Here is a 112,972-nt window from a genome sequence, read left to right as displayed (position 1 = left end):
GCTCACCGAGCAGCGCGACCGCCAGGACGGCGGCGGCCAGTGGCTCCAGCAGCACGACCACCGCGGCGGTCCCGGCCGGGACGGTGGCCAGCCCGGCGAAGTACCACCGGTACGCCAGCAGGGTGGGCACCACGCCGAGAAACACCAGCCAGCCGAGCACCGGCAGCGCCGCGCCGGTACGCGGCCAGACGCCCTCGGCCAGGGCGAACGGCAACAGGACCAGCAGGCCGGCGGCGAACGAGACGGCGTCGGCCTGCCCACCGCCGGCGGCCCGGGTGTACAGGGTGACCCCGCTGTAGCCGAGCGCGGACAGCAGCGCCGCGCCGACGCCCCACGCCTGCCCCGACCCGGTGTTCACCGGCCCACCGACGAGCAGGGCCAGCCCGGCGAGGGCGACGGCGATCACGAGCACGCCGCGCCGGCCGGGCCGCTCACCGAGCAGCACCCGGGCGCCGACGGTGACGAACACCGGCCCGGCCCCGAGCGTGACCAGAGTGCCGAGCGCCAGCCCGGCGTGGTCCACGGCGGCGAAGTACGCGCCCTGGTAGCCGGCCATGCCGACCCCGAGCACCACCGCCGTCCGGCGGGGCGTGGTGGACCGGGTTGCGCCCGGGCGGCAGGCGCAGGCCAGGACGAGCACGAGTGCGGCGACGGCGACCCGCCAGAAGGAAACGGCCAGCGGGCCCAGCCCGCTGGTCCGGAACAGCACCGCCGCCGCGGCGCCGCCCGCGCCCCAGGCGACGGCGGCGGACGAGATGAGGACGAGGTCGCGCCGGTACGGCGCGACGGTACGTGTGGTCATGGGGGGACAACTCCGTGATGGAAGCCGGAAAGAGACGGTCCGCGGGTACGCGGGCGGCGTCCATCGACCGGGCGGGCGGGCCCGTCCGGTGTGGAGTGCGTCAGATGGTGCCGCCCGCTAGCGGACGGGCGGCGGCAGGATCGTCATCGGCCTCATGGCTTCGCACCCTAACCGATTCCCACCGACGCGACGACGGGCCGCTCCCGGGGGAGCGACCCGTCGTCGTGGGTCCGGGCGGGTGTACGCCCGTCAGGTCATCTCGTCGTAGCGGCGGTCGATCGGCGTCGGGGCGGCGACCGGTTCCGGCGTGCCGATCGAGTCGGCGGCCTCGACCCGCTGGCCGGGGGCGACCGGATCGTCGTCGAGCTCCAACGGCGACACCTCGTCGTCGTCGATCCCGGCGTAGACCTCCTTGCCCCGCCCACGCCGCCGGTCGTTGAGGAACGCCACGCCGACCGCGCCGAAGTACAGCGCGGTCAGGCAGAGGGCCAGGGCCGTCATGCCGAACGGGTCCGGCGTCGGGGTGACCACGGCGGAGAAGGCGAAGAACACGAAGACCGCGATCCGCCACCAGCTGAGCAGCCGCTTCGCGCTGGCCAGCCCGACGAAATTGAGCATCAGCACGATGAGCGGGAACTCGAACGCCACCCCGAAGAGCAGGATCAGGTTGGTGACGAACGAGATGTACCGGGTCACCTCGAGGGTCGTCGCGATGTCGTCGCCGGAGATGTTGAGCAGGAACTCCAGCCCCTTCGTGGTGACGAAGAAGGCCAGCACCGCGCCGGCGGCGAACAGCGGGGCCGCGAGCGACGTGAAGATGTACGCGTACCGGCGCTCGTGCCGGTGCAGGCCCGGGGCGATGAACGCCCACAGCTGGTAGAGCCAGACCGGAGCGGCGATGATCAACCCGACCCAGAGGCCGATCTTCAGGTTGAGCAGGAAGACGTCGGCGACGCCGAGCTGCACGAAGTTGCACTTGCCCGTGACCGGGTCGATCGACGCCGGAAGGTCGCAGTACGGCTTCGACAGCAGCTTCCGCACCGGCTCCGCCAGCCAGATGCCGAAGCCGAAGCCGACGAGCAGGGCCAGGGACGCCCGGAACAGCCGGTTGCGCAGCTCACGGACGTGCTCGATGAGGGTCATCGAGCCGTCGGAGGCCCGTTCGAAGGTGCTCGGACCACGTTTACGCAGGGCGAAGGCCACGGTGGTGGGCCCTTCGGTCAGTTGTCGCGGACGCGCTGCACCGGGTCGATGACCGGCTGCTGCGGTGCCTGCGGCGGGGCGTAGGGCTGCTGCTGCGGCTGGACATGGGGCTGCTGCGCGTACGGCTGCTGGGGCTGCTGCCCGGCGGCCTGCGGCGGCAGCGGCTGGTAGGCGGCCTGGGCGTCGGCCTTCTCCGCCAGGTCACGGTCGTCGTCGTGCAGGCTCTTCGTCTCGGCCTTGATGATCCGCAGCGAGCGGCCCAGCGAACGGGCCGCGTCCGGGAGCCGCTTCGCACCGAACAGCAGGATCAGCACGACCACGAGTACGGCGATGTGCCACGGCTTGAGGGCACCCATGGGAAGCTCCAGTCGCTCTGTGTCGTCTCTGAGGGGTGTACCGGAGCCCATCGTACGTGCGTGAGGGCCCGTTGCCACCCGCCGGGCCGCTGGTGGTCACGGCCGGTCGGTGAAGTCTTGACCAACCCCGCTCGTCCCGTCAACCACCGGCGGCCGACCGTTTCTGCGCGCTATCGCCCCAAACGCGCGGCGATCGCGCACCGGACGACCGCCGCCGATCAGTGGCCGCGCTTGGCCTTGATCACCGCGACCCGCTGCTGGGTGACGGTCACCTGGCCCTGGAGGGCCTCCGCGCGCTCCTGGAGGGCCTCCGCGCTGACCTGCAAAGCCTCCGCCTCGGCCTGGCGCCTCTGCAACGCCACCGCGGCCCGCCGCAGCCGGGGCAGCCGCGCCACCACCGGCCGCACGGCCAACGCCAGCACCACGAGCGCGAACAGCACCACCGCCACCACGATCCACGTCACCACGGCGGCCAGCCTACCGGGATCCCACGGACCCCGCCGGGGTGGCGTCGGGAGTGGCGTACGCCTCCAGGGCGGCGACCGCCTGGGCACGGACCTGCTCGGCCAGCTCCCCCGGGGCCACCACGGTGACGTCCGGGCCCAGCCCCAGCACGAACCGACGGGCCCAGCCGAGGTCGGTCACCCGCAGCGACACCAGCCACTGCTCGCCGTCGCCGGCCTCGACCCGCTCGCACGGGTAGTACTCGGTGATCCACCGCTCGCCCCGGCCGATCCGCAGGGTGATCAGCGGCAGGTCCGGCGAGGGCCGGAACACTCCCTCGGAGAGGTCGTACGGGCGGGCCTGCGGCGGCGCCGCCGCCGGCTCGTCCAGCTCGGTCACCGCGTCGATCCGGTCGACCCGGAACAGCCGCACCGCCTCCGCGCGGCGGCACCACGCCTCCGCGTACGCCCGGCCGCCCACCATCAGCATGCGCAGTGGGTCGATCACCCGCTCGGTGCTCTCGTCCCGGGCAGCGGTGTAGTAGGTGATCCGCAGCGCCCGGCCCCGCGCCACGGCGGCACGCAGCTCCTCGACCCGCCGGCTGTCAACGGGGAGGCGCACCTCGACCGGGGCGGCGACCAGGTCACCGGCCGCATCCTCGATCTTGGCGAGGGCCCGCTCCACGGCCTCCCGGTTGGTCACCCCCGGGGTCTCCGCCAGCATCCGCAGCGCCACCACCAGGGCGAGGGCCTCGTCCGGGGTCAGCCGCAGCGGCCGGTCGATCCCGGCGTCGTAGGTGATGGTCACCCGGTCGCCGTCGAAAGCCATGTCGATCAGGTCACCCGGGCCGTACCCGGGCAGGCCGCACACCCACAGCAGCTCCAGATCCTCCCGCAGCTGCCGCTCGGTGACCCCCAGGTCCCCGGCCGCCTCGGCGATCTCGATCCCCGGGCGGGCCAGCAGGTAGGGCACCAGGTTCAGCAGCCGGGCCAGCCGGTCCGCCGAGGCCCGGTTGCCGCCGGGGCGCGCAGCCGCCGAGCGGGCGGCGGGACGGGTCATCGGGCACCTCCGGTCACGGTCAGCTCCTCGTGCCGGGCGGCGATCTCCTTGAGCCGCTGGATGACCGCCTCGCGCACCTCCGGCGGATCCACCACCCGCACGTCCGGGCCGTACCCCACCAGCTGCCGGGCCAGGGACTCCGGGTCGGCGTACGGCAGGACCAGCCGGTCGCCGTCCGGCCCGGACGCGGCCTCCACCGCCCAACGGCGCAGCCCCACCGCGCGCCCCGATGCGACCAGCACGGTCGCCCGCCCGGTGCGTTCCACCGGCCCCGACCAGCGGGCCACGTGGCTGATCAGGTCCACCCCCGCCGGCGGCTGGTAGCCGCCCGGCGCGCCGGCCACCCGGACGGTGCCGACGACCCGGGAGAGCCGGAAGCAGCGGGTCGCCGCCCGGTCCAGGTCGTGGCCCACCACATACCACCGGCCGCGCCAGCAGACCACCCCCCACGGCTGCAACCGGCGGCGGGTCGGGGCGTCCCGGTCGGGCACCCGGTAGTCGAAGCTCACCTCGCGGCGGTCCCGGGCGGCGGCGGTCAGCGGCGCGAACGCCGGGTCGACCGTGACCATCGGCTCCAGGCCCAGAGTGGCCTGCGGGTCCACGTCCACCCCGGCGGCACGCAGCTTCGCCAGCCCGGACGACGCCGCGGCGGCCAGCCCGGCGTGCTGCCACAGCCGCGCGGCGATGCCCACCGCGGCGGCCTCGTCGGGCTCCAGCGGGATGTCCGGCAGCGCGTACTCCCGGTGGGCGATCCGGTAGCCGGGCTCGGCGTCGAAGACGCTCGCCGTGCCGGTCTCCAGCGGCACCCCGAGCTCCCGCAGCTCGGCCTTGTCCCGCTCGAACTTGCGCTGGAACGCTTCGTGATCCTTCGCGTCGTCCGGATCGTGCTCGTAGCCGGGCACGGTCGCGGCGATCTGCGCGGCGGTCAGGAACCGTCGCGTCGACAACAGGCAGATCACCAGGTTGACCAGGCGTTCGGTGCGGGTCCGCGACACGGGGTGAACGCTAGCAGCCCGCGCGGCACGCCCGTGCACCCGCGCAGGCGCGTCGCGCCTACGCCTCCGACGGTGACCCTCCGTCTCCGGGCGGGGACCTCGACGCGGTCATATGGTGACCCCATGTCGGAAGCGGACGTCAACGCCGAGAGTGTCGGCACCGTGGTGGTGGCGGGCGCGGCGAACCTCGCCATCGCCGTGGCGAAGCTGGCGGCCGGCCTGATCTCCGGCTCCGCGGCCATGCTCTCCGAGGCCGCCCACTCGGTCGCCGACACCACCACCGAGGCGCTGCTCTACCTGGCGCTGCGCCGGGGCGCACGCCCCGCCGACGTCCGGCACCCCTTCGGGTACGGCAAGGAGAGCTACGTCTGGGCCTTCCTCGCCGCGCTGTTCACCTTCGTCGCCGGCGCGGGCTTCGCCATCACCCACGGCGTCACCACCATCCTGGTGCACGAGCACAGCGGCAACTACCTCGTCTCGTACGTCGTGCTGGCGGTCTCGTTCGCCATCGAGTCGATCTCCCTGGCCCGGGCGGTGCGACAGATCCGCCGCGAGTCGCGGCGCTGGCGCACCACCCCCCGGCGGTTCCTGCGGCTCACCGCCGACACCACCGTCAAGGCCGTCTTCCTGGAGGACAGCGCCGCCCTCGTCGGCCTGCTGCTGGCCGCAGCCGGCCTGACCCTGTCGCACTGGACCGGCGACGAGCTCTACGACGGTCTCGCCTCCATCGCCATCGGCGTGCTCCTGCTGGTCGTGGCCGTCACCCTCGCCAAGGCCAACATCTCCCTGCTGGTCGGCCGGGCCATCCCCGAGCGGCTGCGCCTGGAGATCGAGCAGGAGCTCAACGGGCTGCCCGCCGTCGAGCGCATCGACACCCTGCTCACCATGCAGCTCGGCCCGGACGACATCCTGGTCGCCGCGAAGGTCGACTTCCGGGACGAGGCCACCGGCGCCGTCATCGAGGCCGCCGCCGACGAGGCCGAGCGGCGCCTCATCGACCGCTACCCGGAGATCGGCTACGTCTTCCTCGACCCCACCCCCTCCCGACCCGAGGCCCGGCACCGCCGCGCCCGGCACACCCAGGAGGACCCCTCTCCCTGACCCCGCCGTGGCGGCACGCACCCGGGGGTCGCTAGCGTGCCGGGCATGGTGCGATGGCGGGCGGGAACCGTGACGGCGCTGCGGCGGGAGTGGACCGGCGCGGTGGAGCTGGACGTCGAGCTGACCGACGGCGGCACCATGCGGGCCCTGGCGTACCCGGAGCTGGTCGGCCGGCCCGTGCCCGGCGACCGGGTGCTGCTCAACGCGGGCGCACTGCTGATGGGCCTCGGCACCGGCGGGTACGCGCTGGTCGTGGCGCTGCCCGACCGGCTGCCGGCGGATCCGGCCGAGGCGGGCGACACCCGCGACGCCGGGCACCTGGTCAAGGCCCGCTACACCCCGCTGCAACCGATCCTGCTCGGCGTCGACGAGGAGGCCAGCCCGCACCGGGCGGCCCTGGAAACCGCCGAGGACGTCGCCGGGCTGCCGGTGGTCACCGCCGACCTGCACTCCGCCCTGCCGGCGATCCTCGCCGGGGTTCGCGCCGACGCCCCCGACGCCCGGGTGGCATACGTGCTCACCGACGGCGGGGCGCTGCCGGCGTGGTTCTCCCGCACCCTCGACGGACTGCGCGACCAACTCGTCGGCACGGTCAGCGTCGGGCAGGCGTTCGGCGGCGACCTGGAGGCCACCACCGTGCACAGCGGCCTGCTCGCCGCCCGGCACGTCCTCGCCGCCGACGTGGTCATCCTCGCCCAGGGCCCCGGCAACCTCGGCACCGGCACCCGGTGGGGGTACTCGGGGGTGGCCGTCGGCGAGGCGGTCAACGCGATCGCCGCCCTCGGCGGGCGGCCGGTCGGCTCGCTGCGGATCTCCGACGCCGATCCCCGCCCCCGGCACCGCGGGGTGTCCCACCACAGCCTCACCGCGTACGGCAGGGTGGCACTCGCCCCGGCGGACCTGGTCGTGCCCGACGGCCTGGCCCCGGACCTGGCCCGGGACGTGGATGCCGCGCTGGCCCCGCTCGCCGGGCGGCACCGGATCGTCCGGGTGCCCACCGACGGGCTCGACGCCGCGCTGCGCGTCAGCGCCGTGCCACTGTCCACGATGGGCCGCGGCCTGGACGCCGACCACGCCTACTTCCTGGCCGCCGCCGCCGCCGGGCGGCACGCCGCCGCGCTCGCCCGCTGAGGCCGCGAGGACAGCAGGGCCGTCAGGGATAGGCAGGGCGGCGGGGCCATCAGGGTTGGGCAGGACGGCGGGGCCGTCAGGGCGGCGGAGGTGGCAGGGCGGCGGGCCGTCGATCCAGGCGGGCCGTCAGACCAGGAAGATCAGCGCCAGCCAGCCGCCGACGATCACCGCCAGCGTGACCGCCAGCACCCAGGTCGGCACCTTGTAGTCGCCACGCCGGTTGCGCTCGACCTCGGCCCGGATCTTCTCGCGCCGGCGCTCGACCCAGTTCAGCTTCTCGGCGCCGCGATCGCGCTCGGGAGGTTCAGACATCGTCATGGCAGGGCCAGCCTACCCGGCGGGCCCCCGCCCGCCGCGGCCAGCGCCGCGGACGGAGGACCGGCCGGTCACATGCTGGCGATCAGGCGCTCCACCCGCTCGTCGTACGCCCGGAACGGGTCCTTGCACAGCACAGTGCGTTGCGCCTGGTCGTTGAGCTTCAGGTGCACCCAGTCGACGGTGAAGTCCCGCCGCTTCTCCTGCGCGTGCCGGATGAACTCGCCCCGCAGCCGGGCCCGGGTGGTCTGCGGAGGAGTCTCCTTGGCCTCGAAGATCTCCGGGTCCGTGGCCACCCGGTCCACCTCCCCGCGCCGCTCCAGCAGCCCGTACAGGCCCCGCCCGCGCCGCACGTCGTGGTACGCGAGGTCCATCTGCGCCACCCGGGGGTGCGACAGCGGCAGGTCGTGCTTGCGCTGGTACCGCTCGATCAGCCGCAGCTTCGACACCCAGTCGATCTCCCGGGACACCGGCTCCAGGTCACCGGTCTCCACCGCGCTCAGCACCCGGCCCCACAGCTCCACCACCCGCTTGGCCGTCTGGTCCCCGCCGCGTCGCTCCACGAACTCGGTCGCCTTCGCCAGGTACTCCTGCTGGATCTCCAGGGCGCTGACCTCCTTGCCGGAGGACAGCCGCACCTTACGCCGGCCGGTGATGTCGTGCGACACCTCGCGGATCGCCCGGATCGGGTTCTCCAGCGTCAGGTCCCGCATCACCACCCCCGCCTCGATCATCCGCAGCACGATGTCCGCGGAGCCGACCTTCAGCAGGGTGGTGACCTCGTTCATGTTCGAGTCGCCGACGATGACGTGCAGCCGCCGGTACCGCTCCGCGTCCGCGTGCGGCTCGTCGCGGGTGTTGATGATCGGCCGGCTCCGGGTGGTCGCCGACGACACGCCCTCCCAGATGTGCTCGGCGCGCTGGGACAGGCAGTACACCGCGCCACGGGGCGTCTGCAGCACCTTGCCCGCGCCGCAGATCAACTGCCGGGTGACCAGGAACGGGATCAGCACGTCCGCCAGCCGGCCGAACTCGCCGTGCCGGGAGACCAGGTAGTTCTCGTGGCAGCCGTAGGAGTTCCCGGCCGAGTCGGTGTTGTTCTTGAACAGGTAGATCTCGCCGGCGATGCCCTCGTCGTGCAGCCGCTTCTCCGCGTCGATGAGCAACCCCTCCAGGATCCGCTCCCCCGCCCGGTCGTGGGCCACCAGGTCCACCACCGAGTCGCACTCCGGGGTCGCGTACTCCGGGTGGGAGCCGACGTCCAGGTAGAGGCGGGCGCCGTTGCGCAGGAACACGTTGCTCGACCTGCCCCACGACACCACCCGACGGAACAGGTATCGCGCGACCTCGTCAGGGGACAGCCGCCGCTGCCCGCGGTAGGTACAGGTGACGCCGTACTCGGTCTCGAGGCCGAAGATTCGCCGCTCCATGATGTGACATTAGCCCTCTCAGGCCCCGAATGGGCAGGGCTGACCGCCCCGGAGCCCGACCAGCCGGCGGGTACGGCGCCGGCCCGCCCGCCATCCGCCGGGGCGTCGGTGGGCGGTTGGGTCCCCGCCGACACGTCCGGGCCGCTGGGGTGGTGTCCGGACACACGCGACCGGCCGCCCCCTGAGGGGACGGCCGGTCGCGTGACGGTGCCGTCGGCCGGGACTGGCGGCCTACTTCTCGGGCGTGTCGTCCGCCCGCTGACCCTCCAGGTCCGCCGAGCCGGCCGAGGTGGTCGGCTTCTTCGCCTCCTCGGTCGGCGTGGCCGGATGCTCCGGGCGCTCCTCGGTCGACGCCGAGTCGTTCGCCGCGTCGGCGTCCGCGTCCAGCAGGGTGATCAGGGCCGCCCCGGTGATCCGCCGGAACGTCCGGCCCACCCGGCCCCGGTCCAGGACCGCAACCTCAAGCTGGTTGGCCGCGATCGTGCGGGCCGCGCCGCCCTCGCCGCCGACACTGCTCAGCGCCGCCAGGGCCAGCCGGACCGCCTCGCCGAGCGACATGTCCGGACGGTGCTGCGACTTGAGCGAACCGGAGATCGCGTCGGCCTGCCCGCCCATCGCCATCCGGCCCGGCTCGTCGTTGACCGAGCCGTCGTAGGTCAGCCGGTAGAGGGCGTCGTCCTGCGGCGTCGCGCCCACCTCGGCCACGCAGATCTCCACCTCGAACGGCTTCGACTGCTCGGTGAAGATGGCGCCGAGGGTCTGCGCGTACGCGTTGGCCAGCGCCAGGCCGGTGACGTCGCGCCGGTCGTAGCTCAGGCCGTTGAGGTCGGCCATCCGGACCCCGGCACGGCGCAGGTTCTCGAACTCGTTGTACCGGCCGACGGCGGCGAAGCCGATCCGGTCGTAGATCTCGCTGACCTTGTGCAGGGTGCTGGAGAGGTTCTCCGCGACGAAGAGCACCCCGCCGGAGTAGCTCAGCACGACCGCGCTGCGGCCCCTGGCGATGCCCTTGCGGGCCAGCTCGGAGCGGTCGCGCATGATCTGCTCGGGCGAGGCGTAGAACTGCATGGCCACGGCGGCGGTTCTCCTTCTGGGCGCTGTGCTGACGACTGCTGACTGGGCGGGGGCGGGCTCAGCCGCCCGGGTTCTCCATCCGGCCGGCGACCACGGCCTCGGCGACGGCGGCCGTCTCGGCGTCGGTGAGCCGGTGGGTGCCCTCCGCCGTCGCGGTCATCACCACCGGGTAGATCCGACGGGTCAGGTCCGGCCCGCCGGTCGCCGTGTCGTCGTCGGCCGCGTCGTAGAGCGCCTCGACCGCGAGCCGCGCCGCGTCGTCGATCGACAGGCCGGCGCGGAAGCGCTTCTTCAGCGCGGACCGGGCGAAGATCGAGCCGGAGCCGATCGCGTCGTAGCCGGTCTCCTCGTAGGGGCCACCGGTTACGTCGAAGCTGAAGATCCGGCCGGCCCGCGCCGGGTCGCTCGCGGCCAGGTCGAAGCCGGCGAACAACGGGATGACCGCGAGGCCCTGCATGGCCGCGCCCAGGTTGCCGCGGATCATGGAGGCCAGCCGGTTGGCCTTGCCGTCGAGCGAGAGCATCGCGCCCTCGATCTTCTCGTAGTGCTCAAGCTCCACCTGGAACAGTCGCATCAGCTCGATGCCGATGCCCGCGGTGCCCGCGATGCCGACCAGCGAGTAGGCGTCGGCCGGGTGCACCTTCTCGATGTCGCGCTGGGCGATCAGGTTGCCCATGGTGGCCCGGCGGTCGCCGGCCAGCACCACGCCGCCGGCGGCCGAGATGGCCACGATGGTGGTCGCGTGCGGCGCCAGGTCGGCGGCCATGCCCGGGGGCAGCGGCCGGCGGCCGGGCAGCATCTCGGGAGCGGCCCTGCTCAGGAATGTGGTGAAGGAGGACGTCCCCGCGTTGGTGAACACATCTGGTAGACGCCCGGATGGATCAAAGCCCGCTGCCACGTGGTTCCTCTCAGGTACGTGATCGCCCTGGCCAGCCTCGTGGGACTGTCACGGAACTGGCCAAGACCACCGTTGCAGTTGAAGCAGAGTATCCCGCGCGATGATCCCGCGCGATGATCGTGGTCCAGATGTTCCGTATCGGGATCGCCACGCAGGGGCACGGCCGCCGCCGGTCATCGAACCGCTCGTGTGGCACCCACACGCGACGCCGCCGACCGCTGCCCGGACGCCCGGCGCGGTCAGCTGTCGGCGTCCACGACCCTCGCGCGAGGTGAGTCACTCCCGGGCAAAGCAGACATTCCGCCTATTGCCCGCCTTTCTGGACGTAACCCCTCACGAACTCCTCGGCGTTCTCCTCCAGGACGGAGTCGATCTCGTCGAGCAGGTCGTCGACGTCCTCGGTGATCTCGGCGTGCCGCTCGGCGACCTCCGGGTTCGCCTCGGTGGTGACGTCCTCGATCTCCTCGCCCTGCCGGGCCTTGCCCGACTGCGACTGCCCGCCGCTGTCATGAGTGGCCATTGCCGCCTCCTCCACGATCGTCTCCGATGAACTTACCTCGCGGGAATGACGAAAAGCCCGTCGCGCGCCGGCTTCTCCGGCGCGCGACGGGCTTTTGTCCCGGCGGGTCAGCCGCCGGTCAGCGTCTCCAGCAGATCCTTGGCGCTGACGCACCGGTCGAACAGCGCACCCACGTGCGCGCGGGTGCCCCGCTCGGGCTCCATCATCGGCACCCGCACCAGCGACTCCCGGCCCACGTCGAAGATGACCGAATCCCAGCTCGCGGCCACCACCTCCGAGGCATACTGCGCCAGGCAACGGCCCCGGAAGTAGGCCCGGGTGTCCTCCGGCGGCTCGGTCATCGCGGTACGGGTCTGCTCGTCGGTCAGCAGCGTCTTCATCGAGCCGCGCTGCACCAGCCGGTGGTAGAGCCCCTTCTCCGGCCGCACGTCGGAGTACTGCAGGTCGACCAGCTGGAGCTTGTGCGCACCCCAGCCGAGCTTCTCCCGCTCCCGGTAGCCCTCCAGCAGCCGCAGCTTCGCCACCCAGTCCAGCTCGTCGGCGCACAGGAACGCGTCGCGGCCGAGCCGGTCCAACACGCTCTCCCAACGGTCCAGCACGTCGTTGGTCTGCGCGTCGGCGTCCGCGCCGTACCGGTCGTCCACGAAGGACCGCACCCGCTCGAAGTACGCCCACTGCACGTCCAGGGCGGTCAGCCGCCGCCCGTCGCGCAGCCGCATCCGGTGATTCAGCGACGGGTCGTGGCTGACCGCGCGCAGCTCCGAGACCGGGTCGGCGATGCCCAGGTCCGGCCCGAGCGCCTTCTCCTCGATCATGGTGAGGATCAGGGCCGTGGTGCCGACCTTCAGGTACGTGGAGATCTCCGACAGGTTCGCGTCGCCGATGATGACGTGCAGCCGGCGGTACTTGTCGGCGTCGGCGTGCGGCTCGTCCCGGGTGTTGATGATCGGCCGCTTGAGGGTGGTCTCCAGCCCGACCTCGACCTCGAAGAAGTCGGCGCGCTGGGAGATCTGGAAGCCACTGGCGCCGCCGTCCTGGCCGATGCCGACCCGGCCCGCACCGCAGACGATCTGCCGGGTGACGAAGAACGGCGTCAGGTACGCCACGATGTCGGAGAACGGCGTCTGCCGGCGCATCAGGTAGTTCTCGTGGGTGCCGTAACTGGCGCCCTTGTTGTCGGTGTTGTTCTTGTACAGGTGGATGGGCTGGGTGCCCGGGATGGTGGCCGCCCGGCGGGACGCCTCGGCCATCACCCGCTCCCCTGCCTTGTCCCACCGCACCACGTCCAGGGGGTTGGTCACCTCCGGTGTGGAGTACTCCGGGTGGGCGTGGTCGACGTAGAGCCGGGCACCGTTGGTGAGTATCACGTTGGCCAGTCCCAGGTCCTCGTCGGCGAGGGCCTCGGCGGGGTCGTACGCGGCACCGGAGTAGGTGAAGCCGCGGGCGTCGCGCAGCGGCGACTCCTCCTCGTAGTCCCAGCGCGCCCGGCCGCCCCGGTTGAGTTCGGGGCGAGCCCCGTAGGCGTTGACCACCTGGGACGAGGTGATCATCGGGTTGGCGCCTGCCTGGCCGGGCACGGAGATGCCGTACTCGACCTCGGTGCCCATGATCCGTCTTACGCTCATCGACCTACCCGCTCCACTCGCCGACCCGGTCCCCCGTCATGTCGAGCGTAGTCCGCGCCGCGCGGTGCGGGGGTGTGGCGGGCGGGCCACGTCGGGTGTCGCCCGAGGACGGTCCGGGGCGGTGGGACGCGACGGGGCCCGCGACAGTGGTGTCGCGGGCCCCGCAGCGTGCTGGTCGGCCTACAGGTACTGACCGGTGTTGCTGGCGGTCTCGATCGCCCGGCCGGCCTCCGTGCCCTTTCCGCCGGAGACGAGCGTACGGATGTAGACGATCCGCTCGCCCTTCTTGCCGGAGATCCGGGCCCAGTCGTCCGGGTTGGTGGTGTTGGGCAGGTCCTCGTTCTCCCGGAACTCGTCGACGCAGGCGTCGAGGAGGTGCTGCAGGCGCAGGCCCTTGCGACCGGAGCTGAGGAACTCCTTGATGGCCATCTTCTTGCCCCGGTCGACGATGTTCTGGATCATCGCGCCGGAGTTGAAGTCCTTGAAGTAGAGGACTTCCTTGTCACCGTTGGCGTAGGTCACCTCGAGGAAGCGGTTGTCCTCGGTCTCGGAGTACATCCGCAGCACGACCGCGTCGATCATCGCCGCGACGGTGGCCTGGGGATCGCCGCCGTGCTCGGCCAGGTCGTCGCCGTGCAGCGGCAGCCCGGTGAGGATGTACTTCGAGAAGATGTCCTTGGCCGCCTCGGCGTCCGGCCGCTCGATCTTGATCTTCACGTCGAGCCGGCCGGGTCGCAGGATGGCCGGGTCGATCATGTCCTCCCGGTTGGAGGCGCCGATGACGATGACGTTCTCCAGGCCCTCCACGCCGTCGATCTCGCTGAGCAGCTGGGGGACGATGGTGTTCTCCACGTCCGAGGAGACGCCGGAGCCACGGGTCCGGAAGATCGAGTCCATCTCGTCGAAGAACACGATCACCGGGGTGCCCTCGCCGGCCTTCTCCCTGGCGCGCTGGAAGATCAGCCGGATGTGCCGCTCGGTCTCGCCGACGTACTTGTTGAGCAGCTCCGGGCCTTTGATGTTGAGGAAGAAGCTGGTGTGCCTCTCCTTACCCAGTCGCTCGGCGATCTTCTTGGCCAGGGAGTTCGCCACCGCCTTGGCGATGAGCGTCTTGCCACAGCCTGGCGGCCCGTAGAGCAGGATCCCCTTGGGCGGGCGGAGCTGGTGCTCGCGGAACAGGTCGGCGTGCAGGAAGGGCAGCTCCACCGCGTCGCGGATCTGCTCGATCTGTGACTGGAGGCCGCCGATGTCGGTGTAGTCGACGTCGGGCACCTCCTCCAGGACCAGTTCCTCGACCTCGCTCTTCGGGATCCGCTCGTACGCGTACGCCGAGCGGGGCTCGATCATGAGCGAGTCACCGGCCCGGATCGGCGAACCGATCAGGGTGTCGGCGAGGTGCACGATCCGCTCCTCGTCGGAGTGGGACACCACCAGCGCCCGGTCGCCCGGTGCGCCGTCGGGACCCGCGAGGATCTCCTTGAGCATCACCACCTCGCCGACCCGCTCGAAGCCGAACGCGTCGACGATGTTGAGCGCGTCGTTGAGCAGGACCTCCTGGCCACGCCGCAGTTCCGCGACGTCCAGCGAGGGTGAGACGGCGACCCGGAGCTTGCGCCCCCCGGTGAACACGTCCACCGTGCCGTCCTCGTGCGCCGCCAGGAAGACACCGTAGCCACTCGGCGGTTGCGCGAGGCGGTCGATCTCCTCCTTGAGCGTCACGATCTGCGCCCGGGCCTCCTTGAGAGTGCCGACGAGCCGTTCGTTGTTCTCGGTCAGCCGCGCCAACTGTGCCTGGGTGGCCGCCAGCCGCTCTTCGAGCTGCCGGACGTGTCGGGGGCTTTCGGTCAACTTGCGCCGCACCAGAGCGAGTTCCTCCTGAAGGAACGCGACCTGCGTGGAGAGATCGTGGGCCTCCTTCTCCCACCGTGCGGCGCGCGAGTCCGCGTCGTCGCTGCGTGCCACGTCCCACCTCCCCGGGGGGCTTGAACGTTCTGCCCTAACACTAGCCGCTATGAGGCCGATTCGGTCCCACGCAACGCCCTCGTCACCGAACCTTGATCGCCAGGGTGGCCGCAGGGGCAGGTCCGGACGTTCGGGTACCGTCGTGACGTGGGACAGGAGAACATGGGGGGTGCACCGATGGCCGAGGTCGCGACCGACACGTTGCAGGTCTGGGTGGATCAGGACCTCTGCACGGGTGACGGCCTGTGCGTGCAGTACGCGCCGGAGGTCTTCGAGTTCGACGTCGACGGCCTGGCGTACGTCAAGGGCCCCGACGGCGAGCTCCAGCTGGCCCCGGCCAGCCGGGTGGACGTGCCCGCACACCTGCGCCTGGAAGTGATCGACTCGGCGAAGGAGTGCCCGGGCGAGTGCATCCATGTGGTGCGCGGCAGCGACGGCGTCGAGGTCGCCGGCCCGGAGGCCGAGGACGACTGACCGCGCCGGGTCGCCCCGGCCGGGGCGACCCGGGGCTTCAGAGCACCGGACGGCCGACCACCGAGGCGACCAGCCGGGAGAACTCCTCCAACCGGGCGATCTGCCCTGGCCCGCCGTCGTCGAGAGTCTTGCCGAACCGCAGCGCGTCGTGCCTGGGTGCGCCGGCTGCCTCGTCGCCCGGCGGCGCCTCGTCCAGCGAGGTGAGCAGCAGGTAGACGTCGATGCTGTCGACCCGGATCCCGCCGTCGTCGGCCCGGGTGAGCCGCCGCCGGCAGCCCACCTCGGTGACGGTGGACACCGGCACCACCCGCAACGACGAGGTCATCGCCCCGGGCGGCCCCTCGCCCGGTGGCACGTCCTCGCCGTGCCACAGCACGAGGCGGCTGCCGTCGCAGACCACCACCTCCTGCCACACCCCGTTGACCTCGTTGACGAAGCGTTCCAGGGTGAAGCCGAGCACGGACGCGCCGCGCAGCACCCCGCCGAGGGCCTCCAGGGCGACGTCCGGATCCCGCAGATAGGCCCGGGCCGCCGATTCCAGGTCGGTGTACGGCGACCAGTCGGGGAAGACCGCCGGCACGTCCTGACCGCCGAAGCCGGGCTGACTCACGACGCCTCCCCCCGTTCGTCGCCGTCGCCGCACCGGCCCGCGCCGGGCCGGCCCGTCCACTCGCCCATGCCGCCTCCCGCCGGCCGGGCCGGGCCGGCGGGTCGCGCCCCGCCCGGCCCGGTCGCCCGTCCGCTCACGCCTGACCGTTTCGCTGGCTGGTCACGGCGTGTCCCGCTCCTCCGTGGCCTCGGGAGGCGCCTCGGCGGCCGAGGCCACGGCGGCCTGCCGGGCCGCTTCGGCCGCCCGCAGCACCTGCCGCCGCTCGGCGTACGCCTCGGCGCCCTTACTGGGTTTGCGCCGCCGAGGCGGGGCGGTCACCCCCGGGGCGAGCTTGCGGGCGGAGACCAGGAACGCGGTGTGCGCGATCATCCGGTGGTCGGGGCGCACGGCCAGGCCCTCGGCGTGCCAGTCGCGCACCAGCGACTCCCAGGCCCGCGGCTCGGTCCAGCCGCCGCGCTCGCGCAGCGCCTCCACCAGCTCGGACAACTGCGGGGTGGTGGCCACGTACCCGATGAACACGCCGCCGGGCAGCAGCGCCCGCTCGACCATGTCGAGGGTCTCCCACGGCGTCAGCATGTCCAGGATGATCCGGTCGAAGCCGGTCTCGGCGCACCCGGCCACGTCGCCGACGTGCAGGCGCCACGCCGGGTGCGGGCCGTCGAAGAACGCCTCGACGTTGCGCCGGGCGATCTGGGCGAAGTCGTCGCGTACCTCGTAGGAATGCAGCTCGCCGGTGGTGCCGACGGCCCGCAGCAGCGAGCAGCTCAGCGCCCCGGAGCCGGCGCCGGCCTCCAGCACCTTCGCGCCGGGGAAGATGTCGCCCATGGCGACGATCTGCGCCGAGTCCTTCGGGTAGATCACCTGGGCGCCGCGCGGCATGGACAGCACGTAGTCCGACAGCAGCGGGCGCAGGGCGAGGAACGCGGTGCCGCCGCCGGAGGTGGTCACGACGCTGCCATCGGGGAGCCCGATCAGGGTGTCGTGGTCCAGGATGCCCCGGTGGGTGTGGAACGCCTTGCCGTGCTCCAGGGTGACCGTGTGCATCCGCCCCTTCTGGTCGGTCAGCTGCACCCGGTCGCCGGGGCGGAACGGCCCCCTGCGATGGCTCCTGGTCGGCGCGTCCGACGCCGCGCCGGGACTTGGAGTCATCGGCACGGGCGGCGGCGCCGGGGGGTCGGCGGGCACCGGTGTGCCGGGGTCGGCCGGCAGGGCGGAGGGATGTGCGGTCACGTGTTCATCTTCCGTTTGGGTTCCAGGAGCTGCGCCAGATCCGCGATGTGCAGAACGCCGACGACATCTTCGCCTGCCGTCACGACGTACTGCGCGCCCGGGTGGGTCTGCACGGCCTCCATCACCGCTTCGCCGTCCAGGCCGACCGGCAGGGCGGGCAGGGTGGCCAGGGAGCGGGACACCGCGTCGACGGTGATCCACGGCTGCCGCTCCGGCGGCACCGCGGCGGTGGCGACCGGGTCGAGCAGGGCCACCGGCCGGCCGGTGGCGTCGGTGACGACGAGGGCCGCGTCGGGCCGGGGGCCCTCGGCGCGGCGGCGCTGCGCCTCGGCCAGCGGGGTGCCGGTGGGCACCGGGAAGACCGGGCGGGCCAGCCGGCGCAGGTCGATCAGCGGGAACCGGCGGCTGATCCGGGCCAGCCGCACGGACTGCCCCGCGCCGCGCCACAGGGTGAACGCGACCAGCAGCATCAGCGGCAGCGCCAGCGGCACCAGCAGCCGGTTCACCGCGAGGACGACGACCAGCACGGCGGTGCCGACGGCGACGGCCCGGCCGACCCAGCCGGCGACCTCGGTGCCGGTGTGCCGGTCCCGGGTCAGCGCCCACACGGCGGCGCGCAGCGCCCGCCCACCGTCCAGCGGCAGCCCGGGCAGCAGGTTGAACACGGCGACGATGACGTTGCTCACCGCGAGCTGGAAGGCGAGCTGGTTGGCCAGGGTGCCGTCGGGCAGGGCCAGGGTGGCGGCCACGGCGGCGGCGCCGAGCGCCGCGGAGACCGCCGGGCCGGCCAGCGACACCAGCAGGTCCACCCGGGGGCTGGGGGCGTCGCGGTCCATCTCGGTGTACCCGCCGAGCAGCTCCAGGGTGATCCCCCGCACACCGATGCCGTACCGGCGGGCGGTCAGGGCGTGGCCCAGCTCGTGCAGCAGCACCGAGCCGAGCAGCGACACGACGAACCCGAAGCCGATCAGGTAGCCGCCGAGCTGGGACAGGTCGAGCTGGCTGCGGGCGAACTCGGCGTACATGACGGTGACCAGCAGGGTCAGCAGCAGCATCGACCCGTTGAGGTGCAGCGGCACCCCGAACACCCGGCCGACGGTGAATCCGGCGGACCGCTGTGGCCGCCGCCGCGGCCGGGTCGTCTGCTGCTCCATCGCCCCGATGCTACGTACCCGCCGCCGACGCCCACCGCTCGGAGCGGCGGGGACGGGCATGTCGGACCGGTGGCCTAACCTTCCGGGCATGACGGCGGAACCGGTGATCGACCAGCAGCAGGCGCGGGCCACGGCGGGGGTGCCGGCCACGGTCCGGGCGTCACTGTCACCGTCGCGGGCGGCCGACTTCAAGACCTGCCCGCTGCTCTACCGGTTCCGCAGCATCGACCGGCTGCCCGAACGGCCCAGCGTGGAGCAGGCCCGGGGCACGCTGGTGCACGCGGTGCTGGAGCGGCTGTTCGACCTGCCGGCGGCCGCGCGCACCCCGGAGGCGGCCGGCGACCTGGTGGGCCCGCAGTGGGACCGGCTGGTCACCGAGCAGCCGGAGCTGGCCGGCCTGTTCGACGCCGACGACCCGGCCGGCACGGCCGAGTTCCTGCGCGCGGCGGCGGGGCTGCTGGAGGGCTACTTCGCGGTGGAGGACCCGCGCCGGCTGGAGCCGGCCGAGCGGGAGGCGCTGATCTCTGCGGTGGTCGACGACGAGCTGCTGATCCGGGGCTACCTCGACCGGCTGGACGTGGCCCCGGACGGGGCGCTGCGGGTGGTCGACTACAAGACCGGCGGCGCCCCCCGGGAGGCGTTCGAGGCCCGGGCGCTGTTCCAGCTCAAGTTCTACGCGTTGGTGCTGTGGCGCACCCGCGGCGTGGTGCCCCGGGTGCTGCGGCTGCTCTACCTCAAGGACGCCGAGGTCTGCGACTACGCCCCCGACGCCGACGAGCTGCTGCGCTTCGAGCGGACAGTGGTGGCGCTGTGGCAGGCGATCGAGGCGGCCACCGCCCGGCAGGACTTCCGGCCCCGCCCGAGCCGGCTCTGCGACTGGTGCAACCACCAGGCGCTGTGCCCGAGCTTCGGCGGCACACCTCCGCCGTTCCCGGCCGCCGCCGGCAGCGCGAATCCGCTGGTCGATGCCCGGTCCCGGCCTGCCCCGCCCGGGGCGGACGAGTGAGCCTCCTCCCTGAGGAGGAGACGGGGTTCACCGCCGGCGACGATCGATCGCGCGGGATGGCGGCTAGCGTTCCGGTATGACCGGAGGGCCGAGGGCGTTGCTGCGCCGCCACCCGCTCGCCGCCGACGCGCTGTCCGCCGTCGCCGTGGTGCTGGTGGACGCCGTGTTCGTCCTGCTCTCCCCGCAGGAGTTCCAGCTCGGCCCGTTGCCCGTCGCGGTCGGCTGGAGTGTGCTGTGCGCCGCTCCGGTGGCGCTGCGCCGGGTCGCCCCGTGGCCGGCGGTGGTCGTCGCGGTGGCCACCCTCGCCCTGCCGGTGCTGCTCGGGCCCGCCCCCACCGCGCAGAGCCTCACCTTCGTGGTGCTCACCTACACGATGGCGGCGCACCGGCCGGTGCGGACCGCCGCGGCGGCCACGGTCGTGCTGTGGCTGCCGGTGGCGGCGGTCAACGTCCTCACCCCCGCCGACGACACGGTGCTCGGGGTCGGCCCGGCGTACCTGGTGCTCAACAACCTGCTCACCGCCGTGGTGGCGTACGCGGTGGGGCGGGCGGTGCGTGCCCGGCGCACCTCGACGGAGGCGCTGCGGGAGCGGGCCCTCTCCGCCGAGCAGAACCAGCGGTCCCTGGCCGAGCAGGCCGTCGCCGACGAGCGGCGCCGCATCGCCCGGGAACTGCACGACGTGGTGGCGCACCACGTGAGCGTGATGGGCGTGCTGGCCACCGGCGCCCGGCGGGTGCTGCGCCGGGACCCGGACGCAGCCGACGAGGCGATCGCCACGATCGAGGACACCAGCCGGGCGACCCTGCGGGAGATGCGCCGGCTGCTCGACGTGCTGCGCACCGACGCCGAACCGGCCGCCGACCTGGCCCCGCAGCCCGGCCTGGCCGGCATCGAGGCCCTGGTGGAGCAGGTGCGCGAGGCCGGCCTGCCGGTGACGCTGCGCATCGAGGGCACCCCCGGGCCCCTGGAGGAGGGGGTGGCGCTGACCGTCTACCGGATCGTGCAGGAGGCGCTGACCAACGCGCTCAAGCATGCCGGGGACGCCACCGCGGTGGTCCGGCTGACCTTCGGCGCGGCTTTCCTGGCCGTCGAGGTGACCGACACCGGCCGAGGCCCGGGGCCGGCCCCGGACCGGATCGGGCACGGCGTGGTGGGCATGCGGGAGCGGGTCGGCCTCTACGGTGGGACCCTGCGCACCGGGGCCCGCCCGGGCGGTGGCTACCGGGTGTACGCGAGGATTCCCGTGGAGCGGTTCGGGGCGGTGCCGGCGTGACCGGGGCTCGTGCCACGATCAGCGGGCCCGCGACGGGCCCGGCGCGACGGGAGGACAGGCGATGAGTGACGGGGTGACGGCGGCGCGGCCGGTGCGGATCCTGCTCGCCGACGACCAGCCGCTGCTGCGCACCGGCTTCCGGATGGTGCTGGGCACCGAGGACGACCTGGACATCGTTGCCGAGGCCGGCGACGGCCTGGAGGCGGTGGAACTGTCCCGCCGGCTGCTGCCCGACGTGGTGCTGATGGACATCCGGATGCCCCGGATGGACGGGGTCGCCGCGACCCGGGCCATCGTCGACGCCCGGCTGCCGGTGCGGGTGCTGATCCTGACCACGTTCGACCTCGACGAGTACGTGGTGGGGGCGCTGCGCGCCGGGGCCAGCGGGTTCCTCGCCAAGGACGTGCCGGCGGAGGACCTCGTGACGGCGATCCGCACGGTCGCCGCTGGGGAGGCGGTGGTGGCGCCGCGGATCCTCAAGCGGCTGCTGGACCGCTTCGCGGACGTGCTGCCCGATCCGGCCGCCGCCCCGCCGAAGGCGCTCAACGCCCTCACCGAGCGCGAGCGGGAGGTCCTCGTGCAGGTGGCCCGGGGGCTGTCCAACGCGGAGATCGCCCGGGCGTTGTCGGTCAGCGAGACCACCATCAAGACGCACGTCGGGCACGTGTTGACCAAGCTGGGGCTGCGCGACCGGGTGCAGGCCGTGGTGCTTGCGTACGAGTCGGGTCTGGTGCGCCCCCGGGCGTAGCCGTGGCGGCACCGGGCCCGCCGGCACGCGTACCGAAGTGTTGCGATCATCACCTACCGTGACCGACGGTGAGCTGGTGGGGTTTGACCCTGAGTAGTGCCAGGTCATGGTGTCCGGGTCTGGGAAACGCCGCCAACGTGGTCGGAAACGGTCAGGGTGAACCCTGAGTCGCCCTCCGGGCCGACCCGCAGCGGGAAATCCGCCGCCGCTCCCCCCGGAGTCGGACGGATCGACGGCACCGGTCACCGAGGATGGGGACATGCCGCACCGGCCAGCGGGGGCGGTGCGGAAGCAGCCAGACGGAAGAGGTAGATGACGTGACCGCCACGGTAGGCCGCCAGGCGCGGGCCGCAGCCCGGGCAATCGACGTGTGGAAGGTGTACGGCAGCGGCGAGGCGCAGGTCGCGGCGCTGCGGGGGGTGAGCGCGGAGTTCGAGCGGGGCCGGTTCACTGCGATCATGGGCCCGTCCGGGTCGGGCAAGTCGACGCTGATGCACTGCCTGGCCGGCCTGGACTCGGTCACTCGGGGCACGGTGTCGATCGGCGAGACCACGGTGACCGGCCTCGGCGACGCCGGGCTGACGAAGCTGCGCCGGGACAAGGTGGGCTTCATCTTCCAGCAGTTCAACCTGCTGCCCACGCTGACGGCGAAGGAGAACATCCTGCTGCCGATGTCGATCGCCGGCCGCCGGCCGGACCCGGCCTGGTACGACACCGTGATCGACACGGTCGGGCTGCGCGACCGGCTCGACCACCGCCCGGCGCAGCTCTCCGGTGGTCAGCAGCAGCGGGTGGCGTGCGCCCGGGCGCTGGTGGCCCGCCCCGAGGTGATCTTCGCCGACGAGCCGACCGGCAACCTCGACTCCCGCTCCGGCGCGGAGGTGCTGAACTTCCTGCGCAACTCGGTGCGCGAGCACGGCCAGACCATCGTCATGGTGACCCACGACCCGACCGCCGCCGCGTACGCCGACCGGGTGGTGTTCCTCGCCGACGGGGAGATCGTCTCGGAGCTGATCGAGCCGACCGCCGACACGGTGCTGGACACCATGAAGAAGCTCGACGCCCCCGTCATCACCGAGGTGGGGAACTGATGTTTCGGGCCACCCTCAAGAGCCTGCTGGCGCGCAAGGTGCGGCTGATCCTCTCCGGCCTGGCCGTGGTGCTCGGCGTCATGTTCGTCTCCGGCGCCTTCGTGCTCACCGACACCCTCGGCCGATCCTTCGACGCGGTCTTCGCCGACGCGTACGCCGGCGTCGACGTCAACGTCGCCGCCAAGCCGAAGCTCGCAATGGGCGAGGCGGAGGGCGAACAGGTCTCCCCCGCGTTCCCGGCCGACGTGGTGGGCCGGGTCCGGGCGGTGCCCGGCGTGGCCGAGGCCACCGGCATGGTCAACGCCGACGGCGCGCGGCTGATCGGCAGCAACGGCAAGGTGGTCACCTCGTTCGGGCCGCCCCAGCTCGGGCAGAACTGGATCGGCGAGAGCGACCTGGTGAAGCTGCGGGAGGGGCGCGCGCCGCGGGCCGACGACGAGATCGTGGTCAACGTGGCCCTCGCGACGGCCGCGAAGGCCAAGGTGGGCGACCGGGTCGGCGCGCTGACCGCGTTCGAGTCCAAGCGCCGCGACTTCACCCTGGTCGGCGTGTTCGGCTACAGCGGCGGGCGGGACTCCATCGGCGGGGTGAACGAGATCGCGTTCACCACCCCGGCCGCGCAGCGGCTGATGCTCGGCAAGCCCGACACGTTCAACAGCGTGACGGTGCGGGCCGCCGGCGGGGTGACCCCGGAGGCGCTGCGCGACGACCTGACCCGGGCGCTCGGCGCGCAGTACGAGGTCAAGACCGGCGAGCAGCTCTCCGCCGACGCCGCGGCCGGCCTCAAGGAGGGGCTGTCGTTCTTCAACAAGGTGCTGCTCGGCTTCGCCGCGGTGGCGCTGCTGGTCGGCACGTTCCTGATCCTCAACACGTTCTCGATCATCGTGGCGCAGCGGACCCGGGAGCTGGCCCTGATGCGGGCCATCGGGGCCAGCGGGCGGCAGATCATCGGCTCGGTGGTGCTGGAGGCCCTCGCGGTCGGTCTGGTCGCCTCGGTCCTCGGCCTCGGCGCGGGCATCGGGGTGGGAGCGCTGCTGGCCTGGGCGTTCGGCTCGTTCGTCGGCGGGCTGACCCTGGCCGGGCTGGGCGTGCCGCCGGCCGCCGTGGTCAGCGCCTTCGCGGTCGGCATGCTGATCACCGTGGTGGCGGCGCTGCTGCCGGCGCTGCGGGCCGCCCGCATCCCGCCGATCGCGGCGATGCAGGACGTGGCCACCCCGGACCGGCCGCTGACCCGGATCACCGTCTCCGGCGCGGTGGTCACCGCCGTCGGCGGCACGCTGCTTGCGGTGGGGTTGACCGGCAACGCCGGCGGCGCCACGCTGCCGGTGATCCTGGCCGGGGTGCTGTTCACGTTCATCGGGGTGGCGCTGCTGACCCCGCTGCTCAGCCGGCCGGTGGTGTCCCTGCTCGGCGGGCTGTTCGCCTGGTCGGTGCCGGGCCGGCTGGGGCGGCTCAACTCGGGGCGCAACCCGCGCCGCACGGCCATCACCGCCGCCGCCCTGATGGTCGGCATCGCCCTGGTCACCGGGGTGACGGTGATCCTCGACTCGGCCAGGTCCAGCATCGCCGGCGCGGCGGAGAGCACCATCGACGCGCAGTTGGTGATCGCCGGGGCGCAGTCCGGGCCCCGGCCGCCGGTGTTCGACCCGGCGGTGGTCGACCGGGCCGCCGCGGTGCCGGGGGTGAACGCGGTGGTGGGCCTCTACAACGACAACGCGGTCGTCGACGGCGAACGGACGTACGTGGTCGCGCTGACCGACCTGGCCGCGATGGGGCAGATCTACCACACCACCGCGCAGGCGGGCACGATCGCCACGCTACGGCCGGACCAGGTGGCGTTGAGCGTCTCCGGCGCGAAGGAGCTGGGCAAGTCGGTGGGTGACCGGCTGACCGCCCAGTTCGCCCGGGGCGAGGGCCCGCACACGTACACGGTTACGGCGGTCCTGCCCGACGACCGGGCCATCGGGTCGATCATGCTGCCGAGGGAGGCCGGGGCGGAGTTCACCAGCCCGCAGCCGTTCACGGCGCTGGTGCAGCTCACCCCGGGCACGGCCGTGTCGCAGGTGCAGCCGCAGCTGGAGGCGCTGGTCGCGGACAGCCCCGAGGTGTCGGTGGCCGACCGGGCCAGCTTCATCGAGCAGCAGACCAGCGGCTTCGACACGCTGCTCACGATGATCCAGATCCTGCTGGCCCTGGCCATCGTGATCGCCGTGTTGGGCATCATCAACACCCTGGCCCTGTCGGTGCTGGAGCGGACCCGGGAGTTGGGCCTGCTGCGGGCGATCGGGCTGCGCCGGGCGCAGACCATGCGGATGATCACCGTGGAGGCGGTGGTGATCTCCGTCTTCGGCGCGCTGCTCGGCGTCGTCGTCGGCACCGGCCTCGGCGCGGCGGTGGTCCGGGCGCTCCAGGACGAGGGGATCACCGACCTGGTGCTGCCCTGGTCCCAGATCGGGATCGTCCTCGGCCTGGCCGCGCTGATCGGGGTGGTCGCGGCGGCGCTGCCGGCGGTCCGCGCCGCCCGGCTCAACATCCTGGGAGCGATCGCCCACGAATGAACCGCGGGCGCCCCTGCCACTTTGTGGATGGTGGCAGGGGGCCCCGCCCCTGACCCCGGCCGCGGGTCAGGCCGGCGGGTCGCCGAGCAGGGCGGCCAGCAGCTCCAGGTCCGCCCCGGTCAGGCTCTCCAACTGGTGTACGCCGTCGGCCGGCGCGATCGGCACCTCCGCCGGCACGGCCAGCACCGCCGCGCCGGCGGCCAGGGCGCTGGCCACCCCGGTCGGGGAATCCTCGATCGCCACACACCGGGCGATCGGCACGCCGAGCAGCCGGGCGGCGGTCAGGTACGGCTCCGGGTGCGGCTTGGTCGCGTCCACCTCGTCGCCGCAGACCACCACGTCGAAGCTGTCCCGCCCCAGGGTGTCCAGCGCCACCTCCACCAGGGGCCGGATGCTGGAGGTGACCAGGGCGGTCGGAACGCCCGCCGCGCGGACCGCGCCCAGCAGCGCCAGCGCGCCGGGCCGCCAGCGCAGCCCGGTGCGGAACAGCTCCAGGATCCGCACGTCGATCCACGCCGCGCTGACCAGCGGGTCGCGGTGCGGCTGACCGAGGTCCTCGTGCAGGATGCGCATCGAGTCGGCCATGTTGGTGCCGACCATCGATCTGCGGGCGGCGGCGGACAGGACGCCCCCGTACTCGGCCGCCAGCTCGCGCAGCGCGACGTCCCACAGCTTCTCACTGTCGACCAGGGTGCCGTCCATGTCGAAGAGCACGGCGGCGGGATGGTGGCTGCTCAGCGGGTCCTCCAGTGGTCGCACGGTTCCCGCGATCCTCTCAGCCGGCCCGGCCCTCCGACGCCGGACCCGCTCGGGGGTGACCTCGGCGACCCTTCCGGGGGCGGCGTCAGCCCAGGTTGCAGGCCGACAGGCCCGACTCGTAGCCGCGGAAGAAGGAGTCGGTGCGCTGCTCGGCGGTGCCGTGCGCGCCCTCGGCGAACCACGGCTGGTCGGGGTCGTCGCCGACGGCGAGCAGCCCCTCCCGGAACTCCTCCAGGTCGCCCTCCTCCAGCGTCAGCTGCTTGGCCCGGATCGAGCCGCCGACGTACGCCCCGGCCATGCAGTCGGCCTGCAACTCCTGTTGGATGGTGAAGTCGTAGCGGATGCCCAGGCGCACCTGCACGCCGTGGGCGTACTCGTGGCCGAGCAGGTAGTACAGGAACGCGTCGCCGACCTGCCGGAACGCCGAGACCGACCAGTTGACGTCGTAGGCGATGAAGTCGCCCGCCGAGCAGTACACGGCGTTGTTGCGCGGCAGCGCCTGCCCGCCGCAGGACACCTCGCCCTCCCGCTGGTACGCCACCACCCGCCGGATCGGCTCGAACCGCCGGCCGGACTCCCGGAACTGCGCGGTCCAGTACACCTCGGCCTGGTCCACCGCGGCGGCGAGGTCCTCCTTGAACTCGGCGACGCTGGTGGTGCCGTCGGCGCGGGTGCGCTCCGCGCCCGGTGCCGCGGACTGCCGGGGCCGCTCCGGGCCGGGCTGCTGCGGCGCACCCTCGTCCACCCCGCCGACCACGCAGCCGCCGGCCAGCACCAACGCGACCAGCAGACCTGCCAGCGGCCCTCGCGGCCGACGTCCCGCGCGTGCTGTCACAGCGCCTCCCCGGTTCGCCCTCGCCGGTGCAGTACCCCGGCCCCGCTTCGATCATGCCGCCGACGAGGGCCCCCGGTGACCCTCCGATCGGCTCGCGTCGACGCCACCCCGCGCCCGGGCTCGCCGTCGTCGCGCGGGCGCGGCAACACGCCGTCCGGGGCGCGGCCGGCGGCCCGGGATCGGGCCTGCGGGGGCCGGGCGGCCGCGCCCGCCCGCGTCAGGGGCTGGCGGCGAGGAAGACGAACGCGGCCAGCAGAACCAGGTGCACGCCGCCCTGGAGCATGGTCGCCCGGCCGGGCACCACGGTGAGCACGCCGGTGACGACGGTCAACGCCAGCAGGGCCAGCTGGGTGCCGCCCAGCCCGAGCAGCAGCGGCCCGTCGAGCCAGATCGAGGCGATGGCGATCGCCGGAATGGTCAGGCCGATGCTGGCCATGGCCGAGCCGAGGGCCAGATTGAGGCTGATCTGCACCCGATCGCGGCGGGCGGCGCGGGCCGCGGCCAGGGTCTCCGGCGCCAGCACCAGCAGCGCGATGACCACGCCGACGAACGCCTGCGGCAGGTTGGCGGCGGACACCCCGGCCTCGATGGCCGGTGACACCATCTTCGCCAGACCCACCACAGCGATCAGTGCCACCACCAGCAGGGCGAGGCTGGCCAGCGCGGCCCGGGGCGACGGCGGGTCGGCGTGCCCGTCCCCGTCGGCGTCGACCACGGTCCCGTCGGCACCCACCGGCAGGAAGTAGTCGCGGTGCCGGCCGGTCTGCACCAGCACGAACAGCCCGTACAGGGCCAGCGAGGCCACGGCGGCGAAGGCGAGCTGGGCCGGGGAGAACTCCGGGCCGGGCCGGCTCGTGGTGAAGGTCGGCACCACCAGGCTCAGGGTCGCCAGGGTGGCCACGGTGGCCAGCGCCCCACCGGTGCCCTCGGGATTGAACACCGCCACCCGGCGGCGCAGCGCGCCGAGCAGCAGGGACAGGCCGAGTATGCCGTTACAGGTGATCATGACAGCGGCGAAGACGGTGTCCCGGGCCAGCGCCTGCGTCTTGTCTCCACCGCTGATCATCAGGGTGACGATGAGGGCCACCTCGATGACCGTGACCGCGACGGCGAGCACCAGCGAGCCGAAGGGTTCACCCACCCGGTGGGCGACCACCTCCGCGTGGTGCACGGCCGCCAGCACCGCCCCGGCCAGGAACACCGCCACGATCACCACGACCGCCGGGGGTAACTCCCTGCCCCAGGTCAGAGCCAGGACCACGACGGCGAGCAGCGGAACGACGACGGTCCAGTCGGTGACACGGGAACGCAGGAGGGCGGGCATGGCGCCAACCCTGCCAGAAATCGTGATCATCGCCCACCCGAACTACGGCACGCCCCCGCAGGTGGAAAGGGGTCCGACCGCGACGACGCCGGGGGTTGTCTCAGTCACGCCCGACGATGCCGGCATCGGGAACCCGCCAGAGCACCAGCTCCGTGGCCGGCACCCGCTCGGCGAACCACCCGTCCCGGGCCGCCGCCGCGAGCAGGCCCCGCAGGTCATCGTCGAACTCCGCAAGCCGCGGCCCGAACAGAGGCGGCACCGCGTCCGACCGCGAGTGCACCCACGCCACCACGTCGTCGACCGACCGCCGCACCACCGCCCCGGACGGCACCCGCAACCGCCGCGGGCCGACAAAACCCGCCGCGGCCAGCACCGCGGCCTCTCCGCCCGGCGTCCCGTGCGGCAGGAACCCCCGGCCAGCCCGCCGCACCGGGCCCAGATAGCCGCGCACCAGCTCGGCCACCGCCGCGTACGGGGGCACCGGACAGGGCAGCCCGGTCGTCGACATTGGCTCCTTGGCGTCGCTGATGTGCACGAACGCCCCGCCCGGCAGCAGCATCCGGCGCACCGTCGCCGCGACCCGGTCCTGCTCCATCCAGTGGAAGGACTGCCCGAACACCGCCACCCGGAAGACCCCCAGCCCGGCCGGCAGGTCCTCCGCCCGCGCCCGCACCCACCGGACGTCGCCCGCGCCCACGGCGGCGGCCCGCTGCCGCGCCCGCGCCAGCATCCCGGGGTCCGGGTCCATCCCCACCGCCTCCGCGAACCACCCGGCCAGCGGCAGCGTCACCGTCCCCGGGCCGCAACCCACGTCCAGCAACCGACCCGACCCGTCCAGGCCGAGGGCCTCCGCCAGCGCCGCCCCGAAACCCTCCGCGTACGGCAGCCGCCCCCGCTCGTAGTGCACAGCGGCACCCTCGAACAGGGACTCGTCCCAGACCCAGCCCTCCGGCACGCCCACACTCCCCTCGCCCCGACCCGGTCAGCGCCGGCCCGCCGCGAGGCGAACCGGTCGACCACCGCCGGTCCGACACCGCCAATCCGCCACCGCCGTGGTCCCACAGTCGCCGGGGCCCCGACGACCACCACGTCACTTGGCGTTGAAGTAGTTCGCCTCCGGGTGGTGCACCACGATCGCGTCGGTCGCCTGCTCCGGCACCAGTTGGAACTCCTCCGAGAGCTGCACCCCGATCCGATCCGCGCCCAGCAGGTCCACGATCTTCGCGCGGTCCTCCAGGTCCGGACAGGCCGGGTAGCCGAACGCGTACCGGCAGCCGCGGTAGTCGTTGCCCAGCAGGCCCGCCAGGTCCGCCGGGTCGTCGTCGGCCACCGTACGGCCGCCCGGCAGCGTCAGCTCGGTGCGGATCCGCCGGTGCCAGTACTCCGCCAGCGCCTCCGTGAGCTGCACCGACAGTCCGTGCACCTCCAGGTAGTCGCGGTACTCGTTGCCGGCGAACATCTTCGCCGTGTACTCGCTGACCGGCTGCCCCACGGTCACCAGTTGCAACGCCACCACGTCGAGCTGGTCGCCCTTGGGCCGGAAGAAGTCCGCCAGGCACAACCGCCGCTCCTGGCGCTGCCTCGGGAACGAGAACCGGGCCCGCTCGGCGTGCCCGTTCTCGTCCAGCACCACCAGGTCGTTGCCCTCCGAGTACGCCGGGAAGTACCCGTACACCACCGCCGCCTCAAGGACCTTGTCGGCGGTCAGCCGGTCCAGCCAGTACCGCAGCCGGGGCCGGCCCTCGGTCTCCACCAGCTCCTCGTACGACGGGCCCTTGCCGCCCCGGGCGCCCCGCAGCCCCCACTGCCCCAGGAACGTCGCCCGCTCGTCCAGCAGCGCCGAGTACTCCGCCAGCGGCAGGCCCTTCACCACCCGGGTGCCCAGGAACGGCGGGGTCGGCACCTCCGCGTCGCGCGCCACGTCGGAACGCACCGACGCGTCGTCCAGCTCCGGCAGCGCCTCGGTCACCATCGCCCGCTGCCGCTCCCGACGCGCCCGACGCGCCGCCAGGGTCGCCTCCCGCTCCGGGTCCACCACCGGCGCCCCGCCCCGCTTCGCCGTCATCACCCGGTCCATCAGGGACAATCCCTCGAAGGCGTCCCGGGCGTAGTGCACCTGGCCCGGGAACAACGCCTGCAGGTCGTCCTCCACGTACGCCCGGGTCAGCGCCGCACCGCCGAGCAGCACCGGCCACCGCTCGGCGACCCCGCGCGTGGCCATCTCGGCCAGGTTCTCCTTCATGATCACCGTGCTCTTCACCAGCAGCCCGGACATCCCGATCGCGTCGGCCCGGTGCTGCTCCGCCGCGTCGAGGATCGCGGTGATCGGCTGCTTGATCCCGATGTTGACGACCTCGTAGCCGTTGTTGGACAGGATGATGTCGACCAGGTTCTTGCCGATGTCGTGCACGTCGCCCTTGACCGTGGCCAGCACGATCCGGCCCTTGCCGCCGTCGTCGGCCTTCTCCATGTGCGGCTCCAGGTACGCCACCGCGGTCTTCATCACCTCGGCCGACTGGAGCACGAACGGCAGCTGCATCTGGCCCGAGCCGAACAGCTCGCCGACCACCTTCATCCCGTCCAGCAACAGCTCGTTGATGATCGACAACGGGGACCGGCCCTCGGCCATCGCCGTGTCGAGGTCGGCCTCCAGGCCGTTGCGCTCGCCGTCGATGATCCGCCGCTTGAGCCGCTCCTCCAGCGGCAGCGCCGCCAGCTCCTCCGCCCGGCTGGCGCGTGCCGAGGAGGCGTCCACTCCCTCGAAGATCTCGATGAAGCGATGAACCGGGTCGTGCCCCTCCCGACGCCGGTCGTAGATCAGGTCCAGCGCGATCTCGCGCTGCTCGTCCGCGATCTTCGACATCGGCAGGATCTTGCTGGCGTGCACGATCGCCGAGGTCAACCCGGCCTGCACGCACTCGTTCAGGAACACGGAGTTGAGCACCTGCCGGGCCGCCGGGTTCAGCCCGAACGACACGTTGGAGATGCCCAGGGTGAAGTTCACCCCCGGCCAGCGACGGGCGATCTCCCGGATCGCCTCGATGGTCTCGATGCCGTCGCGCCGGGTCTCCTCCTGGCCGGTGGCGATCGGGAAGGTCAGCGCGTCGATCAGGATGTCGGCCCGGCGCAGCCCCCACCGTCCGGTCAGGTCCTCGATCAGCCGCCCCGCGACCCGCACCTTCCACTCGGCGGTGCGGGCCTGCCCCTCCTCGTCGATGAGCAGCGCCACCACCGCCGCGCCGTGCTCGGCGATGATGGGCATCACCCGGGCGTAGCGGGAGCCCGGCCCGTCGCCGTCCTCGAAGTTGACCGAGTTGACCACGCACCGGCCGCCGAGCATCTCCAGCCCGGCCTCGATCACCTGCGGCTCCGTCGAGTCGAGCATGATCGGCAGCGTGGACGCGGTCGCGAACCGGCCGGCCAACTCCCGCATGTCCACCGTGCCGTCGCGGCCCACGTAGTCCACGCACAGGTCGAGCAGGTGCGAACCGTCCCGGGCCTGGCTGCGGGCGATCTCCACGCACGCCTGCCAGTCGGCGGCGAGCATCGCGTCCCGGAACGCCTTCGACCCGTTGGCGTTGGTCCGCTCCCCCACCATCAGCACGCTGGCGTCCTGAGCGAACGGCACGTGGTGGTAGATCGAGGAGACGCCGGCGTCGGCCTGCGGCCGACGCGGACCCGGCCGCGTGTCGCGCAGCCGCTCGGCGACCACCCGGATGTGCTCCGGGGTCGTCCCGCAGCAGCCGCCGATCAGCGAGACTCCGTACTCGGCGACGAACCGTTCCAGCGCGTCGGCCAACTCCACCGGGGTCAGCGGGTAGACCGCCCCGTCGGCGGTGAGCTGCGGCAGCCCGGCGTTCGGCATCACCGACAGCGGCACCCGGGCGTGCTGGGACAGGTAGCGCAGGTGCTCACTCATCTCCGCCGGCCCGGTGGCGCAGTTCAGCCCGATCAGGTCGATGCCGAGCGGCTCCAGCGCGGTCAGCGCCGCGCCGATCTCACTGCCCAGCAGCATCGTGCCGGTGGTCTCCACCGTGACGTGGCAGATCAGCGGCACCGTCCGCCCTGCTGCGGCCATCGCCCGGCGCGACCCGACCACCACCGCCTTCACCTGGAGCAGGTCCTGGCAGGTCTCCACGATCAGCGCGTCCGCGCCGCCGGCGAGCAGCCCGGCCGCGTTCTCCTGGTACGCGTCGCGCAGCGTCGCGTACGCGGTGTGCCCGAGGGTGGGCAGCTTCGTGCCCGGGCCGATCGAGCCGAGCACGAACCGGGGTCGATCCGGGGTGCTCCACGCGTCGGCGGCCTCCCGGGCGATCCGCGCGCCGGCCTCGGCCAACTCCCAGATCCGGTTCGAGATGTCGTACTCGCCCAGGTTGCTGAGGTTGGCGCCGAAGGTGTTCGTCTCGACGCAGTCCGCCCCGGCAGCCAGGTACGCCTCGTGCACCCCCCGGACCACGTCCGGGCGGGTCACGTTGAGGATCTCGTTGCAGCCCTCGTGGCCCTCGAAGTCGTCCAGGGTCAGGTCGGCCGCTTGGAGCATCGTCCCCATCGCGCCGTCGGCGACGAGGATCCGGTCTGACAGCACATCCAGCAACGAAGTCCGCACGGTTTCAGGGTAATGCGAGGACTCGTGAATGGGTCGACGCCCGCTCGCGCTCCCACATTATGTCGGCCGGATCACCCTGGGCGGCGGGACGGGAGCACCTGCCTCGTTCCGGCTCGGCTCGGTCGGGACTACCGGCCGCCCGGCGGCCGGAACGGCGCGGCCGACGGGCCGCATCCCGCGCCGACCCGTAGGCTGACAGACGTGAAGGACAACAGGGACGCCACCGTGCACGGCGGGCGGGCGACAGGGCCGTCGCCCGCGGCCGCCCCCGACGAGCAGGGTGAGGTGACGGCGTGACCGAGTTCGACGGACTGCCGGTACTGCGGTCCCCCGTGGCCATCGCCGCCTTCGAGGGCTGGAACGACGCCGCCGACGCGTCGACCGCTGCGGTCGAGCACCTGGAGCAGGTCTGGGAGTCGCGGCAGATCACCGAACTGGACCCGGAGGACTTCTACGACTTCCAGGTCAGCCGGCCGACGGTCACGATGGCCGACGGCGAGACCCGCCGCGTCGAGTGGCCCACCACCCGATTCATGGTGGCCAGCCCCGAGGGCACCGAACGGGACGTGGTGCTGATCCGGGGGATCGAGCCGAGCATGCGCTGGCGCACGTTCTGCGAGCAGGTGCTGGAGATCTGCCACAGCCTTGAGGTCGAACGGGTAGTGCTGCTCGGCGCGCTGCTGGCCGACGTGCCGTACACCCGGCCGCTGCCGATCACCGGCAGCGCCTCGGACGCGGAGGCCGCCCAGCGCTACCAGCTCACCCCCACCCGCTACGACGGCCCGACCGGGATCGTCGGCGTGTTGCAGGACGCCTGCACCCGGGCCGAGGTGGACGCGGTCTCGTTCTGGGTGCACGTGCCGCACTATGCCAACAACCCGCCCTGCCCGAAGGCCACCCTGGCCCTGCTGCACCGGGTCGAGGAGGTGCTCGACCTGCCGGTGCCGATGGCCGACCTGGCCGAGGAGGCCGCCGAGTGGGAGCAGCGGGTGCGCGGTGCCGCCGAGCAGGACGCCGAGCTCGGCGAGTACGTCCGCGAGTTGGAGGAGCGCGTCGGCGACGCGGGCATCACCCCGCTGACGGGTGACGAGATCGCCCAGGAGTTCGAGAAGTACCTGCGCCGGCGAGGCGGCTCAGCCGGCCCCACCGCCGGCTCCTGGTAGCCGCCCCCACCGCGCATCGAGGGCCCCGGATCGCCACGATCCGGGGCTTTCGTGTGTGTCCGGGGTGGCGAGGTCACGTCCCGTACGGCATCCTAGGAACCTAGCTGTCATTCGAGGAGGCGGGTATGCAGATCAACCCCGGCGCGGCCGAGTTCCCGCACCGGCAGATCGCCGCGCAGCTCAAGGCCCAGGTGCGCCGCGGCGACTGGGGGCCCGGCGAGCGGCTGCCGTCCATCCCGGCCATCGCCGAGATGTTCGGCGTCGCGAAGCAGACCGTGCAGCGTGCCGTCGACCAGCTGCGGGTCGAGGGCATCCTGATCACCAAGCCCGGCTCCGGTACGTACGTCCGGGGCACCCGGCGCCGGCTCAACCGCCTCGCCCGGGGCCGGTACGGCGGCTTCCGCGGCTACCACACCGACCTGGCCGCCCGGTACCGCCAGCAGCTCGTCTCGGTCGGCCGGACACCCGCACCGCCCGAGGTGGCCGACGCGTTCGGCGTCGCCGACGGCACCGAACTGCTGTGCCGCCGGCACCTCGTCCGCACCGAGGACTCCCCCGTCGAGGTGGGCGCCTCCTGGTTCCTACCGGCAGACACCGCCGGCACCTCCCTGGAGCGGGGCGAGGCGTTCGGCCGCCCCCTCTACCAGGAGGCGGAGGAGGCCACCGGCCGGCGGTACGTCACCGCCACCGACACCATCACCGCCCGCCAACCCAGCCGGGAGGAGTCGGAGACACTCCAGATCCGCCCCGACACCCCGGTGCTGCACCTGCTGCACGTCGCCTACGACGACCGGCGCAAGCCCATCGAGGTCGCCCAGGCCACCTGGCCGGGACCGATGACCACGCTCACCGAGGAGTACCGGATCCCCGCCCCCGCGCCGGATCCCGACCCGGACCCCGGTCTCGTCCTGGGCTGAGCCGCCAAGGGGCGGGCCCGTCAGAGGCGGAGGCCCGGGAGGACGTCGAGGGTGTCGGCGAACAGGGGCCGGCCAGTCAGAGGCGGAGACCCAGGAGGGCGTCGAGGGTGTCGGCGAACAGGGGCGGGGCGGCCCGGTCCGCGCCCTCACCGGCGAGGGTCCGCTCGGCCCAGGCGTCGGCGACCGCGATCGCGCCGGGGGTGTCGAGGTCGTCGGCGAGCCGGTCGCGTACCGCGGCCAGCAGCTCGACCCCGGACGGGCCGGCGGTGGCGGCGGCGGCCCGGCGCCACCGCGCCAGGCGCTCGTGGGCGGCGGTGAGCACGTCGTCGGTCCAGGTACGGTCGGCGCGGTAGTGCTCGGCCATCAGCCCGAGCCGGACCGCCACCGGGTCCACCCGGTCGGCGCGCAGCCGGGAGACGAAGACCAGGTTCCCCTTGGACTTCGACATCTTCTCGCCGTTCAGGCCGATCATGCCGGCGTGCACGTAGTGGGTGGCGAACGGCGACCGCCCGGTCAGCCGCTCCGCGTGCGCGGCGGAACACTCGTGGTGCGGGAAGATCAGGTCGTTCCCGCCGCCCTGCACGTCGATGGTCTCGCCCAACAGGTTCAAAGCGATCACCGCGCACTCGATGTGCCAGCCCGGCCGGCCCGGGCCGAGGTCGCCGCCGGGCCAGGACGGCTCGCCCTCGCGAGCCCCCCGCCACAACAGCGGGTCCAGCGGGTCCCGTTTGCCCGCCCGGTCCGGATCGCCACCACGCTCGGGGAAGATCTCCAGCATCTCCGGCCGGGACAGGTTCGACTCGTAGCCGAACGCCGGGACGGCGCTGATGTCGAAGTAGACGTCGCCGGTGCCGTCGTCGAGCCGGTACGCCGCGCCGTCCTTGAGCAGGAGCAGGACCTTGTCGGCGATGTCCGGGATCGACTCCACCGCGCCGACGTAGTGCGCCGGCGGGATGATCCGCAGCGCCTCCATGTCCTCCCGGAACAGCGCGGTCTCCCGCATCGCCAGGACCTTCCAGTCCTCGCCGTCGCGCTCGGCCCGCTCCAGCAGCGGGTCGTCGATGTCGGTGACGTTCTGCACGTACCGCACCGTCAGGCCGGAGTCCCGCCACACGCGCTGCACCAGATCGAAGGTGATCATGGTGGCGGCGTGGCCGAGGTGGGTGGCGTCGTACGGGGTGATGCCGCAGACGTACATAGTGGCGGTGCCGTCGGGCCGACTGGGCTCGACCCCGCGTCGCGCCGAGTCGAACAACGTCAGCGGGCCACCTCTGCCGGGCAGCCGTGGCACCTCATGCCCCACCCAAGACTCCATGCCCGTCAGCCTAACGAGCCACCCGGCGCACCGAAGCCACCCCACGGGTGATCAACACGACAACCTCTCGCGTCGGAGCGGCTTGCCGGCCCACCGTCACATGGGTGGCCAGGGCATCGCCGGCCAGTCCTCCGGCGGCTGCGGAAAGCGGCCGGTGTCACGCAGCCGACCCACCCGCGCGGCGACCTCCGCGACCTCGCGGATCGTCAGGTGCTCGCCGAGCTCCTCGCCGAGGGCGCCGGCGAACTGGCCGGCGAGGTCGGCGAGCATCTCCAGCGCGTCCGGCGGCAACTCCCGACCGGCCCAGCCCCACAGGACGGTGCGCAGCTTCTCCTCGACGTGGAAGCTCACCCCGTGGTCGACGCCGTAGATCCGGTCATCCGGGCCGACGAGCACGTGACCGCCCTTGCGGTCGGCGTTGTTGATCACCGCGTCGAGCACGGCCAGCCGGGCCAGGCGCGGGTCGTCGGCGTGCGCCAGGGCGTACGGGGTGCCGTCGTCGTCCCGGGCCGCCGCGATCGGGAGCCAGCGCGGCGGCACCGTTTCGGCGGGCACGAACCCGACCAGCGGCTCGGCGTCGGACGGCTCGTCGATCCACAGCTGACAGGAACCCGGGCCGAACGGGCCGTCCCGCAGCACCGTCGGCGGCACCAGGTCCCAGCCGCTGGCCCGGGAGACCAGGTACGCCGAGACCTCCCGCCCGGCGAGGGTGCCGTCGGGGAAGTCCCACAACGGTCGCTCGCCCCGCACCGGCTTGTAGACGCAGCGTGCGCTCAGCCCGTCAAGGGTGAGCGCGCCGAGCAGTGTGGCGTTCGACGCGTCGACCAGCCGACCTTCGACGGTCAGCTCACCGTCGCGCAACAACCGCAGCGTCGCCGCGCCGTCCTGGCAGGGTTGGAGTTCGGACGACGTCACCGGTGGTAGCCGTTGTGCCGCGGGCACAGATGCCCGGCGGGGTCCAGCGGCTGCCCGCAGAGCGGACAGGGCGGGCGACCGGCGTTGACCACCCGGCGGGCCCGCTCGATGAACTCACGGGTCGCCTCGGGGGTCAACCGGACGCGCAACCGGTCGAGGGTCTCGTCCAGCTCCTCGTCGTCGGAGTCCTCGTCGTCGTCCTCGGAGCCGTCGGATTCGACCTCGGCCTCCCCCTCACCGGTGGCGATCGCCTCGATCACCACCGTGGCGGTGTCGACGTCGAAGGCCAACCCGAGGGTGCCGACCCGGAACTCCTCGTCGACCGGCGTGTCCAGCGGCTCGTTGTCGCCCACGGAGACCGTCGGCTCGGGCAGCTGCACACCGAAGCGACGCTGCGCCTCGGTCAGCAGCTCCTCCAGCTTCTCGGCGAGCAGCGACACCTGGACCTTCTCCAGCGCGACACTGACCAGCCGACCACCGCCGCGCGCCTGCAGGAAGAACGTGCGCTCCCCGGGCGCCCCGACCGTCCCGGCGACGAACCGCTCCGGCGGCTCGAAGGCGTGCACCTGGTGGCTCATACCCACGACCCTATCCGGCCCGCCACGGCGTCGCGCACCCCACCGACCGTGAATCGCGCACGCGCGTACCCGTGGGGCCCGACCCGGCCCGGCGGCTCCGGCGGGTGCCTCACCGGACGGCCCAGGCGCGCCCACACCGCACGGTCCCGGCGAGCGCCTCACCGCACGGCCCCGGCGCCTCCGCCCACGGCGGCGTCGGAGTCCGTCGGCCTCGTCGCCCGCCGCCGCCGCTTCTGCGGCGGCGGCACCAGTGCGGCCAGGTCACCGCCGGTGTCGTTGAGCCGCACCACGAACGGCCGCAGCGGGGTGTAGCGGATCGCCGTCACCGACGCCGGGTCGGCGACGATGCGCTGAAACAGATCCAGGTGTACGCCCAACGCGTCCGCCACGATGGCCTTGATCACATCGCCGTGGCTGCAGGCCAGCCAGACCGCCTCGGGGCCGTGTTCGGCGGTGATCCGCGCGTCCCAGGTACGCACCGCCGCGACCGCCCGCGCCGCCATCGCGGCCATCGACTCCCCTTCGGGGAAGACTGCGGCGCTCGGGTGCTGCTGGACCACCGGCCAGAGCGGCTCCTTGGCCAGCTTCTTCAACGGCTGCCCCTCCCAACTGCCGTACCCGCACTCGATCAGCCCCTCGTCCACGATCGGGCCGGCCTGCGGGAGGGCGAGTTCCAGGGTCTGCCGGCAGCGGATCAACGGACTGGTCACCACCGCGGCGAGGGGCAACCCGCGCAGCCGCTCGCCCACCGCCGTGGCCTGGGCCCGCCCGGTGTCGTCCAGCTCGACGGGCTGCCGGCCGGCGAGGCCGCCAGCGGCGTTGGCGGTGGTACGTCCGTGCCGCAGAAGGAGAAGAGTCGCCACGCCACCCACCCTATGGGGTACCGCAGGACGGCGACCGCCCACGGCTCTGCCCCACCCCCACCCATGCGGTGATCAAGAGTGGGGGTGGGTTTCCGTCAGGTGGCGGAGATGGTGTTGGTCATGAGCAGGGCAAGGACCAGTGTGCCCAGGGCGACCCGGTACAGCACGAAGACGTACAGGGTGTGGTGGGCGACGTAGCGCAGCAGCCAGGCGATGGCGGCGTAGCCGATGGCGAAGGCGATGAGCGTGGCGACCACCAACTGCGCCCCGCTCGGCGCGGCGGTGCCGGGCGCGGACGGTTCGAACACGTCGCCGAGGCTGAACACCCCGGACATCACCACGGCGGGGATGGCCAGCAGGAACGAGTACCGCGCCGCCGTCTCCCGGGTGAGGTTGAGCAGCAGGCCGGCGGTGAGCGTGCCGCCCGAGCGGGACACCCCGGGAATCAGCGCCATGGCCTGGGCGAAGCCCATCACGATGCCGTCGCGCATCCGGAAGTTCGTCAGGGTGCGGGTCTGCCGGCCCCAGTACTCGGCGAAGGCGAGCACGAAGGCGAAGACGATCAGGGTGGTGGCGACCAGCCAGAGGTTCCGGCCGGCGGTCTTGATCTGGTCCTTGAACAGGAAGCCGAAGAGCCCGATCGGGATGGAGCCGACGATCACGTACCAGCCCATCCGGTAGTCGAGGCTGCTGCGCACCGAGCTGTCGAACAGGCCGACCAGCCAGGTCCGGGTGATCCGCCAGATGTCCTTGGCGAAGTAGATCAGCACGGCCGCCTCGGTGCCGAGCTGGGTGACGGCGGTGAACGAGGCTCCGGCGTCGCGGTCGAAGAAGATCGCCGAGGTGATCCGCAGGTGCCCCGACGAGCTGACCGGCAGGAACTCGGTAAGGCCCTGGACGACGCCCAGCACGATGGCTTCGATCCAGGTCACTCGCCGACTCCGGCCAGGTCCAGCGCCTCGGCGACGGTGCGTAGGGTCTGCACGCCGCTGTCCCGGTCGGCCACGAAGAGGGTCACCGACAGGGTGGTGACGCCGGCGGCCGCGTACTCGCCCAGCCGCTCGGCGATGCGCTCCTTCGGCCCGAGCAGCGAGGTGCGGTCGATGAACTCCGTCGGCACCGCTGCGGCGGCGTCGCGCTGCCGCTTGGCCAGGTAGAGGTCCTGCACCTCGCGGGCGGCGTCGCCGTAGCCCATCCGGGTGGCGAGCTGGTTGTAGAAGTTCTGCTGCCGGCTGCCCATGCCGCCGACGTAGAGGGCGGCGTAGAAGCGGACCAGCTCGGCGCAGGAGGCCACGTCGTCGCCGATGACCACCGGGACCGACGGCACGACGTCGAAGCCGGCCAGCTCCTTGCCGGCCTTCGCCCGGCCGGCACGCACGGCGGCGAGCTGCTCCTCGGCGAACTCCGGGGAGTAGAAGACGGCCAGCCAGCCGTCGGCGATCTCGCCGGCCAGCTCCAGGTTCTTCGGGCCGACGGCGGCGAGATAGATCGGGATCTGCTCGCGGGGCGGGTGGAAGCCGAGCCGCAGCGCCTTGCCCGGGCCGTCGGGCAGCGGCAGCGTGTAGAACTCGCCGTCGTACTCGACCGGCTTGCGGGCGATGGCGAGCTTGACGATGTCGACGTACTCCCTGGTGCGGGCGAGGGGCTTGGCGAAGCGCACCCCGTGCCAGCCCTCGGAGACCTGCGGCCCGGAGACGCCCAGGCCGAGCCGGAACCGGCCGCCGGAGAGCGCGTCGATGGTCGCCGCCGTCATGGCGGTCATCGCCGGGGTGCGGGCGGGGATCTGCATCACCGCGCTGCCCACGTCGATCCGTTCGGTCTGCCCGGCGATCCAGGCCAGCATGCTCGGCGTGTCGGAGCCGTATGCCTCCGCGGCCCACACCACCGAGTAGCCGAGCCGGTCCGCCTCCTGGGCGAACGCCAGGTGGTCGGCGGGTGTGCTCCACGCCGTCTGGTATCCGAGGCTGAGCCCGAGTCGCACTGGTCCTCCCCCATCCGCAGCACAGGTCGCATCAGGTTACGCAACACCGGCGGCGGAGCCGATCACCGGCTCACCCCGAACGCGTCACCTCGGGGCGGACCGGCCGGGCGGATGGGAATCCCGCCGACCGCAGGGGCGAGCAGGAACTTGACGGGAGCGAGGATGTCGGTGACGGCGGGTTGGAAATAAGGTTCACCCATGCAACAGCGACCGCTCGGCCGAAGCGGGCTGGCGGTTTCCCGGCTCGCGCTCGGCACCATGACCTGGGGCCGGGACACCGACGCCGACGACGGGGCCGCCCAGCTGAAGAGCTTCCTCGATGCGGGCGGCAATCTGGTGGACACCGCCGACGTGTACGGCGACGGGGACGCGGAGGCGGTGATCGGGTCCCTGCTGGGCAGCCTGGTCCCCCGCGACGATCTGCTGATCGCGACGAAGGCCGGGCTGCGGCCGGGCAACGACCGGCGCCGGGACACCTCCCGGGGCCACCTGCTGCGCACGCTGGACGCCTCGCTGCGCCGCCTCGGCACGGACCACGTGGACCTGTGGCAGGTGCACGGGTACGACCCGGACACGCCGCTGGAGGAGACCCTGGCCGCACTGGACCACGCGGTGACCAGCGGCCGGGTCCGCTACGTCGGGGTGTCGAACTTCTCCGGCTGGCAGACCGCGCGGGCGGCGGCGTGGCAGGCGGCGTGGCCGGGGCGGGCCCCGGTGGTGGCCGCCCAGGTGGAGTACTCGCTGCTGGAACGTGGGGTGGAGCGGGAGGTGCTGCCGGCCTGCGCGGCGCTGGGGCTGGGGCTGCTGCCCTGGTCGCCGCTGGGCAGGGGGGTGCTCACCGGCAAGTACCGGCACGGCCGGCCGGCGGACTCGCGGGCCGCGTCGGCGCACTTCGAGCCGTTCGTGGCGACGTACCTGGAGCCGCGCTGCTCCAGCATCGTGGAGGCGGTGGCCACGGCTGCCGGCGGGCTGGGGGTGTCGCCGCTGGAGGTGGCGCTGGCCTGGATCCGGGACCGGCCCGGGGTGACGGCCCCGATCCTCGGCGCCCGGACGGTAGGGCAGCTCCTCGGGGCGCTCCAGGTGGAGCGGGTGACCCTGCCCGACGAGATCGTCGTCGCGCTCGACGACGTGTCGTCGGTGCCGATGGGCTACCCCGAGCGGGACGGCTGACGGGGCCCGTCGCGCCGGTAGGAACGGAGGCGGCGGTCACCTCGGGAGGGGTGGCGGACGACCGGCGGGCTGGGCAGCATGGAACCCATGGACTACGAATACGCGCCGCTGCGGTTGCCCTCGAACGTCGACCGGTTGACCGCCGCGGCGCAGCTGGCGATCCAGGCGGAGTTCTCGGGCTGGGAGCTGGCCCGGGTGCGGCTGTACCGGGACGGCACGCGGCAGGTCGTGCTGCGCCGCCGCCGGGTCGACCAACCCCAGCCGGGCCTGTCGTACTGAGCGCCGGGTCGCCACCGGGCGACCCCGGTGCGGCGCCGCCCCGGGGCGCGAGCGGACGCTCGGGCCACGAGGCAACCACTGTGCGGCGGCGCCGCCCCGGGCGCGAGCGGATGCTCGGGCCCCGGGGCGGCCACGGCCTAGTGGCGGTGACCCGCGTGGTCGTGGTCCTCGTCGTCGTGGTCGAGGAACGGGTGCTCGTCGAGGCGACCCACGAGGCGGTCGTCGGCGGCGGGCTGGAACGGGCCGACCGCGTCGTCGTCGTCGAACGACTCCAGGTCGACCGAGATGTCGACCTCGCTGACCATGACCACGCCGTCGAGCGGTTCCAGCTCCGGGACGTCCAGCGCGCTGAGTGAGCCGTCGCCGCTCTGCAGCAGCTCCAGCACCGCCTCGCCGACGCCCTCGACGGGTGCCGGCTCGTCGTCCTCGGGGGTGCCCTCGCGGCGGGCAGCCTCGGCGGCCCGGATCAGCGCGGCGACGCTGGGCACCCGGTAGTCGCGGCGCTGGCGCACCGAGATGACCCGGGGATGCGGGTCGATGGCCTCGCCGCCTTCGGCGGCGCCGAAGCGCTCGTCGGCCTCGTCGGGGTCGATGGACTCCACGTCCCAGGGTGTGACCTCGCCGAACGCGTCGAGCAGTTGCTCGTCGTACGCGAAGGAGGCGTTGTTCAGCGCGACGTACGCCTGCCAGACGTCGTCGTCGTCGACGCGGCCCTGGGCGGCCCGGACGGCGGCCAGGTGCACGCGGGCGGCGTCGATCACCCGCTCCAGGGCGGCATCTAGCTCACCGTGCTGGTCGGTCATGTACGTTCCCTTCGCAATGTGGGATGTTCCGCGCCGAACGGTAGGGCGACGGACACGGTCAGCAACTCCGGAGGAACCGGTCGAGAACCCGCACGCCGAACTGTAGTCCGTCCACCGGAACCCGCTCGTCGATGCCGTGGAACAGCCCGGAGAAGTTGAGGTCGGCGGGCAGCCGCAGCGGCGCGAAGCCGAAGCAGCGGATGCCGAGCTGAGAGAAGGCCTTGGCGTCGGTGCCGCCGGAGAGCATGTAGGGCACCGGCCGGGCGCCCGGGTCCTCCGCGCGCAGGGCCACGGACATGGCGTCGACCAGATCGCCGTCGAAGGTGGTCTCCAGGGCGGGCTGGCGCTGGATGTACTCGATCACGATGTCCGGGCCGACCAGCTCGCGCAGCTGCTGCTCCAGCAGCTCGGACTGGCCCGGCAGGCTACGGCAGTCGATGGTGGCGGTGGCCCGGCCGGGGATGACGTTGTCCTTGTAGCCGGCGGCGAGCCGGGTCGGGTTGGCGGTGTTGCGGATCGTCGCGCCGATGATGTTGGCGATCGGGCCGAGCTTGGCGATGGCGGTCTCCGGGTCCGCCGGGTCCAGCTCGACGCCGAGCAGGTCGGAGACCTCCTCGAGGAACGCCCGCACGGTGTCGGTGACCACCACGGGGAAGCGGTGCCGGCCGATGCGAGCCACCGCCTCGGCGAGGGCGGTGACCGCGTTGTCGTCGTGCACCATCGAACCGTGGCCGGGTCGGCTCTTGGCGTGCAGTCGCAGCCAGTCGATGCCCTTCTCGGCCGTCTCGATCAGGTAGAGCCGCTGGGACTCGTCGATCGTGTACGAGAAGCCGCCGACCTCGCCGATCGCCTCGCTGCAGCCGTCGAAGAGGCCGCGGTGGTGCTCGGTGAGGAAGTGCGCGCCGTAGTCGCTGCCGGCCTCCTCGTCCGCGGTGAACGCCAGCACGATGTCGCGGGCCGGCCGCACGCCGGTGCGCTGCCAGTGCCGCACCACAGTCAGCACCATGGCGTCGAAGTCCTTCATGTCGATCGCGCCGCGGCCCCACAGGTAGCCGTCGCGGATCTCCCCGGAGAACGGGTGCACCGACCACTCGTCGGGGTCGGCGGGCACCACGTCGAGGTGGCCGTGGACGAGCAGAGCGTCCCGGCCGGGGTCGGTGCCGGGGATGCGGGCGACGAGGTTGGCCCGGCCCGGGGCGGACTCGTGGATCACGACGTCGATGCCGACCTCGGTCAGCTTCTCCGCGACGTACTCGGCCGCGGCGCGTTCCCCGACGCTGGTGGCGTTGTCCCCGGTGTTCGTGGTGTCGATGCGCAGCAGGTCACGGCAGAGGTCGACGACCTCGTCGGCGGGATCGGGTCGGGCGGAAGCGGCGTCGCTCGTCATCGGCTCTTCATACCAGCAGCGACCATCGGGCAGGTCGCCCGGCCGGCCGTCCGTTTCGCGCGGGCCCGCGCCGGGTACCGCCGGTCCCGTCCCGCACCGCCCAATTGGGCCGCCCCGCCGCACCCGTCGGCCGCCGCACCCGCCACCGAGGAGGGCACCATGACCGTCCCCCTGCCCCCGTTGCCGCCCGTACCCGAGGAGAGCTATCGGCCCGGCGGGCGCAGCCTGGTCGACATCATCGACCAGGAGCACCGGCAGATGCTGGCCCTGGTTGACCGGATCGGCGGCCCCGACCCGGACCCGGAGCCCGGCGACCTGGTCCAGGTGCTCACCGCCACGGTCTCCCGGCACCTGTCGGCGGAGGAGCAGTACCTGTTCCCCGCTGTGCGGGCCGCCCTCCCGCAGGCCGGGCAGCTGGTCGACCGGGAACTTGAGGCCGCAGGCGCGCTGCTGACCGCCCTGAAGGGGCTGGCCGGTCCGGCCGATCCCGCGCTGGCCGACGTGGTCGAGCGGGTGCGTCGACACGTCGCCCAGGTCGCCGCACTGGTCGGCCCGCTGGGCGAGGTGGCCACCGACGTGGAGCTGATCCGGCTGGGCAACCGGTGGGAGATCGCCGAGGAGGCCGCGCCGACCCGGCCGCACCCGGGCACCCCGGCGACGCCACCCTGGAACCGGATCGTCGAGCCGGCGGTGGGCGTGGTGGACAAGGTCCGCGACGCGGTGACCGGCAGGCCGACGTACCTGACGGATCTGGAGCCGGAAGCGGGCCGGCCGGCGACCGCGGCGGAGGCGCGGCGACCGCCGGGCTGACCGATTATCGGACGGGCCATCCCGGACATCGGTCAACTCCGATCCACCCAGGGCCTTCCGTCGATCCCCCGAGTGGCCATACCGTCACCCTATGAATCTGGAGCTGCGACACCTGCGGGTGGTCTGCGCCATCGCGGAGACGGGGAGCGTGACCAAGGCGGCGTCCACGCTCGGCCTGGCCCAGCCGGCGCTCACCGCCCAGCTCCAACGCATCGAGCGGACCCTCGGCGGCCCCTTGTTCGAACGGGATCGGCGGGGCGCCCGGCCCACCGCACTCGGCGAGCTGGTGCTGTCCCGGGCCCGGGTCCTGCTGCCGGCCATGCAGGGCCTGCAGGACGAGGCGGCCCGGCTGGCCGGCGCCGACCCGACCCCCGCGCGGTACCGGTTCGGCGGGGTGAACAGCCCCATCCTCGGCCGCCTGGTGCACCGGCTCGCCGCCGCGTACCCCCAGGCACAGATCACCACGTACGCCTCCTGGTCCGCCGACGAGCTGGCCCAGCTCGTCGGCGGCGGCCGGATGGACTACGCCCTGGTCGGGGTGTGCGGCGACTCGCTGCCACCGACCGGACACGGGCTGACCTGGCGGGAGGTGGCGATGGAGCCGGTGCAGGTGCTGCTGCCCGAGGGACACCCGATGGTCGAGCGGGACGAGGTGCGCCTGGTGGACCTGCGCGGCGAGCAGTGGGTCGCCGCCCCCGGCGACGGCTGCTTCGGCGACTGCTTCGCCGCCGCCTGCGCCCGCGACGGCTTCACCCCCCGAAAGCTGTACGAGGCCGACGTGCGCGGCTGCGTCGACATGGTGGAGGCCGGCGCGGCGGTGGCGCTGTGCCAGGCCACCTTCCGCCCCGTGCCCGGGCTGGTGACCCGCCGGCTGGTCGGGACGCCGCTGCGCTGGCGGCTGATGCTGGGCTGGCACCCGGACTCGGCCGGAGCGGGCTTCGCCGGTGAGGTGCTGGACACGGCGGTGTCGGCGTACACCGACTCGCTCGCCGCGCACCCGGACTACCTGGCCTGGCTGCTGCGGCACCCGGAGTTCGGGGTGCGCCGGCCCGCCCCGGCCGGTCCGGCGCCCGGCGGGGCGGGTTCCGGGGTGCGAATCGCCTGATGGTGGGTAACTGGGGCGGCATGACCGATCTCTACCCCACCGCCGACGACCGGGAGACGCTGCGGGAGGCCGCCGCCGCGCACACCGCCGCCTCCCGGGACGTGGAGGCGTTCCTGCGCCGCCTGCCCGTGGTCCCCGACCCCGCCGACATCACTGAGTACGCCACCCTGCTCAGCCGGGAGGAACGGGCGCGCGGCGAGCGCCAGGCCGCCGCGAACGCCGCCGGGCTGCAGATCGGCAGCATGGAGTCGGAGTGACCGCCGCCCACGGTGGTCCCCGCGTGCGGCCGGCACGCGGGGACCGTTGAACGGCGCGGGCGAAAGGTCAGCAGGCCCGTGCGGGCCTCGGGAGCCGGCACGCCGCCGACGCGGGCCCGGCGGGTGACGTCAGCGTTCCACGAGGATGTCGTGGCCGAGGTCGAGCAGGGAGTGCCGCCACTCGTCGTCGCTGGTGCCGCCCTTCGGGCGGGCCGCCGTCAGCGCCCGGATCCGGTCGATGGCGTCCCGCATCACCTCGATGTCCTCCGGGGTCAGGTCGACCTTGCGTTTGCGCAGCACCGCGAGGATCTGCCGGCCCGGCTCGGGCAGGTCGAGGGAGGGGTTCGGCCCGAACGACTCCTCGCCGGAGCCTCGGGTCAGCAGCCAGCTGCGCAGTTGCTCGGAGGTGACGTTCACCTCGGCGTGGAAGTCCTCCCAGAGCACCTCGACCTCGGGATCGAGTCGCGCCTCGCGTACCATCACGCCTCCTCTGCGGGCGGCGGCCCGGACGGTTCCGGTTCGCCGGTGTGGGGTTGCAGGCCCTCCGGCGGCACCCGCACCCGGGTGGGGTTGGCCGTCGGCGGGGCCAGGATCGGTTCGGCCCGTTCGTCGGGTGGGTTCTCCTCGCCGCCCTCCTCGGGTTCGGTCATCTCCGTCCTCCGCCCGCTCACCGCGGGTGGGACGTGGTGGCCGCGGAGTAGTCCCGGTCGCCGGCGGTCACCTCGAAGGCGAGCGCGTCGTCGCGGGCGTCCACGGTCACCCGCTGCCCCGGCGAGATCGCGTTCTCCAGCAGCATCCGCGACATCCGGTTGTCCACCTCGCGCTGGATCACCCGCCGCAGCGGGCGGGCGCCGAACTCCGGCTGGTAGCCGCGCTCGGCGATCCAGTCGATCCCGGCGACGGTGAAGTCCACCCCGATGTCCTGGGCGTGCAGCCGGCGCCGGGTCTCCTCCAGCATCAGCTCGGTGATCTGGCGCAGTTGCTGCTGCTCCAGCCGCTGGAAGATGATCACCTCGTCGATCCGGTTGAGAAACTCGGGGCGGAAGTTCTCCTTGAGCCGGCGCATCAGCCGCTCGCGCAGCTCGTCGTTCTCCCCGGCCTCGCCGGCCGCGCCCGCGCCGAAGCCGACCGCGCGCTGGCTGCCGGTGATCAGCTCCGAGCCCAGGTTGCTGGTCATGATCAGAACGGTGTTCTTGAAGTTCACCGCCCGGCCCTGGCTGTCGGTGAGCCGGCCGTCGTCGAGCACCTGGAGCAGGATGTTGAACACGTCGGGGTGGGCCTTCTCGATCTCGTCGAGCAGCACCACCGCGTACGGGCGGCGGCGCACCGCCTCGGTGAGCTGGCCGGCCTCCTCGTACCCGACGTAGCCGGGGGGCGCGCCGACCAGCCGGGCGACGGTGTGCCGTTCCTGGAACTCGCTCATGTCCAGCCGGACCATCCGGTCGGCCTCGCCGAACAGCGACTCGGCCAGGGCCCGGGCCAGCTCGGTCTTGCCGACGCCGGTGGGGCCGAGGAACAGGAAGCTGCCCATCGGCCGGTTCGGGTCGGCCAACCCGGTCCGCGACCGGCGTACCGCCTCGGCGACCGCGCCGACCGCGTCGTCCTGGCCCACGATCTTCTCGTGCAGGTGTCCCTCCAGCCGCAGCAGGCGGTCCCGTTCCTCCTCGGTGAGCTGGGCGACGGGGATGCCGGTGGCCCGGGAGACCACCTCGGCGATCTCCTCCGGACCGACGGCCGGTACCTGGGAGCCGCCACCCTCGTCACCCTCGTCGCCCTTGGCCCGGCGGATCTGCGCCTCCATCTCGGCGATCTGGTCGCGCAGGGCGGAGGCCCGCTCGTACTGCTCGTCGGCGACCGCCTGCTCCTTGTCCCGGCGCACCTCGTCGAGTTGCTGCTCGAGCTCCCGCACGTCCGAGGCGGGGGTGCGGGTGCGCAGCCGGACCCGGGCGCCGGCCTGGTCGATCAGGTCGATCGCCTTGTCCGGCAGGTACCGGTCGGTGACGTACCGGTCGGACATCTCGGCAGCGGCGACCAGCGCCTCGTCGGTGAACCGAACCTGGTGGTGGGCCTCGTAGCGGTCACGCAGGCCGCGCAGGATGGCCACGGTGTCGTCCACGGTGGGCTCGGGCACCAGCACGGGCTGGAACCGGCGGGCCAGCGCGGCGTCCTTCTCGATGGTGCGCCGGTGCTCGTCGAGGGTGGTCGCGCCGATCACCCGCAGCTCGCCGCGGGCCAGCGCCGGCTTGAGCATGTTGGACGCGTCCATGCCGCCCTCGCTGCCCGCCCCGCCGGCGCCGACCAGGGTGTGGATCTCGTCCAGGAAGATGATCAGCTCGTCGCGGTGGGCGCGGATCTCGTCGATGACCTTCTTCAGCCGCTCCTCGAAGTCGCCCCGGTAGCGGGTGCCGGCGACCAGGCCGGCGAGGTCGAGCTGCACCACCCGCTTGCCGAGCAGGGTCTGCGGCACGTCGCCGTCGCAGATCCGCTCGGCCAGCCCCTCCACGATCGCGGTCTTGCCGACGCCGGCCTCGCCGATCAGCACCGGGTTGTTCTTGGTACGCCGGGAGAGGATCTCCACCGCCTGCTCGATCTCGGCGGACCGCCCGATCACCGGGTCGATCTGGTCGTTGCGGGCCAGTTCGGTGAGGTCCTGGCCGTACTGGTCGAGGGTCGGTGTGCCCCGGTCGGGCTTCGGGCCCGCCATCGGGCCGCGCTCGGCGCTGGCCGCCTGGAGCGACTCGGGCTGGATCCGGCCGGCGGCGAGCATCCGGCCGGCCGGGGACTCCGGATTCAGCGGGAGGGCCATCAGGATGTGCTCGGGGCCGATGTAGTTGGCACCCATCGCGCGGGAGAGCTGGTGGGCGTCGAGCAGGGCCCGCTTGGCGGCCGGGGTGAGCGACAGGTTCGGCGGCACCTCGCCCCGGGGCGCGCCGTCGCCGCGCCCGCCCAGTGCGTTGACCAGGGTGTCGGGGTCCGCGCCGGCCCGTCGGACCAGGTCGCGCAGCGGCTCCCGCTGCAACGCCGCCCAGAGCAGGTGATCGGTGTCCAGGTCGTTGCTGTGCCGCTGGGCGGCCCGGCGGGCCGCGTCGGCGAGCATCTCCCGCGCGTCGGCGGTCATCAGCCGGGTGATGTCGACCCGGTGCGCCGGCCGGCGTCCCGCCTCGCCCCGGCCGAAGTACCGGGCCAGGAACTCGTCCCACGGGTCGGAGCCGAAGTCGCCGGTTCCCGTCATGTCTTCCTCCCGCGGTCGGACGCGCTCGCCGGTGCAGTCCTCCGCCGGCACGGACGGCGGTGGCTACCCGGCGACCGGCGCGACAAACGCCCCTGGGTGGCAGGCTGGGCCCATGGATGCGAGGCCGCTGCTGATCGTGGACGCCGCCAACGTCGTGGGGTCCCGCCCCGACGGCTGGTGGCGGGACCGGGCCGGGGCTGCCGCCCGGTTACGCGACGCCCTGACCCCGGTGGCCGAGGTCGGCCTGCCGCCGCTGCTGCCCGGGCCCGCGGAGGTGGTGCTGGTGGTGGAGGGCGCGGCGCGGGGGGTGCCGACGGTGCCCGGCGTGCGGGTGGTGGCCGCGCCGGGTTCGGGCGACGACGCCATCGTCGAGCTGGTCGGCGCCGCCGTGGACCGCCGCCGGCTGGTGGTCACCGCCGACCGGGAGCTGCGCGGCCGGGTGGGTGCCCTCGGCGCGGAGGTGCAGGGCCCGCGCTGGCTGCGCGACGGGGCCCAGCGGGGCCGCGCCCGCGGCGACGACCCCGCCACCGGTCCGATTGATGGGACCGGACGACCCGCGGACGGGACTGTCGTCGACCCGTCGAGCGGACTTCCCGCACGTCAGGGCGGTAAGCGGGCGGACGGGCAGCAACACTGACAGGGCGGTTGTTCTCTCCCCGACGGGGATGGGTTGTAATGGAGATCTCCCCGCCCCCAGGAGGTCCACGTGGCGAGCGTCGCCGAGCTGAAGGCAGCGATCGATATCGCGCTACAACAGATCGGTGACGGGCAGAGTGCCGTGCAGGCCGCCGGCGAGAAGCTCGCCGAGGCGCAGCAGACCCTGGCCGGGGCCCTGGAGGGCAGCGGGCACGAGACCGTCGAGGCGGCACAGGCCTCGCTGACGCAGGCCAGCCAGGAGCTGGAGGAGTGCCTCGCGGCGACCCTCGTCGCGGTGGAGCAGGCACAGCTCTACGTCTCGACCCTGTAGGGGCGGGCGTGTCCATCATCGAGGACGTCGGGGCGCAGGTGCGGGCAGCCGCCGAGGAACTGCCGATCGCCCAGCTCGCTCTGGCGCTGGAGAAGTTCGGCCAGGCCACCGAGCGGCTGCGCTGGGTGCGGCAGGAGTCGGCCAACCCGATGGGGGTGCCCGAGCTGTCCGCCGCCACCGAGCACGCCGAGTCCGCCGGGCACGCGCTGCGGGTGGCGCAGGAGCAGCTGTCGGCGTACCTGGCGGCGATCGGGCTGGCCCCCGACAGCGCCCCCGCGGCCCGCCCGGCCGGCGACCGGCAGGTGCACGACGCGCCGCGCGGCGGGCCGCCCGCCGCCGGGGAGCAGCCGCCGCCCGCCCAGGACGACAACCCGGTGCTGCGCCGCTGGTGGGCGGTGCGGGTGGCCGAGCTGACCGGAGGCCGGGAGGGCGCGCCGGACGCGCCGGACGAGAAGGTCGGCGACTCCCGCGAGCTGCTGCGCCGGGTGGTCGACGGGGTCCGTTCCGGCGACCGGGACCGGCTGCACCGGGAGTTGCGCGGCGCGCACGCCGACGTCGGCCTCGGCCTGGCCGCGGTCGCCCCGCCGATGCTGCGCGAGCTGGCCGGCGAGCTGCTCGGCCATCCGCCCCGCGCCGACGACCTGACCCGGCTGCGCCGGGAGCTGGAGGGTCGGGTCCGCGACCTGCTCCCCGGGCTGCCCCCGCCGGCGCTGGAGACACTGCTGACCAGGATCTGCCGGATGCCCCCGCCGCAGCGCGGCAGCGGCGAGGAGCAGCCACACGCGGCCGACCCGGCGGTCACCGCCGGCGTGGCGACCGCCGTGCTGCTGGCCCGCCTCGGCAAGGATCTGCCCCGCGACCCAGGGCAGCCCGACCCGGCCGGCGAGCCCGCCCGGGAGAAGCGCCGCGAGGCCGAGCGGGACGCCTGGGACCAGGCAACGCGGGAGCGCGCCGCCCGGGAGCGCGCGGCCCGGGACCGGGCCGCCCAGGGCCGCCCGCCCGCGCCGCCCGCCGGGAACGCCGCCCGCCGGGACTCCGATGGCTGACCGGCGGACCCAACTGGTGACCCGGGTGCGCGGCATGCTCTCCGAGGCGCTGGGCGCCACCCGGGGCCGGCTCGCCGCCGCCGACGCCGAACTCGCCGCCGCCCGGGACCGGCTGACCCGGGTCGAGCGCGCCGCCGCGGCCGTGCCCGCGAGGGTGGGGGCCCAGCGGGACCGGCGGCTGGCCGAGATCGACGCCCAGCATGCCGCCCGGATCACCGAGCTGGCCCGCCGGGCCGTGGACGCCGCCCGCCGGGAGGCCCCAGGCGCGGCCTCCGCCGACTGGACGCGGTGGACCGTCACGCCGGCCGGGCGCGGCGAGCCGCCCGGCGCGGTCCGGATCGGCACCGTCCGCATCCCCGGCGCGGAGCCGGTGCCGGCGCTGGTGCCGCTGCTCGACGCCGGGCACGTGCACCTGACCGGGGCCGACGCCGACGGCGGGGCCTCCGTCGTGCCGGCGCTGCTGCTGCGTAGCCTGGGCCGGGCCGACCCGGGCGCGGTACGACTGTTCGGGTACGACCCTGAGCACCTCGGCGGAGGCCTGGCCGGGTTCGCCCCGCTGGGCACGGCCGGGCAGCTCACCTTCGTCGGGCCGGGCGGGCTGGGCCGGCTGCTGGACGACCTGGTGGAGCAGATCCGCCGGATCAACGAGACGGTGCTGGCCGGCGAGTACCGCTCGCTGCGCGAACTGGCCGGCGCGACCAACCGTCGCCCGGAGCCGTGGCGGGTGGCGGTGCTGCTCGGCGGCGACGAGCTGTCCCGGCACGAACGCGGCCAGCTCGACCGGGTGGTCCGCACCGGCGCGGCGTGCGGGGTGCACCTGGTGGTGCGGGGCGTGCCGGTGCCCGACGACCCCACGGTGACCCGGGTCGTGGTGGGCCCGGACGGCGCCCGGGTGGGCGGGCCGCCCGGCCTGCCGGTGACCCTGGACCCGCCGCCACCGGCCGCGCTGGTCACCGAGACCTGCCGGCAGGTCGCCGCCCGGGTCAACGCCGGCCCCCCGCCGGCCCCGTTCACCGACCTGCTGCCGCCTCCGGAGCAGATGTGGCGGGAGGACTCCTCCGCCGGGCTGACCGCGCCGATCGGCGAGGGCCCGCACGGCCGGCCGGTGCTGCTCAACCTCGGCGACTACCCGCCGCACGCGCTGATCGGCGGCCCGTCGGGCACCGGCAAGACCAACCTGATCTTCGCCTGGATCGGCGCGCTGGCGTCCCGGTACTCCCCCGCCGAACTGGAGTTCTACCTGCTCGACTTCAAGGAGGGGGTGTCCTTCGCCCGGTTCGCCCAGGGCCGGCGGGACCCGAGCTGGCTGCCGCACATGCGGCTGGTCGGGATCAACGTCAACACCGACCGGGAGTTCGGGCTGGCCCTGCTGCGCTTCCTCGCCGAGGAGCTGCGCCGGCGGGCCGACGCGGCGAAGAAGCACGAGGTCACCAAGCTCGCCGAGCTGCGGGCGGTGGACCCGACCGGGCACTGGCCCCGGATCGTCGCCGTGGTCGACGAGTTCCAGGCGCTGCTGGCCGGCCGGGACGTGGTGGCCCGGGAGGCCGCCGACCTGCTGGAGGACCTGGCCCGCCGGGGCCGCTCCCAGGGCATCCACCTGGTGCTGGCCTCACAGGACGTGCGGGGCATCGAGGCGCTGTGGGGGCGACCGGCGCTGGTCGCCCAGTTCACCCTGCGCATCGCGCTGCCCAAGGCGCTGCGCATCCTGGCCGAGCGCAACGACGCCGCCCAGTCGCTGCCCCGGCACCATGCCGTGATCAACGCCGAGTCGGGGCTGACGGAGGGCAACGAGGTAGCCCGCATCCCGTCGGCCAGCGACTGGGACGCCTGGAGCGAGTTGCAGCACCGGCTGTGGCGGATGCGCCCGCAGGACGCGAAGCCGGCCCGGCTGTTCGACGGCGACGCGATCCCCCGGCTGCGCGACGCCCCGGACTTCCGGGCGCTGAACCCGCCCGAGGGCGAGGGACCGCCGCGCAGCCCGGTCGCGCTGCTCGGGGAGATCATCGACGTGCAGGCCCGCTCGGCGGTGCTGCGACTGCCCCGGGCGCCCGGGCGGAACCTGGCGGTGCTGGGCACCCGGGTCGACGAGGCGTGCGCGGTGCTGGACGCCGCCGCCCGGTCGCTGGCCCGCCAGCACCGTCCCGGCACGGCCCGGTTCTCCATCGCCTGCCTCGACCCGGACGCCGACCCGGCCGCCCGGGAGCTGTACGCCGACCTCGCCGACGACGCCGCCTGGTACGACGACGAGACCCTGCCGGAGCTGATGGCCGAGACCGGCGCCGCCCTGGACCGGCCGGGCACCCCGGCCACCCCGCACTACCTGCTGCTGTACGCGGTCGACGCGGCGGCCGGCCGGCTGGCCGCGCGGGCCGGCGGGCGGACCGGGCTGGAGCAGCTGCGCCGGATCCTGCACGACGGGCCGGAGCGGCGGACCCACGTGCTGGCCTGGTGGCGCGGCGTGGCCCGGATGCGGGTGGACCTCGGCGGGCCGGCCGCCCGCACCGACCAGATCGGCGCCTGGGTGGCCCTCGACGTGCAGGGCGCCGAGCTGGGCTCGTCGCTGTACCCGGGCAGCGGGGGGCCGGACTGGTACCCCCGGCCGTGGCGGGGGCTCTTCTTCGACCGGGCGGCGCACCGCACCGGCCAGGTCATCATCCCCTACGGACCGTCGGCATGAACGAACCGGTGATCAGCGAGACGTACGCGGCGCAGGTGCGCCGGCTGGCCGAGCTGACCGACCGGGTGCGTACCCAGCGCGCCGAGGCGCGCACCTGGCACGAGCAGCAGTGCGCCGCCGCCGAGCGGGCCGTCGCGGAGGCCACCGAGCAGCTCCGGTACGCCGAGCAGGAGGCGGTCGACGCGCGCGAGCTGGTGGAGCGGGTGGACGCCGAGGCGGCCCACCTGTGGCAGCAGCTACGGGTCCGGCTGGGCGTCGGCGCCCGCCGCGTCGGGGACCCGCCCGGCCCGGCCCGGGACGCCTCGGGCGACCCGCTGCTGCTGCTGCACGGGGTGCGCGGGCTGCTGGACCGGACCCGGCAGCCCGGCGAGCTGCCCACGTCGGCGAACCCGCTGCTGGCGCTGTGCGGCGTGCTCGGGGCGGCGCTGATGTTCGCCCTCGGCGCGGGCGTCCGCGCGCTCGGCGCCCGCAACGGCGGTGACCTGGCGGTGGGGCTGCCGGTGCTGGCGCTGGTGGTGACCCTGCTCGGCCCGCTGGTCGGGCTGGCCCTGGCCAAGCGGCTCGCCGACCGCCGGCACGCGATCCTGTCGCCCCGCCCGGTCACCGTCGTTCTGGTGGCGGGCCTGGTCACCACCGGCGTGCTGCTGGTCATCACCCGCTGACCGGACCACCCGACGGGGGCGCGCCCTGCTGCACGCGGCGGGCACCGCCCGAAGCCGGCGCGGGCAGGCGGTCCGGCCCCTTCCCTACCGGTCGGCGGGGATGGCGACCGCCTCCCGCAGGAGGCGGCGGGCGAGGACCACCCGGTCGGCGTCGTCGTCGAGGCCGGGCAGATCGCCGACCCGGGTCACCGTGCCGGTGAGCAGCGCGCGCAGCGCCGCTTCGCACTGGGCGGGCAGGGTGAGCGTACGGTCGAACAGCCGCAGCGCGACCGTGCCGTCCCCGGCCGGTTCGAGCTGCCAGCGCAGCCCCGGGCGGACGGCGAGCCGGGTGTCGGCATCGAGGGCGGCCAGCGCGGCGGCCTGGGCCAGCGGCCGGATCGGCGCGGGCCGGGCTGCCGGCCAGGCCCGGGCGCGCAGCCGCGCGGCGACGGTGGCCGGGTCGGCGCGCAGCAGCCAGTCCCGCAGCGCCTCGACGGTCTCGGTCAGCTCCGGCTCGATCGCGGACGGGTCGGTCACATCGGTGCCGAACGGCAGGCCGGCGCGCAGCCGGGCGTCGGAGGCGGCGAGGGCGAGCAACTCCTCGACGATGGCGTACCGGGTCAGCGCCCGGATGCCGACGGTCAGGTGCAGGGAGCTGGACTCCTGGGCCTGGGCGCTGTGCAGCCAGCCGCGCGGCAGGTAGAGCGCGTCGCCCGGTTCGAGCACCACGTCGAGCGCGGCGGGGCCCTGGGCGGTGGCGGAGACCTCGTCGGCCCGGCCGCCCCAGGGCTGGCGCTCCAGCGGGTCCGGCAGCACCGGGGGGTGGATCCGCCAGTGCTTGCGCCCGTCGACCTGGAGGACGAAGACGTCATGGGTGTCGTAGTGGGTGGCGAATCCCTGGCTGCCGGCCGGGGTCAGGTAGGCGTTGACCTGCAACGGCTGGGCGAGGGCGGTGCCGAGGTCCCGGGCGAAGTCGACCAGGGCGGGCCAGGTGCGGTGCAGCCCCTGGAGCACCAGGGTCGCGCCGGAGGCGTACAACTCCAGCACCCGCTCGTCGAGGACCTGGTCGCCGATCTCGGCGCCCGCGCCGCCGCCGCCGGTGTAACGCGCCGCCGGCACGAGCTGGCCGTCCTTGGCGATCCGCAGGAACGGGGTACGCAGGCCGCGGCGGCTGAGCAGCTCGTCGGCGTCGGCGGGGCTGAGCAGGTCGGTGAAGCCGTCGGAGTTGGGCAGCTCGGCGGCGCGGGAGAGCAGCGGCGCCCGGCCCCAGTGGGCGGCGGCGAACTTGCCCGGCTCGACGGCGATGCAGCGGGCGAGCGCCGGGGCGGCGGCGAAGCTGCCCGGCTCGACGTCGGTCCTGCCCGGCTCGACGTCGGTCCTGCCCGGCTCGACGTCGGCGCAGCGGCCGAGCTGCGGGGTGGCGGCGGACGGAACCGCCGGGCGGTGGCGGCCGCCCGGCGGGTCGATGATCTTCACGACGTTCCGTCAGGCCGTGCCGTCGGCGCCACCGTCGTGCTGACCCGGGGTCGCACCGCCGTCGGCCGGACCCTCAGCGCTGCCGTCCGCGCCACCGTCATGCTGACCCGGGGTCGCGCCACCGTCGGCCGGACCCTCAGCGCTGCCGTCCGCGCCACCGTCATGCTGACCCGGGGTCGCACCGCCGTCGGCCGGACCCTCCGGGCCGCCGCCGCCGGTCGTCTGGATGTCGTCGTCGTTGAGTGCCATTCGGTGCTCCCTCGGAAGTGCCGCCCCGCCGTGCGGCGGGGTCCGTCGTACAACCGGTGGTACCCCACGCACGATCTTCTCTAACCACACCGTAGACGGCGGGCCCCGTCGGCATGGCCGGTTCGCCCGGCCCGGCCGACGGGACCCGGGGACGTCAGCACGACGGGGCCGGTCGACCCGTCGGGTCGACCGGCCGGCGCGGGAGGTCAGGGGATCATCTGGCCCAGGTCCCGGGGCATAGCGGACTTGACGTCCTCCCACTCCCCCTGGGTCACGTGCCGGCGCAGGGTGTCCAGCACCACCTGGACCACACGCTCCGGGCCGCCCTTCACGTCGTACGGGAAGCCCTGGCGGACCTCGTAGAGGAAGTCGTCCCGGTTCAGCTTGATCGGCACGTCCTCCGGCCGCCACCCCTCGAAGTAGATGCCGCGCACCAGCACCGGGAGCTGCGCGGCGAACTCCGCGCTCTCCTGCACCGGCAGCCGGTCGCGCAGCAGGTGCAGCACCGTGCGCAGCGCCGCGTACGACTGGTTGCGTTGCGCCTTCGGCCAGCCGTACGCCGCCTCGATGTCCTTGAGGATCAGGTTGGTCTTGTCCAGCGAACTCTCGAACGCCGAGATCATCTGCTCAGCCATCTGCCCACCCCCGTAGGTCGGTGTGTCACCGTCGGTCGTCGTCGCGCGGCGGCGGGCCGGCTGGGCCCCGCCACTGCCGGGTCGGACTGATCAGACCGGGCCTCGGCACCACGCGGCGGGGGCCGCCGGCCGGCCCGACCACGTGCAGCACGCCGCCGCGCCGTCGATCCGGCACGTTCCGTACCGTCATCCCACGCACCCCCGTACCTGTTCGCCGTCGCGGCCGTCTCCCCCGACGGACCACGCACACCGCCATGCTGCGCCGCGCGAGGATGACCCCGCCTCACCCCCTCTGGGTGACTTCCTTAGGGGCACCCGGCCAGGAAGATCAGGGACCCGCCGGGGACGGGCCACCACCCATGGGTGACCCCAACTCCCTACGCTGTACGACGTGACACTCATCGCGACCGAGTCGCTGACCAAGACGTACGGGGGTGGGGTCACGGCGTTGGCCGACCTGACCGTCGCGGTCGAGCCGGGGATCATCGGGCTGGTCGGCGCGAACGGCGCCGGCAAGTCGACTCTGATCAAGATCCTGCTCGGCCTCCTCCCCCCGACCAGCGGCCGGGTCCGGGTGCTCGGCCTCGACCCGACCACCGACTCCGCCCAGGTCCGCGCCCGGGTCGGCTACATGCCCGAGCACGACGCCCTGCCACCGGACCTCTCCGCCGCGGAGCTGGTCACCCACCTCGGCCGGGTCAGCGGCCTGCCGCGTACGGTCGCCCGGGAGCGGGCCTCCGAGGCGCTGCGGCACGTCGGGCTCTACGAGGAGCGCTACCGCCCGGTCGGCGGCTACTCCACGGGCATGAAGCAGCGCGTCAAGCTCGCCCAGGCCCTCGTGCACGACCCCGACCTGCTGCTGCTCGACGAGCCGACCAACGGCCTCGACCCGGCCGGCCGGGACGCCATGCTGGCGCTGGTGCACCGCATCGGCACCGAGTTCGGCATCTCCGTGCTGGTCTGTTCGCACCTGCTGGGCGAGGTGGAACGGATCTGTGACACCCTCGTCGCCATCGACGGCGGACGGCTGCTGCGCGCCGACCACATCTCCGCCATGACCTCCGCCACCGACGTGCTCGCCGTCGAGGTCAGCGAGGGCATGGAGGAGTTGGCCGCGCGGCTGGCCGCGCTCGACCTGCCGGTCCGCCGGGACGGCCGGCTGCTGCTCGTCGAGCTCGTCGACGACGCCACCTACGACCTGATCCTCGGCGCGGTCGCCGAGCTGGACCTGCCGCTGCACCGGCTGGACCAGCGCCGGCACCGGGTGGCCGAACTCTTCGCCACGAGGGAGCCCAGCCATGCCTGAGCCGACCGGCGTCATCCACGACATCGGCTACCAGCGGTACACCGGCCCCCGGCTGGGCCGCCGGGCCGTCTTCGGCGCGCTCTACCTGCACGGCCTGCGGACGGCGTTCGGGCTGGGACGCAGCGCGAAGGCCAAGATCTTCCCCTGGCTGGTGGTCGGCATCGTCACGCTGGTCGCCGCCGCCGCCACCGCAGTGCGCAGCCAGATCGGCGAGGTGGTGATGACGTACGCCCAGTTCGCCGACAACATGAGCTGGCTGGTCATCTTCTTCGTCGCGGTGGTCGCGCCCGAGTTGGTCTCCCGTGACCTGCTCAGCGGGGTGCTGCCGCTCTACTTCTCCCGGCCGCTGCCACGCTCGGACTACCCGCTGGCCAAGCTGCTGGCGCTGGCGACCGCGCTCTGGTTACTGCTCGGCGGGCCGCAGCTCGTGATGTTCCTGGGCGCAGCCTTCACCGGCGGTGACGGCATGCGCGGGGTCTGGAACGAGCTGCTCGACCTGCTGCCGGGCCTGCTCTACGCCGGGCTGTGGGCGGTGGTCTTCGCCTCGGTCGGGCTGCTGGTCGCCTCCCTCACCGGCAAGCGGGCGTTCGCGGCCGGCGGGATCGTGGCCGTGTTCCTGATGACCACACCGATCGTCGGCGTCCTGTCGATCATGCCCTCCCAGGCGGTCAACGAGCTGGCCTTCCTCGCCTCGCCGTCGACGCTGGTGGGTGGCGTGGGCGCCTGGGCGCTCGGTGACCTGCTGGCGTCCGAGGGCCAGAGCGGGATACCGATCGGCGGCTTCGGCCCCGTCTACGCGGTCGCCGCCGTGCTGCTCGTGGCCGGCTGCGTCGCCCTGCTGCTGCTGCGATACCGGAAGGTGGCCGCCCGATGACCACGATCAGCGCCGACCAGGCGACGGGGACACCGACCGCCGTCACCAGCACCCTCGACCTCGCGGGCGTCTCCCGCTGGTACGGCAACGTGGTGGCGGTCAACGACGTCAGCATGAGCCTCGGCCCCGGGGTCACCGGCCTGCTCGGCCCGAACGGCGCCGGCAAGACGACCCTGCTGCACATGATGGCGGGCTTCCTGGCCCCGTCGCGCGGGGCGGTGAGCCTGGACGGCCGGCCCACCTGGCGCAACCCCGACGTCTACCGCCGGCTCGGCCTGGTCAGCGAGCGGGAGGCGGTGCACACCTTCCTCACCGCGTACGAGTTCGTGCTGGCCAGCGCGAAGCTGCACGGGCTGCCGGATCCAGCCGCGGCGGCCCGCCGGGCGATCGCCCTGGTCGAGATGGAAGGCGCGCAGGACCGCCGGATCGGCACCTACTCCAAGGGCATGCGGCAGCGCGCCCGGGTGGCCGCCGCGCTGGTGCACGAGCCGCAGGTGCTGCTGCTCGACGAGCCGTTCAACGGGATGGACCCGCGTCAGCGGCTGCACATGATGGAGCTGCTGCACCGCCTCGGCGACGCCGGCCGCACCATTCTGTTCAGCTCGCACATTCTGGAGGAGGTCGAGCAGGTCTCCGGCACCGTCCAGGTGATGGTCGCCGGCCGGCTGGCCGCCTCCGGTGACTTCCGCACCATCCGCCGGCTGATGACCAACCGGCCGCACGTCTTCACCGTGCACTCCACCGACGACCGGGCGCTCGCCGTGGCGTTGATGGCCGAGGCGTCGGTGACGGGTGTCGAGCTGGACCGCGCCGGGTTGACGGTGCGCGCCGGCGACTACGGCGCGTTCACCCGCGTCCTGCCGAAGATCGCTCTGCGGGAGGGCATCCGGGTGCGGCAACTGGTGCCCCAGGACGAGTCCCTGGAGAGCGTCTTCTCCTACCTGGTGGAGGCCTGAACCCATGTCTACCGTTTCCTGGATCACCCTGCGGGGGCTGTTCGGGCGTCGCCGGTTCCTCCTGCTGCTGCCGCTGCCCGCGGTGCTGGTGCTGTTGGCTGTGCTCTCCCGGTCGCTCGGGGTGGACCCGGGCGAGTGGGGCCCACCGGTGCTGGTCGGTCTCGGCCTGGCCGTGGTGCTCCCGGTCGTCGCCCTGATCGTCGGCACCGGCGTGCTGGGGGCCGAGATCGACGACGGCACCGTCGTGCACATCCTGACCAAGCCGCTGCCGCGCTGGCAGATCGTGCTGCCCAAGCTGGCGGTGGCCGCCTGCGTCACCGCGGTCACCGTCGCCGTCCCGCTCTGCGTCGCCGGCGTGCTGGCCGACTCCGTACGCCTCGGCCTGGCGCTCGCCGCCGCGTCGGCGGTCGGTGCGCTGGCGTACTCGGCGCTGTTCCTGGCGCTCAGCCTGCTCACCCGCCGGCCGGTGCTGCTCGGCCTGGTCTACGTGCTGATCTGGGAGGGGCTGCTCGGCAGCGTCGTCAGCGGCACCAGGGTGCTCTCCATCCAGCAGTACGTGATCGCCCTCGCCGACCGGATCGCCCCCACGGAGCTGTTGCAGGGCGACGTCTCGGTGCCGGTGGCGGCGGTGATGAGCGCGCTGATCAGCGTGGGCTTCACCGTGCTGGCGATCGACCGCCTCCGCTCGTTCAGCGTGGCCGGCGAGACGAGCTGACCTCGCACCCGACGATCGTCCGGGCGGCCCGGCCCGAGAGGGTGGGGCCGCCCGGATCGCTGTCAGCTCTTCGTGGACGCCCGACGATCAGGGACAGCCGCGACGGTTGCGCGGGCGAGAACCGGGGTGGGGGCGGCGGGCGGAGGTCGCGGTAGCGAGGTCGAGCAGGCGGCGGAGCCGGTACGACAGCACCAGTCCCTGGTTGAGGGTGAGCATCAGCTCACCGGGCTCCGCCCCGCCGACGGCGAGCACGAGCACCGGCTCCGCGCCGGACACGAGCGCCTGCGCCAACGCCACGTCGGCGTGGGCCTCTCCGGCGAAGGGGCCGACGGGCGACTCGGGCGACCGCGGGGTCAGCGGGAGTCGCGCCGAGCGGTGCCGTCGCCGAGCGGTGCAGCCGTCCCGGTCGCACCAGCGGGGATGGGCGTCGCCGGACGGATCGGCCAACCCGCCGGTCGGGTATCGGTAGATGTACCCGCAGGGTCGGCCCAGTTCGGGGACGTGCGGCACCGGATGGGCGGACCACCCGGCGGCCCCGGTCGTCGCGACGAACGCGGCCACGTGCTCGGCGCACGCGTACGCGGCGGCGTCGAGGCTGTCTCCCCCATACACCTCGATCCGGACGGTAGCCGGTTCCCCGCACCCGGGCAGCGACGGCAGAACACTCACAGGACGACCTCCCGAGGACGACAGGCGGCCAGACTCGAAGGCCGCAAGCCAAGTCATACTCCTCCATTAGGCGAATCTAATCAAGGTTACTTGGCCTAGATATCGCCAGGCCAGTTGGCCCAAGATCCACCGTGGGACGATTGTGATGTGGCGGACGACCTCGCGACGGCGGCCCGGGCCTACCAGCAGGGCCAGGCGACGATGTCCAGTGCGCAGGCCGAGGCGGAGCGGATGGTGACCGAGGCGCGCGGCGAGATCGTCGCAGCGCGGTCCCGGCTGGCGGAGGCCATCATCGAGGCGGCCCGCAGCGGCATGCGTCAGGTGGACATCGTCCGGGCCACCGGCTACACCCGTGAGCGAATCAGGCAGATCCTCCGCGCCGGCGGCGTCGAGGCGGACTGAGGCCGATCGCCCTCCATGTCGCCGACGTGGGGTGGTCCGGGATGGGTGAAGGCGCGATGTCGCCGACATCGAGTCGATCAAGGGCCAAGCCCTCCAACCACCCGAAAGCTCCTCAGGCGTCCAGGAGGGACTGGATGCGCTGGCCGTTGCGCTGGGCGTGGTCCCGGTAGCAGTTGTTCATGAGGACGTGGGTCTCGGCCGCCTGGTCGGCCAGCTTCCGCAGCCTCGGCGCCCACTCCTTCAGCTCCCGGTCGGAGTAGTCGTACCCGAACTTCTCGTGGATGTCCTTGCTGGTCCACTTGTCGCTGTGGCCGTGGAAGCGGACCACCGCCAGGTCGGCTGTCGCCTCCAGCACCGGCGGCACCGACGAGCGGTGCCCCTGCGGCATGTCCACGCAGACGTACGCCAGCTCGTGCTCGCGCAGGAAGCCCAGCGTCTCGTCGCGGTTGGCCCCGTCGAACCAGGACTCGTGCCGGAACTCGAACACGGGTCGCAGCGGCGCGCACCGGCGGGCCACCTCCAGCAGGTACTGCTTGTTGTCCCGCTTGATGGTGAACCAGGGCGGGAACTGGAACAGCAGCGCGCCCAGCCGGCCCGCCTCGACCAGTGGGTCGAGGGCGGACAGGAACCGGGTCCACACCTCCTCGTACGCCTGCGCGGGCAGGTCGCCGGGGTAGACGTTGCGCTTGTCGGTGTCGGGCCGCAGGTCCTTGTAGAGCGCGGAGACCCGGGTGGGGTGGCCGGTGAGCAGGCTGAACGCCTTGACGTTGAAGGTGAACCCGGCCGGGGTGCGCTCTGCCCACAGCCGGGCCGTGCGCTCGGCCGGTGGCGAGTAGTAGGTGGCGTCGACCTCGACCAGCGGGAACTTCTTCGCGTAGTACGCCAGCCGCTTCTCCGGGGTGTCCGCCGTCTGCGGGTACCACCCGGAGTCGAGCAGGGTCCGGTCGGTCCAGGACGCGGTGCCCACCTTGATCTCACCCACGGTCGGGGTTCACCGCGTCCACCCACACCCGACCGGCGTCCGGAGGCCGCACGCTCAGGCGGCCCGCCGCTCCCGGGTCTGCTTGCACCCCACACAGGAGGTGGCGGACGGGTAGATCTCCAGCCGCTCCACGGGGATCGGCACCGTGCAGCCCTCGCAGAACCCGTACGTGCCCTCGTCTAGCCTGGTCAGGGCGTGCTCGAACTGGGCCCGGCGGTCGAGGATGGTGCGCAGCAGCGACTGCGCGGTGTCCCGCTCGGCCGTCTTGGTGCCGCTGTCGGCCTGGTCGTCGCCGGCGGTGTCACCGACCTCCACCAGCCGCAGCACCTGGCTCTGGAGCATCGCCTGCTCGTACTCCGCGGAGAGCTCGTCGTAGCGTGCCCGCAGGGACGCCCGGATCTGATCAGCGTCCGCCTGGGATCGGGCGGTGGCTACCGTGTCGTGGACGAGCATCGCTGCCTGCCTTTCGTGTGGCCTGGTGCTCCGGGAGGATGTCCCGAACCCCGCTTGCATACGCGCGAGAGATCACCCGCGCCCTGTGAGCCGGGCGATTACCCCGTCCGCCGGGCCGTCAAACCGGCGAATTCTCCGGCCCTGGGCGCGCGTCCCGGCCTTCCGCGCCGGCGTTGCTTCGACCACCGGGTCCGGTTCCCACCGTCAGTCGGGGAACACCGGCTCCACCAGGGCGGGGTGGCGGGGGTCGTCGACGCGGACCACGATGTCGGCGAAGCCGGCCGGGGCGACCTCCTCGGCGTACCGGGCGAAGGCCGGCAGGGTCCAGCGCAGCGCGGGGTCGGTGCGCCGGGCCAGCGCGGCCGGGGAGATCTCCAGGTGCACGGCGAGGTCGACGGGCAGCCCGCCGCCGAGCAGCAGCGCGCCGCTGAGCAGCACGATCCCGTCGGGCGGCAGCGTGACGTACCCGGCCCGGCTGGCCCGGTCGGCGTGGGCGTCCCAGAGCGAGGGCAGCATCCGCCCGGAGCCGCCCGGTCCGGCCGGGTCGAGGACCTCCCGGCGCAGTCCCGGCTCGTCGACCCAGCTCTCGTAGTACGCGTCGGGGTTGGTCCGGCCGAACTCCAGCCGGACCGACGCGGGCCGCAGGAAGTCCTCGGCCCGCACGTGCAACACCGGCCGGCCGAGCGCGCGCAGCGGGGCGATCAGCGCGTCGGCCAACGCGTCGGGGGCCGCCGCCTGGGCGCCGTCCACGGCGACCCGGAGCCGGCCCGGCGCCTCGGCGGCGACGAGCCGTTCGGTCAGCTCGGTGACGAGCCGCTCGGGGGAGATGGGTCGTACCCGCATCCGACCATGGTGCCCGGTCGCGTGACGCGCGGCCGGGCGGGTCAGGCGCTGCGGTCGATGGTGACCCGGGCGTCGTCGGCGAGCCGGTAGCCGACGCCGTAGACGGTGGTGACCAGCGGCACGTCGACCCCGACCTTGCCGCGCAGCCGGCGCACGTGCACGTCGACGGTGCGTACCCCGGCGTGCTCGTAGCCCCAGACCGCGTTGAGCAGTTGCAGCCGGGTGAACACGCGGCGCGGGTGGGCGACCAGGTGCAGCAGGAGGTCGAACTCCAGCCGGGTCAGGGGCAGCGGCTCGCCCTCGCGCAGCACCGACCGGGACGACGCCAGGATGTGCAGCGCCGGGACGATCGAGGCCAGCGGGCGGGACGGCGACCGCCCACCGGGTGCCTGGTCCGGCCTGCGCTCCGGCGCGGGGCCGGTGGAGACGACGGCCTCGCCCAGTTCGAGCATCTCCCGGGCCGCGTCGAGCAGCTGCCGGGCCGCCGGGGTCAGCGTCTCCTCGGCGGCCAGCGGGATGTGGAGGGTCACGGTGAGCACGGGCGTCGTGGTGTTCGCGGGGCGGCGCTGACCGCCGGGGGGACGACCGGGGACCGCAGGCTGGGACGTATGCCATCCGGCGCGCGACGAGGCGGGGCTGACCGACATGGTCCTCCTTGGCTGGTCCGGGTGTATCCCACGGCCCGGGACGCCGCTGCATCGATGCTTCCCGGCGCCCGGGTGAGGGTCAAGGGGCGGCTGCGTTGCATGGATGTGACAATTGACGAACACATCGGAGCCGGATGCTCGCTCTGCGTACGAGGTTTGATGATTACAGCAGAGTCATCACGATGACGGGATACGGGGGTACCCGCCGGGTCCGCATTGCCGTTTCGGCGGCCGGGACGCCCGGCAGCACGTCGTCTCCGTCCGACACGCGGACGCGGCGCACCCCGTTGCGGGGCACGCCGCGCGCGCCCGTCGCGGGACAGCGGGATGGCGGACAGCGGGGCGGCGGGGGCGGCTCAGCGGTGGGGGTCGACGCGGACCCGGGCCTCGTCGGCGAGCCGGTAGCCGACGCCGTAGACGGTGGTGACCAGGGGCATGGTGTCGCCGAGCTTGGCGCGCAGCCGGCGCACGTGCACGTCGACGGTGCGGGCCACGGCGTGCTCGTAGCCCCAGACGCTGCTGAGCAGCTGGAGGCGGGTGAAGACCCGGCGGGGGTGCACGGCCAGGAAGTGCAGCAGGTCGAACTCGATGCGGGTCAGCGGGATCATCCGCGAGCCCTGCCGCACCACCCGGGACGCGGCCAGGATGCGTACCTCGTCCGGGTCCTCCGGCGGCGGGGGGACGGTGAAGGGCCGCGCCCCGGCCGATACGCCGTCCGGTGCCAGCCCGGCCTGCGCGGGACGACCGTGCTCCACCGGGGCCCCCGGCTCCACCACCACCCGACGGTGTTCCGACGGGCCGGGCAGCAGGGTGCCCTCCCCCGACTCGGCCAGCTCCCGCAGCAGCTCGACGAGCCGGGCGAGTCGGGGCGTCAACTGCCCGGGGGTGAGCTCGACGGTGACGGTCAGCGTCGGCGCGGACCGGAGGTGGGTCGGCGGGAGCCGATCGGCCCGCCCCGTCGGGGCGCGATCGGATCGGCCCTGCGGGGCGCGGTCGGCGCGCCCCGACGGGTGGGGGCGCGGGGAGATGGCGACGACGGACATGGTGCCTCCTGGGATGGCGATGCCGTCCGCCGCGCCCGGTGGGGCGCGGCGGTCAGAAGTGCGCTCGGCCGGCGGTAACCGGCGACGCGACGGACGGGGAACGGAGCGGGGGCGTGGGGCCGAGGGTGGGCAGACCGGCGATCCGCCAGGCGGCGAAGCCGCCGATCACGTCGGTGGCGCGGTGCAGTCCGATGTCCTGGAGCGCGGCGGCGGCGAGCGAGGAGGTGTAGCCCTCCTGGCAGAGAACCACCACCGGCAGGTCGTAGCCGGCGGCCTGGGGCAGTCGCGCCGGACAGCGGGGGTCGAAGCGCCACTCCAGCACGTTGCGCTCGACCGCGAGAGAGCCGGGCACGGTGCCGTGCGCGGCGCGCTGCGCGGCCGGCCGGATGTCGACCAGCAGCGCGCCGCCGCGGTACGCCACGTGGGCCTGCTCCGGGTCGAGTCGGCGCAGTCGGGACCGGGCCTCGGCGAGGATCTCGTCGATGCCCCGGGAGCCGGGGGGCGGCACGGGGGCGGGACAGTCCTGGGCGTGGTGGTGCGACATTTCTCGGTCCTTCCAGGGACGGCGGGCGGTCGTCCGCCCGATCGGGGTCAATCGGGATCTCACCAGGCGACGCCGGCCTCGGCGACCTCCGCCACCCGCAGCCGCCCGTCGTCGAGCCGGTAGCGGGTCATCCGGGTCAGCGCGGGCCGGTAGACGTGCACGCTGACCGCCGGCTGGTCGCCGCGGTTGGTCACCACGTGCACGTGCCGGGCACCGAACCGTCGGCCGGCCCCGGCCGCGAGGCGGTGGGGGCGCAGCCGTCCGCCGCTGACCGTCTCCTCGGTGAGGACACCGTCGACGACCAGGAACGCCCCGGAGGACCCGCCGTGGTCGTGCAGGTCGGTGCCCTGGCCGGGTAGCCAGCTCAGCGCCCACACCTCGTGGTCGGCGGCGACGGCGAGCCGGGCGTACCACCGCTCGTCGGGGTCGAAGTGCAGCGGGACCGGCCAGCCGGCCGGGTCGGCGGCGTACCGGGCGGCGACAGCGAGCAGGTCGGGCTCGGGACGGCGGCTGGTGACCATGGTGGGACCTCACGGGGAATCGGTGACGCGTGCCCCGACAGCATAGGATGCAAACCCTATAGGTTTAGTAGGTAATACCGCATGCTGGGACACCGGTTTCGCGCTGCGCCCGGCGGGGTCGCGCCGGCTCGGCCAGCTATCAGGCCGCCCGCCGCCCCCGCCGACTAACCTGGACGGATGAGCGACGACCTGGACGCGGAGACCCTCGCCTTCGCCCACCGCATGTTCGACCTCGCCCGAGACGGGGCCACCGAGGAGCTGAGCGGGAACGTCGACGCCGGACTGCCGGTCAACATGACCAACGACAAGGGCGACACGCTGCTGATTCTGGCCGCGTACCACAACCACCCCGACACCGTGGCGGCCCTGCTGGCCCGCGGCGCCGACCACGCCCGGGTCAACGACCGGGGCCAGACCGCGCTGGCCGCCGCGGTGTTCCGGAGGAACCCCGACACGGTCCGCGCGCTGCTGGCCGCCGGCGCCGATCCCGAGCACGGCGGCCCGTCCGCGCTGGACACCGCACGCTTCTTCGACCTGCCGGAGATGCTCGACCTGCTCACCGCCCGCTGACCCCGGGACGGTCCCGGGCGGGGTATACAGGGTCGGTGGAAGATCCCGTACCCGAACAGATGCGCACGGCCTGCGCCGCGCTGCTCGGCGCGCTCGACGAGGCGGGGCGGGCCCGCGCCGCGTACCCCTTCGACGACGCCGCCCGACGACGGCTGGAGTACCGGCCCCGGCCGCGACCGGGGGTCTGCCTGGCCGACCTGGACCGCGCCGGCCGCAAGGCCGCACACCGGCTGCTGGCCACCGGACTCAGCCCGGCGGCGTACGCGCAGGCGATGGCCGTCGTCGCGTTGGAGGAGGTGCTGGACCGGGCCGAGGGCTGGCGGCGCGGGCGGCACAGCGGCGACTACTGGGTGGCGGTCTTCGGCGACCCGGCCCGCGACGACCGGTGGGCGTGGCGGTTCGAGGGGCACCACCTGTCGGTGAGCATGACCGTGGTCGACGACCAGGTCTCCCCCGCCCCGGTGTTCCTGGGCGCGAACCCGGCCACCGTCCGGCACGCCGGGCATCCGGTGTCCCGGCCGCTCGGCGTCGAGGAGGACCTGGCCCGTGCCCTGCTCGACGCGATCGGTCCGGCAGGACGGTCGGCCGCGATCGTCGCCGACGAGGCACCCGCCGACATCATCAGCGCCACCCGACCGGACGCGCCGGGGGCGATCACGCCGCTCGGGGTGCCGGCCGACCGGCTCGGTCCCACCGGCCGGGCCATGCTCGACCAACTCGTCGCCGTGTACCTCGACCGGCTGCCGCCGGAACTCGCCGTGCCGGAGGCCGGCCGGCTCACCGACGGCCCGCTGCACTTCGCCTGGGCCGGCCCGACCCGGCCGGGCCAGCGCCACTACTACCGGGTGCAGGGCGACGACCTGCTGATCGAGTACGACAACACGAGCGACGACGGCAACCACGCGCACACCGTGCTGCGCCGCCCGGCCAGCGATTTCGGCGCGGACGTGCTCGCCGCGCACCACGCGGAGGCACACCGCTGACCGGATGACCGGGCCCCGGCCCGAGGCCGCCGACCCCGCTCAGACGGTCAGCACGGTGGCCCGACGGCACGCATGCCCGCCCCCACGGCGCCCGACGGCGCTCGACAGCTCGATGGCTCGATGGCGCTTGGGCATCGAAGGCCGCAGTTGGTGCCGGCGGTCGCGCGGCCCGGCTGGGCGGGGCGGACGTCGGGCGCACGGACAGGCGGGCGACGGGCCTGCGGGCAGGCAGGCGGCGGGCGGCGGGCGGCGGGCGGGCGCCGTGGAGGGTCTCGTGGGCGGGGACGCCCAACAGTCCCTATGGAGCTGCCCCGTCTGCGCTACCGGGTCGGCGGTAGCACGAACGGGGCAGCTCCATAGGGGCCAACGGAGACACTGGGCGGCCGGCCGGTGGCGGCACGATCGAGCATCGGCGGACAAGAAACAGTGGCAGGCCCGGGGTGTGACGGCACAACCGGGCGGTGGCAGTAGAACGGGCGATGACAGCAGGACTGGCGGTGCCGGGCGAACAGAAAAGGGCGGTGGGACGGACGGGGACGGGGCGGGGGCGGGGGCGGGGGCGGAGCGGAGGCGGGGAAACGGGCGGGGGCGTCAGGCGGGCCGGACCGCCTCGATCAGGAACCGCCGGGCGTGGGCGACGAACGGGCCCTCACGCTCGATCCGGTCGTGCAGGCGGGCGAGCTGCGGGCGGTACCGCGCGACGGTGAACCCTGGCACCGTCCAGACCACCTTGCGCAGAAAGTAGGTCACCGCGGCGATGTCGTGGAACACCGTGCGCAGGGTCGCCTCGCGCAGGTCCAGCACGGTCAGCCCGGCAGCCTCCGCGGCGGCCACAGCCTGCTCGGGCAACTGGCGCACGGGCGGGGGCAGCGGGCCGAGCAGGGCCTCGCTCAACTCCCGTACGGTGCCACCACGGATCTGCTGGGACAGGAACGTCCCGCCCGGCCGCAGCACCCGGGCGACCTCGTCCCAGCGGGTGCTCACCGGGTGGCGGCTGACCACCAGGTCCAGCGTGGCGTCCCGCACCGGCAGCTCGCCGCTCCCGGCGACCCACAGGACCGTCGCGCCGACCGGGCCCAACGTGTGCCGGGACACCTCGACGTTGGGCGGCCACGCCTCGGTGGCCAGCAGCACCCGGGGCGGGTGCGGCACCTCGGCGAGCACCTCGCCACCGCCGGTGTCCACATCCAGCGCCGCGTCGGCCCGCGCCATCCGGTCGGCGACCAGCCGGGCGTAGCCCCAGGGCGGCCGTTCCTCGCAGGCACGGTCGTTCAGCCAGGAGAAGTCCCAGCCCCGTACGGGCACGGCCGCGCCCTCGGCCAGCAGTTGCTCGAAGGTCCCTCGCCCGTTCATCCCGCCAGCCTGGCCGCCCGCCGGCCGGTGGAGCAACCCGATTCGCCCCGGCCGGCGCCACCCGACCGCGCCACCGGCGGCCGGCACCCGACAGCGGCCGGCACCCGACAGCGGCCGGCACCCGACGGCGGCCGGCACCCGACGGGGCTCAGGCGCGGGGGCGGACGATCTCCACGGTCGGGCCGGCCACTCCGCCCAGCGCGTCGAGGGTGTCCGCCTCGGCGCGGGATGACTCGAACTGGCGCATCAGGCGGGCGCCGAGCCACACGCCGACCCCGCCCACGCCGAGCGCGACCAGTTCGGCGGCGAGCATCGCGCCGGTCGCGCCGCGCTGCGGCGAGTGCGACCGGACCAGGCAGGTCAGCAGGAACAACCCGGCCATCGTGACGTTGACCAGGTTGAACGTAATCTTGGTGCGGTGGGTCCGGCCGCCGGTGGCGTCCCACAGGTCGACCATGCCGGCCACGGTGGACAGTCCGGCGGCGACCAGCGCGGCGACCGACGTCCAGTAGCCGACCTCCCCGAGGAACGCCGGGCCCCCGGCCACGTCGGCCAGGTCGAAGACCGTGGCGCTGACGAACAGCCCGAACGGGAACGTCACCAGCATCGGTTGGATCGGGTGCCCGTGTACTCGCAGCCGGCTCTCCATCGTGGTCTCCCCTGGTCGTCTCAGCTCACCGTCGTCTCAGCTCACCGGTTCCAGGGTGCTACCCCCGGAAGGCGGGAGGGAAACGACGGGCCGACCGGGGCGGGACGCACATCGGACACCGCGGGGCCCGCTGACCGCCGTCGAGCGGACCGGTGGTGGGTCAGTTCTCCCGGGGGCGGGAGACCGTGGTCACGAGGCGCTCGGCGACCTCCCGCACCGGGATGCCCAGTGACAGCGCGGCGCTGCGCAGCACCTGGAGCGCCTCCGGGGCGGGGCAGCCCCGCTGGGTCATGATCACTCCGGTGGCCTGCCCGACCACCCCTTCGGCGAGTTGCGCGGCGTCCAGCGCGTGGGCCTGGGCGGCCCGCCGCTCCCGGTCCCGCACGGCCGCGAGCAGCAGCCCGGCGTGCTCGGCGAGCAGCATCGCGGTGAGCTGGTGCCGGGTGGTCAGCACCGCCGACGCCGAGGCGTACAGGTTGATCGCGCCGATGACCTGCTCGTCGACGTCGACGGGAGCGGAGATCACCCCGCGTACCCCGAGGTCGCGGGCCTGGGCCGTCCAGGCCGGCCAGCGGGACTCCCGGACCAGGTCCTCCGAGAGGATCATCTCGCGGCGGTGGATGGCGCTCATCGCCGGCGAGTCGGGGCCGGGGCGCAGGTCGTCCAGGCCGGCCAGGGCCGGGTCTGAGGCGGCCACCCCCGCCGGCTCCCCGGCCCGCAGGGCGGTGAAGCCACACCAGGTGACCCCGGCGACAGCGGCGCGGGCGATCCGGACCAGACGGGTCAGCGCCTCGTCGAAATCGGTCACGACGATGAGACCGGCGGTCAGCTCCCGCAGCAGCGCCGCGGTCTCCAGGACGCTCAGGGTCTCGGTGCCAGCTGCCTGCGTCTCCAGGTTCACCGGGCCCTCGCCCCCGTCGCGGGGCCGGCCGGTGACCGGCGCCGCGCGCCGATCTTCGGCTGTGTCATCGTCTGCTCTCTCCCGATTAGTCCGGCCCGGGCTACTACCCTCGCCGCCCCGGGTCGAAACGGCCGAAAAGCGGCCTACTTTCCTGGTCAAGCCGGGAGGGAGACCGGATCACCGCAGCCGGGACGGCTCCCCCGAGCGGGGGAGCCGTCCGACGGCGGTCAGCGCGGGGCGGAGCTGAGCCGCCGGCCCACCGACGCGATGAGCCGGTCCAGCTCCGAGCCGAACGGGTTGTCGTGGACGAGGTACGTCCAGGTGGCGCTGGGGCGGACCAGGGTCGACTCGTCCGGCTCCCAGTCGTCGTCGAAATCGGTCTCGGTGAAGGTGTCGATGGTTCGGGTCTCGATCTCCGGGACCAGCGCGTTGAACGCCGGCACCGCCGCCCGGTGGAACTCGTCGAGCGGATCGAGCCGGCCCAGAGCGCGCAGGTGCACGCCCTCGCGCACCTCCGACAGCTCGGCCAGGTGCTCGGCCCACAGCCGGTCGAGGTGGTAGAGGGCGATCGACCGGGCCACCCGGGCGAGCAGGTCCTCGTCCATCTCCTCGGCCTTCTCCGGCACCCGCTCCAGCAGCATCAGCGCGGCGATGTCGCTGGTCAGCAGGCGCTCCCGCCGCTCGGCGAGGGCCTTACGCTGCTGCTCGATGACCACGCTGTAGCGCCAGGTGTTGCGGTGGATCTCGTGGTTGACGCCCTCGGCCACCCGCTGGGCGTGCTCCACCGCGTAGTCGACCTGCGGGTCGGTGACCAGTCCGTCGGCGTTCATCCGGGGCGAGGCCGGCACGGCGTCACCGGCGTGCCGGACCACCAGATCGTCCTCGAGGCTGACGCAGAAGACCGAGCCGCCCGGGTCGCCCTGCCGGCCGGCCCGGCCGCGCAGCTGGTCGTCGACGCGGCGGCTGTCGTGCCGGCCGCCGCCGATCACGTAGAGGCCGCCCAGCTCGGCCACGCGGTCCCGGTCGGCCTGGTCGCTGCCGCCGAGCCGGATGTCGACGCCCCGGCCGGCCATCTGGGTGGAGACGGTGACCGCGCCGTACGCGCCGGCCTCGGCGATGATCGCCGCCTCCTCGTCGTCGTTCTTGGCGTTGAGCACCACGCAGGGCACCCCGGCGGCCTCCAGCCCGGCGGCGAGCTGCTCGGACTCCTTGACGTCGAGGGTGCCGACCAGCACCGGCCGGCCCTTGTCGTGGCAGCGCTTGATCTCGTCGACCAGCGCCTCCTCCTTCTCGGCCCGGGTGGCGTAGATCCGGTCCGGCTCGTCCTCGCGGACGCAGGGGGTGTTCGGCGGGATCACCGCCACCTCCAAGCCGAAGAACTCGCGCAGCTGGTCGCCGACCAGCACTGCCGTGGCCGTCATGCCGCACAGCTTCGGGTAGAGCGCGATGTACGCCTGCACGGCGATGGTGCCCAGCACCTCGCCCTCGGCGGTGGCGTCCAGGCCTTCCTTCGCCTCGACCGCCGCCTGGAGGCCGTCGGGCCAGCGGCGGCGCTGCGCGACCCGGCCGCGCATCTCGTCGATCAGCTCCACCGAGCCGTCCCGGACGATGTAGTCGACGTCGCGGTGCAGCAGGGCGTGTGCGTGCAGCGCCACGTTGACCGCGGAGAGCTGCCCGACGTGCTCGGAGTCGTACAGATCGATGCCGCCCAGCTTGGCCTCGACGGCGGCCAGGCCGACGGAGGTGAAGGCGACGCTGCGGCCGTCCTCGGCCACCGTGTAGTGCCTGCCCTTGCGCAGGCCGCGGATCAACGCTGCGGCGGTGTGCACCGGGTCCTGCTCTCCGCCGACCGCGCCCGCGAGGACCATCGGCACCCGGGCCTCGTCGATCAGGATCGAGTCGGCCTCGTCGACGATGGCCGTGGCCAGCGGCGGCTGGACCCGGTCGTCGATGTCGGTGACGAGCTGGTCGCGCAGGTAGTCGAAGCCGGCCTCGCTGACCGAGACGTAGGTGACGTCGCGGGCGTACGCGTCGCGCCGCTCCTGCGGGGTGGACGCCTCGTTGACCCAGCCGACGGTCAGCCCGAGCAGGGCGTAGACCGGCTCCATCCACTGGGCGTCGCGGCGGGCCAGGTAGTCGTTGACGGTGAGCACGTGCACCGGGCCGTTGCCGAGCCGGACGTGCCCGTACGCGGCGATCGTGGCGGTGAGGGTCTTGCCCTCACCGGTGGCCATCTCGGCGACCTTGCCCGAGAGCAGGGCCATCGCGCCGAGCAGCTGCACGTCGTACGGCCGCTGGTCAAGCCCTCGCCGGGCGGCCTCCCGGCCGACGGCGCAGATCTCCTCGTACCCGGTGGCGATACCGGCGGCCTCGGTGAGATCGGCGTCGGTCAGCGCCGACAGCTCCTCCTCGCGGGCCTCGATGGCCGGCAGCAGCTTCTCCAGCGGTCCCAGATCGACCGTGGTGCCGGGCCGCTGGAGGAACCGCCGGAACCTGCTCTTGAACCGTTGCGACACGCCCATGAGCCGCAACGGTACGCGACCCGGGCCGGCTTTCGTGGCCCGGCCGGGCCACGGCGGGGCGAGGCGCCCGCCACGGCCCGCCACGATCAGCCGGCCAGCACCACCTGAAGCTCCTGGCGGCGGCGCTCGGCCAGGTCGGTGAGCAGCGAAGGGGCCTGCTCGAACGGCACCACCGCCGACACCAGATGCTTGCGGATCGCGTCGCCGTACGCCCGCAGCAGCTCGATCGTCTCGGCCGAGAGCCGCTCCCGGTCCCAGGTCGGGGCGAGCCCGCGCGGCACCCGCCCGATCTGGGCGCAGCGCAGCGACAGCCCGTTGTGGTGGAACTCCTCGCCGAACCGGACGGCGTCGGCGCCGGCCTGGTAGAAGGCCAGGTCGATCACGGTGCCCTGGGGGCGCAGCAGGCGCAACGCGAGCTGCAACGCCCACGCCTGGCCCCGGCACTGGAAGACCACGTCGGCACCCCGGTCACCGGCGGCGTGGTTCCACCGGGTCTTGAGCACCACCGCCGGGTCGTCGGCGTCCGGGTCGAGGGTCTCCAGGCCGAGCGCCTCGGCGACTGCCCGGCGCTGCGGGGTCGGGTCGAGCACGACCACCGACGCCGCGCCGTGCCGCTTCGCGAACAGGGCGGTGAGCAGGGCCACCACCCCGCTGCCGACCACCGCGACCCGGCGCCCGCGCACCCCGTCGCCGAGCGACCGGACGTCGGTGCCGCAGAGGTCGGCGGCGGCGTGCAGCACCCCGTTGGCGCAGATCGGGCCCATGTGCGCGACGTACACGCCGAGCAGCGGGTCGAGGTCGTCGGGCAGCGGGACGAACCGCTCGGCGACCGGGTCGGCGACGTACCCGGTGCGGTGGCCGTAGGTCATCGCACCGACGGTGCCCACGGCGACCGCCGGGGTTCGGCTCTCCACCACCCGCCCCACCTGCATGTAGCCCAGCCGGTCGACCGGGTACGGGGTGCTGGCCTCCCCGGGCTGGAACAGCCCGAGGCCGGCGTTCCAGGTGACGTTGAGGTACGGGTTGGTGCCCTTGACGAAGCTCAGCTCGGTGCCGGCGGACACCCCGCTGTACAGCGTCTCCACCCGGAACGTGCCGTCCCGCAGCTCACCGGCGTCCTGCTCGACCAGCTCGACCTTTCCGGGGCCGCTGACCACCACCACCCGGTCACGCATCGACGCCCACCCCCGCCGGGGCCGCCGCGGTGGCCGTCCGGGGCGTCGCGGCCGGGCCGGTGGGCAGCGCCACCGGCCGGCCGGTGGCCGCCGACTCGGCGACCGCGAGGGCCAGTCGCTGGGTGCCGAGCGCCTCGGCGTACGGGACCCGGACGTCGTCGCCGACGCCGCGTACCGCGTCGACGAAGGCCCGGTCGACGGCGGTCCGCGCGCCGTCGGGGTCGGCGGGCAGGTGCCGCTCGCCGTCGGCGTCGCGGATCGTCAGGCCGTCCTCGGCCAGCGACAGGGCCAGCCCGTCAGCGAGGATCTCCAGCCCGGCCCGGTGCTTCCAGCCGAGCACGCAGGAGGCGGCGAGGGTGCCCACCGCCCCGTCGGCGAAGCGCAGGGCGGCCGTGGTCACCGAGTCGATGTCGGCCCCGTCGACCGGTGGCGGGGTGCCGTCGCCGTACGCGGTGACCTCGGCGACCTCGCCGACCAGCGCGCGCATCAGGTCCAGCACGTGCGCGGCCTGCTCGACGACCGGGCCGCCGGAGCGGTCCCGGCGGGCCCACCAGTCCACCGGCGGCACCTTGTCCAGCCAGGCCCCGCTGACCATCCGCACCGGCCGGCCGGCGAGCAACTCGCGGGCCTCGTCCACCACGTGCAGGTACCGCCAGTGGTGGCCGACCCCGGTGAGCAGCCCGCGTCGGGCCACCAGGTCGGCGATCCGCTCGGCGGTGTCCAGGTCCACCGAGACGGGTTTCTCCACGAACATCGGCACCCCGGCGGCGACGATCGCCTCCTCCACCGGGCCGTGCGCGAACGGCGGCACGCAGACGTACACCGCGTCCGGGCCGGCCGCGAGCAGTTCGTCCACGTCGGCGAACGTCGCGGCGCCGTGCGCGTCGGCCAACTCGGCCGCCGCGCTGCGCGTCACGTCGGTCACGCCGAGAATCTCCACGTCCTCGAAGCCGCCCAACACCCGGGCGTGGCGCTGCGCCACCCCGCCGGCCCCGACCAGTCCCACCCGGCACACGCGCATCGACAAACCCTCTCACCACGGTTTCACGTATCGCGTAGAGCACTCCCCCCGTGGCGGCGCAACCAAACGTTCATTGCTGTGAAACGGCCTGGTGCGCGGCCCGTGATCAAGCTGTTAGGGATGATTCGGTTAGCGCGTGGGTGGTTTTGGGAAATCACCATATTGCGTTTTCCGCAAGCGATCTTGGGGGGTGTGTCTGTGCGGGATACTGAATCGAGCGTCTCACCGGTGGTGGAGGCGTGGGCGACATACCGGACCACCTCGGCGACCGAGTGGACGCCGCGGCGCCTGATGCGCGCCAAGGGCGACAGCCGGGTCAGCGTGGTGCTGCCGGCGCACAACGAGGAGACGACGGTCGGCGCGATCGTGTCGACCATCCGCGAGCACCTGATGGACCGGGTGGCCCTGGTCGACGAGCTGATCGTGGTCGACTCCCGGTCGACCGACCGGACCGCGCAGGTGGCCCGGGCGGCCGGCGCGGAGGTGGTCGGCCAGGACGAGATGACCCTGGGCCTGCCCCGGCTGACCGGAAAGGGCGACGCGCTCTGGGCGGGCCTGGCCGCCGCCGAGGGGGACGTGGTCGCGTTCGTCGACGCCGACCTGCGCGAGTTCCGCCCGCACTTCGTCACGGGCCTGCTCGGCCCGCTGCTGACCGACCCGTCGGTGGAGTTCGTCAAGGGCTTCTACCACCGGCCGCTGGTCGGCGCGACCAGCGTGGAGGCCGATGGTGGGGGCCGGGTCACCGAGCTGATGGCCCGACCGCTGCTCAACCTGTTCTGGCCGGAGTTGGCCGGCTTCGTCCAGCCCCTCGCCGGCGAGTACGCCGGCCGGCGCGACGTGCTGGAGCGGGTGCCGTTCGTCTCCGGGTACGGGGTCGAGACGGCGATGCTGATCGACCTGCTGGACCTCGTCGGGTTGGACGCGCTGGCCCAGGTGGACCTGGGCGAGCGCAAGCACCGCCACCAGGACACGGCGGCACTGGGCCGGATGTCGGCACAGATCATGCTGACCGCGTGGTCCCGGTTGCAGCGACGCGGCTGGGCCAGCCCGGACACCGTGCCGGTGGCCCTGCTCACCCAGTTCCGCCGGGGCGGTTCCGACGCGCTGCCCAACCTGGAGCGGGAGATCGTGGTCAGCGACGTCTCGGTCGAGGAGCGGCCCCCGTTGGCGGAGTTGCGCCACCGGCTGCCGCGTCGACGGGTGGCGGCGTGAGGGTGTGCTCGCGGGGCGGCCGTGCCGCTCGGGGTGGCATGGCGTGACCACGCCCGCTGCGGGGCACGTAGATGGCACACAGCGGTCGGCCGACGGGGGCCCCGCCGAGGGAAGGAACGCAGCATGAGCCTGACCGTCCTGATGAACGCCGGGCCCTGGCTGTCCGTGCCGCCGCCCGGCTACGGGGGCATCGAGAACATCATCGCCACCCTGGTGCCGGAGCTGCGCAGGCTCGGCGTGCGGGTGGTCCTCGCCTCCGTCGACAGCAGCACCCTGCCGGTGGACGAGAAGATCTCCGTCTTCCCCGACGGCCAGTTCGAGGCCCTCCAGCGGCCGTACAACCAGGTGTGCGGCATCGCCCAGGCGCACCTGGGCGGGGTGGTGCGGGCGCTGCACACCCGCGACGACATCGACCTGGTCCACGACCACGTGGAGGCGGTCGGCCTGGCGACCCTCGCCGCCATGGGCCCGGACGCCCCGCCGGCCCTGCACACCCTGCACTGGGACCTGGCCAAGCATCCGGCCCTCTACGGCAACCTCGACGGCGGCGACCGGGTCCGGGTCAACGGGGTGTCCGCCTCACAGCTCGCCCGTGCCCCCCGGGCGCTGCGCGACCACTCGGTCGGCCATGTGCACCTGTCCACCCCGCTCGCGGTCGACGCGGACCGGCGCCCCCGGCCGGACAAGGGCGACTACCTGATCATTCTGGGCCGGATCAACCCCGGCAAGGGCCAGGACGTCGGCGCCCGACTCGCCCAGCGCGTCGGCGTGCCGCTGGTGCTCGCCGGCCCGGTCGGGCCGTACCACCGGCCGGAGGACCTGGCCGCGGCCGGTGACGAGGCCCGGCAGAACCCGGACGTGCGGTTCTTCTACGACGAGGTGGCCCCGCACGTCGACGGCGACCTCGTCCGTTGGGTCGGCACCGTCGCCGGGCAGGAGCGCGACGACCTGCTGGCCGGCGCCCGCGCCTCGCTGTTCCCGCTGCGCTGGGAGGAGCCCGGCGGCACGGCGGTGGTCGAGTCGCTGGCCCTGGGCACCCCGGTGGTGGCGACCACCCGGGGCTGCCTGCCGGAGCTGATCGAGCACGGCCGTACCGGCCTGCTCACCACCGACGAGGAGGAACTGGCGGACCTGGTCCTGGCCGCGGGCGCGCTGGACGCCAACGAGTGCCGGCGGGAGGCTGCGACGCGGTTCACCCCGACGGTCATGGCGCAGCGCTACGTCGGGCTGTACGAGCAGGTCCGCCGGGGCGCCACCGCACGCCGCCTGCAACCCGCCTGACATCGGTGGCAGGGCCCCTGCCGGTACGCGGAACGGCAGGGGCCCCGCGCATCCCCCGCCCGGCGGCCGGTTTGCGGACGACGGCAGCGGGAACGCGCGCCGCGAGACTTCCCTACCCGGTGAGGAGATCGCGGTGACCGGTCCGATGGCCCATTCGCGGGCCCGACGCAACCCCGCTGACGGCCGCGCCCTCGTGCGTCGTGTCGCGGCCACCGTCGGCGTGGTGTTCCTGGTGATCGGGGTGCTCGGATTCATCCCCGGGGTCACCACGTACTACAGCGACCTGCGTTTCGCCGGGCACGACTCGGAGGCGAAACTGTTCGGGCTGTTCCAGGTGTCGGTCCTGCACAACATCGTGCACCTGCTGTTCGGGGTCGCGGGCCTGGCGCTGGCGCGCACGGTCTCCGGGGCGCGCACGTTCCTCGTCGGCGGCGGGGCCATCTACCTCGTGCTGTGGCTGTACGGCCTCGTGGTCGACCATTCCAGCGGGGCCAACTTCATCCCCGTCAACGGTGCCGACAACTGGCTGCACCTGTTCCTCGGCGTCGGGATGATCGCGCTGGGCGTGCTCACCACCCGCCGCCCGAGTCGCCACTGACGGGAGCCGGCCCCGTTTCACCCCGTCCCGTGCCGGGTACCTGCGAATCACCCCCGATACGGACGGAAGCGAGGACCGCGCATGTCGAGCCGGATCACCTGCGAGGTCCGCGACGAGTCGCCGGTGACCGTCGTACGGCTCAGCGGCGCGCTCGACCTGGGCACCATGCGCCCGGTGCACCACGTCCTGGAACGGTGCCTCGCCGACCAGCCCGACGCGCTGGTGGTCGACCTCGGCTCCGTCGACGTGCGCGACCAGTTGGCGCTGTCGGTGTTCGCCGCCGCCGCCCGGCGGGCCGCCGACTGGCCGGCCGTGCCGTTCGTGCTCTGTGCCGCGCCGCCCGACGCGGCGAGCTGGCTGGCTGAGTCGACCGTGGGCCGGGTGGTGCCGGTACGCCGGGACTGCGCCGAGGCCACCCGGACGGCGGGGGCCGCCGCCGCGCCCCGGCTGCGCGCCCGGCTGGAGCCGGTCGCGGGGGCCTGCCGGCGGGCCCGGGAGCTGGTCGCCGACGCCTGCGGGCGGTGGAACCTGCCGGAGCTGGTCGGCCCCGCCTCGGTGGTGCTCAGCGAACTGGTCGGCAACGTCGTGCGGCACGCCGGCACCCCGATGCAGGTGACGCTCACGCTGCGCCGGTCGTACCTGCAGGTCGCCGTGGCCGACGGCAGCAGCGGGGCGATCCGCCCGAGCATGGGCACCGACCTGCGCGCCGAGGGGGGCCGAGGGCTGCTGCTGGTCCGCGAGCTGGCCCAGCGGTGGGGCAGCTCGCCGGTCGGGGACGGCAAGGTCGTCTGGGCGCTGCTGCCCGCCACCTGAGCCGCTCACCCCGAATTGACCGAAATTACCGCTCTCACCTGGTTACATGATGGGTGGGCCGGGTAGGCACGCCCGTCCTTTTCTGTCGTGACGACGGGGTGAGGAACCATGCCCAAGCGGGTAACCACGGAACCCGGACGAGACCGAGGCCCCGCGATCCTCGCGCCGGCCCGCTTCGGCGGCTTCCCCGGCCCGCTGCGGCCGGCGCAACCCGGGGCCAAGCTGCTCAAGCTGCTCGGCACGACGGACGCCAAGCAGATCGGCCTGCTGTACCTGATCACCTCGTTCGTCTTCTTCCTCATCGGCGGGGTGCTGGCGCTGCTGGTCCGGGCCGAACTGGCCCGGCCCGAGATGCAGTTCCTCTCCCCCGAGCAGTACAACCAGGCGTTCACCATGCACGGCACGATCATGCTGCTGCTGTTCGCGACGCCCCTGGTGTTCGCGTTCGGCAACTACATCGTCCCGTTGCAGATCGGCGCCCCGGACGTGGCCTTCCCCCGGCTCAACGCCTTCGCCTACTGGCTGTACCTGTTCGGCGGGACCATGGTGGTCGCCGGGTTCTTCACCCCGAACGGGGCCGCCGACTTCGGCTGGACCGCCTACACCCCGCTGAGCCAGCAGCAGCACTCCCCCGGCATCGGCGGCAATCTGTGGGTCGTCGGCCTGGTCATCTCCGGCCTCGGCACCATCCTCGGCGCGGTCAACCTGATCACCACCACGCTGACGCTGCGCGCCCCCGGCATGACCATGTTCCGGATGCCGATCTTCACCTGGAACCTGCTGCTCACCAGCGTGCTGGTGATCCTGGTCTTCCCGCTGCTGGCCGCCACGCTGTTGGCGCTCGCCGCCGACCGGCTGCTCGACGCGCACGTGTTCGACCCGGCCACCGCCGGGCCGATGCTGTGGCAGCACCTCTTCTGGTTCTTCGGCCACCCCGAGGTGTACATCATCGCGCTGCCGTTCTTCGGCATCATCACCGAGATCATCCCGGTGTTCGCCCGCAAGCCGATCTTCGGCTACACGGGACTGGTGCTGGCCACCATCGCGATCACGGTGCTGTCGATGACGGTCTGGGCGCACCACATGTTCGCCACCGGTCAGGTGCTGCTGCCGTTCTTCAGCATCCTGAGTTATCTGATCGCGGTGCCCACCGGGGTGAAGTTCTTCAACTGGATCGGCACCCTGTGGAAGGGCCAGCTCACCTTCGAGACGCCGATGCTGTTCGCCATCGGCTTCCTGGTCACCTTCCTGCTCGGCGGGCTCACCGGGGTACTGCTGGCCAGCCCGCCCGCCGACTTCCAGGTCACCGACACGTACTTCGTGGTGGCGCACTTCCACTACGTGATGTTCGGCACCATCGTCTTCGCCGCGTTCGGCGGAGTTTACTTCTGGTTCCCGAAGATGACCGGCCGGCTGCTCGACGAGCGGCTCGGGAAGATCCACTTCTGGACCATGTTCCTCGGCTTCCACGCCACCTTCCTGGTGCAGCACTGGCTGGGCGGCGCGGGCATGGCCCGCCGGTACGCCGACTACCTGCCCGGCGACGGCTTCACCACCCTGAACATGATCTCCACGGTGGGGTCGTTCGTCCTCGGCGCGTCCACGCTGTTCTTCATGTACAACGTGTGGAAGTCCTGGCGGTTCGGGGCGATGGTGACGGTGGACGACCCCTGGGGCTTCGGCAACTCCCTCGAGTGGGCGACCACCTGCCCACCCCCGCTGCGCAACTTCGACCGGATGCCGCGGATCCGCTCCGAGCGCCCCGCGTTCGACCTGAAGTACGGCCACCTCGTCGCCGACCTCGGCCGGGACCTGCCGCAGCGCGCCACAAAGCCGCCGCAGAGCTTCGCCGAGGAGCTGCACCCCGCGCGGCACGTGCCGGAGTCCCCGTCGGGTGAGGGCGCGCACGGCGCGCGGAAGGCCGTCGAGTACAGGCCGGCGCCGCAGTCGGGGGCACGGCCGGTGGACGTGCCGGAGCCGGAGGAGATCCGCCGGCCCAGCTTCGAGCAGACCGACGCGCCGGAGACCGAGCCGCCGGACGCGGAGCGGGCCCCGCAGGAGAACGAGCGGTGGCGCCACCCGCACAGCCGGGACGACACGCCGGAGCGCTGAGCCCGAGCAACGCGGGGCGGGGGCGGGCCGGTCACCCGGTTCGCCCCCGCCCCGCCCTGCGGCTCAGTCGCGGGGCGGCTGCGGGGCGGCCACCCGGTCGCCGTTGTGCCGCACCGGGACCCGCGCCTTGCCCGCCTCGGACTCGGCCGCGCCGTTCTGCCACGGCGACGCGGCGTCCGCGAGCATCGCCTGCCGCAGCCAGGTCAGCGCCCGCGACAGCAGGCGGGACACGTGCATCTGGGAGATGCCGAACCGGGCGGCGATCTCGGCCTGGGTCTGGTTGCCGTAGAAGCGCATCGCCAGGATGCGCCGCTCCCGCCAGGGCAGCCGGTGCAGCAGCCCGCTGACGGTGACCCGGTCGTCGACCGACTCCAGCGCGTTGTCGCTCTCGCCGACCAGGTCGCCGAACTCGGCCGAACTCTCCCCGCCGACGGGCGCGTTGAGCGAGGCCGGGCTGTACCCGGCGGCGGACTCCAGGGCCGCGAGGATCTCCTCCTGCGGGGTCTCCAGCCGCTCGGCCAGCTCCGCCACCGACGGGGCCCGGGACAACTCGCTGGTCAGCGCCGCGGTGGCCTGGCCGACCTCCAGGATCAGGTCGCGCAGCCGGCGGGGCACGTGCACGCCCCAGGTCCGGTCCCGGAAGTGCCGCTTGATCTCGCCGACGATGGTGATCGCCGCGTACGCGGTGAACGAGCCGCGCTCCGGGTCGTACCGGTCGACGGCGTTGACCAGTCCGAGCCGGGCCACCTGCTCCAGATCCTCCAACGGCTCACCCCGCCCCCGGTACCGGCGGGCGAGCCGGCCGGCGAACGGCAGCGCGAAGCGGACCAGGTCGTCGCGCGCCTCCTGCCGCCGCTCGGGGGGCAGGCCCTCGATCCGCGCCGCGTACGCCAGTGCCGCCGCGTCGAGGTCCTCCAGACCCCGTTCGGTGGGTGGTGGTGTGGTCGTGGTGGTCTGTCCGAACATCCGCGCCTCCCTCAGGAAGGTCCCCGCCTGATCGGGAAAGCCGGTCGCGTACGTGGTCTGGCCACGCACCGGGCCGGAAGTGGGTCACCTGACGTGAATCGTCGAGGAGCGTGTACCACAGGCTGCGCGGCGTGTCCGGGCCGTCGCAGCCAGCGGTGTTCCCGCTCCGTAGGTACTCAATCACGGCGGCCCGGGGTCGCGAGGATGTTTCGGCCGGCTGGTGCTGCCGGCCTCGGCGTGGCTGCGCGGCGGGCGGTTCGGCGCCCGGCCGGGCGGCACCCCACGCGCGGCGGATCGGGTCAGCAGACCACCAGTCCCTGGTGGCCGGTCCCGTCGCGCAGCGCCTCGACGGCGGTCGCGATGGGCAGCGGCGGCGGCACCGGCAGGTCGTACGGCTGGGCCCGCAGCACCTCGGTGGCCCGGCGGGTGGGTACCGCCGTGACCGGGTAGCCCCGGGCCGCGGTGCGGTCCAGGGCCCGACGGCGGCGGCCGAAGGCGGCCACGGCCAGCCACTGCGGCAGCCCGGCCAGGGCCGGCGAGCGCATCCCCGGCGATTCCGGCAGCACGTCCACCGAGCTGAACGGCTCGCTGCCGGCCAGCCACCACTCCACCGCGTCGACGGCGCGCCGGGTGGCGTTCTCGCACCAGTACGGCACCAGGCCGGCCCGCAGCACCTGCCACGGGTCGAGCAGCCGCCCGCACTCGACGACCAGCCGGTCGCCGGTCTTGCCGGCCCGCCGCAGCCACGCCCGGTACAGGTCGGCGACCGCGGCGCTGAGCGACTCCGCCCGGGGGAACAGCACCCGGTGCAGCCGGTGCCCGCGCCGCCCGGCCCACGCCCGAACGGCGAGCTCGAACCCGGGCTCCACGCCGTGCTCGGCGTAGCCCTGCGGGGCGTGGAACTCCGGCGGCTCCCAGTGGGAACCCTCGCCGCCGACGGAGCGGAGCACCTGGCGCAGCGCGTGCGAGTCCGGGTGGAAGTCCACCGGTTCCAGTCCGCTGGCCGGGGAACCGGCCTGGAAACTGTGGCCCAGCCCGAGGTCGTGCACCGGCCAGGTCCGGGCGTCGCGCAGCAGCAGCAGCGGGGCTCCGGGCTCGACCCGGTCGGCCAGGAACCGGGCGTACGCCGCCGGCAGGCGCTGCCAGCGCACGGCGAGCGAGACGGTCGCCCCGGCGAGAGCGCCCCGGCTGGCCGGGCAGTGCACCTGCCGCACGTGCACGTCGGGGTTGCCGGCGACCAGCCGGGCGGCGAGCGCCGCGCCGTGATCGAGGGCTGCTACGGGGCGGTCCACCGCCCCCCGGGTCCAGTGCACCGTCGTCTCGAACGCGGCCGGCAGCCAGGGCACGCCCAGGGCCACCGCCAGGTGAGCCGCCGCGCCGTGCGGGGAGCCCAGCACCACGCCCGGGTAGCGGCGGCGCGGGTACTGGTCGACGATCCACCGCGCGACCCGTGCGGCGTCGACCTCGGCGGTCTGGTCGGGAGTGAGCGCGACCCGTCCGGCGGCCCGGGCGGCGGCGGCCCGGCGTACGGGCTCGGGCGCGCCGGTGAACCGGGACAGCGCGCCCGGCTGGCCCATGTCGGCGCAGTCCTGCCCGCGCAGGGCCCGGGCCGCGGCGGCGACCAGGACGCGTCCGGTGCTGCCGACCGCCACCACCCGGTCCCCGGCCAGTCCGGCCCCGTCCGCCGTGAGTCCCCCACGCACCGGATGCGCGGGTCCCAGCCCGCTTCGCTCGTTCGCCACGCGGCCCGGCTTCCCGTCCCGATGGGGTCTAAACGGGGCCTCCGCCACTCGCCGGGGGCATTCTTCGATGGACCGACGCTTGCGCCCTGCGGTCCCCGGCGTGCCGGCTGGGCGTGGCGTCCGACGCCGCGCCGGATGGGCCGCGCGGGCCGGGCCGGGCGGGTTTCGACGGGCCCCCGACGGGCACGTGTGGCCATGGCTACCGACGACGACGCCCCGGCGGCGACCATCACCCCGTACCAGGACGGCCCGTTGCTGGTCCGCGGCGACTTCGCCCTGGTCACCCCCGAGGGCCGGACCATCGACGCGCGCCGGGGCACGGTGGCGCTGTGCCGGTGCGGCAGGTCGGCGCTCAAGCCGTTCTGCGACGGCACGCACAAGACGGTACGGTTCCGCGCCGGCACCGACCGGGAGGGCTGACCGCCCGGCACCGCCGGCACCGCCCAGCACCGCCGGTATCGCCCGGCACCGCCGGCACCACCGGCACCACCGGCAGAAGCGGCTCCGCCGCCGGGGCGAGGCTGCTCCGGCAGCGCCGGGGCGAACGCGAACGCGGCCGGTCAGGCGACGGCGGTGACCGGTGCCGGGCGGGCTACCGGCCGCAGCGAGCTCTCGCCCCGGTTCCAGGCGTCCAGCACGTGCCCCGCGAAGAGGCCGTCGACCGCCAACGCCGCCGCCGCGCCGAAGATCAGGTCGGGTACGAGCGCCGGTTCGGCCCGGGCCAGCCCGCCGCACAGGTCGTGCGCGGCGACCTGCTCGTGCACGGCGTCGGCCTCGACGTGCTCGTCGTAGAACCGGGTGGCGGCCTCGTCCAGGCCGAGCCGGCGCAGGCCGTTGCCGTAGCGGCGGTTCGGCAGCGAGGAGGTCATCTCGAACGCCGCCAGGTGGCCCAGCAGCGCGCCGCGCAGCCGGCGGTGCAACCCGAACAGGGAGATCAGGTTGTTCGCGGCCAGGGTGACCGCCGGGACCCGGTCCAGGTGGGCGGCGTAGCCGGTGTCCAGGCCGAGCCGGTCCATGGTGCGCCGGAACAGCTCGGCGTGCATCCGGTCCAGCCGGCCGTTGCCGTACTCGTCCATCTGGATCTCGACGAGCGCGGCCTTGGCCGGTCCGCCGAGGCGGGGCAGTCCCCAGCTGTGCGGGTCCGCCTCCCGCAGGTGGTAGACCGAACGGTGCACGACGAACTCGCGGAACTGCTCCAGGTTCGCCCGGTGCTGCACCGTCACGGCCAGCGCCGGGCCGTCGTCGGCGGCCACCAGCTCGGCCAGCGCCCGCGGCACGCCGGCGGGCGGCACCGCCCGCGACGGGCCGGCCAGCCGACGCAGCGCCGCCTCGAAGACCCGCTCGGCCCGGGCCCGCAGGGCCAGCAGGCCCGGCTGCCACTCCCAGTGCTCGGCCACCCCCGCCCAGCCCCGGTAGTGCAGCTCGTAGCAGAGGAAGAGGGTCAGCTGGAGGTCCTCGTCGATGAGCGGGCCGGGCCCACCGTCGTCCGGGGCGAACCGGGCGCCGAGCCCCACCGGCGGGTCGTGCGGCGGCTGGCGCAGCGCCGCCACCAGCGCCGCGGAGACCGGGCCCCGGGCTCGGGGCAGGGGCGCGGGACCGTAGCGGCGGTCGGCGGGCTCGGGCATGGCTCTCCTCGCGGATGACGGCGTACCCGCGGGTGCCCCGGCCCGGCGGGACTAAACGAAGTCATCGGCCTCGACGACGACCCGGGTGTCGAGCATCCGCTCCCGGACCAGCCGGGCCGCGTCGCCGTCGGCGGACACGCCCCGCAGGTCGGCCAGGGCCGGCTCCGGCGGGCGCAGCGACACGGTGGGGTCGACCACGGCCTCCAGCACGCTGGGCCGGTCCGCGGCGAGGGCCTCGTCCCACGCCGCGCCGACCAGTTCCGGACGGTCCACCCGGACGCCGTGCAGGCCGAGCAGCCGGGCCCACCCGGCGTACGGCACGTCGGGCCGGCGGGCGGACGCCCCGGCGGGCGACCCGTCGCCGCCCGTGCCCGAGTGGTCGCGGTTGTTGAGCACCAGCACCACCAGCCGGGGATCGGGCCACTCCCGCCAGTGCCGGGCGACGGTGATCAGCTCGGCCAGGCCGTTGAGCTGCATCGCGCCGTCCCCGGCCAGCGCGATCACCGGCCGGTCCGGGCGGGCCAGCTTCGCCGCCACCGCGTACGGCAGGGCGCAGCCCGTCGAGCCGAGGGTTCCGCAGAGCTGAGCGGTCACCCCGGGCCGCAGCTCCAGGTGCCGGGCGTACCAGTAGATGACCGAACCGACGTCGACGGCGATCGCGGCCGAGCGGGGCATCCGGGCGGAGAGCTGGTGCAGCACCAGCTGCGGGTTGACCGGCTCGCCGGGCTCACCGGCCCGGGCCGCCGCCTCCTCCCGCCACCGGTCCACCGAGCTCTCCACCGTCCGGCGCCAGTCCCGCCGGGCCCGGTCGGGAACCCGGTCGAGCACCCGGTCGAGCAGCGCGCGCAGCGTCTCACCGGCGTCGCCGACCAGCGGCACGTCCACCGGGTAGCGGGTGCCGATCCGGCGACCGTCGATGTCGATCTGGATCGTGCGGGCCTGCCCGGGCATCGGGTAGTAGTCGGTCCACGGGTCGGTGGTGCCGACCATCAGCAGGGTGTCACAGCCGCCCATGAGCTGGGCGGCGGCGGTGCTGCCGACCTCGCCGAGCACCCCGGTGTGGAAGGGCAGCCGCTCGTCCAGCACCGGTTTGCCGAGCAGGCTGGTGGCCACCCCGGCGCCGAGCCGGTCGGCCAGCGTCACGATCTCGTCGGCCGCGCCGTGCGCGCCCTGACCGACCAGGATCGCCAGCCGGCCGCCGGCGCCGAGCAGGGACGCGGCGGCGGCCAGGTCGGCGTCGTGCGGGAGCACCCGGGCCAGCGGCTCCCCCGGGGTCGCCGACGTCACCCCGGCGGCCTGCGGCAGCAGGTCGGGCACCACGGCCGCCTGCACCTCCCGGGGCAGCACCACACAGGTGGGGCTACGGGTCGCGGCGGCGGTGCGGAACGCCTGGTCCAGCACGCCGGGGACCTGCTCGGGCGCGCGCCCGTACCGGACGAACTGGTTGCAGACGTCGCCGAAGAGCCGGCTCAGCCCGATCTCCTCGTGGGCGCCGCCGAGCGGGCCGGTGATGTCCTCCCCGACGATCGCCACCACCGGCTTGCTGTCCAGCTTGGCGTCGTACAGGCCGTTGAGCAGGTGCACGGCGCTGGGCCCCTGGGTGGCCAGGCAGACGCCGATCTCGCCGGTGAACTTGGCGTGCCCGCTGGCCATGAAGGCGGCGGTCTCCTCGTGCCGGGCGGGGACGAAATCCGGGTCCCCGCCCGAGCGGTCCAGGGCCGCGACGACCGGGGCGATTGCCTCGCCCGGGCAGCCGAAGACGCGCGGCACCCGCCAGGCCCGCAGCCGCTCCACCACCAGGTCGGCCCCCGTACGCTCAGCCATTTCCCCGCCCGGGGGTGGCGGGGTCGACGTAGCGCAGCACCGCGCCCACCCCGTCGGCCAGCTCGGGTGCCTCGTCGGGGGCCAGCACGGTCAGCTCCGCGGCGGTGCCGACCAGCGCCCGGACCAGGGCCGCGTCGGCGCGCACCCGATGCGGGTCGGGCACCGACATGGCGGTGAGCTGCCCTGGGTCGGTGGAGATGTCGGTCGGGTCCGGGCCGATCCACAGATCCTCTGTGGAGGACGGGTCGTCCACGATCAGCATGGTGTCGACCTGGTTGCGTTGCAGCGCCGACACGACCGCGTCGAGGCCCGCCCCGACGTCCTCCTGCATGCCGAAGCGGTCCAGTGTGGCGGTGATCCGCTGGTCGGCCACCTCGGCGATGGTCTGCACGGTGATGTCGTCCATCAGCGTCGGGTCCGCCCCGCCGTGCCGCGACCCGGCGTCGGTGCGCACCACCACGTCCTGCCAGCGGGAGGGAAGCTGAGCGGCGATCATGCCGGTGGCCCGCACGTCACCGGCGACCACCAGCACGTCCGCGCCGACCTTCTCGGCCAGCTCCACGGTGGCCGCCGCCGCGTCGCCGGCGTTGTGGTGCCACGCCTCCATGGCGGCCCGTTGGTAGCGGGACTGCGACCAGCCGCCCGGATTGACCCGGCGCAGCTGGAACTCCTCCCGGCCGGTGACGTGGGCGCGCCGGGGCACCCCGCCCGCGCTGACCGCCACGGCATCGGCGCCGGTCCGGTCGGCCAACACCCGCACCCAGGCGATCTGTTCGCCGCGCTGGGCAAGCAGCGGCATGGTGTGCGGCAGTTCCGAGACCGCCGCCAGGTCCCGCAGCGGCGGCGCGGACAGGTACTCGCTGAGCACCGCCCGGCCCCGGGTCGCGAACACGGCGATGCCGTAGTCCCCGGGCATCGGGGTGTGGCCACGGACCACCCGCTCGACGGCGTCCACGGTCGGCGCGTCGGCGCCCTGCTCAAGCAGTTCGCCCTTGAGGGCCCGCCAGCGCAGGTCGAGCGCCGGACGGGCGTCCTCGGTGTCCCGGGAGGCGTCCAGATATACCGAACACCACGGCCCGGGACGGTCGTAGAGCGGGCGCAGGAAGGACAGCTGCATGCTCGACCCCTTTCCAGCTCGGCCCCCCGCTTACCCGCGCCGGTGGCCTTGTCACCTGCCCGCGCCACGAACGTGACTCGCGTTCATTCACGTCGTTCACCCGAGCGTGCGGATACGATCGGTGCAGGGAACCGGACTCTCGGTGGTGAACGACTCTCGGTGGTGCACATGGACAGCGACCTGGAATACCGGCGGATCGCTCGCCCCACGCAGCGGATCGTCACCGGCCGGGTCGTCCGGCTGCTCGACGGCTATCCCCGCGAGCTGAGGATCGGCCAGCCGGTGCTGGTCGCCGTGGTGACAGCAGCCAGCGTGATGGGCCTGCTGCTGCTGGCGTTGCGTTCCCTGCTGCCCAACAGCGGCGGGGCCCGGCGCAGCTGGAAGGAACTGCGCAAGGGCCCGGAGTTCCTGGTCACCCCGCTGCGGCTGCGCGACTCCGCCGACCGGCTCTGCGAGGTGGAGCTGCACGGGCACCTGCCACAGAGCGCCCTGCACCCGGCCGACTGGGTGCAGATCACCCTCCAGCCGCAGGACCCGGACCTGCCGCCCCGGGTGGAGCGAATCGTCAACCTCACCACCGGGCAACTGCTGCGCCCGCGCACCGCCACCCTGTGGAGCCATCTCGGCCCGCCGCTGCTGATCCAGGCCGTGCTGGGGGCGGTGCTGATCGCCGCGATCGCCGTCGCCGTCGTGCTCACCTGACGGGCCCCTGCTCACCTCAGGGACCCCTGCTCACCTCAGGGACCTCTGGCGGAACTCCGCGCAGTGCGGGCAGCGCGCTATTGGCCGACGCGGCGCGCCGTCCGGCTGCGGGCGAGGAATCGCTCCACCGTGGCCGCGAATGCCGACGGGTCGTCCACCCAGGGGAAGTGCCCCGACCGGGGCTGCACCACCAGCTCTGCGTCGCCGAGCAGCGCGGCCAGCTCCCGTACCGCCGTGCAGGTCGGCCAGATGTCGTACTCACCGACCACCAGCAGCACCGGCGTCGGTAGCGCCGCGAGCCGCCCCGGCAGCGCCGGATCGGGGTCGAAGCCGGCGTAGAAACCGTCCGTCGCGGGCTGGGCGAACTGGTCCGGCTCGGCGGACGCCTGCGCCCGCGCCGCGGCGTTCCACTCGCCGTACAGCAGCGGCGCGGACAGCCAGCGGTACCGCGCCAGCTCCTGCGGCGTGCCGGCCTCGGCATGCAGCGCGGCGACGGCCTCCGCGTGCCAGGGTTCGTGCGCCCGCAGGGCGAGCACCTCCGCAACGCCGAGGTCCGACTGCAGGTCGACCACCCGCAGCGACGGGTCGACCAGCACGAGGCTGTCGAGCCGGCGTGGGTACGCGGCAGCGTAGAGCAGGCAGACCCCGCCACTGGCCGAGTGCCCGAACAGGCCCATCCGGTCCAGCCCGAGGTGACGGCGCAGCGCCTCGACGTCCTCGACGATCCGGTCGACGCGATAGGTCGCCGGATCGGCCGGCACGCCGGACCCGCCCGTGCCCCGGTTGTCGAACAGGACCAGGGTCCGGTGCCCGCTGAGCCCACCCAGCTCACCCAGATACTCGACGGCCTGCCCGGGGCCACCGGGGATGCAGACCAGGGGCGGACCTGACCCAACGAGCCGGTAGCCGAGGTCGGTGCCGTCCCAGGAGCGAAAGCGCTGCACGACGCCGGATTCTGCCACTCGCCGGCCCCACCGCCCCGCCGCCCCGCCCCCGCCCCCGCGCCCGCGCGCCGCCCCCGCGCCCGCGCGCCGCGCCCGCTAATTCACGGAATCAGTGGCCTTACGGCCGAGTAAGGCCACTGATTCCGTGAATTAGCGTGACCCCGGGTCCAGCGTGACGTGGAGGCGAGGGGTGGGAGGAGCTGCGGTTTCGGGCGGGCCGGGGGTGGGCACCGGGGTGCCATGTTTGAGGGATTCGCGCTGGAGGAGATCGACGTCGGAGAAGTGCGGCTGCGGGTGCGTCACGGCGGGTCGGGACCGCCGGTGGTGCTGCTGCACGGCCACCCGCGCACCCACGCCACGTGGCACCGGGTCGCGCCGCTGCTGGCCCGGGAGCACACCGTGATCTGCCCCGACCTGCGGGGCTACGGTGGCTCGTCGAAGCCGCCGAGCGACCCCGGGCACACCACGTACGCCAAGCGGGCGTTGGCCCGCGACGTGGTCGGCCTGCTCGACGCGCTCGGCCACGACCGCGCGGCGGTGGTCGGACATGACCGGGGCTGTTACGTGGCGATGCGTACGGCACTGGACCACCCCGGCCGGGTGAGCCGGCTGGGTGTGCTCGACGGGGTGCCGATCGGCGAGGCCCTGGCCCGCGCCGACGCCCGGTTCGCGGCCCGCTGGTGGCACTGGTTCTTCCTCGGCCAGTCGGACAAGCCGGCGGAGCGGATGATCAGCGCCGACCCGGACGCCTGGTACGGCGGCTCGCCGGCCGTCATGGGCGCGGAGGCGTACGCCGACTACCGCCGGGCGATCCACGACCCGGCGACGGTGCACGCGATGTGCGAGGACTACCGGGCCGGGCTCGGCCCGGACCGGGCGGCCGACGACGCCGACCGGGCCGCCGGGCGGCGGATCGCCTGCCCGGTGCTGTTCTGCTGGTCGGAGCGGGACGACATGGTCGACCTGTACGGCGACCCGGCGGCGATCTGGCGGGACTGGGCCGACGACGTACGGGAGGCCTCGATCGACTCGGGCCACCACATGGCCGAGGAGGCCCCGGAGCAGCTCGCCGCCACGTTGGCCGCCTTCCTCGCCGGCTGACAGGCACCCCCGGGTGGGTCGGCTCTGGCGGGGCGAGACGGTCAGCCGCACCCACCCGGGCGGCTCCGTGAGCCGTGGGGGCGGTGCCCCGCCGGGCAGCAGGTGAGTCGGGGCGGTGAGCCGTGGGGCGGCGCGCCGCCGGGGGCCGCCCGAGCGGCCCCCGGAAGGTGGCCCCGGTGGGTGTCGGCGGCGGTCAGCCGACCGGGGCCAGCGGGCGGTCCGGCTCGGGTGCGGTGCGCAGCATGCCCCGCCGGGCTGCCCAGCGCTCGAAGAACAGAGTCGCGAACGGCGGGACGGCGCAGGCCAGCGCCACGACGGTGGGCCACAGCCGCCACCGCTGCAGCCGGGCCACGGCCAGCACCAGCAGGCCGTACACGACGAACAGCCCACCGTGGATCGGCCCGAAGATCTTCACCCCGATCTCGTTGTCCGGCGGCCCGTACTTGACGGCCATGCCGATCAACAGGGCCAGCCAGGAGCAGGCCTCGGCGATCGCCGCCGCCACGAACAACTTGGTGATCTTCTCGCGCATCGTCACTCCCCAACGGTTGCCGGCCATGCTAACCAGACCGGCCGGCCGATCCGGGCAGCGACGGGCGGACGCGACGGGAATCACGCGGGCCTCGGCGGGGTACGTGTAGGGACCTTCGGGTCTTCCCCGGCCCGCGCCGCCGTGCGAGGTTAGGGGGACCAACGGTGACAAGGTGGTGACGATGGGCGAGGACGTCGGCGTACGGACATTCACCCGCGAGGACCGGGCCCGCTATCGCGAGAAGGTGCGGCGGTGTCTGGACGTCTTCGCCGAGATGCTTCGGGAGTCCCGCTTCGATGTCGAGCGGCCGATGACCGGGGTGGAGATCGAGCTGAACCTGGTCGACGACGACTCGATGCCGGCGATGCGCAATTCGGAGGTGCTGACCGCCATCGAGGACCCGAGCTTCCAGACCGAGCTGGGGCAGTTCAACATCGAGATCAACGTCGCGCCGCGCCGGCTGGCCGGCACCGGCACCGCCGCGTTCGAGGAACACGTCCGGGCCAGCCTGAACGCCGCCGAGACGAAGGCCCGTGGCGTCGGCGCGCACATGGTGATGATCGGCATCCTGCCGACGCTGCGCCCGGAGCACCTGACCGCCGAGACGCTGTCGGCCAACCCGCGCTACAAGCTGCTCAACGAGCAGATCTTCGCCGCCCGCGGCGAGGACCTGCGGATCTCGATCAGCGGGGTCGAGCGGCTCGCGGTCACCGCCGACACCATCACCCCCGAGGCGGCCTGCACCAGCACCCAGTTCCACCTCCAGGTCAGCCCGGCCCAGTTCGCCGACTACTGGAACGCCGCCCAGGCGATCGCCGGCATCCAGGTCGCCCTCGGCGCGAACTCGCCGCTGTTCTTCGGCCGGGAGCTGTGGCGCGAGACCCGCATCCCGCTGTTCCAGCAGGCCACCGACACGCGGGCGGAGGAGATCAAGGCCCAGGGGGTACGCCCACGGGTGTGGTTCGGCGAGCGGTGGATCACCACGGTGTTCGACCTGTTCGAGGAGAACGTCCGCTACTTCCCCGCGCTGCTGCCGGTGTGCGATCCGGAGGACCCGGCCGAGGCTCTCGCCCGCGGTGACGTGCCGAAGCTCGCCGAGCTGCGGCTGCACAACGGCACCGTCTACCGCTGGAACCGCCCGGTGTACGACGTGTACAAGGGCCGCCCGCACCTGCGGGTGGAGAACCGGGTGCTACCCGCCGGCCCGACGGTGCTGGACACCGTGGCCAACGGCGCGTTCTACTTCGGGCTGGTGCGGGCCCTCGCCGAGTCGGACCGGCCGGTGTGGTCGCAGATGTCGTTCAGCGCCGCCGAGGAGAACTTCACCAGCGGCGCCCGGCACGGCATCGACGCCCAGGTGTTCTGGCCCGGCCTGGGGTACCTGCCCGTCACCGAACTGGTGCTGCGCCGGCTGCTGCCGCTGGCCCACCACGGCCTGGACCGGTGGGGCCTGGACCCGGCCGAGCGGGACCGGCTGCTCGGCATCATCGAGCAGCGCTGCCTGACCGGCCGCAACGGGGCCACCTGGCAGGTGGAGACGCTGCACCGGCTGGAGTCCGCCGACCACCTGGACCGGCCGGCGGCGCTGCGCGAGGTGGTCCGGCACTACGTGGACCTGATGCACAGCAACCGCCCGGTCCACGAGTGGCCGATCCCCTGACCGCCCGGGCCCCGCTACGGGCGCGGCGACCGGCGGCTCGGCGCGCCCAGCGGCGAGGAGACCTTCGAGTACGGGCTGGGCCTCATCGGCGAGGGGATCCGCGCCCGCCCGACCGCCGCCCCCACGGCCCCGTCCCCGCGTCCGGCCGGCCGAGAGTCGGCCAAGCCTATTGACAGTCGATAGGTTCAGAGCGATAGTCGATGCATGTTGACGGAGCATCGAGCGGTGGGCCCGCTCAGAGTCTTCCTGGTGCTGCTGTTCGGGATCCTGGTCATGTTCCAGACCCTCTCGCTGCCCGGGCAGTTCGCGCACATGGCCGAGGAGTCCCCGAACGATGCCTACCTCAGGTGGCCGATGACCGCCGTCTCGGTGTTCTGGGTGCTGTGCATCCAGGTCGTGATCGTGTCCACCTGGAAGTTGCTCACCCTGGTCAAGCGCGACCGCATCTTCAGCGACGCCGCCCTGGCCTGGGTGGACGCGATCGTGTGGGCGATCGCCGCCGCGTGGGTGGTGCTGCTGGGCGTGTTCCTCTACTTCGGCATCAACGCCTCAGACCCCGGGCTGCCGGTCCTGCTGTTCCTGATGCTGGTGGGTGTCGCCGTGCTGGGGCTCCTGATGGTGGTGATGCGGGCTCTGCTGCGGCAGGCCACCACACTGCGTACCGACATGGAAGCGGTGATCTGATGCCCATCGTCGTCCGCATCGACGTCGAGCTGGCGAAACGCAAGATGAGCGTCGGTGAGTTCGCCGAACGCGTCGGGCTCACACCGGCGAACGTGGCGGTGCTGAAGAACGGTCGCGCCAAGGCCGTTCGGTTCAGCACCCTGGAAGCCATGTGCCGGGTGCTCGACTGCCAGCCGGGTGACCTGCTCGAATGGGTCGAGGAATGAGGAGACCGATGAAGTACCTCGTCGCCGTCCTCGCCGTCGCGATCGGTGTCGCCGGCATCGTGCTCGGGGAGGCCGACGACTCGCCGGGCCTCCAACTCCTGGGCGTCGTGCTCATCGTCGGCGCGGTCACGTTCGGCGTGCGGACGGCCCGACGCGGCAGGTAACGGCACCACGCGGCCGGCACTGGTCGTCCAGCACGCCCACGGTGCTGCTGGACGACGTCTCCGGGGAGGCCGCGCTCAGCCGTCCCCCGTCGACGGGGCCTCGGGGTCGTCGATCACGGCGCCGGCGTGGAACACGACGCCACCGAGGACGTCGCGCCGGCGGCCGAGCCGCGCCCCGGCGAAGGTGACGTCGCCGTGGAACGAGGCGCGCCCCTCGGGACCGCCGAGCCGGAAGGCGGCCCCGGCGAACGTGCTCGCGTCGAAGCGGGTGGCACCGTGGAACTGGGTGCCCGCAAAGTCCGCGTGACCGACCTGGCACCCGCTGAGGTCGAGGTCGACCAGCGTCGCGCCGCACAGCGGCAGGTCCGTCCCCGGCCAGTGCCGTTTTCCCGCCCCGCCCGCCCCGACGGGTACCGCGCGCAGGCGCTCGGCGAGCAGCCGCTGGGCGTCGCGCCGCAGCCGGATCTCCCCCGCCTGGGCGGGAGTCAGCTCGCCGGTCACGTCGAACGGCAGCGGCCCCCGCAGGTACGCGCACACGGCGTCGGCCACACGCTGGCGCAGCTCCGGCCGCCCGTCACCGAGCTCGCCGAGGGCCCGCAGCCCCGCGCGGCGGACGTCGGGATCGCGGTCGGCGAGCTGACGGGCGTAGGGCGCGACGGGACCGTCGGCGACGAGCACGCTCGTGCCGTCCGGCCCCGGCGCGGACACCCAGCCGAGGGGCCAGCGCGCCGGCTCGTCGCCGGCCGCGCCGGCCCACCGGGCGCCGTCGAGGTCGACGGCGGTCTGGTCGAGGTGCACCGGCCCGCCGAACCAGGCGTCCCGGAACGCCGCGTCCGCGCCGAACCGCGCCTTACAGAACCAGGCGGGCCCGTCGAAGCGGACGCCCCGGAACGACACGGCCCCGACGAATCGGGCCCCGTCGCCGCCCTCCTCCCAGCCCTGGTAGTCGCCCATCAGGACGGCGACGGGCCAGCCCGGGTCGTCCTCGTTCGGCTCGTCCCAGGGCGCGGGTCGGATATCCTCGACGGCGTCCCAGGCCGGATCGTCCTCCCACAGCTCCTCCTCGCCCCGCCCGAACCAGGCCATCGCAGCGAAGCCGACCCGTTCGAAGCTGGCCGGCCCCCGGAACCGGGCACGCCCGAACACGGCGTCGGCGGCGAACCGGGCACCGTCGAACCGGGCCGGTCCGTGGAAGACGGCACGGGCGAAGACCGCGTCGCCGGTGAACCGGGCGTCGGCGAACGAGGTCGCCCCGAGGAACCGGGTGTCGGCGAACCGGGCCCCGGCCAGCTCACACCCGCCGAGATCGGCATCCACGAGGGTCGCACCGGACAGGTCCACGACGACACCCGGCGACGCTCCGCCCGCTCCCGCGTCCTCGCCTGCTCCGGCACGCGCGCCCGCTCCGCCCGTCTCGCCCGCCCCGGAGGCGGCGGGGCGCAGCAGCCCGACGAGCACCCGCAGGGCCGCCCGCCGCGGGTCGACACCCGCGCCGTGCGCTCCGCCCACAGGGCCCGTGCCGTCCACTGCCGGCGCGGCAGGGGGCGTACGCAGGTAGGCGCAGATCGCGTCAGCCGCGTCCTGGCGCAGCGCCGGGTCGGCCGCGCCGAACTCCGCCAGCCGTCGCAGTGCGCCCTCCCGCTCCGCGCCTCTCGTCTGCGTCACCTGCCGGACGGCGATTCGGAACTCCTCGACGCCTACTTCCCCGACCGGCACGCGCCCCTCCAGCCCCGGTGCGGCAGCCCGTCCCACCGGCATTCCCCGCCAGGACCGTCCCCGACGTGCCTGCGAAGGATAGCGACGGGAGGTGACAACACCCCCGGCACCGTGAAGATCTCCCAGGGCCGCCTCCGCGTCCGCCGTCAACGGCGAACATCCGGAGCAGACCGCCGCCGACATCGCCGCGCACCTGGCCGCAGTCCCCTGAGGAACTGGCCCCGCTGCCGGATCAGTCACCCGCCCCCGCCCCGGGCGGGATCTTCGCCGGTGTGATGGGCCGGTAGCGCACGTTCACGACCGCTGTGGGGTCGCCGTCGCCGGCCCGGTACAGACGGATCGGCGCGCCGCCGGGGTTGGCGTACAGCCGGATCCCCTCGCCGAGCAGGACCGACGCGATGTGCACGTCGATCTCAGCGGATCAGACCCACCAGCGTCGCCAGGCGCGACCGCGCGACCTCGACGATCACCGCCCGCGCACCGCCCGACACCGGCCCACAGCCGGCCCACCCCCAGCGCACTTTCAGAGAAAGAGTGCCTCAGACCGCCCGCGAGGCCACTCTTTCTCTGAAAGTGCGCGCCTTTGGGGCTGGTCCGACGGTGCTGGCCGGGTTGTCTCGGATTCCATACTTGTCTCGGATTCCATACCGCAGCGGCGATGCGGGCGCAAGGTATATGTAGATTGATCGATGGCTTGTAGGGTGGGCCCGTCGTCACCTACCCATGGAAGGGAAGTGGACATGCCCAGGATCACCGTTCGCGTCCTCGGTGCCCTCAGCGCGAGCGTGCTCGGCGCGACTCTCGGCGTCCTGGCGGTCGCCGCGCCTGCTCAGGCGGCGGCCCGCGATGGAGTCTGCGACGCCGGCGAGTTCTGCTACTACTACAACAGCGACCACGCGGGATCGATCTCGGATCACGCCGGATCACTGGCCGACTACGGCTCGACCCAGCCCGGTTGCTACGAGTTCAAGGGTGCCGGCAGCGGCCAGGGCCTGTGCGTCAAGAACAACGCCGCTTCCGTGTGGAACCGCACCAGCAACACGGTGCGGGTCTACTACAACAGCGACTACGACGGCTCCTACGCCTACCAGAACTTCGCGTCCGGCGCGAAGGCGAACCTGAACGCCACGCTGAAGAACAACAACGCCTCCCATCAGCTGATCTCCGCCGGTACGACCTATCCGGCCAAGGACGACTACCCGTACAAGGGCGCGACCTCGGGCATCGACCCGTGGAACTTCTACAAGGGGCAGTGCACCAGTTTCGCTGCCTGGGCGGTGCGGAGCCGGGTCGGCGTGCCCTTCCACAACCAGTACGGGGGCCAGGCGCGGTGGGGTAACGCCAAGGAGTGGGTGGCCGCTGCCGGGCGCGCCGGGGTGCCGGTCTACAACAGCCCGAAGGCCGGTGACGTCGCGGTCCGCCTGGGCGGCACCTACGGCCACGTCGCCTTCGTCACCAGCGTGAACGCCAACGGCACCTTCGAAATCGACGAGTACAACTACGTCAACGCGGACAAGTACAGCCACCGGACGGTGTCGGTGGGAACCGCCAACAACCAGTTCTCCAAGTTCATCCGCTTCAAGTGACCTTCCGCCTCAACTGAGGGTTGCGGGCACGCCGGCCTGACGGGGTGGGCGTGCCCGCATCGCAGGTGATCGCCGCCGCGAATTGCGGATGCTCAAGATCGTGACCTGCGGCCCGCGGCAGCGAAATGAGGTTGTACGAGCGCCTGTGATCAGCTTGGGTCAGTCCTCGTGACTGCCTTGGATCAGCTCGTACGGCCGGATCGCTATCCCCGGTCGTCCCGCTACGACCCGGCGTGGTTGCTCCGGCTCGACATGGGGCCGAACCCCCTGTGGCTGCTGGAGAACCTCGCTCAGGACCTTGATCTGCGCCCGGGGATGCGGGTGCTCGACCTTGGTTCCGGCAAGGGTGCGACGTCGGTGTTCCTCGCCCGCGAGTACGGCGTCCACGTCGTGGCGGCCGACTGGTGGGTCGGCGCGGACGAGGCCACGGCAGTCTTCGCCGAGGCCGGCGTCAGCGACCGGGTGGATGCGGTGCGGGCGGAGGCGCACGCTCTGCCCTTCGAGGAGGAGAGCTTCGATGCCATCGTGAGCGTCGACGCCTTCGAGTACTTCGGCACGGCGGACAGCTACCTGCCGTACCTGGTGCGGTTCCTACGTCCCGGTGGACAGCTGGGCATGGCAACGCCCGCGATGACCCGGGAGATCCGCGAGCTCGGGGCCATCCCCGCCCACATCAAGAAGGTGGTCGGCTGGGAGGCGGTCGCCTGGCACACGGCGCAGTGGTGGCGCTTCCACTGGGAGATCACCGAGCTGGTGACGGTCACCTCAGCGCGACTGCAACGAGACGGCTGGCGGGACTGGCTGCTGTGGACCCGGGCAGCTGCCGAGGCGCAGCCGGATGGCCAGGCATCGCACCAGCCCGTGATCGACATGCTCACCGCGGACAACGGCGAGCTTCTCACGTTCGCATTGGTGACCGCGCGCAAGAACTGAAGCCCGTTCGGTGCCGGGTGGGCCGGGCAGTGCCCTGGTGGCTACGCGACAGGGGACGGGTCACACCCCGCCGGGGCAGGTCGGTCACCGGGTGAGGCCGACGAGCGTCGCCAGGCGTGCCACGCCGGCCGGCACCGGGTGCGCCCGCGCGACCTCGGCGATCACCGTACGCGCCACCGGCCGGCACCGGACCTCCGCCGGCGCGACACCGTCCGCGTCGACCAGCACCCGCCCGGCCGCACGCAGGTCACCGAACTACAGGTACGCCCGCGCGGCGTCCACCAGGTACGCGGCCCGGTACTCGGCCGGCAGCCGCCGCCACGCCTCCCCCCGCACCACCTGCTCGTGCCGACCCACCGCCTCCCCGGCCTCCCCCAGCTCGACCGCCGCCACCACCCGGGCCAACTCTACGGCGACCGGCCCGAAGCTGGTCCGGTGCGGATCGTCCCCGGCCCCGAGCAAGGCGGCCACCCCGGCGGCCTGGTCGGCCAACTCCCCCCCCGGCCGGCGTCACCGCAACCGCTCACCCATGGCGGCCAGTCGTTTCTCGGCGGTCTCGCACGAAATCACCTCTCCCTGCTCACCCACCATCGGCCCCTGCCAGGTCGGCCTTTACCGGGTCGGCCTGCCCTGCGTTGGTCCCTATGGAGCTGCCCCGTTTGTGCGGTCGTTGGAGTGGGAGCGTGGACGGGGCAACTCCATAGGGGCCGAAGGGCAGGTCCCCGGCCGGGTGGGGGCATTTGGTCAGGTCGCCGCCCCGACTACCCGGCGCACGGGGCGGCACGGGGCGGCGCAGCGGCGGCCTCCCGGGCATTTGGGCGAAATGTGGAACAGCTGAGGTTCGGCGGAACCAAGGCCCCGGGCCCCGTGCGGCCCACCACTACCAGGAGCGCCATTTCCGACGGCACGACTGGCCGCGCGGGAGATCTTGGTAAAAAATGGCCCCCGGAGGGGCCAATTCCTTCCATGATCTCCGACCATCCTGAGGTGCGGAACGGAATTCCCGGAAGGTGGAAGAACTTCGGGCGGGACCGGACACCTCGCGCCTTGCCGAGGCCCTGCGTCTCCACCAACCACCCCAAGCCGGAAACCCTCACGGCTTTGCCTGGGCCCTGGTCCCGCACGGCGCCGCAGAGCAGCCACACCGCACGGAGGGACAACGAAAGATGGTTGGATAACGCCGTGCATCAGGCAATCGAATGGGTTGGGACGCCATGTGTTGGACTGCGGCGTCGTCGAACGATCGTTTCGCTTGGGCTTCGGCAAGGAGCGGGCCCGCAACAAGGGCCTGGATGCACCGGAACGCATCGTGAGAGATGCGCGAAGGGTCACGGCCCCGACTCTCTTCCACATCCAATGGCACGACGAGCTTTTCCCGCGAGATGGCCAACTGGCCCTCTTCGACATACTCGGATCACGGAATAGGCAATGGGTCGGTTTTGCAGGTAGACACGCTGATACCAAGCCTGCGGCTATCGCCCTCTGACGGAACTTCATATCCGAGCACATGGATCACAGCACCTGACTCGCCGCGACCCGCCCTTCATTCGGCAGCACTGGTTCGCCGGCGAGTCTCGATGACGCCTGCCAGGCATCCCGCCGCACAGCGCCACGACCGCCGCCGTCTCCGCCGGCAGTTCGAACCGGTCCCGGGTCACCGACACCCCTCCCCCGTTGGCCACCAGCACCCGCCGCGCCACTTCCAGCAGGGTGATCCGCTGCGGTTTGCCGGCCAGACTCGCCACGACCAGGCACCCGACCCGGCGCATCACCAGCAGGGCCGGCATCTGTGGGGTCGTGACGGCCGTCCCGCCGAACGCCCAGTTGTGGACCTCGATGTCGGCGTACCGGTCCGAGGTCAGCACGGCACGCGCCTGGTCCGCATCCTCCGCCCGGAGCAGCGCCGCCGTACCCAGCCAGGCGGCACCGTCGTCGGACAGCAACGGCCCGTACGCGATCAGGTCGTCCCGGTCCGGACGTACGCCGAGGTCAGCGACGGCAGAAGCGGTTGCCGGCCTTCCGCCGCAGACGCGCCTCGTCCGGGTCTCCCACCCGCGAACAGTGCCACCGACGGCGTTCAGATCAGATAAGGACCGGACAGTCAACAAGCGACTCACAATTGGGTTAGGCCACAAGCGGCCCGGAACTGCAAGGGCATTGAGATTGTCATCTCTGCCGACAAAGTTCCTGGTTGACGAGGAGAGCCGGTTCTATACTTGCCGCCGGAATACGCTCCGGCCCATCCGGGTCGAGGGGAAACAACCAGTACGAGGATTTGCGTATGCGCCGGAATTCTGCCCTGAACAACGGCGCTGCCGGCGCCCGCAGATCCGCAATCGCCGAGGAACAGGAGTTTCTCGACGTGGCCACTGCCCGGCGCGACAGGCTGGCCGACCACCTGCAGGCCGAGCTCTCGTCAGACGCCCTGGACGCGTTGGAACGGGCCCGGCAGCGGATGCTCCGCCAGCAGTACGAAGAGCTGCGGCGAGCACGGGAAGGGCTGGTCTTCGGCCGCCTCGACGGCCTTGACGGAACCGTGCGACACGTGGGCCGGGTCGGTCTCCGCACCGACGGCGAGGACAGTGAGCCACTGCTGGTGGACTGGCGCGCCCCCGCAGCACGGCCGTTCTACACCGCGACGGCTGTCGACCCGCAAGGTCAGGCACGGCGCCGTCACGTACGCACGACGGGATCCGTCGTCGTCGGCGTGGACGACGAGCCGCTGGACGGCACCATGACGGCGGAACTCGTCGGTGAGGGCGCCCTACTGGCCGCCCTCGACCAGCGGCGCACCGGCCGCATGTCGACGGCTATCTCCACGCTGCAACGCGAACAGGACGACATCATCCGGGCCGAGGCGACCGGCCCGCTGATCGTTCAGGGCGGTCCCGGCACCGGCAAGACCGTCGTTGCTCTGCACCGCGTCGCCTACCTGCTGTTCGCTCACCGGAAGATGGCCGACCAGGCGGTCCTGGTCCTCGGCCCCTCGCCGCGGTTCCTCCAGTACATCGCCCAGGTGCTGCCCGCGCTCGGTGAGACCGCCGTCGTCTCGGCGACCTGCGACACTCTGCTGACCGAGATCCGCGTGGGCCGCGACGAGAGCCGGCTTCTCGCCGAGATCAAGGGCCGCGCCCTCTGGCAACCCGCGCTCGAAAACTACGTCACGTCGCTACTTCCCCGGCCCCGTGAGCTGAAGCTGCGCTGGGAGGGCGAGTTCCACGTCATCACCGCCGCAACAGTGGCACAGGCGCTCACCTCGGCGGTGCAGGGACGTCCGTACCACCGCGCCCGCGCGGCGTTCGCCGAGCAGCTGCACCACCTCCTTGCCGAAGCCGTCGTCGAACAGCGCGAGGCGCTGATGAACGAGATGGAGGAGGGCTTCGAGGACATCCTCGCCCGCTTCGACAGGGGCATGAAGCAGGACCCCCACTTCGGCAGGACGTCCACCGGCAGTGACGTCGACGGATTGCTCTCCGAGGAAGAGGTCGAGCAACTTCGTCATCGCATCGCCGAGAACGCCGCTATCGCCCGATTCATCGAGGCATGGTGGCCCACCCGCGACGCCGAGCACCTGCTGCGCGATCTCCTGACCGACCGCACCCTGCTGGCCCGGTTCGCCCCACAGCTGTCCCCGGAGGAGATCACCGCCGTCTCGGCCGAGCCCGCCCCGTGGGCATCGAGCGACATCCCCCTGCTCGACGCCCTCGCCGACCTGCTGGGCGCGGTCGAAGCCCCGCAACCACAGGGCGAGTTCGTCGCCGACCGCGCTCGCCGGCAGCGCGACTGGGTGTACGGCCACGTCGTCATCGACGAGGCACAAGAGCTGTCCGAGATGCAGTGGCAGATGGTGCTGCGGCGCTGTCCCAGTCGCTCCATCACCGCGGTCGGCGACATCGACCAGGCGGAGGCAGCGCACCGGCACACCAGCTGGGCGCAGGCGGTGCAGGCTGCTTTCGGAGACCGCTGGACCGCCGCGGAGCTGACCATCTGCTACCGGACCCCGCGCGAGGTCATGGACCTCACCGAACCGGTGCTGAAGAAGGCCGGCAGCCACAACGCGCCGCCCCGGGCGGTACGCTCCTCCGGCATCGCCCCCTGGGAGCTCACGATCACGCCCGCCGAGCTTGCCGGCGCCGCCGCCCAAGCTGTACGACAGCTGCAGCAACGGTGGCATGGCGGCACGGTCGGCGTCATCGCCCCCGCCGACCGCATCGCCGAACTCCTAGCCGCGCTGAGCGATGTGCCGGTGCTCACCGCCACCCAGTCCAAGGGATTGGAATGGGACGCGACGCTACTCATCGACCCCCAGGGCATCGCCGCTGAACCACGCGGCTGGAATGGGCTCTACGTCGCGCTCACCCGATGCACCCAGGAACTCGGGCAGTTGATGCTCACCTAGCAGTCGCCATGCCTATGGAAAACACGCTGACCGGTCCGCAGCCGCCCGCCGGTCAGGACGGCCGGCCGCCGAACGCCCAGTTGTGCACCTCGATGTCGGCGTACCGGTCCGAGGTCAGCACGGCACGCGCCTCGTCCGCATCCTCCGCCCGCACCAGCGCCGTTGTGCCCAGCCAGGTGACGCCGTCGTCGGACAGCAACGGCCCGTACGCGATCAGGTCGTCCCGGTCGCGCTGCGGTGAGAGGTCGAGGGTCTCCCCCGCGCCGAGGCCCAGCACCAGATACCGGTTACCACCCGTCCGGCCGCCGGGGAAGTCCCACATGGTGCGCCCCAGCGTGTTGCGCCAGCGGCGCAACAGCACATCGCGGTACGCGCCGGCCTGGTAGTTGGGCTCGTCGAAGGCGAAGGTCCGCGCGGCGGCGGAATCGGGCAGGTCCAGGATGTGCACACTGCCTGTGAGCGTGGCGCCGTCGACCGCGAAGGTCGGGCCGCGAGCGATCATCTGCGCCGCGTACCGGTCCATGTACGACCAGTGCTCCTGTAGCAGCTCGCTCCGGAGCGCCGCAGAGCCGCGCCGATCACGGTGGTAGCAGAAGAACTCCATGCCCCAGATCCTGCCGCCGCGCGCCGAACACGGACGCGGAGGGGTGCCGCCCGCGTCACGTGCCGCAGCCGTCGCCCCGCAGATGACCATGGTCGCCCCCCCGCTGCTGGCTGCTGGGCCAGGCGGCCGGGATGCCAGAGGCACAGCGGACGGGTCATGCCCACTCGCCCCTTTGCTCTGCTGCCGTCACCGCAACACCAACACGATGCCGCTGCATGGCATGGGCCAGCACGAACGGACGGCAGAAAACGCCGCGCACCCCGCACGTTGCACAGGGGGCAGCAGAGCAAAGGAGTCGATACAGGTATCACCAGCAGATCAGCGACGACGCCAGCGCCCAGTACCTGATCTCCCGTTGGGTCGACCTCGCCCGCGGGCTCATCCTGCGGGGTCGACCGCTGCGGTCGAGCGCGACCGACAGCGGGTTCTACGACCAGCCGCACCTGGTCCGCCACTTCAAGCGGAGCCTCGGCGTCGGCCAGTCCGCCTTCGCCCGCGAAACCGGGGCGACTCTCGCAGCGCCACGGCCCATGACGTCGTACGTCGGTCGTACGCTCCCGGCATGACGAAGAGTGAGACGCGCACCCTTGCCGCGCCCGGCGCCGACCTGGTCTACGACGTCCGCGACCCGCTCGCCGCGTCCGCCGGGCACCGCACGTTGCTCATGATCGGCCAGCCGATGACCGCCGAGGGCTTCGGCTCGCTCGCCGAGCACTTCACCGACCGGACGGTCGTCACCTACGACCCCCGGGGTCTGGGCCGCAGCGTCCGCACCGACGGCCGGTCGGACCACACGCCGCAGACCCAGGCGGGCGACCTGCACCTGCTGATCGAGGCGCTCGGCACCGGCCCGGTCGACGTCTTCGCCAGCAGCGGTGGCGCGGTGACCGCGCTCGAACTGGTCGCGTCCCACCCCGGCGACGTCGGCACGCTGGTGGCGCACGAGCCGCCGATCAACGCCGTGCTCCCCGACGCCGCCGCCGCCGACCGCGCCCGGGCCGGCTTCCACGAGGCGTACCAGGCGAAGGGCAACGGCGCCGGAATGGCCGCGTTCATCGCGATGACGTCCTGGCAGGGCGAGTTCACCGACGCCTACTTCACCCAGCCCGCGCCCGACCCGGCGGCGTTCGGCCTGCCGACCGAGGACGACGGCACCCGCGACGATCCGCTGCTGTCGAAGGCCTCCTGGGCGATCATCGACTACCGACCCGACGCGCAGGCGCTCACCGCAGCACCGACCCGGATCGTGATCGCGGTCGGCGAGGAGTCGGCGGGGACGTACACCGCACGTACGGCCGTCGCCACCGCAGCGCTGCTCGGCCAGGAGGCCACGGTGTTCCCCAGCCACCATGGGGGCTTCCTCGGCGGCGACTTCGGCTACGCGGGCAAGCCCGCCGAGTTCGCGGCGCGACTGCGCGAGGTGCTGGACGCCGGCTGACGGCCGTGGGCGTTCACGGTGTCGGCCCTAGAGCGCCACGATTGCTGCCGTCTCCGCCGGCAGGTCGATGCGGTCCCTCGTCACCGTGACCCCCTCTCCCGTGGCCAGCAGCACCCGACGCGCCATCCCCGGCAACGTGATCCGCTGCGGCTTGGCCGCCAGGTTCGCGACCACCAGCGTCTTCCCCCGCCGCAGCAGCAGGAACTGGTCCCCGTGCCGGACGTCGACCCGGTCCAGCCGGGGATCGGACAGGTCGGCGCGGCTCTTGCGCAGCGCGATGAGCCGCCGGTGGAAGTCGTACATCTCGCGGTGTTCGGGTTCGTCCAGCTCGGCCCAGTCGAGCCGGGAGCGGGCGAAGGTCTGCGGGGCCTGCGGGTCGGGGACGTCGTTCGAGGTCCAGCCGTGGGCGGCGAACTCGCGCTTGCGGCCGGTGGCCACGGCGGTCGCCAGCTCGGGCTCGGGGTGGCTGGTGAAGAACTGCCACGGGGTGCTGGCCGCCCACTCCTCCCCCATGAACAGCATCGGGGTGAACGGGGCGGTGAACAGCAGCGTCGCCCCCACCCGGAGCAGCGCAGGAGACAGCGACGCCGAGATGCGGTCGCCGGTGGCCCGGTTGCCGATCTGGTCGTGGTTCTGCAGGTACGCCACAAACCGGTGGCCCGGGGTGCGCTGCCGGTCCACCGGCCGGCCGTGACTGCGGTTGCGGAAGCTGGACCAGGTGCCGGCGTGGAAGAACGCCCCGGTCAGCACCTCCGACAGGCACTCCAGGGAGCCGAAGTCGCCGTAGTAGCCCTGCCGCTCGCCGGTGAGCAGGGTGTGCAGGGCGTGGTGGGCGTCGTCGTTCCACTGGGCGTGCAGGCCGTACCCGCCGGCCTCCCGGGGGGTGACGAGCGTCGGGTCGTTGAGGTCGGACTCGGCGATCAGCGACAGCGGCCGGCCCAGGTGGGTGGAGAGGGTCTCCACCTCCGCCGCGATCTGCTCCAGCAGGTGGGTGGCGCGCGAGTCGGGCATGGCGTGCACGGCGTCGAGCCGCAGCCCGTCGACGTGGTAGGCGCGCAGCCACATCAGCACACTGTCGAGGATGTAGCGGCGCACCCCGTCGGAGTGCGGGCCGTCGAGGTTGACGGTGCGGCCCCAGGCGTTGTCCTGCTCGGCGAGGTACGGCGCGAACATCGGCGCGTAGGCCCCGGAGGGCCCGAAATGGTTGTAGACGACGTCGAGGATCACCCCCAGACCCTTGGCGTGGGCGGCGTCGACGAGGCGTTTCAGCCCGTCCGGGCCGCCGTAGGGCTCGTGCGGGGCGTACCAGCAGACCCCGTCGTATCCCCAGTTGTGCTCGCCGTTGAAGGCGTTGACCGGCAGCAGCTCGATCATGTCGACGCCGAGGTCGACCAGGTGGTCGAGGCGGTCGATGGCGGCGTCGAAGGTGCCCTGCGGGGTGAACGTGCCGACGTGCAGCTCGTACAGGACGCTGCCGGGCAGTTGCCGGCCCGTCCAGCCGGTGTCGGTCCATTCGAAGGCCGCGTGGTCGTAGCGCCGGCTCGGGCCGTGCACCCCCGCCGGCTGCCAGGCCGAGCGGGGGTCGGGCAGGGCCCGGTCCCCGTCGTCGATCAGGTAGGCGTAGTCGGTGCCGGGGCCGGCGGCGGGCACCTCGACCCGCCACCAGCCGTCGGGGCCGGCGCGCATCTCGTGGTCGGCGTCGCCGGGCAGGCGCAGTCGGAGGCGGGCGGCCTCCGGCGCCCACACCGTGAACTCGGTCATGACGCAGCCTCCACGAACTCGGTGGTGGGAGCCAGCAGCGCGACGGGGTAGGTGGCCAGCAGGTCGGCCAGCGGGATCTCCCCGCCACCGTAGACCCGGCCGGTGAACAGGTCGGTCAGCTCGTGAACGGGAAGTGACAGGGTGGTGTCGCCCCAGCCGCCGGCGCGGGCCAGCCCGAGCGGCAGCCGGGTGGCGACGGCGACCGCGCCGCCCCGGTCGAAGGCGAGCGCGTGCGCGGCGGCGGGGCCCCGGGCGGGCAGCGGGCGGTAGCCGGTGAACAGCTCCGGGCGGTCGCGGCGCAGCCGCAGGGTCCGCGAGACCACGAGCAGCTTCGCCGCGCCGTCGGCGTCCACCGCCGGCCGCCAGCCGGCGTCGAGGCGGGCCAGCAGCTCCCGGCGTACGGCGAAGTCCACCGGGCGGCGGTTGTCCGGGTCGACCAGCGAGTTCTCCCACAGCTCGGTGCCCTGGTAGGTGTCGGGCACCCCGGGCATGGCGAGCTGGACGAGCTTCTGCCCGAGGGAGTTGGACCAGCCGGCCGGGGTGATCTCGGCGGCGAACGCGGTCAGCTCGGCGTGCAGCTCCGGGTCGTCGTACATCCGGTCGACCAGGGCGTGCACGGCGTGCTCGAAGCCGGGGTCGGGGTCGGCCCAGCTCGTGACGACCGACGCCTCCCGGGTGGCCTTCTCGGCGTACGCGTGCAGCCGCTCCTGCTCGATCGGCCATGCCCCGACGGCGGTCTGCCAGAGCAGGTGGGCGAACGCCGGGTCGGGCAGCGGCGCGGCGGCGGTCCACCGGGTGATCCGCTCGGCCCAGCGCTCGGGCAGCTCGGACAGCACCGCGAGCCGGGCCCGGACGTCCTCGCCGCGCTTGGTGTCGTGGGTGGACAGGGTGGTCATGGCCGCGGGCCAGCGGGCCTGTCGGGCGGCGGCGAACCGGTGGAACTCGGCCGGCGGGGCGCCGAAGTGGGCGGGGCTGCCGCCGACCTCGTTGAGGGCGACGAACCGGCTCCACCGGTAGTAGGCGGTGTCCTCGACGCCCTTGGCCATCACCGCGCCGGACAGCTGCGGGAACCGCTGCCCCAGCTCATCTTCGGGGTCGCGCAGCCGGCGGGTGACCGCGTCGAGGGCGGCGGTCAGGTCGGGGCGGCGTCGGCCGGCCTCGGAGCGGGCGTCGGCCAGGTGCCGGGCGCCGTGCGGCGGGTACCCCCGGTAGACCGGGAAGCACGCGGCCAGCTCGGCCAGGGCCGCCCGGGCCTCGGCCGGCTCCAGCTCGGGGGCGAGCGCGGCGAGCCGGGTCAGCTCGGCGGCGAGCAGCCGGGTGGCCGCCTCCAGCTTGGTGTCGTGGATCAGGTCCGACCAGGAGGTGCGGTGTCCGGTCAGCCGGGTGTCCAGGGTGGTGAAGTCGCCCTCGGCGGACCCGTCGACGAAGAGGCCGCCGACGGGCGCCAGGGCGTCGTAGCCGGTGGTGCCGTCCACCGGCCAGTCGGGCAGTTCCTCGCCGTACTCGAGGATCTTCTCCACCAGCAGCCACGCGTCGGGGGCGGCGGCGCGCAGCCGGGCCAGGTAGCCGGCCGGGTCGCGCAGCCCGTCGGGGTGGTCGACCCGGATGCCGTCGACCTCGCCGGCCGCCGCCCAGCGCAGCACCTCCGCGTGGGTGGCGGCGAACACCTCCGGGTCCTCCACCCGCAGGCCGGCCAGGTCGGAGACGGCGAAGAACCGGCGGTACGTCAGTTCGCGGTCCCCGCGCCGCCAGGAGACCAGCTCGTAGTGCTGCCGGTCGTGCACCTCGAGGGCGGTCCCGTCGCCGGTGCCGTCGGCGTCGCCGGTCCTTTCGCCGGCACCCTCGGCGGTGCCGTCGGCGATCGGGAAACGGTGTTCGTGGTAGCGCAGCTCCCCGTCGACGATCTTGAGGTCGTCGAGGGCGTCCGGGGCGTCGGAGAGCACCGGCAGCAGCAGCCGGCCCCGGTCCCAGTCGATGTCGAACCAACGCGCGTACGCCGAGGCGCGGCCCCGGCGCAGCACGTCCCACCAGGCGGGGTTGGCCGCCGGTTGGGCCACCCCGGCGTGGTTGGGCACGATGTCGACGACCAGGCCGAGCCCGGCCGCGCGCAGCGCCCGGACCAGCCGGACCCGGCCGGCCTCGCCGCCCAGCTCGGGGTTGACCGCCCGGTGGTCGACCACGTCGTAGCCGTGCGCCGAGCCGGGGGTGGCGGTGAGCAGGGGCGCGCTGTAGAGGTGGGTGACGCCGAGGTCGGCCAGGTAGCCGGCGAGGCCGGCGGTGGCGTCGAGGTCGAATCCGGGGCGGACCTGCACCCGGTACGTCGCGCCGAGGCGGGTGTCGGGCACGGTCAGGCCGTCCTCTCCAGGACCACCAGGGAGCGGTCCGGTACGCAGATCGTGCCGCCCGCCTCGACGAGGGTCGGCTTCTCCGGTTCCGGTTCCGCGGTGCTGATCACCAGCTCCCACCGCTGGCCGAACTCCTCCCCGGGCAGGGTGAAGTCCAGCGCGGCGTCGTGGGCGTTGAAGCAGAGCAGGAACGAGGTGTCCCGGTGGCGCTGGCCGTACTGGCCGCGCTCGGGAATGCCGTCGCCGTTGACGAACAGGGCCACCGAGCGGCCGAAGTCGTTGCCCCAGTCCTCGCCGGTCATCTCCCGACCGTCGGGGGTGTACCAGGCCAGGTCGGGCAGGCCCGAGCCGGCGGCCCGGCCGCCCACCGGCAGGCCGGTGAAGAACCGGCGGCGGCGGAACACCTGGTGGCTGCGGCGGAACTCGACGAGCCGCCGGACGAAGCCCAGCAGCGCCTCGTCGGCGTCGTCCCAGTCGACCCAGGCCAGCTCGCTGTCCTGGCAGTACGCGTTGTTGTTGCCGCGCTGGGTGCGGCCCAGCTCGTCGCCGTGGCCGATCATCGGCACGCCCTGGGAGAGGATCAGGGTGGCCAGGAAGTTGCGCCGCTGCCGCTGCCGCAGGGCCAGCACGCCCGGGTCGTCGGTCTCGCCCTCGATGCCGCAGTTCCAGGACCGGTTGTGGCCCTCGCCGTCCCGGTTGTCCTCGCCGTTGGCCTCGTTGTGCTTGTCGTTGTACGACACCAGGTCGTTGAGCGTGAACCCGTCGTGGCAGGTGACGAAGTTGATGCTGTGGAACGGGCGGCGGCCGTCGTCCTGGTACAGGTCGGCGGAGCCGGAGATCCGGGAGGCGAACTCGGCGAGGGTGGCCGGCTCGCCGCGCCAGAAGTCCCGCACCGTGTCGCGGTACTTGCCGTTCCACTCGGTCCACACCGGCGGGAAGTTGCCCACCTGGTAGCCGCCGGGGCCGACGTCCCACGGCTCGGCGATCAGCTTGACCTGGCTGACCACCGGGTCCTGCTGGACCACCTCGAAGAAGGTGGACAGGCGGTCGACCTCGTAGAACTCGCGGGCCAGGGTGGCGGCCAGGTCGAAGCGGAACCCGTCGACGTGCATCTCGGTCACCCAGTAGCGCAGCGAGTCCATGATCAGTTGAAGGGAGTGGGGGCTGCGGACGTTGAGGCTGTTGCCGGTGCCGGTGTAGTCGACGAAGTACCGGCGGTCCTCCTCCGAGAGCCGGTAGTAGCTGGGGTTGTCGACGCCCTTGAAGCTCAGCGTCGGGCCCAGGTGGTTGCCCTCGGCGGTGTGGTTGTAGACCACGTCGAGGATGACCTCGATGCCGGCGGCGTGCAGCGCCCTGACCATGCCCCGGAACTCCTGCACCTGCTGGCCGAGGTGGCCCAGCGCGGAGTAGCCGTGGTGCGGGGCGAAGAAGCCGATGGTGTTGTAGCCCCAGTAGTTGCGCATTCCCAGGTCGGCCAGCCGGTGGTCGTGGACGAACTGGTGCACCGGCATCAGCTCGACGGCGGTGATCCCGAGCTGCTGGAAGTACTCGATCATGACCGGGGAGGCGATCGCCGCGTACGTGCCGCGCAGCTCCTCCGGGATGCCGGGGTGGCGCATGGTCAGCCCGCGCACGTGGGCCTCGTAGATCACCGAGTGGTGGTACGGGGTGCGCGGCGGCCGGTCGTTGCCCCAGTCGAAGTACGGGTTGACCACCACCGACTTGGGCATGAACGGCGCCGAGTCGGTCTCGGACATCCGGTCCGGGTCGCCCAGCTCGTAGTCGTAGACGGCCGGGTCCCACTGCACGTCCCCGTCCACCGCCTTGGCGTACGGGTCGAGCAGGAGCTTGTGCGGGTTGCAGCGCGGCCCGTCGGCCGGGTTCCACGGGCCGTGGACCCGGTAGCCGTACCGCTGCCCCGGTTCGATGCCGGGGATGTAGGCGTGCCAGACGTACGCGTCGACCTCGCGCAGCTCGACGCGGCGCTCCGCCCCGGTGTCCCACTCGTCGAACAGGCAGAGCTCGACCCGCTCGGCCACCTCCGAGAAGATCGCGAAGTTGGTACCCATCCCGTCGTAGGTCGCCCCCAGGGGGTACCGCTCGCCCGGCCAGACCTGCATGTCGCTCCTCAGCCCATGATGATGAACGCCCCTACCGGGCGGCCCGGCGAGCGCACGCCGCTAATGCCCCGCCGAGGGTCCGCCCAATCCACCGTTTCGTGCCGTAACCAAAATCCACCCACCTGATACCGGCCGCCCGTTTGGGTGGCGTCCGTCACCTTGGGCCCTCTCAGGATGCGGTTCGGCCCCGGATGCCCTTTCCTTGATGCGGAGGCATGCGCCCGCGCACGCCGGCACTCGGCCCTCGGCCACCCCCACCACTTCCCTTTTCGCCGCCACCGTTGCCGGCGCGTTCCACCATGCATGGACGGAGTTTGATGTGACGACCCTGCGGGCCGGCGAGCAGACCGCCACCGCCACGGACCGGACCTGCCGGCCCGTTCCCACCTCCCGGCCTTTGCTCCCACAGTCCGCCGGGGGCGGGGTGCCCCCGCAGACCCGCCGAATCCTGATGCTGTCCTGGGAGTACCCGCCCGTGCTCGTCGGCGGCCTCGGCCGCCACGTCCACGCACTGTCGGTCGCCCTCGCCGCAGCCGGCCACGAGGTCACCGTCGTCACCCGCCACACCGACGGCGCACCCCACGAGGAGTACGCCGACGGCGTACGCAT

At 73.4% G+C, this 112,972-nt stretch carries 107 protein-coding genes and 3 pseudogenes (1 of these 110 cut by a window edge); 44 read left to right on the top strand and 66 right to left on the bottom strand.

The window, feature by feature from the left end; all coding sequences use genetic code 11:
• The 6 genes from ACH4T9_RS14405 to ACH4T9_RS14380 form a co-directional block, all read right to left on the bottom strand.
• Positions 1–802 carry the 5' portion of a DMT family transporter gene (locus tag ACH4T9_RS14405; RefSeq protein ID WP_396672947.1) on the bottom strand. It extends 98 nt beyond the left edge of the window, so only the first 802 of its 900 coding nucleotides appear in the window; its start codon is at positions 800–802; its stop codon lies off the left edge, out of view.
• Between the two features lie 249 nt (positions 803–1,051).
• The gene (tatC, locus tag ACH4T9_RS14400) at positions 1,052–2,005 is read right to left on the bottom strand and encodes a twin-arginine translocase subunit TatC (RefSeq protein WP_396672948.1); all 954 of its coding nucleotides are present in this window, start codon (positions 2,003–2,005) and stop codon (positions 1,052–1,054) included.
• A 17-nt stretch (positions 2,006–2,022) separates the two neighbouring features.
• Positions 2,023–2,361, bottom strand: coding sequence for a Sec-independent protein translocase subunit TatA (tatA, locus tag ACH4T9_RS14395; RefSeq protein ID WP_350883160.1), 339 nt, complete (start codon positions 2,359–2,361; stop codon positions 2,023–2,025).
• Positions 2,362–2,579: 218 nt separating this feature from the next.
• Positions 2,580–2,828: a hypothetical protein gene (locus tag ACH4T9_RS14390; RefSeq protein ID WP_350883158.1), complete on the bottom strand. Its 249-nt coding sequence runs from the start codon at positions 2,826–2,828 to the stop codon at positions 2,580–2,582.
• 10 nt (positions 2,829–2,838) lie between these two features.
• Complete coding sequence (locus tag ACH4T9_RS14385; RefSeq protein WP_396672949.1) at positions 2,839–3,864, bottom strand: helix-turn-helix transcriptional regulator; 1,026 nt, start codon at positions 3,862–3,864, stop codon at positions 2,839–2,841.
• A complete protein-coding gene (locus ACH4T9_RS14380) occupies positions 3,861–4,859 on the bottom strand; it encodes a helix-turn-helix transcriptional regulator (protein WP_396672950.1) in 999 nt (332 codons plus the stop codon). Before ACH4T9_RS14380 ends, ACH4T9_RS14385 begins: the two co-directional genes overlap by 4 nt.
• Before the next feature lie 123 nt (positions 4,860–4,982).
• On the opposite strand from ACH4T9_RS14380, the gene ACH4T9_RS14375 reads away from it, so the two are divergent.
• Both ACH4T9_RS14375 and ACH4T9_RS14370 read left to right on the top strand, forming a co-directional pair.
• A complete protein-coding gene (locus tag ACH4T9_RS14375; protein WP_396672951.1) occupies positions 4,983–5,960 on the top strand; it encodes a cation diffusion facilitator family transporter in 978 nt (325 codons plus the stop codon).
• A gap of 45 nt (positions 5,961–6,005) precedes the next feature.
• Entirely contained in the window at positions 6,006–7,091 is a 1,086-nt protein-coding gene (locus ACH4T9_RS14370) for a DUF3866 family protein (RefSeq protein WP_396672952.1), read from the top strand.
• 126 nt (positions 7,092–7,217) lie between these two features.
• Here the strand turns inward: ACH4T9_RS14370 and ACH4T9_RS14365 are convergent, their stop codons facing one another.
• From ACH4T9_RS14365 to arc, 8 genes are all read right to left on the bottom strand, one after another.
• Positions 7,218–7,409: a hypothetical protein gene (locus ACH4T9_RS14365; RefSeq protein WP_396672953.1), complete on the bottom strand. Its 192-nt coding sequence runs from the start codon at positions 7,407–7,409 to the stop codon at positions 7,218–7,220.
• Between the two features lie 68 nt (positions 7,410–7,477).
• Positions 7,478–8,836, bottom strand: coding sequence for a Pup--protein ligase (pafA, locus tag ACH4T9_RS14360; protein ID WP_396672954.1), 1,359 nt, complete (start codon positions 8,834–8,836; stop codon positions 7,478–7,480).
• A gap of 231 nt (positions 8,837–9,067) precedes the next feature.
• The gene (prcA, locus tag ACH4T9_RS14355) at positions 9,068–9,910 is read right to left on the bottom strand and encodes a proteasome subunit alpha (protein ID WP_396672955.1); all 843 of its coding nucleotides are present in this window, start codon (positions 9,908–9,910) and stop codon (positions 9,068–9,070) included.
• Positions 9,911–9,968: 58 nt separating this feature from the next.
• Complete coding sequence (gene prcB, locus ACH4T9_RS14350) at positions 9,969–10,808, bottom strand: proteasome subunit beta (protein ID WP_387018101.1); 840 nt, start codon at positions 10,806–10,808, stop codon at positions 9,969–9,971.
• Positions 10,727–10,969 carry an endonuclease domain-containing protein gene (locus tag ACH4T9_RS14345; RefSeq protein WP_243639353.1) on the bottom strand — a complete coding sequence of 81 codons (243 nt, stop codon included), beginning with the start codon at positions 10,967–10,969 and terminating at the stop codon, positions 10,727–10,729. The genes prcB and ACH4T9_RS14345 overlap by 82 nt, the downstream gene beginning before the upstream one ends.
• Before the next feature lie 143 nt (positions 10,970–11,112).
• Positions 11,113–11,328, bottom strand: coding sequence for a ubiquitin-like protein Pup (locus ACH4T9_RS14340; protein ID WP_387018105.1), 216 nt, complete (start codon positions 11,326–11,328; stop codon positions 11,113–11,115).
• A 107-nt stretch (positions 11,329–11,435) separates the two neighbouring features.
• Entirely contained in the window at positions 11,436–12,953 is a 1,518-nt protein-coding gene (dop, locus tag ACH4T9_RS14335; RefSeq protein ID WP_396672956.1) for a depupylase/deamidase Dop, read from the bottom strand.
• Positions 12,954–13,133: 180 nt separating this feature from the next.
• The gene (gene arc / locus ACH4T9_RS14330) at positions 13,134–14,915 is read right to left on the bottom strand and encodes a proteasome ATPase (protein WP_396672957.1); all 1,782 of its coding nucleotides are present in this window, start codon (positions 14,913–14,915) and stop codon (positions 13,134–13,136) included.
• A 177-nt stretch (positions 14,916–15,092) separates the two neighbouring features.
• Here arc and ACH4T9_RS14325 point away from each other — a divergent pair, with 177 nt between their 5' ends.
• Complete coding sequence (locus ACH4T9_RS14325; protein ID WP_396673061.1) at positions 15,093–15,389, top strand: ferredoxin; 297 nt, start codon at positions 15,093–15,095, stop codon at positions 15,387–15,389.
• Positions 15,390–15,426: 37 nt separating this feature from the next.
• On the opposite strand, the gene ACH4T9_RS14320 is transcribed toward ACH4T9_RS14325, so the two are convergent.
• The 3 genes from ACH4T9_RS14320 to ACH4T9_RS14310 form a co-directional block, all read right to left on the bottom strand.
• Complete coding sequence (locus ACH4T9_RS14320; RefSeq protein WP_396672958.1) at positions 15,427–15,999, bottom strand: hypothetical protein; 573 nt, start codon at positions 15,997–15,999, stop codon at positions 15,427–15,429.
• Between the two features lie 159 nt (positions 16,000–16,158).
• Positions 16,159–17,229 carry a tRNA (adenine-N1)-methyltransferase gene (locus ACH4T9_RS14315; protein ID WP_396672959.1) on the bottom strand — a complete coding sequence of 357 codons (1,071 nt, stop codon included), beginning with the start codon at positions 17,227–17,229 and terminating at the stop codon, positions 16,159–16,161.
• Positions 17,226–18,317, bottom strand: coding sequence for a site-2 protease family protein (locus ACH4T9_RS14310; RefSeq protein WP_396673062.1), 1,092 nt, complete (start codon positions 18,315–18,317; stop codon positions 17,226–17,228). Before ACH4T9_RS14310 ends, ACH4T9_RS14315 begins: the two co-directional genes overlap by 4 nt.
• A gap of 154 nt (positions 18,318–18,471) precedes the next feature.
• Here ACH4T9_RS14310 and ACH4T9_RS14305 point away from each other — a divergent pair, with 154 nt between their 5' ends.
• The 5 genes from ACH4T9_RS14305 to ACH4T9_RS14285 all read left to right on the top strand — a co-directional run bounded on the left by ACH4T9_RS14305 (position 18,472) and on the right by ACH4T9_RS14285 (position 25,059).
• On the top strand, positions 18,472–19,389 hold the full coding sequence (locus tag ACH4T9_RS14305) for a RecB family exonuclease (protein ID WP_396672960.1): 918 nt from the start codon (positions 18,472–18,474) through the stop codon (positions 19,387–19,389).
• Positions 19,390–19,465: 76 nt separating this feature from the next.
• The gene (locus ACH4T9_RS14300) at positions 19,466–20,662 is read left to right on the top strand and encodes a sensor histidine kinase (RefSeq protein ID WP_396672961.1); all 1,197 of its coding nucleotides are present in this window, start codon (positions 19,466–19,468) and stop codon (positions 20,660–20,662) included.
• A 61-nt stretch (positions 20,663–20,723) separates the two neighbouring features.
• Positions 20,724–21,410 carry a response regulator gene (locus tag ACH4T9_RS14295; protein WP_396672962.1) on the top strand — a complete coding sequence of 229 codons (687 nt, stop codon included), beginning with the start codon at positions 20,724–20,726 and terminating at the stop codon, positions 21,408–21,410.
• Between the two features lie 317 nt (positions 21,411–21,727).
• Positions 21,728–22,501, top strand: coding sequence for an ABC transporter ATP-binding protein (locus ACH4T9_RS14290; RefSeq protein WP_396672963.1), 774 nt, complete (start codon positions 21,728–21,730; stop codon positions 22,499–22,501).
• Positions 22,501–25,059 carry an ABC transporter permease gene (locus ACH4T9_RS14285; protein ID WP_396672964.1) on the top strand — a complete coding sequence of 853 codons (2,559 nt, stop codon included), beginning with the start codon at positions 22,501–22,503 and terminating at the stop codon, positions 25,057–25,059. Before ACH4T9_RS14290 ends, ACH4T9_RS14285 begins: the two co-directional genes overlap by 1 nt.
• 66 nt (positions 25,060–25,125) lie before the next feature.
• Here the strand turns inward: ACH4T9_RS14285 and ACH4T9_RS14280 are convergent, their stop codons facing one another.
• From ACH4T9_RS14280 to metH, 5 genes and pseudogenes are all read right to left on the bottom strand, one after another.
• Positions 25,126–25,773 (bottom strand): HAD family hydrolase, encoded by a 648-nt coding sequence (locus ACH4T9_RS14280; protein ID WP_396673063.1) that lies wholly within the window; start codon positions 25,771–25,773, stop codon positions 25,126–25,128.
• A 130-nt stretch (positions 25,774–25,903) separates the two neighbouring features.
• A pseudogene (locus ACH4T9_RS14275) lies at positions 25,904–26,656 on the bottom strand (neutral zinc metallopeptidase); the annotation flags it as partial.
• 214 nt (positions 26,657–26,870) lie between these two features.
• Positions 26,871–27,977: a calcium:proton antiporter gene (locus ACH4T9_RS14270; RefSeq protein WP_396672965.1), complete on the bottom strand. Its 1,107-nt coding sequence runs from the start codon at positions 27,975–27,977 to the stop codon at positions 26,871–26,873.
• Positions 27,978–28,077: 100 nt separating this feature from the next.
• Positions 28,078–28,932 carry a class I SAM-dependent methyltransferase gene (locus ACH4T9_RS14265; RefSeq protein ID WP_396672966.1) on the bottom strand — a complete coding sequence of 285 codons (855 nt, stop codon included), beginning with the start codon at positions 28,930–28,932 and terminating at the stop codon, positions 28,078–28,080.
• Between the two features lie 135 nt (positions 28,933–29,067).
• The gene (metH, locus tag ACH4T9_RS14260; RefSeq protein ID WP_396672967.1) at positions 29,068–32,583 is read right to left on the bottom strand and encodes a methionine synthase; all 3,516 of its coding nucleotides are present in this window, start codon (positions 32,581–32,583) and stop codon (positions 29,068–29,070) included.
• Positions 32,584–32,876: 293 nt separating this feature from the next.
• On the opposite strand from metH, the gene ACH4T9_RS14255 reads away from it, so the two are divergent.
• Both ACH4T9_RS14255 and ACH4T9_RS14250 read left to right on the top strand, forming a co-directional pair.
• A complete protein-coding gene (locus ACH4T9_RS14255) occupies positions 32,877–33,746 on the top strand; it encodes a PAC2 family protein (protein ID WP_387018153.1) in 870 nt (289 codons plus the stop codon).
• Positions 33,747–33,871: 125 nt separating this feature from the next.
• On the top strand, positions 33,872–34,663 hold the full coding sequence (locus ACH4T9_RS14250; protein ID WP_387018156.1) for a GntR family transcriptional regulator: 792 nt from the start codon (positions 33,872–33,874) through the stop codon (positions 34,661–34,663).
• A 76-nt stretch (positions 34,664–34,739) separates the two neighbouring features.
• Here ACH4T9_RS14250 and mshC read toward each other — a convergent pair whose 3' ends face one another.
• The 7 genes from mshC to ACH4T9_RS14215 form a co-directional block, all read right to left on the bottom strand.
• Positions 34,740–35,978, bottom strand: coding sequence for a cysteine--1-D-myo-inosityl 2-amino-2-deoxy-alpha-D-glucopyranoside ligase (mshC, locus tag ACH4T9_RS14245; protein WP_396672968.1), 1,239 nt, complete (start codon positions 35,976–35,978; stop codon positions 34,740–34,742).
• Between the two features lie 96 nt (positions 35,979–36,074).
• A complete protein-coding gene (locus ACH4T9_RS14240; RefSeq protein WP_396672969.1) occupies positions 36,075–36,893 on the bottom strand; it encodes an SCO1664 family protein in 819 nt (272 codons plus the stop codon).
• Positions 36,890–37,471, bottom strand: a complete 582-nt coding sequence (locus ACH4T9_RS14235; RefSeq protein ID WP_396672970.1) for a DUF3090 domain-containing protein — start codon at positions 37,469–37,471, stop codon at positions 36,890–36,892. The genes ACH4T9_RS14240 and ACH4T9_RS14235 overlap by 4 nt, the downstream gene beginning before the upstream one ends.
• A gap of 158 nt (positions 37,472–37,629) precedes the next feature.
• Positions 37,630–38,343: a histidine phosphatase family protein gene (locus ACH4T9_RS14230; protein ID WP_396672971.1), complete on the bottom strand. Its 714-nt coding sequence runs from the start codon at positions 38,341–38,343 to the stop codon at positions 37,630–37,632.
• An 86-nt stretch (positions 38,344–38,429) separates the two neighbouring features.
• A complete protein-coding gene (locus tag ACH4T9_RS14225) occupies positions 38,430–39,266 on the bottom strand; it encodes an undecaprenyl-diphosphate phosphatase (protein WP_396672972.1) in 837 nt (278 codons plus the stop codon).
• Positions 39,263–40,315 carry an LLM class F420-dependent oxidoreductase gene (locus ACH4T9_RS14220; RefSeq protein WP_396672973.1) on the bottom strand — a complete coding sequence of 351 codons (1,053 nt, stop codon included), beginning with the start codon at positions 40,313–40,315 and terminating at the stop codon, positions 39,263–39,265. The genes ACH4T9_RS14225 and ACH4T9_RS14220 overlap by 4 nt, the downstream gene beginning before the upstream one ends.
• 62 nt (positions 40,316–40,377) lie before the next feature.
• Positions 40,378–40,515, bottom strand: coding sequence for a hypothetical protein (locus tag ACH4T9_RS14215; protein ID WP_396672974.1), 138 nt, complete (start codon positions 40,513–40,515; stop codon positions 40,378–40,380).
• Between ACH4T9_RS14215 and ACH4T9_RS14210 the strand changes: the two genes are divergently transcribed.
• Together ACH4T9_RS14210 and ACH4T9_RS14205 are read left to right on the top strand one after the other, a co-directional pair.
• Positions 40,514–41,485, top strand: a complete 972-nt coding sequence (locus tag ACH4T9_RS14210; protein WP_396672975.1) for an aldo/keto reductase — start codon at positions 40,514–40,516, stop codon at positions 41,483–41,485. The two genes, ACH4T9_RS14215 and ACH4T9_RS14210, sit on opposite strands and share 2 nt — an antisense overlap.
• Positions 41,486–41,572: 87 nt before the next feature.
• A complete protein-coding gene (locus tag ACH4T9_RS14205; RefSeq protein ID WP_396672976.1) occupies positions 41,573–41,764 on the top strand; it encodes a DUF5703 family protein in 192 nt (63 codons plus the stop codon).
• A gap of 137 nt (positions 41,765–41,901) precedes the next feature.
• Here ACH4T9_RS14205 and ACH4T9_RS14200 read toward each other — a convergent pair whose 3' ends face one another.
• Both ACH4T9_RS14200 and ACH4T9_RS14195 read right to left on the bottom strand, forming a co-directional pair.
• Positions 41,902–42,567 (bottom strand): hypothetical protein, encoded by a 666-nt coding sequence (locus ACH4T9_RS14200; RefSeq protein WP_396672977.1) that lies wholly within the window; start codon positions 42,565–42,567, stop codon positions 41,902–41,904.
• Between the two features lie 58 nt (positions 42,568–42,625).
• The gene (locus ACH4T9_RS14195; protein WP_396672978.1) at positions 42,626–43,954 is read right to left on the bottom strand and encodes a M20/M25/M40 family metallo-hydrolase; all 1,329 of its coding nucleotides are present in this window, start codon (positions 43,952–43,954) and stop codon (positions 42,626–42,628) included.
• Between the two features lie 159 nt (positions 43,955–44,113).
• Between ACH4T9_RS14195 and ACH4T9_RS14190 the strand changes: the two genes are divergently transcribed.
• From ACH4T9_RS14190 to ACH4T9_RS14180, 3 genes are all read left to right on the top strand, one after another.
• On the top strand, positions 44,114–44,764 hold the full coding sequence (locus tag ACH4T9_RS14190) for a hemerythrin domain-containing protein (protein WP_396672979.1): 651 nt from the start codon (positions 44,114–44,116) through the stop codon (positions 44,762–44,764).
• A 91-nt stretch (positions 44,765–44,855) separates the two neighbouring features.
• Positions 44,856–45,869: a LysR family transcriptional regulator gene (locus ACH4T9_RS14185; RefSeq protein ID WP_396672980.1), complete on the top strand. Its 1,014-nt coding sequence runs from the start codon at positions 44,856–44,858 to the stop codon at positions 45,867–45,869.
• 20 nt (positions 45,870–45,889) lie between these two features.
• Positions 45,890–46,126, top strand: coding sequence for a hypothetical protein (locus ACH4T9_RS14180; RefSeq protein ID WP_396673064.1), 237 nt, complete (start codon positions 45,890–45,892; stop codon positions 46,124–46,126).
• A gap of 129 nt (positions 46,127–46,255) precedes the next feature.
• Here the strand turns inward: ACH4T9_RS14180 and ACH4T9_RS14175 are convergent, their stop codons facing one another.
• From ACH4T9_RS14175 to ACH4T9_RS14165, 3 genes are read right to left on the bottom strand one after another with little or no spacing between them, the layout of a single operon-like run.
• A complete protein-coding gene (locus ACH4T9_RS14175) occupies positions 46,256–46,606 on the bottom strand; it encodes a DUF3140 domain-containing protein (protein ID WP_396672981.1) in 351 nt (116 codons plus the stop codon).
• Positions 46,606–46,776: a hypothetical protein gene (locus tag ACH4T9_RS14170; RefSeq protein WP_396672982.1), complete on the bottom strand. Its 171-nt coding sequence runs from the start codon at positions 46,774–46,776 to the stop codon at positions 46,606–46,608. Before ACH4T9_RS14170 ends, ACH4T9_RS14175 begins: the two co-directional genes overlap by 1 nt.
• A gap of 17 nt (positions 46,777–46,793) precedes the next feature.
• Entirely contained in the window at positions 46,794–49,358 is a 2,565-nt protein-coding gene (locus ACH4T9_RS14165; protein WP_396672983.1) for an ATP-dependent Clp protease ATP-binding subunit, read from the bottom strand.
• Between the two features lie 112 nt (positions 49,359–49,470).
• Here ACH4T9_RS14165 and ACH4T9_RS14160 point away from each other — a divergent pair.
• The 5 genes and pseudogenes from ACH4T9_RS14160 to ACH4T9_RS14140 all read left to right on the top strand — a co-directional run.
• Positions 49,471–49,839, top strand: a pseudogene (locus tag ACH4T9_RS14160) (hypothetical protein); the annotation flags it as partial.
• A gap of 225 nt (positions 49,840–50,064) precedes the next feature.
• A complete protein-coding gene (locus ACH4T9_RS14155) occupies positions 50,065–50,325 on the top strand; it encodes a hypothetical protein (protein ID WP_350883072.1) in 261 nt (86 codons plus the stop codon).
• An 8-nt stretch (positions 50,326–50,333) separates the two neighbouring features.
• Positions 50,334–51,371 carry a hypothetical protein gene (locus tag ACH4T9_RS14150; protein WP_396672984.1) on the top strand — a complete coding sequence of 346 codons (1,038 nt, stop codon included), beginning with the start codon at positions 50,334–50,336 and terminating at the stop codon, positions 51,369–51,371.
• Positions 51,364–54,048: an FtsK/SpoIIIE domain-containing protein gene (locus tag ACH4T9_RS14145; RefSeq protein WP_396672985.1), complete on the top strand. Its 2,685-nt coding sequence runs from the start codon at positions 51,364–51,366 to the stop codon at positions 54,046–54,048. Before ACH4T9_RS14150 ends, ACH4T9_RS14145 begins: the two co-directional genes overlap by 8 nt.
• A complete protein-coding gene (locus ACH4T9_RS14140) occupies positions 54,045–54,710 on the top strand; it encodes a hypothetical protein (protein WP_396672986.1) in 666 nt (221 codons plus the stop codon). Before ACH4T9_RS14145 ends, ACH4T9_RS14140 begins: the two co-directional genes overlap by 4 nt.
• Positions 54,711–54,794: 84 nt before the next feature.
• Here ACH4T9_RS14140 and ACH4T9_RS14135 read toward each other — a convergent pair whose 3' ends face one another.
• The 3 genes from ACH4T9_RS14135 to ACH4T9_RS14125 form a co-directional block, all read right to left on the bottom strand.
• Positions 54,795–56,165 carry a cupin domain-containing protein gene (locus ACH4T9_RS14135; RefSeq protein ID WP_396672987.1) on the bottom strand — a complete coding sequence of 457 codons (1,371 nt, stop codon included), beginning with the start codon at positions 56,163–56,165 and terminating at the stop codon, positions 54,795–54,797.
• Between the two features lie 9 nt (positions 56,166–56,174).
• Positions 56,175–56,414 carry a hypothetical protein gene (locus ACH4T9_RS14130; protein ID WP_396672988.1) on the bottom strand — a complete coding sequence of 80 codons (240 nt, stop codon included), beginning with the start codon at positions 56,412–56,414 and terminating at the stop codon, positions 56,175–56,177.
• Positions 56,415–56,620: 206 nt separating this feature from the next.
• Positions 56,621–57,049: a DUF2267 domain-containing protein gene (locus ACH4T9_RS14125; protein ID WP_396672989.1), complete on the bottom strand. Its 429-nt coding sequence runs from the start codon at positions 57,047–57,049 to the stop codon at positions 56,621–56,623.
• 391 nt (positions 57,050–57,440) lie between these two features.
• On the opposite strand from ACH4T9_RS14125, the gene ACH4T9_RS14120 reads away from it, so the two are divergent.
• Genes ACH4T9_RS14120 through ACH4T9_RS14105 form a run of 4 tightly spaced genes read left to right on the top strand, consistent with a single transcriptional unit; the run spans position 57,441 to position 60,900 of the window.
• The gene (locus ACH4T9_RS14120; RefSeq protein ID WP_396672990.1) at positions 57,441–58,355 is read left to right on the top strand and encodes an ABC transporter ATP-binding protein; all 915 of its coding nucleotides are present in this window, start codon (positions 57,441–57,443) and stop codon (positions 58,353–58,355) included.
• A complete protein-coding gene (locus ACH4T9_RS14115; RefSeq protein ID WP_396672991.1) occupies positions 58,348–59,229 on the top strand; it encodes an ABC transporter permease in 882 nt (293 codons plus the stop codon). Before ACH4T9_RS14120 ends, ACH4T9_RS14115 begins: the two co-directional genes overlap by 8 nt.
• Positions 59,226–60,185, top strand: a complete 960-nt coding sequence (locus ACH4T9_RS14110; protein ID WP_396672992.1) for an ABC transporter ATP-binding protein — start codon at positions 59,226–59,228, stop codon at positions 60,183–60,185. The genes ACH4T9_RS14115 and ACH4T9_RS14110 overlap by 4 nt, the downstream gene beginning before the upstream one ends.
• A 4-nt stretch (positions 60,186–60,189) precedes the next feature.
• Positions 60,190–60,900, top strand: coding sequence for an ABC transporter permease subunit (locus ACH4T9_RS14105; protein WP_396672993.1), 711 nt, complete (start codon positions 60,190–60,192; stop codon positions 60,898–60,900).
• A gap of 87 nt (positions 60,901–60,987) precedes the next feature.
• Here the strand turns inward: ACH4T9_RS14105 and ACH4T9_RS14100 are convergent, their stop codons facing one another.
• On the bottom strand, positions 60,988–61,512 hold the full coding sequence (locus tag ACH4T9_RS14100) for a hypothetical protein (protein ID WP_396672994.1): 525 nt from the start codon (positions 61,510–61,512) through the stop codon (positions 60,988–60,990).
• 204 nt (positions 61,513–61,716) lie between these two features.
• Between ACH4T9_RS14100 and ACH4T9_RS14095 the strand changes: the two genes are divergently transcribed.
• Complete coding sequence (locus tag ACH4T9_RS14095) at positions 61,717–61,971, top strand: hypothetical protein (RefSeq protein ID WP_396672995.1); 255 nt, start codon at positions 61,717–61,719, stop codon at positions 61,969–61,971.
• Positions 61,972–62,083: 112 nt separating this feature from the next.
• On the opposite strand, the gene ACH4T9_RS14090 is transcribed toward ACH4T9_RS14095, so the two are convergent.
• From ACH4T9_RS14090 to ACH4T9_RS14060, 7 genes are all read right to left on the bottom strand, one after another.
• A complete protein-coding gene (locus ACH4T9_RS14090; RefSeq protein ID WP_396672996.1) occupies positions 62,084–62,953 on the bottom strand; it encodes a DUF72 domain-containing protein in 870 nt (289 codons plus the stop codon).
• Positions 62,954–63,007: 54 nt separating this feature from the next.
• On the bottom strand, positions 63,008–63,406 hold the full coding sequence (locus ACH4T9_RS14085; protein WP_350883044.1) for a TraR/DksA C4-type zinc finger protein: 399 nt from the start codon (positions 63,404–63,406) through the stop codon (positions 63,008–63,010).
• 204 nt (positions 63,407–63,610) lie between these two features.
• Complete coding sequence (locus ACH4T9_RS14080) at positions 63,611–64,249, bottom strand: uridine kinase (RefSeq protein WP_396672997.1); 639 nt, start codon at positions 64,247–64,249, stop codon at positions 63,611–63,613.
• A gap of 41 nt (positions 64,250–64,290) precedes the next feature.
• Positions 64,291–64,896, bottom strand: a complete 606-nt coding sequence (locus tag ACH4T9_RS14075; protein ID WP_396672998.1) for a winged helix-turn-helix domain-containing protein — start codon at positions 64,894–64,896, stop codon at positions 64,291–64,293.
• Positions 64,897–65,252: 356 nt separating this feature from the next.
• A complete protein-coding gene (locus ACH4T9_RS14070) occupies positions 65,253–65,939 on the bottom strand; it encodes a winged helix-turn-helix domain-containing protein (protein ID WP_396672999.1) in 687 nt (228 codons plus the stop codon).
• 52 nt (positions 65,940–65,991) lie between these two features.
• A complete protein-coding gene (locus ACH4T9_RS14065) occupies positions 65,992–66,483 on the bottom strand; it encodes a rhodanese-like domain-containing protein (RefSeq protein WP_396673000.1) in 492 nt (163 codons plus the stop codon).
• Between the two features lie 59 nt (positions 66,484–66,542).
• Positions 66,543–67,004 carry a cysteine dioxygenase gene (locus ACH4T9_RS14060; protein ID WP_396673001.1) on the bottom strand — a complete coding sequence of 154 codons (462 nt, stop codon included), beginning with the start codon at positions 67,002–67,004 and terminating at the stop codon, positions 66,543–66,545.
• Positions 67,005–67,181: 177 nt separating this feature from the next.
• Here ACH4T9_RS14060 and ACH4T9_RS14055 point away from each other — a divergent pair, with 177 nt between their 5' ends.
• Both ACH4T9_RS14055 and ACH4T9_RS14050 read left to right on the top strand, forming a co-directional pair.
• Complete coding sequence (locus tag ACH4T9_RS14055) at positions 67,182–67,574, top strand: ankyrin repeat domain-containing protein (protein WP_396673002.1); 393 nt, start codon at positions 67,182–67,184, stop codon at positions 67,572–67,574.
• A 59-nt stretch (positions 67,575–67,633) separates the two neighbouring features.
• Positions 67,634–68,557, top strand: a complete 924-nt coding sequence (locus tag ACH4T9_RS14050; protein ID WP_396673065.1) for a DUF3500 domain-containing protein — start codon at positions 67,634–67,636, stop codon at positions 68,555–68,557.
• Positions 68,558–69,148: 591 nt separating this feature from the next.
• On the opposite strand, the gene ACH4T9_RS14045 is transcribed toward ACH4T9_RS14050, so the two are convergent.
• The 6 genes from ACH4T9_RS14045 to ACH4T9_RS14020 form a co-directional block, all read right to left on the bottom strand.
• The gene (locus tag ACH4T9_RS14045) at positions 69,149–69,910 is read right to left on the bottom strand and encodes a methyltransferase domain-containing protein (RefSeq protein ID WP_396673003.1); all 762 of its coding nucleotides are present in this window, start codon (positions 69,908–69,910) and stop codon (positions 69,149–69,151) included.
• Between the two features lie 148 nt (positions 69,911–70,058).
• Entirely contained in the window at positions 70,059–70,559 is a 501-nt protein-coding gene (locus ACH4T9_RS14040) for a DUF2231 domain-containing protein (RefSeq protein WP_396673004.1), read from the bottom strand.
• Positions 70,560–70,719: 160 nt separating this feature from the next.
• Positions 70,720–71,460, bottom strand: coding sequence for an ANTAR domain-containing protein (locus ACH4T9_RS14035; protein WP_396673005.1), 741 nt, complete (start codon positions 71,458–71,460; stop codon positions 70,720–70,722).
• A 227-nt stretch (positions 71,461–71,687) separates the two neighbouring features.
• Positions 71,688–73,982, bottom strand: a complete 2,295-nt coding sequence (gene secA2 / locus ACH4T9_RS14030) for an accessory Sec system translocase SecA2 (protein WP_396673006.1) — start codon at positions 73,980–73,982, stop codon at positions 71,688–71,690.
• A gap of 86 nt (positions 73,983–74,068) precedes the next feature.
• Positions 74,069–75,157: a zinc-binding dehydrogenase gene (locus ACH4T9_RS14025; RefSeq protein WP_396673007.1), complete on the bottom strand. Its 1,089-nt coding sequence runs from the start codon at positions 75,155–75,157 to the stop codon at positions 74,069–74,071.
• On the bottom strand, positions 75,150–76,178 hold the full coding sequence (locus ACH4T9_RS14020) for a Gfo/Idh/MocA family protein (RefSeq protein WP_396673008.1): 1,029 nt from the start codon (positions 76,176–76,178) through the stop codon (positions 75,150–75,152). Before ACH4T9_RS14020 ends, ACH4T9_RS14025 begins: the two co-directional genes overlap by 8 nt.
• A gap of 231 nt (positions 76,179–76,409) precedes the next feature.
• Here ACH4T9_RS14020 and ACH4T9_RS14015 point away from each other — a divergent pair, with 231 nt between their 5' ends.
• The 5 genes from ACH4T9_RS14015 (at position 76,410) to ctaD (ending at position 82,194) form a co-directional block, all read left to right on the top strand.
• The gene (locus tag ACH4T9_RS14015; protein ID WP_396673066.1) at positions 76,410–77,390 is read left to right on the top strand and encodes a glucosyl-3-phosphoglycerate synthase; all 981 of its coding nucleotides are present in this window, start codon (positions 76,410–76,412) and stop codon (positions 77,388–77,390) included.
• 123 nt (positions 77,391–77,513) lie between these two features.
• Positions 77,514–78,671, top strand: coding sequence for a glycosyltransferase (locus tag ACH4T9_RS14010; protein WP_396673009.1), 1,158 nt, complete (start codon positions 77,514–77,516; stop codon positions 78,669–78,671).
• A 145-nt stretch (positions 78,672–78,816) separates the two neighbouring features.
• Positions 78,817–79,269, top strand: a complete 453-nt coding sequence (locus ACH4T9_RS14005; protein ID WP_396673067.1) for a DUF4383 domain-containing protein — start codon at positions 78,817–78,819, stop codon at positions 79,267–79,269.
• Positions 79,270–79,350: 81 nt separating this feature from the next.
• Positions 79,351–80,082, top strand: coding sequence for an ATP-binding protein (locus ACH4T9_RS14000; protein WP_396673010.1), 732 nt, complete (start codon positions 79,351–79,353; stop codon positions 80,080–80,082).
• Positions 80,083–80,190: 108 nt separating this feature from the next.
• On the top strand, positions 80,191–82,194 hold the full coding sequence (ctaD, locus tag ACH4T9_RS13995) for a cytochrome c oxidase subunit I (RefSeq protein WP_396673011.1): 2,004 nt from the start codon (positions 80,191–80,193) through the stop codon (positions 82,192–82,194).
• 90 nt (positions 82,195–82,284) lie between these two features.
• Here ctaD and ACH4T9_RS13990 read toward each other — a convergent pair.
• Both ACH4T9_RS13990 and ACH4T9_RS13985 read right to left on the bottom strand, forming a co-directional pair.
• Positions 82,285–83,160, bottom strand: a pseudogene (locus ACH4T9_RS13990) (SigB/SigF/SigG family RNA polymerase sigma factor); the annotation flags it as partial.
• 299 nt (positions 83,161–83,459) lie between these two features.
• On the bottom strand, positions 83,460–84,863 hold the full coding sequence (locus ACH4T9_RS13985) for a hypothetical protein (protein WP_396673012.1): 1,404 nt from the start codon (positions 84,861–84,863) through the stop codon (positions 83,460–83,462).
• 234 nt (positions 84,864–85,097) lie between these two features.
• Between ACH4T9_RS13985 and ACH4T9_RS13980 the strand changes: the two genes are divergently transcribed.
• Complete coding sequence (locus tag ACH4T9_RS13980; RefSeq protein WP_396673013.1) at positions 85,098–85,322, top strand: CDGSH iron-sulfur domain-containing protein; 225 nt, start codon at positions 85,098–85,100, stop codon at positions 85,320–85,322.
• A gap of 140 nt (positions 85,323–85,462) precedes the next feature.
• Here ACH4T9_RS13980 and ACH4T9_RS13975 read toward each other — a convergent pair whose 3' ends face one another.
• From ACH4T9_RS13975 to ACH4T9_RS13965, 3 genes are read right to left on the bottom strand one after another with little or no spacing between them, the layout of a single operon-like run.
• Entirely contained in the window at positions 85,463–86,527 is a 1,065-nt protein-coding gene (locus ACH4T9_RS13975) for an iron-containing redox enzyme family protein (protein ID WP_396673014.1), read from the bottom strand.
• Between the two features lie 51 nt (positions 86,528–86,578).
• A complete protein-coding gene (locus ACH4T9_RS13970) occupies positions 86,579–88,351 on the bottom strand; it encodes a thiamine pyrophosphate-binding protein (protein WP_396673015.1) in 1,773 nt (590 codons plus the stop codon).
• Positions 88,344–89,468, bottom strand: coding sequence for a Vms1/Ankzf1 family peptidyl-tRNA hydrolase (locus tag ACH4T9_RS13965; RefSeq protein ID WP_396673016.1), 1,125 nt, complete (start codon positions 89,466–89,468; stop codon positions 88,344–88,346). Before ACH4T9_RS13965 ends, ACH4T9_RS13970 begins: the two co-directional genes overlap by 8 nt.
• A gap of 159 nt (positions 89,469–89,627) precedes the next feature.
• On the opposite strand from ACH4T9_RS13965, the gene ACH4T9_RS13960 reads away from it, so the two are divergent.
• Positions 89,628–90,170: a hypothetical protein gene (locus ACH4T9_RS13960; RefSeq protein WP_396673017.1), complete on the top strand. Its 543-nt coding sequence runs from the start codon at positions 89,628–89,630 to the stop codon at positions 90,168–90,170.
• Positions 90,171–90,247: 77 nt separating this feature from the next.
• Here ACH4T9_RS13960 and ACH4T9_RS13955 read toward each other — a convergent pair whose 3' ends face one another.
• Positions 90,248–91,114, bottom strand: a complete 867-nt coding sequence (locus ACH4T9_RS13955) for an alpha/beta fold hydrolase (RefSeq protein WP_396673018.1) — start codon at positions 91,112–91,114, stop codon at positions 90,248–90,250.
• Positions 91,115–91,354: 240 nt separating this feature from the next.
• On the opposite strand from ACH4T9_RS13955, the gene ACH4T9_RS13950 reads away from it, so the two are divergent.
• Complete coding sequence (locus tag ACH4T9_RS13950; RefSeq protein ID WP_396673019.1) at positions 91,355–92,215, top strand: alpha/beta fold hydrolase; 861 nt, start codon at positions 91,355–91,357, stop codon at positions 92,213–92,215.
• A 193-nt stretch (positions 92,216–92,408) separates the two neighbouring features.
• On the opposite strand, the gene ACH4T9_RS13945 is transcribed toward ACH4T9_RS13950, so the two are convergent.
• A complete protein-coding gene (locus ACH4T9_RS13945) occupies positions 92,409–92,747 on the bottom strand; it encodes a DUF3817 domain-containing protein (RefSeq protein ID WP_350882991.1) in 339 nt (112 codons plus the stop codon).
• A gap of 181 nt (positions 92,748–92,928) precedes the next feature.
• Here ACH4T9_RS13945 and ACH4T9_RS13940 point away from each other — a divergent pair, with 181 nt between their 5' ends.
• The 4 genes from ACH4T9_RS13940 to ACH4T9_RS13925 all read left to right on the top strand — a co-directional run bounded on the left by ACH4T9_RS13940 (position 92,929) and on the right by ACH4T9_RS13925 (position 95,461).
• Positions 92,929–94,407, top strand: coding sequence for a glutamate--cysteine ligase (locus ACH4T9_RS13940; RefSeq protein WP_396673020.1), 1,479 nt, complete (start codon positions 92,929–92,931; stop codon positions 94,405–94,407).
• 225 nt (positions 94,408–94,632) lie between these two features.
• Positions 94,633–95,091 (top strand): DUF2975 domain-containing protein, encoded by a 459-nt coding sequence (locus tag ACH4T9_RS13935; RefSeq protein WP_387018305.1) that lies wholly within the window; start codon positions 94,633–94,635, stop codon positions 95,089–95,091.
• On the top strand, positions 95,091–95,297 hold the full coding sequence (locus tag ACH4T9_RS13930) for a helix-turn-helix transcriptional regulator (RefSeq protein WP_091094605.1): 207 nt from the start codon (positions 95,091–95,093) through the stop codon (positions 95,295–95,297). The genes ACH4T9_RS13935 and ACH4T9_RS13930 overlap by 1 nt, the downstream gene beginning before the upstream one ends.
• Before the next feature lie 8 nt (positions 95,298–95,305).
• Positions 95,306–95,461, top strand: a complete 156-nt coding sequence (locus ACH4T9_RS13925; protein ID WP_396673021.1) for a hypothetical protein — start codon at positions 95,306–95,308, stop codon at positions 95,459–95,461.
• A gap of 75 nt (positions 95,462–95,536) precedes the next feature.
• Here the strand turns inward: ACH4T9_RS13925 and ACH4T9_RS13920 are convergent, their stop codons facing one another.
• Complete coding sequence (locus ACH4T9_RS13920) at positions 95,537–97,126, bottom strand: pentapeptide repeat-containing protein (RefSeq protein ID WP_396673022.1); 1,590 nt, start codon at positions 97,124–97,126, stop codon at positions 95,537–95,539.
• A gap of 283 nt (positions 97,127–97,409) precedes the next feature.
• Positions 97,410–97,583 (bottom strand): hypothetical protein, encoded by a 174-nt coding sequence (locus ACH4T9_RS13915; protein ID WP_396673024.1) that lies wholly within the window; start codon positions 97,581–97,583, stop codon positions 97,410–97,412.
• Between the two features lie 334 nt (positions 97,584–97,917).
• Here ACH4T9_RS13915 and ACH4T9_RS13910 point away from each other — a divergent pair, with 334 nt between their 5' ends.
• Together ACH4T9_RS13910 and ACH4T9_RS13905 are read left to right on the top strand one after the other, a co-directional pair.
• Positions 97,918–98,763 carry a CHAP domain-containing protein gene (locus ACH4T9_RS13910; RefSeq protein ID WP_396673025.1) on the top strand — a complete coding sequence of 282 codons (846 nt, stop codon included), beginning with the start codon at positions 97,918–97,920 and terminating at the stop codon, positions 98,761–98,763.
• A gap of 168 nt (positions 98,764–98,931) precedes the next feature.
• On the top strand, positions 98,932–99,696 hold the full coding sequence (locus ACH4T9_RS13905; protein WP_396673027.1) for an SAM-dependent methyltransferase: 765 nt from the start codon (positions 98,932–98,934) through the stop codon (positions 99,694–99,696).
• Positions 99,697–99,951: 255 nt separating this feature from the next.
• Here the strand turns inward: ACH4T9_RS13905 and ACH4T9_RS13900 are convergent, their stop codons facing one another.
• Positions 99,952–100,188: a hypothetical protein gene (locus tag ACH4T9_RS13900; RefSeq protein ID WP_396673029.1), complete on the bottom strand. Its 237-nt coding sequence runs from the start codon at positions 100,186–100,188 to the stop codon at positions 99,952–99,954.
• A 1,001-nt stretch (positions 100,189–101,189) separates the two neighbouring features.
• On the bottom strand, positions 101,190–101,639 hold the full coding sequence (locus ACH4T9_RS13895; RefSeq protein WP_396673030.1) for a hypothetical protein: 450 nt from the start codon (positions 101,637–101,639) through the stop codon (positions 101,190–101,192).
• 248 nt (positions 101,640–101,887) lie between these two features.
• Here ACH4T9_RS13895 and ACH4T9_RS13890 point away from each other — a divergent pair, with 248 nt between their 5' ends.
• Complete coding sequence (locus tag ACH4T9_RS13890) at positions 101,888–104,095, top strand: HelD family protein (protein ID WP_396673032.1); 2,208 nt, start codon at positions 101,888–101,890, stop codon at positions 104,093–104,095.
• Between the two features lie 52 nt (positions 104,096–104,147).
• Here the strand turns inward: ACH4T9_RS13890 and ACH4T9_RS13885 are convergent, their stop codons facing one another.
• Positions 104,148–104,699 (bottom strand): YciI family protein, encoded by a 552-nt coding sequence (locus tag ACH4T9_RS13885; protein WP_396673033.1) that lies wholly within the window; start codon positions 104,697–104,699, stop codon positions 104,148–104,150.
• Between the two features lie 562 nt (positions 104,700–105,261).
• On the opposite strand from ACH4T9_RS13885, the gene ACH4T9_RS13880 reads away from it, so the two are divergent.
• Positions 105,262–106,137 (top strand): alpha/beta fold hydrolase, encoded by an 876-nt coding sequence (locus ACH4T9_RS13880; RefSeq protein ID WP_396673034.1) that lies wholly within the window; start codon positions 105,262–105,264, stop codon positions 106,135–106,137.
• Positions 106,138–106,164: 27 nt separating this feature from the next.
• Here the strand turns inward: ACH4T9_RS13880 and treZ are convergent, their stop codons facing one another.
• Genes treZ through glgX form a run of 3 tightly spaced genes read right to left on the bottom strand, consistent with a single transcriptional unit; the run spans position 106,165 to position 112,363 of the window.
• Positions 106,165–107,898, bottom strand: coding sequence for a malto-oligosyltrehalose trehalohydrolase (gene treZ / locus ACH4T9_RS13875; RefSeq protein ID WP_396673035.1), 1,734 nt, complete (start codon positions 107,896–107,898; stop codon positions 106,165–106,167).
• On the bottom strand, positions 107,895–110,243 hold the full coding sequence (treY, locus tag ACH4T9_RS13870) for a malto-oligosyltrehalose synthase (protein WP_396673036.1): 2,349 nt from the start codon (positions 110,241–110,243) through the stop codon (positions 107,895–107,897). Before treY ends, treZ begins: the two co-directional genes overlap by 4 nt.
• Before the next feature lie 2 nt (positions 110,244–110,245).
• Complete coding sequence (glgX, locus tag ACH4T9_RS13865) at positions 110,246–112,363, bottom strand: glycogen debranching protein GlgX (protein WP_396673037.1); 2,118 nt, start codon at positions 112,361–112,363, stop codon at positions 110,246–110,248.
• A 319-nt stretch (positions 112,364–112,682) separates the two neighbouring features.
• Here glgX and ACH4T9_RS13860 point away from each other — a divergent pair.
• Positions 112,683–112,972 (top strand): glycogen/starch synthase (locus ACH4T9_RS13860; RefSeq protein WP_396673038.1); only part of this gene is annotated, 290 nt, incomplete at its 3' end.

The sequence above is a fragment of the Micromonospora sp. NPDC020750 genome, assembly GCF_044334565.1.
Lineage (GTDB): Bacteria > Actinomycetota > Actinomycetes > Mycobacteriales > Micromonosporaceae > Micromonospora.
This window is presented reverse-complemented; position numbering and strand designations above follow the sequence as displayed.

Coding starts and splice junctions, on each gene's coding strand:
- ACH4T9_RS13945 (WP_350882991.1), bottom strand. CDS start 92,747: ATGCGCGAGAAGATCACCAAGTTGTTCGTGGCGGCGGCGATCGCCGAG.
- ACH4T9_RS14145 (WP_396672985.1), top strand. CDS start 51,364: ATGGCTGACCGGCGGACCCAACTGGTGACCCGGGTGCGCGGCATGCTC.
- ACH4T9_RS14180 (WP_396673064.1), top strand. CDS start 45,890: ATGACCGATCTCTACCCCACCGCCGACGACCGGGAGACGCTGCGGGAG.
- ACH4T9_RS14140 (WP_396672986.1), top strand. CDS start 54,045: ATGAACGAACCGGTGATCAGCGAGACGTACGCGGCGCAGGTGCGCCGG.
- dop (WP_396672956.1), bottom strand. CDS start 12,953: ATGAGCGTAAGACGGATCATGGGCACCGAGGTCGAGTACGGCATCTCC.
- ACH4T9_RS14020 (WP_396673008.1), bottom strand. CDS start 76,178: ATGCGCGTGTGCCGGGTGGGACTGGTCGGGGCCGGCGGGGTGGCGCAG.
- ACH4T9_RS14000 (WP_396673010.1), top strand. CDS start 79,351: ATGTCGAGCCGGATCACCTGCGAGGTCCGCGACGAGTCGCCGGTGACC.
- ACH4T9_RS14080 (WP_396672997.1), bottom strand. CDS start 64,249: ATGCGGGTACGACCCATCTCCCCCGAGCGGCTCGTCACCGAGCTGACC.
- ACH4T9_RS13880 (WP_396673034.1), top strand. CDS start 105,262: ATGACGAAGAGTGAGACGCGCACCCTTGCCGCGCCCGGCGCCGACCTG.
- ACH4T9_RS14085 (WP_350883044.1), bottom strand. CDS start 63,406: ATGCTCGTCCACGACACGGTAGCCACCGCCCGATCCCAGGCGGACGCT.
- ctaD (WP_396673011.1), top strand. CDS start 80,191: ATGCCCAAGCGGGTAACCACGGAACCCGGACGAGACCGAGGCCCCGCG.
- ACH4T9_RS14170 (WP_396672982.1), bottom strand. CDS start 46,776: ATGACCGAACCCGAGGAGGGCGGCGAGGAGAACCCACCCGACGAACGG.
- ACH4T9_RS14005 (WP_396673067.1), top strand. CDS start 78,817: ATGGCCCATTCGCGGGCCCGACGCAACCCCGCTGACGGCCGCGCCCTC.
- ACH4T9_RS14040 (WP_396673004.1), bottom strand. CDS start 70,559: ATGGAGAGCCGGCTGCGAGTACACGGGCACCCGATCCAACCGATGCTG.
- ACH4T9_RS13910 (WP_396673025.1), top strand. CDS start 97,918: ATGCCCAGGATCACCGTTCGCGTCCTCGGTGCCCTCAGCGCGAGCGTG.
- mshC (WP_396672968.1), bottom strand. CDS start 35,978: ATGGAGTCTTGGGTGGGGCATGAGGTGCCACGGCTGCCCGGCAGAGGT.
- ACH4T9_RS14110 (WP_396672992.1), top strand. CDS start 59,226: ATGACCACGATCAGCGCCGACCAGGCGACGGGGACACCGACCGCCGTC.
- treZ (WP_396673035.1), bottom strand. CDS start 107,898: ATGACCGAGTTCACGGTGTGGGCGCCGGAGGCCGCCCGCCTCCGACTG.
- tatA (WP_350883160.1), bottom strand. CDS start 2,361: ATGGGTGCCCTCAAGCCGTGGCACATCGCCGTACTCGTGGTCGTGCTG.
- ACH4T9_RS14105 (WP_396672993.1), top strand. CDS start 60,190: ATGTCTACCGTTTCCTGGATCACCCTGCGGGGGCTGTTCGGGCGTCGC.
- ACH4T9_RS14185 (WP_396672980.1), top strand. CDS start 44,856: ATGAATCTGGAGCTGCGACACCTGCGGGTGGTCTGCGCCATCGCGGAG.
- ACH4T9_RS13885 (WP_396673033.1), bottom strand. CDS start 104,699: ATGGAGTTCTTCTGCTACCACCGTGATCGGCGCGGCTCTGCGGCGCTC.
- ACH4T9_RS14285 (WP_396672964.1), top strand. CDS start 22,501: ATGTTTCGGGCCACCCTCAAGAGCCTGCTGGCGCGCAAGGTGCGGCTG.
- ACH4T9_RS14385 (WP_396672949.1), bottom strand. CDS start 3,864: ATGACCCGTCCCGCCGCCCGCTCGGCGGCTGCGCGCCCCGGCGGCAAC.
- ACH4T9_RS13965 (WP_396673016.1), bottom strand. CDS start 89,468: ATGCAGCTGTCCTTCCTGCGCCCGCTCTACGACCGTCCCGGGCCGTGG.
- glgX (WP_396673037.1), bottom strand. CDS start 112,363: ATGCAGGTCTGGCCGGGCGAGCGGTACCCCCTGGGGGCGACCTACGAC.
- ACH4T9_RS14175 (WP_396672981.1), bottom strand. CDS start 46,606: ATGGTACGCGAGGCGCGACTCGATCCCGAGGTCGAGGTGCTCTGGGAG.
- ACH4T9_RS13970 (WP_396673015.1), bottom strand. CDS start 88,351: ATGGCTGAGCGTACGGGGGCCGACCTGGTGGTGGAGCGGCTGCGGGCC.
- ACH4T9_RS13930 (WP_091094605.1), top strand. CDS start 95,091: ATGCCCATCGTCGTCCGCATCGACGTCGAGCTGGCGAAACGCAAGATG.
- ACH4T9_RS14210 (WP_396672975.1), top strand. CDS start 40,514: ATGCAACAGCGACCGCTCGGCCGAAGCGGGCTGGCGGTTTCCCGGCTC.
- ACH4T9_RS14215 (WP_396672974.1), bottom strand. CDS start 40,515: ATGGGTGAACCTTATTTCCAACCCGCCGTCACCGACATCCTCGCTCCC.
- ACH4T9_RS14340 (WP_387018105.1), bottom strand. CDS start 11,328: ATGGCCACTCATGACAGCGGCGGGCAGTCGCAGTCGGGCAAGGCCCGG.
- ACH4T9_RS14200 (WP_396672977.1), bottom strand. CDS start 42,567: ATGACCGACCAGCACGGTGAGCTAGATGCCGCCCTGGAGCGGGTGATC.
- ACH4T9_RS13950 (WP_396673019.1), top strand. CDS start 91,355: ATGTTTGAGGGATTCGCGCTGGAGGAGATCGACGTCGGAGAAGTGCGG.
- ACH4T9_RS14325 (WP_396673061.1), top strand. CDS start 15,093: ATGGCCGAGGTCGCGACCGACACGTTGCAGGTCTGGGTGGATCAGGAC.
- ACH4T9_RS14300 (WP_396672961.1), top strand. CDS start 19,466: ATGACCGGAGGGCCGAGGGCGTTGCTGCGCCGCCACCCGCTCGCCGCC.
- ACH4T9_RS14065 (WP_396673000.1), bottom strand. CDS start 66,483: ATGTCGCACCACCACGCCCAGGACTGTCCCGCCCCCGTGCCGCCCCCC.
- ACH4T9_RS14050 (WP_396673065.1), top strand. CDS start 67,634: ATGCGCACGGCCTGCGCCGCGCTGCTCGGCGCGCTCGACGAGGCGGGG.
- ACH4T9_RS14125 (WP_396672989.1), bottom strand. CDS start 57,049: ATGGCTGAGCAGATGATCTCGGCGTTCGAGAGTTCGCTGGACAAGACC.
- ACH4T9_RS13980 (WP_396673013.1), top strand. CDS start 85,098: ATGGCTACCGACGACGACGCCCCGGCGGCGACCATCACCCCGTACCAG.
- ACH4T9_RS14055 (WP_396673002.1), top strand. CDS start 67,182: ATGAGCGACGACCTGGACGCGGAGACCCTCGCCTTCGCCCACCGCATG.
- ACH4T9_RS14025 (WP_396673007.1), bottom strand. CDS start 75,157: ATGCGTGACCGGGTGGTGGTGGTCAGCGGCCCCGGAAAGGTCGAGCTG.
- ACH4T9_RS14115 (WP_396672991.1), top strand. CDS start 58,348: ATGCCTGAGCCGACCGGCGTCATCCACGACATCGGCTACCAGCGGTAC.
- ACH4T9_RS14010 (WP_396673009.1), top strand. CDS start 77,514: ATGAGCCTGACCGTCCTGATGAACGCCGGGCCCTGGCTGTCCGTGCCG.
- ACH4T9_RS14060 (WP_396673001.1), bottom strand. CDS start 67,004: ATGGTCACCAGCCGCCGTCCCGAGCCCGACCTGCTCGCTGTCGCCGCC.
- ACH4T9_RS14165 (WP_396672983.1), bottom strand. CDS start 49,358: ATGACGGGAACCGGCGACTTCGGCTCCGACCCGTGGGACGAGTTCCTG.
- ACH4T9_RS13940 (WP_396673020.1), top strand. CDS start 92,929: ATGGGCGAGGACGTCGGCGTACGGACATTCACCCGCGAGGACCGGGCC.
- secA2 (WP_396673006.1), bottom strand. CDS start 73,982: ATGGGCGTGTCGCAACGGTTCAAGAGCAGGTTCCGGCGGTTCCTCCAG.
- pafA (WP_396672954.1), bottom strand. CDS start 8,836: ATGGAGCGGCGAATCTTCGGCCTCGAGACCGAGTACGGCGTCACCTGT.
- ACH4T9_RS13925 (WP_396673021.1), top strand. CDS start 95,306: ATGAAGTACCTCGTCGCCGTCCTCGCCGTCGCGATCGGTGTCGCCGGC.
- ACH4T9_RS14295 (WP_396672962.1), top strand. CDS start 20,724: ATGAGTGACGGGGTGACGGCGGCGCGGCCGGTGCGGATCCTGCTCGCC.
- ACH4T9_RS14235 (WP_396672970.1), bottom strand. CDS start 37,471: ATGAGCCACCAGGTGCACGCCTTCGAGCCGCCGGAGCGGTTCGTCGCC.
- ACH4T9_RS13975 (WP_396673014.1), bottom strand. CDS start 86,527: ATGCCCGAGCCCGCCGACCGCCGCTACGGTCCCGCGCCCCTGCCCCGA.
- ACH4T9_RS14045 (WP_396673003.1), bottom strand. CDS start 69,910: ATGAACGGGCGAGGGACCTTCGAGCAACTGCTGGCCGAGGGCGCGGCC.
- ACH4T9_RS14270 (WP_396672965.1), bottom strand. CDS start 27,977: ATGCCCGCCCTCCTGCGTTCCCGTGTCACCGACTGGACCGTCGTCGTT.
- ACH4T9_RS14370 (WP_396672952.1), top strand. CDS start 6,006: ATGGTGCGATGGCGGGCGGGAACCGTGACGGCGCTGCGGCGGGAGTGG.
- ACH4T9_RS14195 (WP_396672978.1), bottom strand. CDS start 43,954: ATGACGAGCGACGCCGCTTCCGCCCGACCCGATCCCGCCGACGAGGTC.
- ACH4T9_RS14365 (WP_396672953.1), bottom strand. CDS start 7,409: ATGACGATGTCTGAACCTCCCGAGCGCGATCGCGGCGCCGAGAAGCTG.
- ACH4T9_RS14375 (WP_396672951.1), top strand. CDS start 4,983: ATGTCGGAAGCGGACGTCAACGCCGAGAGTGTCGGCACCGTGGTGGTG.
- ACH4T9_RS14190 (WP_396672979.1), top strand. CDS start 44,114: ATGACCGTCCCCCTGCCCCCGTTGCCGCCCGTACCCGAGGAGAGCTAT.
- ACH4T9_RS14075 (WP_396672998.1), bottom strand. CDS start 64,896: ATGTCGGTCAGCCCCGCCTCGTCGCGCGCCGGATGGCATACGTCCCAG.
- ACH4T9_RS14130 (WP_396672988.1), bottom strand. CDS start 56,414: ATGGCACTCAACGACGACGACATCCAGACGACCGGCGGCGGCGGCCCG.
- ACH4T9_RS14250 (WP_387018156.1), top strand. CDS start 33,872: ATGCAGATCAACCCCGGCGCGGCCGAGTTCCCGCACCGGCAGATCGCC.
- ACH4T9_RS14070 (WP_396672999.1), bottom strand. CDS start 65,939: ATGTCCGTCGTCGCCATCTCCCCGCGCCCCCACCCGTCGGGGCGCGCC.
- ACH4T9_RS14205 (WP_396672976.1), top strand. CDS start 41,573: ATGGACTACGAATACGCGCCGCTGCGGTTGCCCTCGAACGTCGACCGG.
- ACH4T9_RS14305 (WP_396672960.1), top strand. CDS start 18,472: ATGACGGCGGAACCGGTGATCGACCAGCAGCAGGCGCGGGCCACGGCG.